The sequence below is a fragment of the Photobacterium sp. genome (genome assembly GCF_057456235.1).
Genome location: NZ_JBVCPH010000003.1, coordinates 1 through 115,343, shown reverse-complemented (window position 1 = coordinate 115,343; position 115,343 = coordinate 1). Strand labels below are relative to the sequence as shown.

90 protein-coding genes, 6 tRNA genes, 1 pseudogene and 2 riboswitches (1 of these 99 running past the window's edge) are annotated in these 115,343 nt (G+C 45.2%); of the genes and pseudogenes, 56 read left to right on the top strand and 41 right to left on the bottom strand.

Annotated elements, in window-relative coordinates; genetic code table 11:
- On the bottom strand, nt 1-413 hold the start of the coding sequence (locus tag AC2204_RS04970) for a patatin-like phospholipase family protein (protein ID WP_318924381.1). The gene continues 826 nt to the left of window position 1, outside the view; only the first 413 of its 1,239 coding nucleotides appear in the window; it begins with the start codon at nt 411-413; its stop codon lies off the left edge, out of view.
- Between the two features lie 104 nt (nt 414-517).
- A complete protein-coding gene (gene cydH, locus AC2204_RS04965; RefSeq protein WP_413466675.1) occupies nt 518-607 on the bottom strand; it encodes a cytochrome bd-I oxidase subunit CydH in 90 nt (29 codons plus the stop codon).
- Nucleotides 608-752: 145 nt separating this feature from the next.
- Between cydH and AC2204_RS04960 the strand changes: the two genes are divergently transcribed.
- The 6 genes from AC2204_RS04960 to panP all read left to right on the top strand — a co-directional run bounded on the left by AC2204_RS04960 (nt 753) and on the right by panP (nt 6,864).
- Nucleotides 753-1,355, top strand: a complete 603-nt coding sequence (locus tag AC2204_RS04960; protein WP_318924380.1) for a hypothetical protein — start codon at nt 753-755, stop codon at nt 1,353-1,355.
- 375 nt (nt 1,356-1,730) lie between these two features.
- Nucleotides 1,731-3,212, top strand: coding sequence for a sodium-dependent transporter (locus AC2204_RS04955; RefSeq protein ID WP_318924379.1), 1,482 nt, complete (start codon nt 1,731-1,733; stop codon nt 3,210-3,212).
- A gap of 2 nt (nt 3,213-3,214) precedes the next feature.
- Nucleotides 3,215-3,316 carry a MetS family NSS transporter small subunit gene (locus AC2204_RS04950; protein ID WP_318924378.1) on the top strand — a complete coding sequence of 34 codons (102 nt, stop codon included), beginning with the start codon at nt 3,215-3,217 and terminating at the stop codon, nt 3,314-3,316.
- Nucleotides 3,317-3,524: 208 nt separating this feature from the next.
- Nucleotides 3,525-4,037: a hypothetical protein gene (locus AC2204_RS04945; RefSeq protein ID WP_318924377.1), complete on the top strand. Its 513-nt coding sequence runs from the start codon at nt 3,525-3,527 to the stop codon at nt 4,035-4,037.
- Nucleotides 4,038-4,084: 47 nt separating this feature from the next.
- Nucleotides 4,085-5,065, top strand: a complete 981-nt coding sequence (locus tag AC2204_RS04940; protein ID WP_318924376.1) for a DUF2860 domain-containing protein — start codon at nt 4,085-4,087, stop codon at nt 5,063-5,065.
- A 152-nt stretch (nt 5,066-5,217) separates the two neighbouring features.
- Nucleotides 5,218-6,864, top strand: a complete 1,647-nt coding sequence (gene panP / locus AC2204_RS04935) for a pyridoxal-dependent aspartate 1-decarboxylase PanP (protein ID WP_318924375.1) — start codon at nt 5,218-5,220, stop codon at nt 6,862-6,864.
- A 362-nt stretch (nt 6,865-7,226) separates the two neighbouring features.
- On the opposite strand, the gene torR is transcribed toward panP, so the two are convergent.
- Nucleotides 7,227-7,940, bottom strand: coding sequence for a two-component system response regulator TorR (gene torR, locus AC2204_RS04930; RefSeq protein ID WP_318924374.1), 714 nt, complete (start codon nt 7,938-7,940; stop codon nt 7,227-7,229).
- Nucleotides 7,941-8,140: 200 nt separating this feature from the next.
- On the opposite strand from torR, the gene torC reads away from it, so the two are divergent.
- The 13 genes from torC to AC2204_RS04865 all read left to right on the top strand — a co-directional run bounded on the left by torC (nt 8,141) and on the right by AC2204_RS04865 (nt 23,918).
- Nucleotides 8,141-9,307: a pentaheme c-type cytochrome TorC gene (gene torC, locus AC2204_RS04925; protein WP_318924373.1), complete on the top strand. Its 1,167-nt coding sequence runs from the start codon at nt 8,141-8,143 to the stop codon at nt 9,305-9,307.
- Nucleotides 9,308-9,385: 78 nt separating this feature from the next.
- On the top strand, nt 9,386-11,917 hold the full coding sequence (gene torA, locus AC2204_RS04920) for a trimethylamine-N-oxide reductase TorA (protein ID WP_318924372.1): 2,532 nt from the start codon (nt 9,386-9,388) through the stop codon (nt 11,915-11,917).
- A 194-nt stretch (nt 11,918-12,111) separates the two neighbouring features.
- Entirely contained in the window at nt 12,112-12,765 is a 654-nt protein-coding gene (gene torD / locus AC2204_RS04915; protein ID WP_318924553.1) for a molecular chaperone TorD, read from the top strand.
- A 504-nt stretch (nt 12,766-13,269) separates the two neighbouring features.
- Nucleotides 13,270-14,274, top strand: a complete 1,005-nt coding sequence (locus AC2204_RS04910; RefSeq protein WP_318924371.1) for a substrate-binding domain-containing protein — start codon at nt 13,270-13,272, stop codon at nt 14,272-14,274.
- Between the two features lie 235 nt (nt 14,275-14,509).
- Nucleotides 14,510-14,616, top strand: a riboswitch (cyclic di-GMP riboswitch).
- Nucleotides 14,617-14,738: 122 nt separating this feature from the next.
- Nucleotides 14,739-15,329, top strand: coding sequence for a TfoX/Sxy family DNA transformation protein (locus tag AC2204_RS04905; protein ID WP_318924370.1), 591 nt, complete (start codon nt 14,739-14,741; stop codon nt 15,327-15,329).
- Nucleotides 15,330-15,670: 341 nt separating this feature from the next.
- Nucleotides 15,671-15,943, top strand: coding sequence for a hypothetical protein (locus AC2204_RS04900; protein ID WP_318924369.1), 273 nt, complete (start codon nt 15,671-15,673; stop codon nt 15,941-15,943).
- A gap of 119 nt (nt 15,944-16,062) precedes the next feature.
- The gene (locus AC2204_RS04895) at nt 16,063-16,650 is read left to right on the top strand and encodes a carboxymuconolactone decarboxylase family protein (protein WP_318924368.1); all 588 of its coding nucleotides are present in this window, start codon (nt 16,063-16,065) and stop codon (nt 16,648-16,650) included.
- 13 nt (nt 16,651-16,663) lie between these two features.
- Nucleotides 16,664-18,943 (top strand): FAD-dependent oxidoreductase, encoded by a 2,280-nt coding sequence (locus AC2204_RS04890; protein ID WP_318924367.1) that lies wholly within the window; start codon nt 16,664-16,666, stop codon nt 18,941-18,943.
- Nucleotides 18,940-20,115 carry an ABC transporter substrate-binding protein gene (locus AC2204_RS04885; protein ID WP_318924366.1) on the top strand — a complete coding sequence of 392 codons (1,176 nt, stop codon included), beginning with the start codon at nt 18,940-18,942 and terminating at the stop codon, nt 20,113-20,115. Before AC2204_RS04890 ends, AC2204_RS04885 begins: the two co-directional genes overlap by 4 nt.
- 184 nt (nt 20,116-20,299) lie before the next feature.
- A complete protein-coding gene (locus AC2204_RS04880; RefSeq protein WP_318924365.1) occupies nt 20,300-22,009 on the top strand; it encodes an ABC transporter permease in 1,710 nt (569 codons plus the stop codon).
- Nucleotides 21,975-22,625: an ATP-binding cassette domain-containing protein gene (locus AC2204_RS04875; protein ID WP_318924364.1), complete on the top strand. Its 651-nt coding sequence runs from the start codon at nt 21,975-21,977 to the stop codon at nt 22,623-22,625. Before AC2204_RS04880 ends, AC2204_RS04875 begins: the two co-directional genes overlap by 35 nt.
- Complete coding sequence (locus AC2204_RS04870) at nt 22,618-23,226, top strand: CDP-alcohol phosphatidyltransferase family protein (protein ID WP_318924363.1); 609 nt, start codon at nt 22,618-22,620, stop codon at nt 23,224-23,226. Before AC2204_RS04875 ends, AC2204_RS04870 begins: the two co-directional genes overlap by 8 nt.
- A 149-nt stretch (nt 23,227-23,375) precedes the next feature.
- Nucleotides 23,376-23,918 carry a hypothetical protein gene (locus tag AC2204_RS04865; RefSeq protein WP_318924362.1) on the top strand — a complete coding sequence of 181 codons (543 nt, stop codon included), beginning with the start codon at nt 23,376-23,378 and terminating at the stop codon, nt 23,916-23,918.
- A gap of 107 nt (nt 23,919-24,025) precedes the next feature.
- On the opposite strand, the gene punR is transcribed toward AC2204_RS04865, so the two are convergent.
- Nucleotides 24,026-24,928: a DNA-binding transcriptional activator PunR gene (punR, locus tag AC2204_RS04860; protein WP_318924361.1), complete on the bottom strand. Its 903-nt coding sequence runs from the start codon at nt 24,926-24,928 to the stop codon at nt 24,026-24,028.
- Between the two features lie 106 nt (nt 24,929-25,034).
- Between punR and punC the strand changes: the two genes are divergently transcribed.
- The 8 genes from punC (at nt 25,035) to AC2204_RS04820 (ending at nt 32,985) form a co-directional block, all read left to right on the top strand.
- Complete coding sequence (gene punC, locus AC2204_RS04855) at nt 25,035-26,243, top strand: purine nucleoside transporter PunC (RefSeq protein ID WP_318924360.1); 1,209 nt, start codon at nt 25,035-25,037, stop codon at nt 26,241-26,243.
- 594 nt (nt 26,244-26,837) lie between these two features.
- Entirely contained in the window at nt 26,838-27,566 is a 729-nt protein-coding gene (gene artP, locus AC2204_RS04850) for an arginine ABC transporter ATP-binding protein ArtP (protein ID WP_318924359.1), read from the top strand.
- Between the two features lie 192 nt (nt 27,567-27,758).
- Nucleotides 27,759-28,490, top strand: a complete 732-nt coding sequence (locus tag AC2204_RS04845) for an arginine ABC transporter substrate-binding protein (RefSeq protein ID WP_318924358.1) — start codon at nt 27,759-27,761, stop codon at nt 28,488-28,490.
- A gap of 1 nt (nt 28,491) precedes the next feature.
- Complete coding sequence (gene artQ, locus AC2204_RS04840; protein ID WP_318924357.1) at nt 28,492-29,181, top strand: arginine ABC transporter permease ArtQ; 690 nt, start codon at nt 28,492-28,494, stop codon at nt 29,179-29,181.
- Nucleotides 29,178-29,849, top strand: a complete 672-nt coding sequence (gene artM, locus AC2204_RS04835) for an arginine ABC transporter permease ArtM (RefSeq protein ID WP_318924356.1) — start codon at nt 29,178-29,180, stop codon at nt 29,847-29,849. The genes artQ and artM overlap by 4 nt, the downstream gene beginning before the upstream one ends.
- Before the next feature lie 296 nt (nt 29,850-30,145).
- Nucleotides 30,146-30,484 carry a hypothetical protein gene (locus tag AC2204_RS04830; protein ID WP_318924355.1) on the top strand — a complete coding sequence of 113 codons (339 nt, stop codon included), beginning with the start codon at nt 30,146-30,148 and terminating at the stop codon, nt 30,482-30,484.
- Nucleotides 30,485-31,185: 701 nt separating this feature from the next.
- A complete protein-coding gene (gene gltS / locus AC2204_RS04825; protein WP_318924354.1) occupies nt 31,186-32,409 on the top strand; it encodes a sodium/glutamate symporter in 1,224 nt (407 codons plus the stop codon).
- Nucleotides 32,410-32,748: 339 nt separating this feature from the next.
- On the top strand, nt 32,749-32,985 hold the full coding sequence (locus AC2204_RS04820; RefSeq protein ID WP_318924353.1) for an HP1242/YdcH family protein: 237 nt from the start codon (nt 32,749-32,751) through the stop codon (nt 32,983-32,985).
- Between the two features lie 170 nt (nt 32,986-33,155).
- On the opposite strand, the gene AC2204_RS04815 is transcribed toward AC2204_RS04820, so the two are convergent.
- The 8 genes from AC2204_RS04815 to AC2204_RS04780 form a co-directional block, all read right to left on the bottom strand.
- Nucleotides 33,156-35,723, bottom strand: coding sequence for a hypothetical protein (locus AC2204_RS04815; RefSeq protein ID WP_318924352.1), 2,568 nt, complete (start codon nt 35,721-35,723; stop codon nt 33,156-33,158).
- Nucleotides 35,724-35,946: 223 nt separating this feature from the next.
- Nucleotides 35,947-37,956: a metallophosphoesterase family protein gene (locus AC2204_RS04810; protein ID WP_318924351.1), complete on the bottom strand. Its 2,010-nt coding sequence runs from the start codon at nt 37,954-37,956 to the stop codon at nt 35,947-35,949.
- A 921-nt stretch (nt 37,957-38,877) separates the two neighbouring features.
- Nucleotides 38,878-40,440, bottom strand: a complete 1,563-nt coding sequence (locus AC2204_RS04805; protein ID WP_318924350.1) for a nucleoside/nucleotide kinase family protein — start codon at nt 40,438-40,440, stop codon at nt 38,878-38,880.
- A gap of 72 nt (nt 40,441-40,512) precedes the next feature.
- A complete protein-coding gene (locus tag AC2204_RS04800) occupies nt 40,513-42,681 on the bottom strand; it encodes a lipopolysaccharide biosynthesis protein (RefSeq protein ID WP_318924349.1) in 2,169 nt (722 codons plus the stop codon).
- Nucleotides 42,674-43,459, bottom strand: coding sequence for a hypothetical protein (locus AC2204_RS04795; protein ID WP_318924348.1), 786 nt, complete (start codon nt 43,457-43,459; stop codon nt 42,674-42,676). The genes AC2204_RS04800 and AC2204_RS04795 overlap by 8 nt, the downstream gene beginning before the upstream one ends.
- A 103-nt stretch (nt 43,460-43,562) precedes the next feature.
- Nucleotides 43,563-44,321 (bottom strand): hypothetical protein, encoded by a 759-nt coding sequence (locus tag AC2204_RS04790; protein ID WP_318924347.1) that lies wholly within the window; start codon nt 44,319-44,321, stop codon nt 43,563-43,565.
- Nucleotides 44,322-44,377: 56 nt separating this feature from the next.
- Nucleotides 44,378-46,618, bottom strand: coding sequence for a GumC family protein (locus tag AC2204_RS04785; RefSeq protein ID WP_318924346.1), 2,241 nt, complete (start codon nt 46,616-46,618; stop codon nt 44,378-44,380).
- A gap of 2 nt (nt 46,619-46,620) precedes the next feature.
- Nucleotides 46,621-47,175 carry a polysaccharide biosynthesis/export family protein gene (locus AC2204_RS04780; protein WP_318924345.1) on the bottom strand — a complete coding sequence of 185 codons (555 nt, stop codon included), beginning with the start codon at nt 47,173-47,175 and terminating at the stop codon, nt 46,621-46,623.
- 584 nt (nt 47,176-47,759) lie between these two features.
- On the opposite strand from AC2204_RS04780, the gene AC2204_RS04775 reads away from it, so the two are divergent.
- The 5 genes from AC2204_RS04775 to AC2204_RS04755 all read left to right on the top strand — a co-directional run bounded on the left by AC2204_RS04775 (nt 47,760) and on the right by AC2204_RS04755 (nt 53,407).
- On the top strand, nt 47,760-49,244 hold the full coding sequence (locus AC2204_RS04775) for an undecaprenyl-phosphate glucose phosphotransferase (protein ID WP_318924344.1): 1,485 nt from the start codon (nt 47,760-47,762) through the stop codon (nt 49,242-49,244).
- A gap of 51 nt (nt 49,245-49,295) precedes the next feature.
- Complete coding sequence (locus AC2204_RS04770) at nt 49,296-50,423, top strand: glycosyltransferase (RefSeq protein WP_318924343.1); 1,128 nt, start codon at nt 49,296-49,298, stop codon at nt 50,421-50,423.
- 44 nt (nt 50,424-50,467) lie between these two features.
- Complete coding sequence (locus AC2204_RS04765) at nt 50,468-51,754, top strand: O-antigen ligase family protein (protein ID WP_318924342.1); 1,287 nt, start codon at nt 50,468-50,470, stop codon at nt 51,752-51,754.
- A 186-nt stretch (nt 51,755-51,940) separates the two neighbouring features.
- Nucleotides 51,941-52,846: a UTP--glucose-1-phosphate uridylyltransferase GalU gene (gene galU, locus AC2204_RS04760; protein WP_318924341.1), complete on the top strand. Its 906-nt coding sequence runs from the start codon at nt 51,941-51,943 to the stop codon at nt 52,844-52,846.
- A 135-nt stretch (nt 52,847-52,981) separates the two neighbouring features.
- A complete protein-coding gene (locus AC2204_RS04755) occupies nt 52,982-53,407 on the top strand; it encodes a VanZ family protein (RefSeq protein ID WP_318924340.1) in 426 nt (141 codons plus the stop codon).
- A 98-nt stretch (nt 53,408-53,505) separates the two neighbouring features.
- Here the strand turns inward: AC2204_RS04755 and AC2204_RS04750 are convergent.
- Nucleotides 53,506-53,596, bottom strand: a tRNA-Ser gene (locus AC2204_RS04750).
- A 468-nt stretch (nt 53,597-54,064) separates the two neighbouring features.
- Between AC2204_RS04750 and AC2204_RS04745 the strand changes: the two genes are divergently transcribed.
- From AC2204_RS04745 to tusE, 3 genes are all read left to right on the top strand, one after another.
- The gene (locus AC2204_RS04745) at nt 54,065-54,706 is read left to right on the top strand and encodes an adhesion domain-containing protein (protein ID WP_318924339.1); all 642 of its coding nucleotides are present in this window, start codon (nt 54,065-54,067) and stop codon (nt 54,704-54,706) included.
- 228 nt (nt 54,707-54,934) lie between these two features.
- Nucleotides 54,935-55,600, top strand: a complete 666-nt coding sequence (locus AC2204_RS04740; protein ID WP_318924338.1) for a Bax inhibitor-1/YccA family protein — start codon at nt 54,935-54,937, stop codon at nt 55,598-55,600.
- A gap of 139 nt (nt 55,601-55,739) precedes the next feature.
- Complete coding sequence (tusE, locus tag AC2204_RS04735) at nt 55,740-56,069, top strand: sulfurtransferase TusE (protein ID WP_107284405.1); 330 nt, start codon at nt 55,740-55,742, stop codon at nt 56,067-56,069.
- A gap of 28 nt (nt 56,070-56,097) precedes the next feature.
- Here tusE and yccX read toward each other — a convergent pair whose 3' ends face one another.
- Complete coding sequence (yccX, locus tag AC2204_RS04730) at nt 56,098-56,370, bottom strand: acylphosphatase (protein WP_318924337.1); 273 nt, start codon at nt 56,368-56,370, stop codon at nt 56,098-56,100.
- A 94-nt stretch (nt 56,371-56,464) separates the two neighbouring features.
- Between yccX and AC2204_RS04725 the strand changes: the two genes are divergently transcribed.
- Nucleotides 56,465-57,865 carry a methyl-accepting chemotaxis protein gene (locus AC2204_RS04725; protein WP_318924336.1) on the top strand — a complete coding sequence of 467 codons (1,401 nt, stop codon included), beginning with the start codon at nt 56,465-56,467 and terminating at the stop codon, nt 57,863-57,865.
- 114 nt (nt 57,866-57,979) lie between these two features.
- The gene (locus AC2204_RS04720) at nt 57,980-59,170 is read left to right on the top strand and encodes a class I SAM-dependent methyltransferase (RefSeq protein ID WP_318924335.1); all 1,191 of its coding nucleotides are present in this window, start codon (nt 57,980-57,982) and stop codon (nt 59,168-59,170) included.
- 101 nt (nt 59,171-59,271) lie between these two features.
- Here the strand turns inward: AC2204_RS04720 and AC2204_RS04715 are convergent, their stop codons facing one another.
- A complete protein-coding gene (locus tag AC2204_RS04715; RefSeq protein ID WP_318924334.1) occupies nt 59,272-60,030 on the bottom strand; it encodes a sulfite exporter TauE/SafE family protein in 759 nt (252 codons plus the stop codon).
- Nucleotides 60,031-60,248: 218 nt separating this feature from the next.
- Between AC2204_RS04715 and AC2204_RS04710 the strand changes: the two genes are divergently transcribed.
- The 3 genes and pseudogenes from AC2204_RS04710 (at nt 60,249) to AC2204_RS04700 (ending at nt 64,974) form a co-directional block, all read left to right on the top strand.
- Nucleotides 60,249-60,875: a YccT family protein gene (locus AC2204_RS04710; protein ID WP_318924333.1), complete on the top strand. Its 627-nt coding sequence runs from the start codon at nt 60,249-60,251 to the stop codon at nt 60,873-60,875.
- Nucleotides 60,876-61,413: 538 nt separating this feature from the next.
- Nucleotides 61,414-63,711: pseudogene (locus tag AC2204_RS04705) on the top strand (chitinase C-terminal domain-containing protein); the annotation flags it as partial.
- A gap of 615 nt (nt 63,712-64,326) precedes the next feature.
- Nucleotides 64,327-64,974: a murein L,D-transpeptidase catalytic domain family protein gene (locus AC2204_RS04700; protein ID WP_318924332.1), complete on the top strand. Its 648-nt coding sequence runs from the start codon at nt 64,327-64,329 to the stop codon at nt 64,972-64,974.
- 171 nt (nt 64,975-65,145) lie between these two features.
- Here AC2204_RS04700 and ald read toward each other — a convergent pair whose 3' ends face one another.
- The 10 genes from ald to AC2204_RS04650 form a co-directional block, all read right to left on the bottom strand.
- Nucleotides 65,146-66,261, bottom strand: coding sequence for an alanine dehydrogenase (gene ald, locus AC2204_RS04695; protein WP_318924331.1), 1,116 nt, complete (start codon nt 66,259-66,261; stop codon nt 65,146-65,148).
- A gap of 626 nt (nt 66,262-66,887) precedes the next feature.
- Complete coding sequence (locus tag AC2204_RS04690; RefSeq protein ID WP_318924330.1) at nt 66,888-67,154, bottom strand: hypothetical protein; 267 nt, start codon at nt 67,152-67,154, stop codon at nt 66,888-66,890.
- A gap of 134 nt (nt 67,155-67,288) precedes the next feature.
- Nucleotides 67,289-67,969, bottom strand: coding sequence for an HAD family hydrolase (locus tag AC2204_RS04685; protein ID WP_318924329.1), 681 nt, complete (start codon nt 67,967-67,969; stop codon nt 67,289-67,291).
- Between the two features lie 182 nt (nt 67,970-68,151).
- Nucleotides 68,152-70,446: a putative bifunctional diguanylate cyclase/phosphodiesterase gene (locus AC2204_RS04680; protein ID WP_318924328.1), complete on the bottom strand. Its 2,295-nt coding sequence runs from the start codon at nt 70,444-70,446 to the stop codon at nt 68,152-68,154.
- Between the two features lie 255 nt (nt 70,447-70,701).
- Complete coding sequence (gene arsJ / locus AC2204_RS04675) at nt 70,702-71,934, bottom strand: organoarsenical effux MFS transporter ArsJ (RefSeq protein WP_318924327.1); 1,233 nt, start codon at nt 71,932-71,934, stop codon at nt 70,702-70,704.
- Nucleotides 71,935-72,009: 75 nt separating this feature from the next.
- Complete coding sequence (locus AC2204_RS04670; protein ID WP_318924326.1) at nt 72,010-73,011, bottom strand: ArsJ-associated glyceraldehyde-3-phosphate dehydrogenase; 1,002 nt, start codon at nt 73,009-73,011, stop codon at nt 72,010-72,012.
- 319 nt (nt 73,012-73,330) lie between these two features.
- Complete coding sequence (locus AC2204_RS04665) at nt 73,331-73,840, bottom strand: phosphatase domain-containing protein (RefSeq protein ID WP_318924325.1); 510 nt, start codon at nt 73,838-73,840, stop codon at nt 73,331-73,333.
- A gap of 38 nt (nt 73,841-73,878) precedes the next feature.
- On the bottom strand, nt 73,879-74,673 hold the full coding sequence (locus AC2204_RS04660; RefSeq protein WP_318924324.1) for a metalloregulator ArsR/SmtB family transcription factor: 795 nt from the start codon (nt 74,671-74,673) through the stop codon (nt 73,879-73,881).
- An 85-nt stretch (nt 74,674-74,758) separates the two neighbouring features.
- Nucleotides 74,759-75,808: a PGAP1-like alpha/beta domain-containing protein gene (locus tag AC2204_RS04655; RefSeq protein WP_318924323.1), complete on the bottom strand. Its 1,050-nt coding sequence runs from the start codon at nt 75,806-75,808 to the stop codon at nt 74,759-74,761.
- A 406-nt stretch (nt 75,809-76,214) separates the two neighbouring features.
- Nucleotides 76,215-77,852 carry a GMC family oxidoreductase gene (locus AC2204_RS04650; protein ID WP_318924322.1) on the bottom strand — a complete coding sequence of 546 codons (1,638 nt, stop codon included), beginning with the start codon at nt 77,850-77,852 and terminating at the stop codon, nt 76,215-76,217.
- A 291-nt stretch (nt 77,853-78,143) separates the two neighbouring features.
- On the opposite strand from AC2204_RS04650, the gene AC2204_RS04645 reads away from it, so the two are divergent.
- Both AC2204_RS04645 and AC2204_RS04640 read left to right on the top strand, forming a co-directional pair.
- The gene (locus AC2204_RS04645; protein ID WP_318924321.1) at nt 78,144-80,135 is read left to right on the top strand and encodes an SDR family oxidoreductase; all 1,992 of its coding nucleotides are present in this window, start codon (nt 78,144-78,146) and stop codon (nt 80,133-80,135) included.
- Between the two features lie 64 nt (nt 80,136-80,199).
- Nucleotides 80,200-80,466 carry an acyl-CoA-binding protein gene (locus tag AC2204_RS04640; protein WP_318924320.1) on the top strand — a complete coding sequence of 89 codons (267 nt, stop codon included), beginning with the start codon at nt 80,200-80,202 and terminating at the stop codon, nt 80,464-80,466.
- A 175-nt stretch (nt 80,467-80,641) separates the two neighbouring features.
- Here AC2204_RS04640 and AC2204_RS04635 read toward each other — a convergent pair whose 3' ends face one another.
- The gene (locus AC2204_RS04635; protein ID WP_318924319.1) at nt 80,642-82,306 is read right to left on the bottom strand and encodes a wax ester/triacylglycerol synthase family O-acyltransferase; all 1,665 of its coding nucleotides are present in this window, start codon (nt 82,304-82,306) and stop codon (nt 80,642-80,644) included.
- A gap of 116 nt (nt 82,307-82,422) precedes the next feature.
- Nucleotides 82,423-82,782: a phasin-related domain-containing protein gene (locus tag AC2204_RS04630; protein WP_318924318.1), complete on the bottom strand. Its 360-nt coding sequence runs from the start codon at nt 82,780-82,782 to the stop codon at nt 82,423-82,425.
- 418 nt (nt 82,783-83,200) lie between these two features.
- Between AC2204_RS04630 and AC2204_RS04625 the strand changes: the two genes are divergently transcribed.
- From AC2204_RS04625 to AC2204_RS04605, 5 genes are all read left to right on the top strand, one after another.
- Nucleotides 83,201-85,462: an acetyl-CoA hydrolase/transferase C-terminal domain-containing protein gene (locus AC2204_RS04625; RefSeq protein WP_318924317.1), complete on the top strand. Its 2,262-nt coding sequence runs from the start codon at nt 83,201-83,203 to the stop codon at nt 85,460-85,462.
- Between the two features lie 504 nt (nt 85,463-85,966).
- Nucleotides 85,967-86,137, top strand: a riboswitch (Lysine riboswitch).
- Between the two features lie 91 nt (nt 86,138-86,228).
- Nucleotides 86,229-87,155 carry a 4-hydroxy-tetrahydrodipicolinate synthase gene (gene dapA / locus AC2204_RS04620; RefSeq protein WP_318924316.1) on the top strand — a complete coding sequence of 309 codons (927 nt, stop codon included), beginning with the start codon at nt 86,229-86,231 and terminating at the stop codon, nt 87,153-87,155.
- Nucleotides 87,140-87,910: a 2,3,4,5-tetrahydropyridine-2,6-dicarboxylate N-succinyltransferase gene (locus AC2204_RS04615; RefSeq protein WP_318924315.1), complete on the top strand. Its 771-nt coding sequence runs from the start codon at nt 87,140-87,142 to the stop codon at nt 87,908-87,910. Before dapA ends, AC2204_RS04615 begins: the two co-directional genes overlap by 16 nt.
- Nucleotides 87,910-89,118, top strand: coding sequence for a PLP-dependent decarboxylase (locus AC2204_RS04610; RefSeq protein WP_318924314.1), 1,209 nt, complete (start codon nt 87,910-87,912; stop codon nt 89,116-89,118). Before AC2204_RS04615 ends, AC2204_RS04610 begins: the two co-directional genes overlap by 1 nt.
- A gap of 105 nt (nt 89,119-89,223) precedes the next feature.
- The gene (locus AC2204_RS04605) at nt 89,224-90,378 is read left to right on the top strand and encodes a succinylglutamate desuccinylase/aspartoacylase family protein (RefSeq protein ID WP_318924313.1); all 1,155 of its coding nucleotides are present in this window, start codon (nt 89,224-89,226) and stop codon (nt 90,376-90,378) included.
- Nucleotides 90,379-90,542: 164 nt separating this feature from the next.
- Here the strand turns inward: AC2204_RS04605 and AC2204_RS04600 are convergent, their stop codons facing one another.
- Nucleotides 90,543-91,994 carry a RimK family protein gene (locus AC2204_RS04600; RefSeq protein WP_318924312.1) on the bottom strand — a complete coding sequence of 484 codons (1,452 nt, stop codon included), beginning with the start codon at nt 91,992-91,994 and terminating at the stop codon, nt 90,543-90,545.
- An 80-nt stretch (nt 91,995-92,074) separates the two neighbouring features.
- Between AC2204_RS04600 and AC2204_RS04595 the strand changes: the two genes are divergently transcribed.
- Both AC2204_RS04595 and katG read left to right on the top strand, forming a co-directional pair.
- Nucleotides 92,075-93,163, top strand: a complete 1,089-nt coding sequence (locus AC2204_RS04595; RefSeq protein WP_318924311.1) for a GNAT family N-acetyltransferase/peptidase C39 family protein — start codon at nt 92,075-92,077, stop codon at nt 93,161-93,163.
- A gap of 466 nt (nt 93,164-93,629) precedes the next feature.
- Nucleotides 93,630-95,840 (top strand): catalase/peroxidase HPI, encoded by a 2,211-nt coding sequence (katG, locus tag AC2204_RS04590; RefSeq protein ID WP_318924310.1) that lies wholly within the window; start codon nt 93,630-93,632, stop codon nt 95,838-95,840.
- A 101-nt stretch (nt 95,841-95,941) separates the two neighbouring features.
- Here the strand turns inward: katG and AC2204_RS04585 are convergent, their stop codons facing one another.
- From AC2204_RS04585 to AC2204_RS04570, 4 genes are read right to left on the bottom strand one after another with little or no spacing between them, the layout of a single operon-like run.
- A complete protein-coding gene (locus tag AC2204_RS04585) occupies nt 95,942-96,952 on the bottom strand; it encodes a GGDEF domain-containing response regulator (protein WP_318924309.1) in 1,011 nt (336 codons plus the stop codon).
- A 2-nt stretch (nt 96,953-96,954) separates the two neighbouring features.
- On the bottom strand, nt 96,955-97,545 hold the full coding sequence (locus tag AC2204_RS04580) for a chemotaxis protein CheB (RefSeq protein WP_318924308.1): 591 nt from the start codon (nt 97,543-97,545) through the stop codon (nt 96,955-96,957).
- Nucleotides 97,546-97,548: 3 nt separating this feature from the next.
- Nucleotides 97,549-98,388: a CheR family methyltransferase gene (locus tag AC2204_RS04575; RefSeq protein WP_318924307.1), complete on the bottom strand. Its 840-nt coding sequence runs from the start codon at nt 98,386-98,388 to the stop codon at nt 97,549-97,551.
- Entirely contained in the window at nt 98,388-102,548 is a 4,161-nt protein-coding gene (locus AC2204_RS04570) for a response regulator (RefSeq protein WP_318924306.1), read from the bottom strand. The genes AC2204_RS04575 and AC2204_RS04570 overlap by 1 nt, the downstream gene beginning before the upstream one ends.
- Before the next feature lie 478 nt (nt 102,549-103,026).
- Here AC2204_RS04570 and AC2204_RS04565 point away from each other — a divergent pair, with 478 nt between their 5' ends.
- Complete coding sequence (locus AC2204_RS04565; RefSeq protein WP_413466679.1) at nt 103,027-103,509, top strand: methylated-DNA--[protein]-cysteine S-methyltransferase; 483 nt, start codon at nt 103,027-103,029, stop codon at nt 103,507-103,509.
- Between the two features lie 232 nt (nt 103,510-103,741).
- On the opposite strand, the gene manA is transcribed toward AC2204_RS04565, so the two are convergent.
- Nucleotides 103,742-104,941, bottom strand: a complete 1,200-nt coding sequence (manA, locus tag AC2204_RS04560; protein ID WP_318924304.1) for a mannose-6-phosphate isomerase, class I — start codon at nt 104,939-104,941, stop codon at nt 103,742-103,744.
- Between the two features lie 158 nt (nt 104,942-105,099).
- On the bottom strand, nt 105,100-107,001 hold the full coding sequence (locus tag AC2204_RS04555; RefSeq protein ID WP_318924303.1) for a PTS fructose transporter subunit IIABC: 1,902 nt from the start codon (nt 106,999-107,001) through the stop codon (nt 105,100-105,102).
- A 435-nt stretch (nt 107,002-107,436) separates the two neighbouring features.
- Here AC2204_RS04555 and AC2204_RS04550 point away from each other — a divergent pair, with 435 nt between their 5' ends.
- Nucleotides 107,437-108,282, top strand: a complete 846-nt coding sequence (locus AC2204_RS04550) for an AraC family transcriptional regulator (RefSeq protein ID WP_318924552.1) — start codon at nt 107,437-107,439, stop codon at nt 108,280-108,282.
- A 2-nt stretch (nt 108,283-108,284) separates the two neighbouring features.
- Here AC2204_RS04550 and AC2204_RS04545 read toward each other — a convergent pair whose 3' ends face one another.
- The 4 genes from AC2204_RS04545 to AC2204_RS04530 form a co-directional block, all read right to left on the bottom strand.
- Entirely contained in the window at nt 108,285-109,100 is an 816-nt protein-coding gene (locus AC2204_RS04545; RefSeq protein WP_318924302.1) for a PTS sugar transporter subunit IIA, read from the bottom strand.
- Nucleotides 109,097-109,399, bottom strand: a complete 303-nt coding sequence (locus AC2204_RS04540; RefSeq protein WP_318924301.1) for a PTS fructose transporter subunit IIB — start codon at nt 109,397-109,399, stop codon at nt 109,097-109,099. The genes AC2204_RS04545 and AC2204_RS04540 overlap by 4 nt, the downstream gene beginning before the upstream one ends.
- 117 nt (nt 109,400-109,516) lie before the next feature.
- Nucleotides 109,517-109,590: transfer RNA gene (locus AC2204_RS04535), tRNA-Cys, on the bottom strand.
- 47 nt (nt 109,591-109,637) lie between these two features.
- Nucleotides 109,638-109,724 (bottom strand) — tRNA-Leu (locus tag AC2204_RS04530).
- 173 nt (nt 109,725-109,897) lie between these two features.
- Here AC2204_RS04530 and AC2204_RS04525 point away from each other — a divergent pair.
- The 5 genes from AC2204_RS04525 (at nt 109,898) to AC2204_RS04505 (ending at nt 114,729) form a co-directional block, all read left to right on the top strand.
- Nucleotides 109,898-110,296, top strand: coding sequence for a hypothetical protein (locus tag AC2204_RS04525; RefSeq protein ID WP_318924300.1), 399 nt, complete (start codon nt 109,898-109,900; stop codon nt 110,294-110,296).
- A gap of 165 nt (nt 110,297-110,461) precedes the next feature.
- Nucleotides 110,462-112,093: a methyl-accepting chemotaxis protein gene (locus AC2204_RS04520; RefSeq protein ID WP_318924299.1), complete on the top strand. Its 1,632-nt coding sequence runs from the start codon at nt 110,462-110,464 to the stop codon at nt 112,091-112,093.
- Between the two features lie 127 nt (nt 112,094-112,220).
- Complete coding sequence (gene alr, locus AC2204_RS04515; RefSeq protein ID WP_318924298.1) at nt 112,221-113,450, top strand: alanine racemase; 1,230 nt, start codon at nt 112,221-112,223, stop codon at nt 113,448-113,450.
- Nucleotides 113,451-113,692: 242 nt separating this feature from the next.
- Nucleotides 113,693-114,424 carry an AzlC family ABC transporter permease gene (locus AC2204_RS04510; RefSeq protein ID WP_318924297.1) on the top strand — a complete coding sequence of 244 codons (732 nt, stop codon included), beginning with the start codon at nt 113,693-113,695 and terminating at the stop codon, nt 114,422-114,424.
- Entirely contained in the window at nt 114,421-114,729 is a 309-nt protein-coding gene (locus AC2204_RS04505; RefSeq protein WP_318924296.1) for an AzlD family protein, read from the top strand. The genes AC2204_RS04510 and AC2204_RS04505 overlap by 4 nt, the downstream gene beginning before the upstream one ends.
- A gap of 235 nt (nt 114,730-114,964) precedes the next feature.
- Here the strand turns inward: AC2204_RS04505 and AC2204_RS04500 are convergent.
- From AC2204_RS04500 to AC2204_RS04490, 3 genes are all read right to left on the bottom strand, one after another.
- A tRNA-Gly gene (locus AC2204_RS04500) sits at nt 114,965-115,040 on the bottom strand.
- A 44-nt stretch (nt 115,041-115,084) separates the two neighbouring features.
- Nucleotides 115,085-115,158, bottom strand: a tRNA-Cys gene (locus tag AC2204_RS04495).
- Nucleotides 115,159-115,205: 47 nt separating this feature from the next.
- A tRNA-Leu gene (locus AC2204_RS04490) sits at nt 115,206-115,292 on the bottom strand.
- Nucleotides 115,293-115,343: the final 51 nt, after the last annotated feature.

Sequence of the window (115,343 nt, the reverse complement as noted above, 5' to 3'; positions counted from 1 at the left end):
TGTAGGTTTCGCCGCGCAGTCACAATATCGAGTGGTGTCAGGCCTTCAGCTGATATCGTATCCAGCGCCCAGTCTAAATTCATCGGTTTTTGTTTACTAAGGTACTTATACAGATTAAAAAATTCATCATCTGTGGTGTAATTAACAATGAAATTGTAGCTAAAACTAGACTGGCGGCTAATAAATGAAGAGAGGTTGAGCGCACCGGCAGAAGTACCAATATACAGTTCGAAAGGATCGAACCCAGCCTCAAGAAAAGAGTCAAATACACCCGCAGTAAAGATACCCCTCTGGCCTCCCCCTTGCACAACAAGCGCTATTTTCTTTCTCCGCCCACTACTCAGTTGGGTAGAGAATGCGCTTACCATTTGTAAATCAAAGGCACTTAAGCTGAACGGCAGATGATTCGTCATAGTCTACTCACGTTGATACTTACGAAGACATACTATTGACAGAATAACATCTATTACAAAACAGAAACGGAATGAAGTAGAAAAAACACGTCGTGCATGCCGCGTCACGCCGTAATCGCAGTAAGACCGAATCCAATCAATATAGTCAATGTTATAACTGCTGCAATAATTGCAAATTTCAGATCTTTATCCATATCGCGACCCACAAATAACAATAGATTAACAATACGATAACCTCACTTCTGGGGGACTTCAAGATTCTCGTCAAATAAAATGTGAGATTTTAGAATAGCTGTCACAATTAAGCATAATATCGAAACATAACAATGAGACAAAACGATGAAGTTACCGGCATCACCATACACTCTAGGATGTATTATCTTAACCTTTGTCTCACCCGATGCTTTTGCCGAGCAACCGCTATATATTACGCCTTATATTGGCTATACCTTTTCTAATCAGATAACCGATGAAAATGGAATAAAAATTCAACCCGAAAACGATCAACATTTCGCGTTGGCCGTAGAAACGAATATCGAATCCGGCCGTGTAGGGCTTTTTTTAAGCCACCAGCCCACTGAAATGAGAGGCTTTGAAAGAGACAGTTCATTTACCTATCTTCATTTCCAGAGCTCGCTGCGCTATGACGTGGTGACTGAACTCAGCGCATTTTTTGGGGCAAGCGTAGGAGCAACCTTTGTCGATGCAGACTGGTCAGAAAACAGTGTCTTATTCTCTGGCAGTTTATTCGGCGGGGCTGAATATAAAATGAATAAAAATGCCAAAATTGTTTTTGAGGGTCGCTGGTTAGCAAACTTCATCGACAGCCGTACAACCGCTATCTGTCACTTGCCAACAGGAAACCAAACCTGCCACATAATCGTCGATTCAAAAATCCTCAGCCAAGTCCAAACCAATATCGGCATTAGCTTTTCTTTCTAGTTACCAATTCATATGGCCCTTTAATACTATTTACGACCCTAGCCACTAGTTTTTGGCTATTTTGCAGTCATTTTTACAATCATTTAAAATAAAATTAATACCTTAATTTAACGGAAAAGATAGTGATAAGCACTGCTTAATCACCACCAGACCCCCCTATTCAATAATCTACAGAGCAAAAAACTAAACGTTAACACCACAAGCTCATATAATTAACAAACACATACTCTATTGCTTTACAAATTATCTCTGGTTAATCTCATCTCATTACGTGGTCTATCAATCCATATTCCACGGAACAGGACGATGAATTAGAGAATATATCTCTAATAAAATTAAGTTTCATAGAGAATAGCAGTACATAAGGAGATGTTTATGAAACGAGAACAATGGGGTTCCCGTGCCGGGTTTATCTTAGCTGCCGTTGGCTCTGCCATCGGTCTTGGTAATATTTGGCGCTTCCCGTATATGGCTTATGAAAATGGCGGTGGCGCATTTTTTATCCCTTACCTTTTTGCCATGATTTCCGCCGGTATTCCCTTTATGATCATGGAGTTTACTCTGGGTCACAAATTACGAGGTGCCGCTCCCCGCGCATTCTCTAAGCTGGGTGGCAAACTTGAATGGCTGGGGTGGTTCCAGGTATTTATTGCTGCCGTTATTGCTGTCTATTATATCGCAGTCATTGGCTGGGCTATCTCTTACCTTGGCTTTTCATTCACCCAAAGCTGGGGGGCAGACACCAATGCCTTTTTCTTTGGCGAATACTTACAATTAGGTGATAACTCACCAACTAAGCTGGGCTTTGTGCAGATGCACATTGCAGTTCCAATGATTCTTGCGTGGGGTATTACTTTTGCCGCTATCTTTACCGGTGTTAAAGGCGGTATCGAGCGTGCAAGTAAGATCATGATGCCCTTGTTGTTTATTATGGTACTTGGCTTAATCACTCGGGTATTGTTCCTGCCTGGTGCCTTGGATGGACTTAACTATCTATTCCAGCCAGACTTCAGCAAGATCCTCGATGCTAAAGTCTGGTCGGCAGCATACGGACAAATCTTCTTCACCCTGAGTGTTGGTTTTTCTATCATGATTGCTTACTCCAGCTATCTGCCAGAAAAATCGGACATCAATAACAATGCATTCATGACCGTACTGATTAACTGTGGCTTCTCAATTACTGCTGGCGTTCTTATCTTCGCAGTATTGGGTTATATGGCGCAGGAACAAGCAAAACCTTTGACAGAAGTGGTCTCCGCAGGCGTCGGTCTGGCCTTTGTCACCATTCCGGCAGCTATTAATTTATTACCGGCACCGTACATTCTTGGTCCGCTGTTCTTCCTGGCACTGGTTGTTGCAGGCTTGAGTTCACACATATCAATCATTGAAGCGGTAACCTCTGCAATCATTGACAAATTGAGCTGGACACGTAAAAAAGCCGCGTCTGTTGTATGTGGTGTCGGCTTTGCCGTCTCGATGGCGTTCGCAACAAACGGGGGGCTGCTGCTGCTTGATTTGGTTGATTACTTCATTAATAACGTCGCACTGCTAACAAGCTGCCTCGTCGAATTGATTGTGATTGGCTGGCTATTTAAAGTCGCTGATATTCGTGAATATGCAGACAACATCTCTGAATTCAGCATTGGCAAGTGGTTCGACGTTTGTATCCGCTTCCTGAGCCCTGCAATGCTGGCAATGATCCTTGTCACTAACCTTTCAAATACCTTGACTGACGGTTACGGTGGCTACGAAATGTCTGACTTATTACTACTTGGCTGGGGGTTGATTGCAGCAATGTTTGTAACTGCCGTTGTTATCAACCTGACATCCAAACCACAAAGCCAGCTGGAGGGCTAATTATGACAACAGGTGCAATTATCATGATGCTGTTTGGCCTTGGTATTACCTGGGGTGGCGCAGCTTACTGTATCGCCCTGGCAATGAAGGGCAACGGAAAATAATTTATATTAGAAAATCATAAGATTAGCTAATTAACCAAAAAGAGGCTCATTGAGCCTCTTTTTTAATAACAGCGGCATAACTGCCATGATCGTCAACTCACATATTTGTTAGCCACAAATCATTCCCGCAAAGAATCCTTTTCTTTCTGACAATCATCCCGTTACAATCATCACACAAAGTTCAACACTGACATTTAAAGGATAGGCAATGAAGTTACCTGCTGTAGTTCTTTCATTCGTACTGCTTCCTGGTACTGTATTCGCGTCAACTGGCAGTTGCGAGAGCGATAAATATCACCAGTATGTTGATGCCTCGCTTAGTTGGTATCAAAGCCTGGTTGATTTGGCTGTAGAGAAAGATCAGGGCCTAACGGAGGTTGGGGAATGGTTTTTAGAAGGTCGTAAACATCACTTTGAACTCAACCGCGAAGCCGTTGACTGGTATTTAGATAATGATAAAAGTCGCTTAGACCTGTCTCTTTCCGTTGAATCATGGCTACAACTCACTCAAAACGACGTTAAGAAACTGTCGCAGCAACAAAATGCGCTTGGTGTTTACGCAAAGAAAGCGTTTGAAGATCGCCAAAGTAAGCCCCACCCAAAAAACTATGAGCTTCGTAGTGCATTTGCAGAGCTTCTCACCCATCCGGGTAACATTGATAAGCCGCTTAGTGCCTATAACGAAAAAATGACAAAGGTTGCTAATATCGAATGCCAATAACACCAGTCAGAATAATTTAATAACATTATTTTTCACAAGGAAGCAATATGAAGCCTCTTCACTTAGGCGTGCTCATCTGTCTGGCCTCTGCGCCTGTTATGGCTCAACCTGGCCAAAAATGGCAACCTGGATTTAGCGGCGATATCTCCCTGCTGGCGGGGTTTACCCAAACGACTTCACAGTTTAATACTGACAATCAAACAACCTCTTCCCTGTTACAGCCTGGTGAAAAAAAAACTGAAGCCCTGATTGCCCCTTTGGGCTCGCTGCATTACACCTTCGACGGTGCCGATAAACAGTTGTTCTTTGGTACAAGTCGTTCTGATGTTGCTTTAGGCCGTTTCCACGTTGAATTAGGTTACCGTCAATCACTGCAACAAAACGGCATGCTCAGCATCAGTTATGTGCCCGGCCTGCTTAGTCAGAACACATGGCAGGACCCCTATATCGAAAATCAGCCACGCAAAGAAACCGATTCAAGCATTCAGGGCTTACGCTTTCAATATGAGAAAATTTTAGGCTCTGATTTTTCCGTCGAAGTCGCCGCTGGTCAGCAAAAAATTGATGATGAAAAAAGTGGTCAAGAGTATTTCACACCACAAGAGCAAGCGTTATTAGAAAGAGAAAGTAACATCCTGTATCTGCAAGGAGCTTACCGCCATACCATTAGCGCTAAACGCTTTTTGCGCAGTGCTGTGAACTACACCCGTATAGATGCTGACGGTAAAGCAATGGCTAGTCATATTTATGGTGCCGAAATCGGTCTTGTTCAATTATTACCAAGCTCAAGCTTTGCGCTTACCTTGAGCTATGATCGTGCCAGATTTGATGATGACAACCCGGTATTTGATCAACGCCAGATGGATGACCGCTGGAGGGCTTTTCTTGCTTACGCATACAATAAACCGTTTGGCTGGAAGAATTGGGGGCTGGTATCATTGATTGGTTACAGCGATAGCAACTCAACCATCAGTTTTTATGATGAAAAGTCACTTGTAATGACGGTTGGCGTTAACTATGTCTTTTAACTTCAGCCAAAATACCGATGAGTAATATCAATACTCTTACCTGAGTTTATTAAGTAATTCCTATATCAATGTGGAATTTTCCGAGACATCGATACCAAATTCCATTAAATTAGCAATAATTTGCGGAAGTTAACCGAAAGTACCAATTTATTATGGCAGTGGATAACAGAAAAGCCGATGCGTCATTAGAATCTTTGCATCGCATTTTTACAGTGCCGGAAGCACCCGAATCAACCCTTGGATTGATTGAGCAAAAAATATCGCAGAACCTGAATGAGTTTTTGCGTACCCATATTGCCGCGAGTGAAAAACCGCTTGCTGAGATTGAAAAGGACTTTTCTTCTGCTGATATTCCTGAAAGTCCTACCTTCGTTTCCGAGCACACCCAATTTTTACTGAACAAGCTGGTAGCCCAATCGGTGCATACTTCTGCGCCGAGTTTTATTGGTCACATGACCTCAGCCTTGCCTTATTTTCTGATGCCTCTATCAAAAATCATGATTGGTCTGAACCAAAACCTGGTTAAGATCGAGACATCAAAGGCATTCACCCCATTGGAACGTCAGGTTCTGGGAATGATCCATAACTTAATCTTCAATGAAGACGAGAGTTTTTATCAGCAATGGATGCATAGCGCTAACCACTCTCTCGGGGCGTTTTGCTCCGGTGGAACGATCGCCAACATCACTGCGCTCTGGGTTGCACGAAATAACGTATTGAAGCCTGACGGCGAATTTCGCGGTGTTGCCCAGGAAGGACTATTCCGGGCAATGAAGCATTACGGCTATGATGACCTGGCGGTGTTGGTGTCTGAACGTGGCCATTACTCCTTAAAGAAAGCCGCAGATGTACTTGGCATTGGTCGCGACTGTGTTATTCCGGTCAAAACGGATGACAATAATCGTGTCCGTCTTGACGAACTCAGAGCCACCCTCAACTCACTGAAAGCGAGAAACATTAAGCCGTTCGCGATCGTGGGTGTGGCTGGTACTACGGAAACAGGCAATATTGATCCGCTTGATCAACTCGCTGACATTGCTGTTGAGCATGACTGCCATTTCCATGTAGACGCCGCTTGGGGTGGTGCAACGTTGATGTCTAATAAATATCGCTCACTACTCAAGGGAATAGAGCGTGCTGACTCAGTAACGATTGATGCTCATAAGCAACTGTATGTACCGATGGGTGCGGGTATGGTAATTTTCAAGAATCCGGCCTCCGTGGCTGCGATTGAGCATCATGCCGAATATATATTACGTAAGGGATCAAAAGATCTGGGTAGCCATACGTTAGAAGGATCGCGGAGCGGCATGGCCATGCTGCTGTTCGCCAGCATGAACATTATTAGCCGCCCAGGCTACGAAATGCTGATCAACAACAGTATCGAAAAGGCCAAATACTTTGCTGAACTGATCAGGCAAGACCCTGATTTTGAACTTATCACTGAACCTGAATTGTGTCTGCTAACTTACCGTTACGTGCCAGCGGAAACACAAAAAGCCCTTCAGGCAGCAAATACCGGAGACAGGCTTACATTGCTAGATGCTCTGGATGATCTGACAAAATTCATTCAGAAAAGACAGCGTGAATCAGGCAAATCATTTGTCTCACGTACACGTTTGACACCGGAAAAATGGGATCACAAAATCACCACCGTTTTCCGTGTTGTGCTGGCTAATCCCTTAACGACAAATGACATTCTGAAAAGCGTACTTGAAGAGCAGAAAGAACTCGCTCAAGAAAGCCTTCATAGCCTGCCTCAAATACGTCAAATCACAGCACGTATTTTACAGCGATAAACGCTGGATTTTTAAACAAAATAAAGCCTGACCACTGTCAGGCTTTATTTATAGCCAAATAACCTCAAAATTAATCCATTCATATTCTTCTACTTCACACTCAAACCAAGTGAACACTCTGTTAATTACATTAACTTACCCAAGATCTGTGCATCAAAGAATTAACCTGCAAGATGGCCTAAGCAGAGCCAGAATGTTAAACCCATTAACAACCAGTAACATCACTTGATTTAAATCAAAAAAAGGTCCGATTTTTAACTAAAAAAAACCGGCATACACAGTATGCCAGCTAATTTATTACAAGTTATGACGCCGCTATAAATAATGATTTTCTCGTTGCAAACAGTCAGCCTCAACGCATTTTAATCGCCCGCAAACATGTACCCTTCACCGTGAACAGTGACAAAGATTTGAGGGTTTTTCGGATCAACCTCCATCTTAGAACGCATCCGTCGAATAAGCACATCAATGGTTCTGTCGTTCGGTGCTTCTACCCGGTGACTTAACATATTCAGGATTCGCTCACGACTCAGCACAACATTTGGATGTGAGGAAAAAGCAACTAACAGTTCATATTCTGCCTTGGTCAATTTTACTGGCAAGCCATTATGAGTCAGCGCGCGTTTATTGATATCAAACTGCCAGTCACCGAAACGAATAATGTTATCTTCGTGCATTTCCACCATGGTTTCATCACGCGCTTTTTCAACTAAGCCCATGCGCCATAACAAGTTTTTAACTCTAACCAGTAACTCACGTAGTTCAAACGGCTTAGTGACATAATCATCGGCGCCCATCTCTAACCCGACGATACGATCAATACTATCGGTACGGCCTGTCACTAAGATAATACCGACCTCAGAGCGGCTGCGTAACTCGCGAGTCAGCATCAAACCATCTTCACCCGGAAGGTTAATATCAAGCATCACAAGGTCAATTTTTTCAGCAGCCATAATCTTACGCATCTGCTCGCCACTGTCCGCCTCGCTGACTTTATACCCTTCATTTTCAAAATACCCGACAAGCTTGGTACGGGTCACAATCTCATCTTCTACAACAAGCACATGATGACTCATTTTTATCTCTTTATTTATATTTCAGCAGGCATTAAAACGGTAGCACAACAATAGCCTGTTAACAATTTCTCATAAGCAAGCCAAAACTGTTCATGCCAACCCTTAACCTTTTTCACATCGTAGTTTTAAGATTAAACCATAAAAATTTATACGTCACCGTACTTTACGGCAGGCATTCATTATTTCTGGAATCTTCCATTATGAAAAAACTTTGGCAAAAGTTGATTAGACCAAGCAGCAAGTATCCAATTCTTGCGCTGGTATTTATCGGCATCATTATTACTCTTTCGGGCACGTTTGTTGTCCACAAAGGCTTTGAAGTCACATCGACTATCGAATTCTGTACTTCTTGCCACACCATGGAACAGAACTACGAGGAATACAAAGAAACAGTTCATTTCAAGAATGCTTCCGGTGTTCAGGCTGTCTGTGTTGACTGTCACCAGCCAAAAGATTTTCCAGGCAAAGTTATCCGTAAACTCGAGGCAGCAAAAGATCTCTACCATCATTTCGTAACCGGCAAGATCGACACACCTGAAAAATTTGAAGATAACCGCTTGCATATGGCACAAACCGTCTGGGATCGAATGAGCAGCCAGAACTCCAAGACGTGTAAGAGTTGCCACTCATATGATGATATGGACCACAGCAAACAGTCTGCCAAAGCGGCATTTGAGATGAAGAAAGCGGCAGCCGAAGACATGAACTGTATCGAATGCCACAAGGGTATTGCCCACGAACTGCCTAACATGGCTGGTGGCTTCCAGAAAGATTTCCAAGAGCTTCAGGCAACGGCGAATACGCAAGGCGCGGCGGCTGAGACACTTTACTCGCTGGGTGAAAAAGACCTGTATGCCACCGCTGATGCCAACGGTAAAACAGAAGGCAAACTTCTTCCTGCCTCTGAAGTTGCGGTTCTTGAGCGTAAAGATGACATGCTGAAAATCAAGGTTGACGGCTGGCTTGAAAAAGCGGGTAAAGGCCGTGTGATGACAGAATACATGGGTAAACGCGTTTTCAAGGCGACAATCCGTGGCGACGTGAAAGCATCGGAACAACTTATCGAAGAACAAACTGATACCGCAACAGACATCGTCTGGCAGCACGTTTCGGTTGAAGCCTGGATCACCGCTGAAGACATGATTGACAACATTAAGCCAATCTGGAACTACGCAGAAGACATGTACGGCGCAACGTGCAATGCCTGCCATGCCGCACCAGACCCGGCGCACTTCACTGCAAACGGTTGGATCTCTGGCCTTAATGCGATGAGCGCCTATTACCGTCTGAGCAAAACTGAAGAACGCACATTATTGAAGTACCTCCAGAATCACGGTAAAGACACTGGCGGCGCTGGCGCACACTAATTCCTGATAGGCGGGGATGGCGATATAAATCACTCTCCCCGCCCTTTGAAAAAGAATTTTAATTAAAGGATTTCCTATATGGCGACTCAAATTCTAAATAAAGGCGTATCACGCCGTCGCTTCCTGTCCGGAATGGTTGCTGCGAGTGCTGCGACTGTCGTGGGTACAAGCCTGCTGGCACCACGCAAGGCCATCGCGGCATCAGAAACACAAGCAAAGTTCACCGGCGAAGTACTTTCTGGCTCTCATTGGGGGGCTTTCCGTGCCAAAGTTGTTGATGGTGTTTGGGTAGATACGGTTCCTTTCGAGAAAGACCTACACCCTACGCCAATGATCAACGGCGTACGTGAAGTCGTTTACAACCCCGCTCGTGTGAAATACCCAATGGTACGTATTGACTGGCTGAAACACGGCTTTAAGTCAGATACAACCCAGCGAGGTGACAACCGTTTTGTTCGTGTGCCATGGTCTCAGGCTTTGGATTTCTTCTACCACGAAATGGAACGGGTACAGAATAGCTACGGCCCAAGTGCGCTATACGCTGGCCACACCGGCTGGCAGTCAGTTGGTAAACTGCACTCTGCCGGTACGATGATGAGCCGTGCACTTGGCCTTCACGGTACTTACCTTGGAAAGATGGGTGACTACTCAACGGGTGCCGCGCAGGTAGTTCTGCCTTACGTTGCCGGGGCAATGGAAGTTTACGAGCAGCAGACATCTTGGCCGCTGGTTCTTGAACACTCTGACACCATCGTAATTTGGGGCTCTGACCCAATTAAAAATCTCCAGGTTGGCTGGCTGGTACCGGATCACAGCCCGTATGCCTACTATCAGCAGCTGGCTGAAAAAGTGAAGAACAACGAAATCAAAGTCATCTACGTTGATCCGGTTCGTTCTGAAACCCAAAAAGCGGTCGGTGGCGAGCAGATCCCAGTTAACCCGCAAACCGACCTTCCGTTGATGCTGGCTATTGCGCATACCCTGTATACCGAAAACCTGTACAGCAAAGATTTCATCGCTGACTACACCACAGGTTTCGACCAATTCGTTCCTTACCTGACCGGTGAGAAAGATGGCGTAGAAAAGACACCTGAATGGGCAGAAACAATCTGCGGGATCAAAGCAGACGACATTCGCGTTCTTGCTCGCCAGATGGCTTCTGGCCGTACTCAGATCATTGGCGGCTGGTGTCTACAGCGTATGCAGCACGGTGAGCAGTATGCGTGGATGCTGGTTGTTATTGCTGCAATGCTGGGTCAGATCGGTCTGCCTGGCGGCGGTTTTGGGTTCGGCTGGCACTACAATGATGCAGGCTCTGTCACCTCAAACGGCCCGCTTATGTCAGGCTTTAGTGGTGTGACTGGTGTTGACCCGATTCACAATGGTTCATACAAGGGTTACTCGACCTACATCCCAGTTGCCCGTTTCGTTGACTGTATCGAAAACCCGGGCAAAACCATTCAGTGGAATGGTCACGATGTGAAATTCCCTGAGATGAAGATGGCTATCTTCTGTGGTAACAACCCATTCCACCACCACCAGGATCGCAACAAGATGATCAAAGCGTGGCGTAAGCTGGAAACGGTTGTGTCTGTTGAGCACCAATGGACTGCAACCTGCCGTTTTGCCGATATTGTCCTTCCAGCCACAACCACCCATGAGCGTAACGATATCGAACAGTATGGTAACCACTCCAATGCCGGTATTATCGCACTGCCAAAAGTGGTTGAGCCTCTGTTTGAAGCTAAAGATGATTTTGATATCTTCCGTGAGCTATGCCGTCGTTACAATCGCGAAGAAGCGTTTACCGAAGGTAAGACACAGATGGAGTGGATTGAACAGATCTATAACGGTGCGCGTCTGCAGGGCCGTGGGCTGGGCGTTCGTATGCCTAACTTCAAGAAGTTCTGGGAAGGCGAAGGCTTTATTGAGTTCCCAGAGGGCAAAGAGTGGGTTCGTCACGAATCATTCCGCAAGGAACCGGATTTAGAACCACTAGGTACAGCGTCTGGCCTCATTGAAATCTACTGTAAGACCATCGCAGACATGGGTTACGATGATTGCCAAGGTCACCCTATGTGGTTTGAAAAGACAGAGCGTAGCCACGGTGGCCCGCGTTCGAACAAGTTCCCACTTAATATGCAGAGTACGCACCCGAACCACCGCCTGCATTCGCAGCTCTGCTCTTCAACAGAGCACCGCGCGACTTACTCTGTAGCAGACCGTGAGCCTGTCTACATCAGTACTGTCGATGCGAAAACGCGTGGTATTAAATCTGGTGATATTGTTCGTGTATTCAACGACCGTGGTGAAGTTCTTGCCGGGGCCGTTGTGACTGATGACTATAAGTCAGGTGTTTGTCGTATTCACGAAGGTGCCTGGTACAGCCCGCTTGAAGGTGGTAAACCGGGTACACTTTGTACTTACGGCGATCCAAACGTGCTGACTCAGGATGTCGGCTCATCGAAATTGGCTCAGGCAACAACAGCCGCTTCTGCGCAGGTAGAGATCGAGAAGTATACCGGTAAAGTACCCGCGGTAACGGGTTTCAACGGTCCGGAAGAAGTCACTGATATCAACCCGCTCTTCCCGGCGATGGACTTAGCGTAACTCGCGGTATTCAGGAGTAGCTTTATCCGAAAAGATATCAATAGCCTGCAGTTGCAGGCTATTGATAAATTTATAGGCGATGAATGTAACAACATTGCCTTTCTTTACCCATAAATAGAGCCTATTCACATATAATCATTACAACATCCTGTTTTATGTGAATAGGTTTTTAAGTGTCTGGAGTGACAGTGATCATGCAAGAGTTTATTGCTTTCAACGAACAACGTGCTGAAATTTACTGGTGGATGTCTTCACTATTAGCTCGTGAGTTGACAACGGAAGATTTGATGGAATATCACGGTGACGAAATGTTCACCTTCTTGTCTGGTCTTGGTATGACACCAGAGCTTAAACAGCCTGTCGAGTCATTCCGCGAGGCGACTAACCGTTTAAAAGTGCGTGAAGATGCACAACTTGAGCTGGCAGCAGATTTTTGTGGCTTATTCCTGAGCACACCAAAGTCTGGCGCTCTGCCATATGCTTCTATTTATGTTGGTGAAAGCGGCCTGCTGAACGACAAACCGGCGCAGGACATGAATAAGCTAATGGAGCAGTATAACATTGCTCAACATAAAGAATTCAATGAACCCGCAGACCACATTGCTGTTGAGCTGGATTTCATGGGTAACCTGATTATCTTAGCTAACCGACAAAAAGACGATGAAAAGCGAGAAGAGGTAATGCAGGCACAGCTGTCATTTGTGAACAGCATGCTATTGAACTGGCTGCCAATCTTTGCCCAAGCATGTAAAACCCGAGATAGCTTTGGTTTCTATACCGCAGCCGTTGACCTGCTTGTTGCATTTTGTCAATTAGACTCGGCATTCCTTGCCGGAGAAGAAGAATAACCTAATCGGTCGTCGTAAAGACTGATACTATCTCCCTTGCCGGCATTACATGCCGGCTTTTTTTATACCAATTTCATTAATTATTGATCCCCATTCGGTTCTCAATTATATCGGTTCAACAAAAAAGCCAAGTAATAGCCTTTCACAAAAACGATCAAACCGTATTTATCGGTACATTGTTATGAGCCTAGTTTATTGAAATCGCATAAAAATTGTTGATGTCTATCAAGTAATTTCCTCTTGGTAAACAGAAATGTTGCACTGTGCGCTACACTCAGTAAAATGTGAGCGCAAGCGATTACACAGTGAAACGCCTTTTGGGGCTAACAAAAATACTACGCCGCCCGTTAGAGAAGCGGCTTTTTGACGTTTTATACTTTGTGAAATATCTATCGTACCAAATTGAATAAATAGGTAATTGACGGTTGCGTAGTTACTCAATTTGGTATCAGTTAAGAATCGGTCGGATAAGACCTCTGACTTACAATTATTAGAAGAATAAATATGGCAACGATTAAAGATGTTGCACGTATGGCTGGCGTGTCGACCACAACAGTTTCTCACGTGATCAACAAAACTCGCTTCGTGGCAGAAGCAACACAGAAAAAAGTACTGGCCGCCGTTGATGAACTCAACTACGCACCCAGTGCCGTAGCACGAAGCCTCAAGTGCAATACGACTCGCACCATTGGGATGTTGGTAACCAAATCAACCAACCCGTTTTTTGCTGAACTCGTTCATGGTGTTGAAGAGTATTGCTATAAGGAAGGCTACACCCTGATCCTTTGTAATACCGAAGGTAACTTATCTAAGCAACGTGACTACCTGCGCATGCTAGCTGAAAAGCGTGTTGATGGGTTGCTTGTTATGTGTTCTGATCTCGATCAAGTGCTACTTGATCTGCTTGAACGTAAAAGTGATCTGCCAATGGTGATCATGGACTGGGGCCCGGAAAGCCCACATACTGATAAGATTCAGGATAATGCTGAATTTGGTGGCTACATTGCTACCAAGCATTTTATCGAGCATGGGCATGTTAAAATTGGCTGTCTGTCAGGTCATATTGATAAAATAACGTGCCGTGAGCGTTTGAAAGGTTTTAAAAAAGCAATGGCAGAAGCCAATCTGACCGTGAATGAAGATTGGATTCTCGAAGGCGATTTTGAATGTGAGTCTGCTGTTGTCGCGGCTAACCAGTATATTGCAATGAAAGAGCGCCCTACTGCCATCTTTTGTTTCAACGACATTATGGCCATGGCGCTGATCAGTACTTTTGAGCAGGCCGGTATACGCGTACCTGGCGATATTTCTATCATCGGTTACGACAACATTGAACTAGCACCCTATTTTTCACCACCGTTGACCACAATCCACCAGCCCAAACGCCGCTTAGGTAAAACGGCTGTCGAAATTTTGATGGAACGCATGAAAAATAAGAGTCATGCCCGTCGTATATTTGAGATGGAGCCTCAATTAGTGATCCGGAAATCTGTCAAAGATTTAAACTGAACCCGCTGATCCCGGTAACATACAATAAAAGCCGACATGTCATCATTTGTCGGCTTTTTAGCTATTAATCTACCATCATAAAAACTGATCGATTAACCCAAACAAATACATGCAATAAATATAACTAATGCCCTTTTTTGTATGCCCGTAGCACATAAAAAAGAAAATAACTCAAATCAAGATCGCATTTTTAAACACTTGAAGAAGTGTCTTATCTACGATAATATTTGTCCCGTCACGAACAAGGCAAACCACGCGAAAGAGTGGGACGCAAAGCTTCCGGCCTAAAAGCCAAGTAGTTTATTAATAACTTACTTAACTTATGGTAGCGGGGTTACCGATGGATTTTTGCTCTGATATGGTCAAATTCTCACACACATTTGACAAAACTATCAGGTAACCTGCTAATCTCTTCATCGCTCAGATGTTAGGTGACTCAAAGTATTTTTTCACCGAGAAGAAGCATGGATAAATCAGTACTAAAAGATTCACTAAAATTATTTGACTGTTTAGATTGTATCAGGTCACGCTCAATGTTTGGCGGTTTTGGTATTTTCGCCGGTGAAACTATGTTCGCTCTTGTAGTGAATGATAAATTACACTTGCGTGCAAACGCCGATAATGAGCAAGAATTTAAGGAGGCCGGCCTTGAACCATATGTGTACAAGAAGCGCGGATTTCCTGTTGTCACGAAGCATTATGCGATTCCTGAACAATGGTGGAATGACACAAGTAAAATTCTCAGTCAGGCAAAACGCTCTCTAGCAGCAGCCCAACAAGATAAAGAAACCAAAAGCAATACCGGGCCTAATCGTATTAAAGACCTTCCGAACCTACGTTTAGCCAATGAACGAATGTTAAAGAAAGCAGGCATTGATACTATCGAACAACTTTTTGATCTTGGCGCACTTGATGCTTACAAAGCCTTACAGCAAACGCATCAAGAGTCATTAAATGTCGAGTTGTTATGGGCATTGGAAGGTGCGATCAGTGGTAAACATTGGTCTGTTATTACAGAACAGCGACGTACCGAATTATTGTCTGAGTTACCATAAACAATTAACCATCAAAGAGGCGTATCACGCCTCTTTTTTAATCACACTTCTCAACTCTCTTCCCCCAAAACCGTTTATACAATAAGACTCATAACGCCATCTATCTATCAGTGTCAAATATTGAACCCCTCTCACAAAGATGCTCATAAATGCATCAATAAGCTGTCAATTGATATTAATGTTTGTAAAATCAGGCCGGTATTATTTACTGAGAGGTTGCTATGTTCTGCTCCAAGCCTTTCCCAGGTCAAACAGATCACATATTTAAAGACAAATTTTGTAAGTGGCCCAAACTACTTCGCAGTTTGATTTTTATCAGTTTGCTTCCTCCGTTTGTGGCAATGTTTTTTGTTTACAACCAGCTTGCACCGTTAGATCTGCTGTATGACATTCTTACCATCATTGCTGCCTTTAACCTGTTAATGCTGTTTTGGGGATTAATCCTTAAGATAAGGGCTAAAAAATACTGGTACCGTAATTACCATATAGGTAAAACCATGTTGTTCGCTTTAATTCCTGTCGTGGCCTGCGGCTACTTACTCGCCACAGAACAATCTGATCCTCAGGTTGCACAGCAAGTTGAGATCCGAAGTGTTGAAATAACCACCAACTAATCGAATTATAAGAACAATTTCATAAATTCCTGAAATATTCATACCCTTAGCCCGGTCTTTGTTGCTACGTTGGTATAGCATTGCGTTATGCCAAACAACTACAGCAATAAGGGTCCAAAGTGCGTATTTCCGTTAAGCCTCGTTACTCTATTTTTATCAAACCATTACTTTGGCTTCAAAAGCGCCATTACGGGAAAGTGTTAAATCCTGCCCTGCTTTGGGGAAGGCGTCCGGCACTGTTCTGGCTCGTTGCGGCTTTCTTTGGTTTTCTCGACCGAAAATCATCACCGCTTTCTCCCGTTATCCGCTCTCTAGTTTGTGTTCGTGTGTCACAACTCAACGATTGTGCCTTCTGTGTTGATGCCAACGGTATGAAACTCGCCGAACGCTGTAACTCTGTCGAAAAAATCAAGGCCCTTGCCCACTGGCAGCAAAGTGAATTATTCACCGAGCAAGAGCAGATTGTTTTAACCTATGTCGAAGCGATGACGGTTACGGGCCAACGCATTAGCGAAGAAATGCTCGTTGATCTTAAAAAGTGGTTTGATGAAGATAGTATTGTCGAGTTAACGGCATTAGCGGCATTCCAGAACTTATCCGCCAAATTTAATACCGCACTTGATGTTCCTTCGCAAGAACTGTGCTCTTTACCGATACAAGTTAACGATGAGCAGGACTCATCAACAGCTGAATCACAAATTAAATAGCAAGAGGTGTCTCATGGATAGAAAAAAACGCTTGCTCCTCGTTACAATTTTCACCCTGATAGCACTTTGGTTCGCATTTGATTTGGGGCAATACTTTACCCTGGAACAAGCTAAGGCTCAGCAACTAGCGTTAAAAGATACGATTGCCGAACAACCTCTGTTATCGAGTCTGGTGTACTTTTCCGTTTATGTGATTGTAACCGCTCTGTCACTGCCTGGTGCCGCTATCATGACGCTGTTAGGTGCTGCATTATTTGGTTTCTGGTGGAGCTTAGTGCTGGTATCATTTGCCAGTTCGATTGGCGCTACCCTGGCGTTTTTATTCAGCCGTTTTATTTTACGTGACTGGGTACAAACGAAATTCGGCAGTCGTATTGCTCCGATTAATGCCGGCATCGAAAAAGACGGAGCCTTCTACCTGTTCACCCTGCGTTTAATTCCCGTGTTTCCATTCTTTGTGGTAAACCTGTTAATGGGTTTAACCCCGTTGAGTACCCGTATGTTTTACGTCGTGAGTCAGTTGGGTATGCTGGCAGGTACCGTGGTGTACATCAATGCGGGTACTCAGTTAGGCGAAATTGAAACATTAAGCGGTATTATTTCAGCGCCTGTATTAGCCTCTCTTGCGCTGCTGGGTGTATTCCCTCTCGTTGCTAAGATCATCATGAAGATTATTAGTCAGCGTCGTGTATATGCTGACTGGCAGCGTCCTGATCAATTTGATCAGAACATGGTGGTTATTGGTGCGGGTGCCGGCGGCTTAGTCAGCGCTTATATTGCCGCCGCGGTTAAAGCCGAAGTCACACTTATCGAAAAGCATCAAATGGGGGGGGACTGCCTCAATACCGGGTGTGTGCCATCGAAAGCCATTATCCGCGCGGCACATGCCATGGCTGAAATTGCTCGTGCCCATGAATTTGGTATTACTACTGACAAGCCACAGGTCAATTTTCAACAGGTGATGGCTCGGGTTCATAACGTTATCGCGAAAATCGAACCCCACGACTCAGTCGAACGTTACTCCAAATTGGGGGTCAACTGTGTCAAAGGCGAAGCACAAATCCTTTCCCCATGGGAAGTAGAAGTCAATGGCAAGCGCATCACCACCCGTAATATTGTTATCGCAACAGGTGCCCGTCCATTGGTCCCTAACATTCCGGGACTGCAAGATGTTAATTACTTAACGTCGGAAACAATCTGGTCTCTCAAAGAGCAGCCAAAACGCTTGTTAGTTCTGGGTGGGGGCCCGATTGGCTGTGAGCTCGCACAGAGCTTTAGTCGTTTAGGTAGCAAGGTCACCATCGTTGAAATGGCAGAGCAATTACTCATTCGCGAAGATGCCGACGCCTCGCTTTTAGTCAAAGCAAGCATGCTCAAGGATGGTGTTGATATCAGACTTGGCCATAAAGCGATACGCTTCGAGTCCGTTACAGCTAAAGGACTCACCCAAAATAATGAAACACTTGTTCAACGCGCTTATCTGGAAAACAACGGTAAACAGGTCGCTATTGAATTTGATGCCGTCATGCTTGCTCTTGGTCGCGTAGCAAATGTTCAGGGGTTTGGTCTTGAACGGCTCGGTATTGCGACAACAGAGCGTGGCACCGTAGAGGTGAACGATTACCTGCAAACCAAATATCCTAATATTTTTGCCGTCGGTGATGTGTCGGGACCTTTTCAGTTAACCCACGCAGCGGCACACCAGGCATGGTATGCCGCCGTCAACGGTTTGTTTGGTCAGTTTAAGAAGTTCAAAGCCGATTATTCCGTATTGCCCGCAGTAACTTACACCTCCCCCGAAATTGCCAGAGTCGGTATTAACGAGAAAGAAGCACAACACCGAGGGATCAGCTATCAAGTGGTTACTTATGGCATCGACGATCTTGATCGGGCGATCACAGACGGCGAAAATTATGGTTTTATCAAAGTGATCACTCCGAAAGGCAGAGACAAAATCCTCGGCGCAACAATTGTAAGCCATAATGCCGGTGAGCTACTTACTGAATTTACCTTAGCCATGCGTCACGGATTGGGGTTGAATAAAATACTGGGAACGGTTCATCCCTACCCGACTATGAGCGAAGCCAATAAGTATGCAGCTGGTGTCTGGAAACAGGAAAATGCCCCCCAGGTACTGTTAGCCTGGGTGAAAAAGTACCACACCTGGATGCGGCACCAAAAAGCCTCAGAAGAAAACCAGTCAGATATAATAAAGAGACAAACAGTCAACGCAGAAGAATCAGTAAGCATTAAATCAGTGACAGCATTAAACGAGAATAAGGACGTTCAATGAAAAAACTAGTTATGGGGCTGGCACTATCGCTAGCCTGCAGTTTTGTAAGTGCGGAACAAGCTTCCCCTCAGCCGCCGGAGCAATGGCAGAGTATTGAAAGTAAGGCGAACGGGCAAACGGTCTACTTTAATGCCTGGGGTGGCAGCCAGGAAATTAACGACTATTTGCGCTGGTCAGCGAAGCAACTTAAACAGCGTTACAACGTCACACTTAAGCATGTGAAAGTGGCTGATATTGCAGAAACCACCCAACGGTTACTGGCTGAAAAGACGGCCGGTAAAGACAGCGACGGCAGTGTCGATCTGGTTTGGATCAATGGCGAGAACTTTCGTTCGATGAAACAAGGAAAGTTATTGTTCGGACCTTTTGTCGATCAACTCCCCAACTGGCAATATGTTGATCAGCGCTTGCCGGTTTTTGAAGATTTCACCGAACCAACGGAAGGATTAGAAGCCCCCTGGGGGGTTGGACAGCTTGTTTTCATTCATGATAAACAAACCCTGAATAATCCACCGCAAAGTTTTTCTGAGCTACTGAGCCTGGCGAAAGCATTTCCCGGTAAAGTCAGTTATCCTCAGCCACCTGAATTTCATGGCAGCAGTTTCTTAAAAGCGGCATTAATTGAGCTGACGAATGACAGGCCCGCGCTTTATCAACCCATTGAACTGAATAAAGATAAATCACGCTTTGAGCGGGTTACAGCACCATTATGGCAGTACCTTGACCAGTTTCATCCGGTCGCATGGCAACAAGGTCGACGTTTTCCGTCAGGTACAACCGAAACCATTCAATTATTGGATGATCGGCAGCTACTATTAGCCATTACATTCAACCCCAATGCAGCTAATGCCGCGATCGAGCACGGTACGCTGGCAGAAACCGCTCAGGCTTACGCCTTCAACCAAGGGGCACTATCGAATATTCATTTTTTAGCCATTCCATGGAATGCGTCCGCAAAAGAGGGTGCTCTGGTAGCAATTAATTTTTTACTGAGCCCTGAAGCTCAAGGACGAAAAGCCAATACCAGCATCTGGGGTGATCCTTCGGTGCTGAAAGAAGAAGCTCTGGATAGTGGTAGCCGAGGTTTTGCATTATTCAAACCCGTTGCCGAGCCTCACCCAAGCTGGCTGACAGCCATTGAACAAGAATGGCAGCGCCGGTACGGGCATTAATTCTAGACAAGTAAAAAGTAAAAAGTAAAAAGTAAAAAGTAAAAAGTAAAACTAGAATACGAGTGTCGAGATCCTGCAAACTCGGCACTCTTTCTCATTATTCATCAGGCATCAGGAAGACCACGGATACATATGCACTATTATTTTTATACCCGACTCAGATCACTTACGCTTTGAGTCTGCCATGATCCGTTTTCTATACCTGGCAACCATTGCGATATGTGCACTGCCCTTATTACCCGGGGTCATCGGCATTGCGATCCCAGCGTTTTCCTGGTTACCCGCACTTGGCTTAGATTCCCCAAACCTGTCTGCATTTTCCTCGGCCTTGCACTGGCCGGGGCTGAGCCGGTCCATATTACTGACACTGATTTCGGGTGTCGGCAGCACAATACTGGCAACCACATTTTGCTTTCTGATTTTACAGGCAAACTGGAACAGTTCGCGCTGGCAGCGAATTGAGCATCTGATCGCACCTATGCTGGCGCTGCCTCATGTCGCATTTGCCATTGGTTTTGCCTTTACATTCTCCCCGACAGGATGGCTATTCCGCCTTGCTGAAACGGCAGGCATCGACACAGCATCGCTGTTTGCTTTCACTCAAGATCCGTATGGCATTGGACTGATGCTGGCGCTGGCAATTAAAGAAACCCCTTTTCTATTGTTAATGAGCGTTTCAGTACTCCATCAAATACGCTTGAATCAATTACAGGCGGTTGCTTCCGGTCTGGGCTATAGCCACCGCGAGAGCTGGCTGAAAGTCATTTTACCGCAGTGGTTGCCTAAAATGCGGATGCCGATCTACGCCGTATTAGCCTATGGCCTGTCCGTGGTTGATATCGCTATGATCTTAGGGCCATCACGCCCGCCAACATTAGCGATATTAGTCTGGCAGTGGTTCAGTGAACCCGATCTTACCCAGATCCCCCGGGCAGCGGTCGGTGCTATCATATTGCTTGTGCTTGCTTTCGGCGTATTAGCACTGGCTCGTCTGATCGAATGGCTGCTCTTCGATATTAAGCGCCAATGGCAATATTCAGGCCCGTCATCCAAACAGAAGAAATCAGTCTTACGCGGTGCTTACTTGCACTGGCCCTTTACAATTGTGCCTGTCATTGTGGTTCCCGTCCTGATCGTCTGGTCTTTTGCCCAACGATGGCGCTTTCCTGATCTGCTGCCCAGCCGCTATAGCACACGTTTCTGGCAACAAGAAAGCGAATCATTGATACAGCTGGTATCCAATAGTATTTTGCTGGCATTTAGCAGTGCACTTATCGCATTGGTGCTGGCTATCGGCTGTCTGGAACACCGGCAAAAGTACCAGCGAGGAATCCCAACCTGGCTTATCGCCTTCGCGATGGTGATCCCCCAGCTTTCTCTCTTATTCGGCATTCAGGTTTCCACTTACCTGTTTACCGACCAGCACTTTTGGTTATGGGTAATATGGAGCCACGTTCTTTTCGTTTATCCATATCTTTATCTGGCATTAGACGGGCCATGGCGAACCTATGATATTCGACTGGAACAGTCTGCCCGCAGTTTGGGCTTAAGTGCGTGGTCTGCCTGGTGGCGAGTAAAGCGTCCACTCATGATGCCGGCTATCTGGCTGGCTCTTGCCGTTGGGATAAGTGTGAGCCTGGCACAGTATCTGCCAACCCAAATCTTAGGTGCGGGACGTATCTCGACATTAACAACCGAAGCCGTGGCATTAGCCAGCGGGCAGGATCGCCGAGTCAGTGCAATTTACGGATTATTACAAGGGTTATTACCCTTAACTTTCTTTACCCTAGCGCTTATTGCCAGTCGCTTCTCAGGAAGCTATTCCTCTCGCAGTCAGCAACAACGGAGTACCAACACGGATGACCTTATCTGTGGAAAACCTCACTATAAGTAACGGCACTGTGCCGCTTATTTCGTCTGTGACCTTTAGCGTCAATCAAGGTGAAGTATTAACCTTAATGGGACCAAGTGGCTGTGGTAAATCCAGCCTGCTCAGTGCGGTTGCGGGGCATTTAAGTCCGACGTTTACCCTGCAGGGAAAAATCTCGCTGAATAACCGTTCAATGAATGAACTGGAACCGGATCAACGACGGATTGGAATTTTATTTCAGGATGATCTGCTCTTCCCTCATCTTAACATCTGGGAAAACCTGGCCTTCGGCCTGTCCCGGAACATAAAGAGAAGTGACCGGAAAAAACATGCCATTGCAACCCTGCAACAAATTGGATTAGAAGAGCTTGCAAATCATATGCCAACAGAAATATCAGGCGGTCAACGAGCCCGCATCAGCCTGATGCGTACCTTACTGGCTAAGCCCGAAGCGGTTTTACTTGATGAGCCTTTCAGCAAGTTAGATAAGGAATTACGAACCGCTTTCCGTCAATTTGTCTTTGAGCAAATAAAAGCACAGAACATTCCAGCGCTGATGGTCACCCATGATGATGATGATATTCCCGAAGGTGGTAATGTATTGCGCTGGCCCTGGAATAAGGAGTCTCGTCATGATTGATCGTTATGCCATTAAAATGATTCGCAGGCCTTTACAATCGGCTGCAGCCCTACCGGATAAAATTGGGATCACCGCGAATCAGGTAACAATAACCGGATTCTTACTGGGATTACTGGCACTGCCTGCCCTCGCCTTTCAGCAATATGACTGGGCTTTGGCTTTTATTCTCATTAACCGATTGTTTGATGGTTTAGATGGTGCAATAGCCCGTCGACAAGGCATCACCGATTGCGGTGGTTTCCTTGATATCACCCTCGATTTTCTTTTCTATTCGATGGTGCCATTTGGCTTTGTTCTGGCCGATCCTGGCGCTAATGCCGTTGCTGGTGCATTTTTAATTTTTGCCTTTATCGGTACGGGATCAAGTTTCCTCTCTTTTGCCATCATGGCAAGCAAGCTCAATATCGAAAACCTGGTCTATAAACAAAAATCGCTTTACTACATTGGCGGCCTGACCGAAGGAACGGAAACGATTGCCTGTTTCATCCTGTTCTGCCTCTTTCCGCAGCATTTCTCAACTATAGCCTGGATATTCGGCACCTTATGTTGGGTTACAACAGCCACACGGATCTGGGCAGGCTATCAAACGCTGAGAGATTGAATAAACATTTATTCCCGTGCCACTACAGTTTGAATTTCGCCATACTTACGCATTTGAAAATAACTCCTATACTTCAAGTTGAGTTTTCAGGCCACGGTATTGACATGGTATGCCGTGCCAGAGAAAGTCACCGAAGAGGAAGAATCAGTATGGTCAACAATCTCACACAAAAGTTTATCTTGCCGCTTATTCTATGCACATCAGGTATTGGGGTCAGTTTCGCTGAAGATGACGTTGCAAGTATCATTGCTAAAGCAAGATCAGCCGCGCCAGCTTCCATTAGCGAAAATGCGACTGTAATGGCTAACGGTAAGGTCATTGCCGAGGGCAGTAATGGCTGGACATGCATGCCAGACACAATGCCGAATGACGGCGCCCCTATGTGTAACGATGCATTATGGATGACAATGTTAAACGCGGTGGGTAATAAAGCCCCTTTTGAAGCAACCGGCATTGGGGTTTCCTACATGCTTCAAGGAGATCTGGGGGCTGGTGTCAGCAATTCAGACCCTTATCACCCAGAGCCTAAAAAAGCTGCGGATTATACCGAATCAGGTCCGCATTTGATGATTATTCTTCCCAAGGAGTTACTTGAGGGAATAACCGATGATCCCAATTCGGGCGGGCCATACGTAATGTGGAAAGATACCCCCTATAGACACCTCATGGTGCCACTAGGAGATAAAGAGTAAACTGAAGCACCCGTTATCGTTATAATAGCGGGTGTCTTTACCCGAAGTCACGGTGAGCCTGATCCCCTGCACCATTAACTGTTCAGAAACTATATTCGACATCATGACTAACGCATCCATTCACGGTGTAACTGGTCGCTGTCACCCAAATAATCAAGCAACCACTCAAGTGCCGGATTCGTACTTTCGGTTTTCCAGGCCAGGCAACACGGGCTGACCGCCGGTTTATTTATTAACTGTTTTTCTACCAGCGCACCGGTCTCAATATGCGGTATCGCCATGTGCGCAGGCATCACACAAACGCCTAATCCTGCCTTTAAACATTGCATGGCACTGTGCCAGTTTGGCACCATAATACGGCGCTGGTTATCCATCAGCCAAGTGACGCGTTTGGGCAAGGTTCTGGATGTATCTTCAATACAGATGGCAGGATACTGCGCAAGCTCATCAGAGCCAAGTTGATGCTCAGTCTTTGCTAACGGATGATCTTTGGAGACCACAAATTTCCAGAATAGTGTCCCCATATCGCGGTAAGCGAAATATCCACCAACAGGAACTGCGGCTGTTGCACCAATCGCAATATCTGCACGACCATCCGCCAGCGCATCCCAGACACCATTGAACACCTCCATGGTCAAATGCAGCTCAACATCGGGAAAAGCCTGATAAAAGTCACGCACCAAGGTATTAACCCGACTTTCACGTACAACGGTATCTAGCGCAACCGAAACACTTTGTGACCAGCCGTTGGCTACCCGCTGGGTCTGTAAACGCATCTGTTCCATCTGTTTGATAAGATTGCGTGCTTCTTCGACAAAATACTCGCCGGCAGGCGTTAATTTCACCTGCCGGTGCATGCGAACAAATAAATCGACCGCTAATCGCTCTTCTATTAACCGAACGGTATAGCTGATTGCACTTGGCACTTTGTGTAATTCTTCTGCGGCAGCAGAAAAGCTGCCGCGCCTGGCAACAACATCAATAACTTGCAGATCATTGTACGAAAACATATCAAATCAATTTTTTTGAAAGCAATGTTGAAATATTACCGTTTCACAGTGAGGAAAGCCACAACTACACTTGCACGCAATGTTATTTCAATAAAGTTCAACCATAATGAAAAACCAACCATCTAAAGTCACCCTGAGCTGGTTTGCCTGCCTAAGTATGTTAGGTTTTCTGGCGACAGACATGTATTTACCGGCATTTGCGACTATTCAAGAAGACTTCAACACCACACAGCCGCTTATTGGCTTATCCCTAAGTATATTCCTGTTAGGAATGGCGCTTGGTCAACTGGTCTATGGCCCGTTATCGGATCGAATTGGCCGTATCAAAGTCCTTCTGGGAGGGATGACCCTATTTAGCATCGCATCCGTACTGTGTGCTTTTGCTCCGACTGTCGAACTGTTCCTGGCAGCACGTTTTACTCAAGCCTTGGGCGCCTGTAGTGCCACAGTTATCTGGCAGGCTGTTGTTGTTGACCGCTATGAAGGTAAAGTATCAGAGCGTATTTTTGCGACCATCATGCCGCTTGTCGCCTTATCTCCGGCGCTTGCCCCACTGGCTGGCGCACTACTTGAAGGTCATTTCGGCTGGCGCAGCATCTTTATTTCACTGGTAGGTTTTGGTGCAGTTATAGCAGTTATGACAATAAAGGAGACTGAAAGTGCTCCTATAAACAAAACACATGAAAAGACAAGTATTAAGTTGCGCCGTGATTATCAGCAAATTATACGTTCAAAAAAATTCGTCGGAAATATGGTTATTTTTGCGGCTTGTTCTGCCGCATTCTTTGCATACCTGACGGGATCGCCTTTTGTCATGGGAGCTATGGGTTATTCAGGTGCCGATATCGGTTTGAGTTATGCGCCACAAACTATTGGCTTCATTATCGGTGGCTACGGCTGTCGGACTCTGCTGAACCACTTCGAAGGGAAACAGATCTTACCTTGGTTATTAAAGCTATTTTTCGCAAGTGTGGTGGTAATGTTCCTTATTTCAACCAATACTGAGCCAACAACCATCTGGCCGATCCTTATCCCATTTTGCTTCCTTGCTGCTGCCAATGGGGCGATTTACCCTATTGTTGTTAGTCAGGCTCTGGAAGATTTCAAAAACTGCAGCGCGACTGCAGCTGGCTTGCTGAATTTCCTGCAGACCATTATCTGCTTCGCTGCAAGTGGCATTGTTTCGGCCTTTACGGCAAAAGGATTGATTACGGTAACGACTGCAATGCTCGCTGCCGGTTTTGTCGCAATAATTGGTTTTGCACTTGTTGTGCAGGCTCGTCGGCAGGCAGTACAACAGGTACAAACTGCATAATTGCATTTCTGAACAGTAAAATTTGCATAATAAGTTGAGGCTGCCTTCCGGCGGCCTTTTTTATTGTCTCAAATCCTTACTTTTTTAATCGATTGAAATGACTAAATTCTCGTAATCGCTTTTCCCGCCCCATCATCAATTCATACGATCAAGCAGTAATCAGCAAACATACAGCAGCTTATTACTAGTTTTCGTTAAGTAACTCCGTCAATATTTATGCCAACGAAGATCTTTCATAGTTCAGGGTTTCAGATCGATAAACAACCCGAGCCCAGCTAAACTGAAAACGATTAATTACATATAAATCATAATAATAGAAAATCACCCGATATTAGAAATGATCTTTTTCGTACTTTTCTTTTCCGGTGAGATGCGGTTATCGCCATGATTGTTCGAAACGATTCATCATAAATGTATCAGTGTTGGCTTATTTAATACCAAAAACACAAAGTGGCTAAACCAGTCATTAACACTGAAAAATGAACAATTAATATACAAAAAAGCAACAAAAACGATTTTTTATACATTTTTCTTGAATAATAACCCATCATGGGTAGTATAAACATCCGGTGACAATTAATGCAGCATAACGGCATGAGTATTCAAGTTCGCGGTATCAACAAATTCTACGGCAACACGCAGGTTCTTCACGATGTTAATTTCACCTGTCACACAGGAAACACCCTCGTGCTGTTAGGCCCAAGTGGTGCAGGCAAAAGCTCACTACTGCGAGTACTGAACTTGCTGGAAACAGCGAATAGCGGTGAACTGACTATTGCTGACGAAACATTTGACTTTGCCGCTGAGGTGCAAGAAAAAGAGGGTTTAAAGCTGCGCCGTAAGGTTGGCATGGTGTTTCAGCAATATAACTTGTGGCCTCACATGACCGTACTGGAAAACTTAGTAGAAGCCCCAGTGAAAGTCGCTGGAATGAATAAAGATGACGCACATAAAGAAGCAATGAGCATTCTTTCAACCTTGCAACTGGCAGATAAAGCAGATGCCTGGCCGATGCAACTTTCTGGCGGCCAACAGCAACGTGTAGCGATTGCCCGTGCTTTGATGATGAAACCTGATGTACTGCTTTTTGACGAGCCGACAGCTGCGCTGGATCCGGAAATCACCAACCAAATCGTCCAGATCATTAACAAGCTAAGTAAAACCGGCATCACCCAGATTGTAGTGACTCATGAGGTTGAATTCGCAAAAAAAATTGCAAGTCATGTTCTTTACCTTGAGAAGGGACACATCATCGAACACGGCACGAAAGAGGCGTTCCATACACCAGCAACCTCTGAATTTGCGGAATACCTGACTCACTGATGAATAGATAATTTGCATAGTCTCTGGCGATTCAGAGAGTTCTATAAATTGATATACCTTCATTATTTCTATTAGCCCAGATATTTCAGCAGACATAACAACGTCAAGTCTCGCTTTAAAAAGCATGCTGAAAGCTGATTTTTCATTGATTAATTTATGGTTGATGAAAATAACAACGCACGGAGTATCGCGATGAAAAAGATTTTATTAGCAACGTTAATTGGCCTGGCTTCAGCCAATGCAGTTGCGCAGGAAGAGATAAAGTTCGCGATGGAAGCGACTTATGCGCCATTTGAATTCGTTGATGAAAACAATCAAATCCAAGGTTTTGATGTTGATTTAGCGAACGCGTTATGTGATGAGATCAAGGCTAAATGCTCTTTCCATAACCAAGCATTTGACAGCCTAATTCCTGCACTAAAATTCCGTCGTTATAACGCAGCTATTTCTGCAATGGACATCACTGAAGCCCGTAGCAAACAAGTTAGCTTCACCGATGCTTACTACGATAATGCCGCGGCATTTGTAACCCTCGGTAACAACATTGCCGATCAAGCCGACCTTAAAGGCAAGCGTGTTGGGGTACAAAATGGTTCAACACACCAAAGCTTCCTGCTTGAACAAATGACAAACGTAACTGCAGTGCCATATGCAAGCTATCAGGATGCCTTCATTGATATGCAAAATGGCCGTATCGACTCTGTGTTTGGTGATACTGCTGTTGTCGCGGAATGGTTTGACACCAACGATAAGCTCAGCTACGTCGGTAAGCCAGTCACCAACACAACCTATTTTGGTAACGGCTTTGGTATCGCGGTAAACAAGGACGATCAGGAATTAGTTGATAAGCTGAATACTGCACTTAAAACAGTAAAAGCTAACGGCCAGTACCAGATTATTTTTGATAAGTATTTCGGTAAGTAATATGGCGTTTTCGGGTTACTCTTTGTCGCTCGTAGAAGCAAGCTGGATGACCATTCAGCTTGCATTTACCAGCTTATTAGCTGGCTTAGTGCTAGCGGTTTTGTTTGCCGGTGGTGAGATGTCGCGCCACCGCGCTATTTCTTGGCCGACAACGGCATTTGTAACCGTTCTTCGTGGTTTGCCTGAGCTATTAGTGGTGCTGTTTATCTTTTTCGGCTCGGGTCAGATATTCTTTATGATCACCGGTGACTATGTCGAAATCAGCCCATTTTTATCGGGTGTCATCGCGCTGTCATTAATTTTTGCCTCGTATGCTGCGCAAACGTTGCGGGGCGCATTAAAAGCAGTTTCAAATGGGCAGCGGGAAGCCGCGCGTGCATTAGGGATCAGTCGCTTTCATGGTTTTACACGGATTGTTTTACCACAGGCGATTAGGCATGCCCTACCCGGATTAACCAACCAGTGGTTAGTGCTGCTAAAAGATACCGCATTAGTGTCACTGATCGGCGTCACCGATCTGCTCAAGCAAGCACAGTTAACGTCCGCGGCTACGCACGAAAGCTTTATCTGGTATGCGAGTGCCGCAGCCATTTATTTAGTGATCACGTTAATAACCCAACGCGCAGTAAAAGTCATTGATAAGAAATTCACCGTTCAGGGCCTACACGTATCACAAGGAGCGACCGCATGAATGAGCAACATGTCTGGAAAATGCTTGAAGGCCTGCTCACCAGTATTGAATTGACCGTCGTTTCACTGTTTGTAGGTTGTATTATCGCAATCTTGATGACTCTGACGCTAATCATGCGAACAACCGGTATCCACTGGCTAAGCCGTGCCGTCATTACTTTATTTACTGGCACACCATTACTCGTGCAAATATTTTTGGTGTATTACGGACCTGGACAATTTGAAGCGGTACGTGAAAGCATACTATGGAACTGGCTGAGTCAGCCTTGGTTCTGTGCCATGTTCGCTCTGGCCTTGAATACCGCGGCGTACAGTACACAACTGTTCAAGGGGGCCTTTGATGCGATTCCATCCGGTCAATGGCAGGCTTGCCGTGCTCTGGGGATGGACAAGGTGGCATCATTAAGAGTCTTACTTCCTTTTGCCGTTCGCCGCGCTGTTCCGGCTTATTCAAACGAAGTCATTCTGCTGTTTAAAGGAACGTCGTTGGCGAGCACAATTACGATTATGGATATTATGGGCTATGCACAGCGTATCAATGCGCAAACCTATGACACATTAGTTGTCTTTAGTGTTGCGGGGGCTTTCTACCTTACGGTTAACGGCGTTCTGACTCTGGTATTTCGTAAGGTCGAGAAAAAAGCCCTCGCGTTTGAAAACGCGCATTAGTCCCAGCCCTTATTCGTAACACCCTCATTCCATTCAACGCAATAACGTAAAGCCAGTAGTTCACCGCTATTGGCTTCGTTGTTCTGCTCCGCCCCCCGAAACATTTGAATGATGTCAGTACTCAAGCAAAAATCATAGCCACGTACCCTGCCAAGCCAATATCATGCTAAATTAGGAAGTTGAAGGCAAAGAGTCTACTGTTTGCAATAATATTTCCCCCTAAAGCTATTATTGCGCTTCTAATAGTCGTCAAGCTGACTTAATATATTCAGGTAACATTAATAAGGCAGCAACCTATGAGCTTTAGTGACCATTTAGATAATTTCATTAAGCAACGTGATCAGCAACCTCAGTCTCCAAATCGGCAGTCTTATCGCCGCCAGCCTGCGATACATGACGCGACAGGTCAGAGTAAGGCGCGTGAAGCCATAGCAAAAGCACAAGATGATGCTTCGACACGAGCAACGATTGAAACCAAAAAGCCTCATGTCCGTATACATGGTCGCTGTGTCACTGAACAAGAAGCCTATAATCTCGAATTAAAACAAGTACAGCCGACACCTGTCAGTCAATCAAGACTGGATTATATCCAGCAATTAAGAAAAGACTTAAAGCTCAGAAAACATTCTGACTAGCCGAGGATCAAGCTGGTTATTAAACTAGCTTGATCTTATAGACACAATCTAACTATCCTACGTATTCTTGCGCATATGATGCAATAATACCTATTTTCTTTCCGTCGAGTACATGGCTCGCTTTATTAACCCGTATATTGCCTTTTTATTTATCACGGAACCCTATCGAAACTGTATGATTATTGAACTATTTCATACTGGAGCGATAACTTTTAAATTTTTCTCATAAAAAATATTTTATGAATATAAAAATATAATGGTTACTTAATATGCATCTTGGGCATACTTCATTTTCATAAACATAACTGTCTACAAAAAACACAGCTTAACAATTACATTACAAAACTATTTGAAGAGTATTTCTATTTCATGAATATTAAATGAAAAGGAGTCTAACGATAATGCATTGAAATATCTAAAGCCCCATACTCAAACGACTGTTTTTCGCCCTTAATATATGACTTTATTCACATAATTAGTCAACTCTTCTCCCCTCCCACCATTACATCAAAACAAAAACAATCAATACTCATGCGACACACAAAATCAGCAACCAGAATTAACAATAAAACCAGTTGATATACATTAAAAATACCACTAATCGCGTACAGCTACACTATTTACCCAGAAAAAGCAATATAGGCACAAGGCATTTTAGCCGTTAAAATTAGCCATTAAGAAAAGTATGAAAAGACAGAATAATGAACTCAAATATTCAAATTAACGAGCTCGAATCCTTGCTCATTGCGATTATCGTGCTTTTTCTTGGCTACTTTATTAATAGTAAAGTTAAGGTACTGAGAAGATATAATATTCCTGAGCCTATTGTAGGCGGTCTTGTTGTTGCTGTGATCATCGCAATTATTCACCAACAAGGCGTTGATATCACCTTTAAGCTGAGTATTAAAAACACATTGATGCAGATGTTTTTTGCTACCGTCGGTTTAGCGGCAAGTTATAAACTGCTTGCTCAAGGGGGCTCTCGTGTTTTTCTATTTCTCGGATTAGCCACTGTATACATTATTATCCAGAACGCTGTCGGAGTCGGACTCAGCACCATGCTTGGCCTAGATCCTTTGCTTGGTCTGATCGTCGGATCAATCACGTTATCAGGCGGTCACGGTACGGGAGCAGCGTGGTCACAAACATTTGCATCAGACTTTGGCTTGCACACCCTCGAGCTCTCAATGGCTTCTGCGACCTTTGGCCTAATGGTAGGGGGAATCATTGGCGGTCCTGTTGCTCAGCGCCTGATCAAGAAGTATCAGCTGAAGTCCTCCTTCGGTAACAGTGAAAATCACCATATTAAACATCCGGACCTTGTTACCTACAGCGATCATGAGGAAGACAGAATTACGTCAAAGAACAGTATCGAGGTTCTCTTCATTTTGCTTGTCTGTGTAGCGGGCGCAGTACATATTAAAACGTTTGTAGATAGCTTTGGCATCTCATGGTTACGTATTCCTGATTTTGTCTATTCCCTCTTTGTTGGCGTTTTCATTACCAACCTTTGTGAAACGTCTAAGTTATACAAAATCAACAAAGAGACCGTCGATGCTCTCGGTACAATATCGCTTTCACTGTTCCTTGCTATGGCATTGATGAGCCTGCAACTCTGGGACTTACTTGAACTTGCACTGCCAATGTTGGTTATTCTTACATTCCAGACTCTGACACTCGCTTTATTTGCCTACTTCGTGACATTTCGGGTTATGGGCCGCACATATGATGCTGCAATCATCGCTGGAGGTCATTGTGGCTTCGGAATGGGGGCAACACCGACAGCAGTTATGAATATGGGCTCTTTGGTTTCGCGCAACGGACCTTCACCACAAGCCTTTATGGTGGTCCCTATTGTTGGTGCGTTCTTTATTGATATTACCAACCTGATCGTTCTTCAAGGCTACCTCAGCTTTATTCAATAATCTGATCAATACCATCGAGAGTGACGTTGTCACTCTCGACCTTTCAAGCATCCTATTCTCTATTTCTCCATCACTAACAAGATACTGATGACTCTCAGCTAACGCGTTATCTGATTTCGTTCTATCCTTTATATGTAGTCAGAAAAATTACAGCGTGATCCGGCCGATTCATAGTCATGAAACGGCTGAATCATCAAAACAGCTGTTCTGGTTACCCGTATAAGCTTGAGAATTTACAACAGGGTGTGCGCTTGAGTTGATACAATTTCATTAACCCTCCCTAAATAAAAATAATATATAAGCAGGGCAACGATAGTCAAGAACGTATGGAGTATTAGGATGTTAGGTGAAAATCATGCACTCTTCATTGAGTTCCCTGAAATGAAAAACAAGATCCACCAGCTTAAAATGACAGACGAAAATTTCAGATCAATGTCAGAGCGATACCATAAACTCGATCATGCTATACGAGGGTTAGAAGGCAATAATGTTCCTACCGAAGATCACCATTACGTTCAGCTTAAAATGGAACGTGTGCAGTTAAAGGATAAAATATTAAGCATTTTAAATAACTAGATTCTACATTTACATGGGAAAGATGTTCCCCCTAAGCCCGGTGATTAAACCGGGCTTATTAATGGAAACGTGTATATTTAAATCAGGTTATTTGGGTATATAAAAAACCATTATTAGACTTTACTATACCCATTATCTCCATTGCAGTAGCAGAATTCCGGCAACGCCGATTATTCACTCGTTTTATATTCCACGTAAAGCTGCGGTGCTCCGTTACGATCTCCGTCGTATGATTCCGCAACCCGTTCCCCGGATCCGCTGACAATTATTACGATCGAGTTACCACTTGCCCATCCTTCACGGTCGACGACTTCCTGAACCAGTGATTTAATGTTTGGGGTTCTCTGGTTCAAGCCAGCCTCACCTCTGGATGACCATGGTGCAGGTTCCCAGGTTACTGAAGCCGACGTACGTTTCCTTGACGAGATGTTTTCGTCTTCTTCCCGGAAAGTTGCAGCATTGTCTGTTGCTTCTGCCGCAAAAATTAACGCTGCCGCACCAGATTCAGTCTCATCTGTCTGAAACTGAATATAGGCATTGGTAATTGTTGCCTGTGCTGGAATAGTCATAGCATTGAAGCGCATACCGACGATCTGCTCCCTCTTGTCATAGACGAGTTCTAAATCACTACTGTTGATGTCCACTCTTCCAAAGCTTTTCTCTTCCGCATCATCTGAAGAGGCTTCGATACGTTTGCTCACCACCTGCTCGCCCACGATTGGCAAATCAATGTCAGGCTCCTCGATATCTGGCACATCTGGTTTATCCGTTGGCGGTAAAGTGGCATCAAACGGAAACATCTGATAATCGCTAGGTTTTGCTGTTGTAGGAATGGCCCCTATCGCCCCTGTTGCTCCTGATAGAATAGAGCCTATAAGTATTCCATTCGAACACATACTGTTTCCAGACTCACTTATAGCATTGATATTTCGGCAAGTAACCGGAACTGCCTTAGCTTTCGCCGGACTATTATCTGCCAGAATAAAATCCTCCATTTTAAAAATCTCAGAAGCGGTATTCAATGCCCAATAGTCTTTGGATGAATCAACCACATCTAATTTAAAATTAGTAAATTTCGGATTAGTACCGCGCTTTGGAATATCACCTAAACTATTTTGTTCAATGCCTCTAAGATCTCCCACCGTATCTTCATCATCCACTAAAGGTTCATTATCCTGAGTATTAACCTTCCAATAGACATTGCCGTCAATCAATTGGTTTACGCCTAGATTGTAGGATTTATTGATTTCACCATTAACCATCACCACGATATTATTGGCAAACGTGCTGCCATCCGGTTTGGCTGGCGTCGGAACAATACCTTTATATGAATTAAGCATGACTAACGTGTTCTGATAATAATGAACATTACGTGTCGCATAATCGCTGCCATCCTGCTTGAACATTTTTCCATAACCAAATTCCCCACCACCATTCCAGCTGTTTATACCGCTTTTACGATTAACAGGGTGATCACGAAGCAGGGTCACCACATTGCGGAAAAATAATAAGGGACCGGTCATTTCTACCGTATCCTGGCCTACTGCCACTACCGTTAGGCAATTCCTGATATAGTTGTGATCAATCACAATCTGGCCGATATTGGCGGTGCCACCATTTTTAGCTGCGCCTTCAATCTCAAACGCATCATCACCGCAGTTCTCAAGACGGTTATGATGAATAAAGATTCGATCTTCACCGTTGTTGGTGCCTATCAGATCCTGCCCTGAACCACGAATCAAATTCCAGGATATAACCCAATCTTCCGTTCCGCCTTCTAAGTTAATTGAAGTACCACGGGCACGATTAGCTGGCGTGGGGTCGTCCTTCATATCACTCCAGTAAATCCAGTAAGGTGCATCGCCGAGGATCCGAGATTGAGTGATAGTAATGTCATGTACATCAGAGGAGGACGTTGTAATGGCAGTATCGCCCATCCAGGCTGTAATCCCCTCAAACACCACGTGATGGGCATCTGACTTAAGCTCAATACTATCTTGTGCCTGATTAACGGTAAGGTTTTTAAATGTAAGATAAGAGCCCGTGACTATTAGCGTATTAGTTTCCTGAGACAACACTATCGAATAGTTCCTCGGATCGGCATTTTCAGTTGCAAACACTTCTCCGTAGCGCGCCTCCGCGTTTCTCAACGCTGTCGTCTTAGACAGACGAATATGGCATCTTCCATCAATTTCAATGGTGCCGGGACCTACATAAAATTTACTGCTGCTGCCCTCATATTTATCGGTTGTCGCTCGAAAATGATCAACGTCCAGATATGGAACTAATTGTACCCGCTCGTTTTCATAACCAGGAATACCCAGCACATATCCGTAAGCTTCATTGTCGTCACAATCAATCTTGGAACGGTATTCACCAAGTTGAGCATTCACTAATTCCCAGTCGCTATTGCCTGGTACTCGAAATTCCGGAAAACCAGAATCAATTTCGGCACTCTCACCTGGCGCGGAGGTAATTACAATAGGCGCATCTTTGGTGCCGCTGACCGCAGCTTCCACTATTTCATAATAGGTTCCGTCTCGTAAGTATAAAATATCTCCGGGCTTCAACTTTTGGATAGCGTAGTTAACGCTGGCAAAGGGTTTATCCATGGAGCCAACATTGTCGTTGTTACCATCGGTCGCAACATAGTAAGTTGCGGCCCAGGCAGATGAAATACTGGCGATAAAAACTACTATAAAGCAGCAGCTTACAAAAATACTCCGTTGTCTGCTCATGATCTTATTTCCTGCAGTAACATGATAGAAAATCGTTGCTGGTACTCTCGTCATTGAGCAGTTGAAATGCACAACACGGGAATTTTATCTTGGACAAAGAATAGTCTTGATCAAAAAGCAAACAAGTCGCATGAGTGAGAATCCGACATTATCTTGCTCTGACAATTAGCAGGCCAATAACAGAACGGATCTCCCCCATCTCTCCCTTTTGCTTTTGAACAGCCTAATGACAGGACGCACTGCCTGAATCACTAAACACTTTGCCCTCGACCGGAATAAACTCCCATTCGTAGCTCCCGGGATTCAGCGTGAATTTTATAACACCATGTGTATCGCCTTCATGAACCTCACTGTTAGGAGCAATCTCGGATTCGGGGATCGTCACAACATTCACTCCCCCCGTGCCCACGACAAATTGCCGAATACCTTGCAAAGTATCTATGGCACCATCCGCATCTTGTGGCGCAAAACGCTCATAGCCATGGCTATGGCCACTAATAACAACCTCTGCTCCGGCATCGAAGAGAATTTGCCAGAAATCACTTAGTTCTGGATTATTTCCAATACGGCCGGAGCTAAACCGAGGTTGGTGCCAGTAAGCGAGTGTGCAGGTATTTGTATGTTGCAACAAGTCGGCCTGCAGCCATTGGCCCTGAGCTGAATCATTATCGCAACCACCGATTTTATGACATTCAGAATTGAGGACGATGATGTGCCATTCACCAATATCGTAGCTGTAATACCCCTTTCCCGGTTCACCCGCTGCCGGACCAAAGTAGCTGAAATAGTCGGCAGCACCGACTGTTTGATATTCATGATTACCCGATGTGGGCCGTGTACGGGGCTTATGACGTCCCCATGACGAATCATAACAATCAGCAAACTCTTGTAGTGTTCCGTCTCCGTGCACATTATCGCCAGCGGTAAAAACCGTACCTGCCGTGACGTCTAGCAAGCGCGCTGTTGCTTCATTATCAATACCATCACATTCGCCTATATCACCCGCACCGACCAACACGTTTGGGCTTGGCACTAAGCTAAACTCGGTAACGCTTATCGCGCTACCGGTCAGATCGCTAACCGTAATTGGCCCAGAGGTTTCACCGGGGGGAACGGTGGCGTAAATTGTGTCACCTGATGCAATCCTGAACTGGGACGAGATCCCGTTGAAGGACACGTTTTTAGCGCCGCTAAAATTATTTCCTGTAATTTCCACCACCATCGCGGTCTGAGCGCTAGCTGGCATAAAAGATGTGATTACCGGTGATCCCGCAGGCTTATCTTCCCCGCCGGAGTATTCGACATGGAGTAAAGGTGCAGCATCTGGTTCTCCATCAAACGCCTCCGCGACGCGGTATCCTGTTCCTGAAATAATAATCGCCAAGGCGTTGCCACTTGACCATCCGGGCCGATCTACAATCTCTTGAATGATCGGGGCGATATCTGGAGTCTGCTGGTCGGGACCGACTTCTCCAACTGTCGTCCATGCGGGCGGAAACCACGATAAGGTGTTGGTCGTCCTCTGTCGCGTTGAGACATTACCGTTGGATAACGTAAACGTAGCGGCATCATCGGTGTTTTCAGCCTCAATCGTAAGCAAAGTTGTATCCGAACTGGTCTCATCGGTCTGCAACTGAACATAGGCACGCTCGATACTGGCCCCCTGCGGGATGGTCACGGCGCTAAAACGCAGGCCGATTGTCTGATCACTGCCATCATAAACAAGATCCAGGTCGCCGCTCGTCAACCGTATTCTGCCTGACGTTAATTCTTCCGCATCATCGGTACTCGCGGCCACTCGCACATCCAGCGTGGCGACCTCTTCCCCTATCGTCACCGTTATCTGATCGGTTACCGTTATGGCTCCGCTATCCGTTACTGACGCCGTTATCGCGTGGGCGCCCCTCGACAGGTTGCTAATCGATAACAAAGCCCCAGCACCTATCGCCCCATCCAGATCCGAAGTCCACACCACATTTTCACTCAGGTCGCCATCCTCGGCGTCATCAGCCGTGGTGGTAAAGATAACCGTATCTCCGACAGCAAAGTTCGAGTTATCGACCGGTTCCATTATGCTCACCGTCGGGATGGTATTGCCGTCCCCTACCGAAAACTCAATATGAAGTAAAGGAGCGGCACTGGGGACCCCATCGAATGCCTCTGCTACGCGCTCCCCGGTTCCGGTAACAATAATCACCACAGAGTTGCCACTCGACCATCCGGGCCGATCCACAACCTCTTGAATGATCGAGGCGATTGAGGGTGTACGCTGAGCAGGACCCGCCTCACTCCGTATTGTCCATGGCTCCGGACTCCACTGAACGGAACTTGCTGTCCTACTCCTTGACGATACATCGCCATTAACATCGGTAAACGTTGACGCATTGTCTATCGCCGCACCTTCTATCATAAGCGACGTGGGTTCAGAATTGATCTCATCTGCCTGAAATTGAATATACGCATCCTCAATACTCGCCCCCTTCGGAACAGTCACCGTATTGAAACGCAAGCCGACAGTTTGATCGCTGGAATCATAAACTAACTCTAAATCGCTGCTGGTCAGTTTCATCCGGCCTAAGGATCTTTCTTCCGCATCATCGGTACTCGCCGCGATGCGCACCTCCAAGATAGTGGGCTCCGCAGACACCTTGATAGACAGTAGGGATAAAATGACAGGAGTGACAAAAATAAGGAAAAGGACTCTTCCTAGCCGCGAGAATAAAAACGAAAATATAGTCGTTCTTTTTGATGGGCTTACTTTATACATATTATTACCTGTTTTTCTTCATGTACCACATTGCCTATCCCCTGTAGCAGGATAAACTGTCGAAAAAACGATTGTTTTAAATAATATAGTACAAGTACGCAACATCTAAAGCTGAGCCGAGATCTTCATAACGCCATTCTTAATATTCATTACCATTTTCTCAAAGTTCATTATGCTTTTCTCAATATTCAGATTTACTCCGACACAAAAAAAGTCCGCGATGGCGACCTTAAGCCTTGGTTCTTATTCGCGGAAGTTCAGCGCCAAAATCAATGATAGCTAACCAATTGGCCTGCACCCAAATCACCTCAAACTCAGGGTATTATCAGTTAACTATTGACGATTTATCACTAAAAAACAGATGAGCTCCCTGCTTTTCATTAATGGCTAAAATTCATTCCATATACAACGCTTCATTTCCAGCAATACCTCATCCAATGGTTTACTTGCATCAATCACTTTTACTTTAGTCTCAGAACCATATTGCAAATTATTGATGGCTTCAACACGCCGCCAGCTTTCCTCAATACACATATCTTTTTTGCGTTCTACTGCAAGATCCGGGGTGATGGTCAATTTAATGACAATATCCGGTGAATAGTCTTCAGCCAGAGAATATGGACGACCTTCCCACCTTGCGATGGCGCGCAATATGCTTGACTGGTGGCCAAGCAAACCGGATAACAGCGGTCCGTCGTTAAATCCCATAATTTGATTTTGCGGATACCGATCACAGATCACCACCATACCGCGGTTTCGAGCCATATTTGCCTTGCGTAATTTACGACGTTTTTCTAACGCAAGGGCCGAAGCCCAAAGAACTTTAGCAATTAATCCTAACCGGGAACCTGAAGTACGATCGCGCGCACCATGTTCATTATGGTTGTCGGCATTCTGGTATTTTTCCGATCTTGATCCTGTCCGGTTTCGTAAGTATTTTGCGGCCCATTTCATCGGCCAGCGTAATAAGGAACTAGACCCATCCCCGCTGCCGAAATAAACAGGTAGCACGTCAATCTTCCAGGAGAGCCACTTCTGAATTTCGTTTATCTGGGTAGACTTACCTGCGCCATCACACCCTAATACTGCAATAAGAAGCCCCCCTTTAACATTTACCCGTTTGAGTGGCACTGCCATATGGAGATATTTCTTATTGATATAACGACTAATCCAAATCAACTCCCTTAAGTATTGACGCCACCCGGCACCGAATGCGGTATAGGTTCGATATAGCTGCATTTCTGATTTGGTATTCTTGCGAAATTGAATAATCTGGTGAAGGGTGGGCTGAGGCGTCGTGACAATTTCTCGCAACGGTTTAATTGATTTTTTTGGCAGCAGCATCTCTGCATTTTCGAGCACTTTTTCAAGATCCATTCGCTCTTGCAGCCAGTGAAACTCGCTTAACTCTGCTTTGCTGAAATAATTATTTTTGAAAAAGTAGAAAATGCGATCTCTTATTCTGAGCTTTAAGGCTTCACTTACCAATAGCAACAACATTTCCATGTTGGGATCAGTAATGTAAACCTTTTCCTTATGATCAAACACTCGCGAGGCAAGCACTTTCTGCTCCCAGGGGAGATGGTAACTTTTTAGATGCTTTTCACCCATTACTATCTGGTGGTGCAAATGTAAATGGCATAACATCCCGGTTTTAACATCAAGCCCAAGATAATCTTCAACCGCAGGAAAGCCATTGGTCGATACGGCTTGAAACCGTTTAAACCCCGCCTCTATTAACGCATTGTTCAGACTACGGTTACCTCCTTTCTCGACAAGAACATCAAGATCTTTGTAACCAAGAAGTCCTTCTCGTAGCTCTGCATTACTTTCCCAATGACAATATACTACACTCTCTCTGGCGAATTCCTTGAATACGCGAAGAGGTGTATCAATGCTATCCGGGTAGACCTGATCAATATTTAGATCTGAAATATAGGATGATTCCATTGTATCCCCAATCATATTCAATACATCGTATAAAATAGTAGACGCAAAAAATGCACGTCGTTACTATAAAGCTCATAGCGAGTTCTCAACCGAACCATTTTCGTCAGGCACAAGTGCCTCTGGTACTCTCCCTTTCCAATTTGAAACAAGGTATTCCGCCACATCGTGGGCACGTGATTTGATATCGCTCTGGCGCTCAGTAAAATCCACCACCAGAGTACCGGCCCCTTTCTCATTTTGGATTCGACTAAAAAGTCTGTCGAACGACACGGGCTGGTGATCACGAAGATCCAAAAAAAGATCGGGTCTCAGACTGTCTACCAAAGGATTCTGTGGCGGCGAAAACGCATTGTTGTCATAATCTCCGCTCTCTACTGACAACTGCTGCATCGGGCCGTCAATCAACAAATGCACGCCGGGTGTAGTCTGAGCCTTTGAAACAAGCTCCCCCAGCGCCAACCAATACACTGTGCTGGCTAATCCTTTCTTTTGTGCCTCGTTTTCAGAGCCAATCATGATCAGCGTTTGATAAAGGGTTTCCCGTGGCGCTCGCTTCAACGCTTTCAAGGCAAGGCGTAAGCATCTTATTCGGTGGCCTATCCCAGAGTTTCGCCGGGCCAAATGCTGCATCATGTCTGTCGCCGGAATCCCCTGCTTTTTTAACAAGTTGATGACTATTTCTGGCAAAATCGTCTTTTCTTCCGGGGTTAATCCACAAAACTCAACAATGATACTGTTCCGTGATCCAGGTAAAATACTGGCATCTGACTTTGGCTTGAGTCTACAACCGACCAATCTGGCGAGCCAGCGCACATCAGGCCCGACGATCAGATCAGGGCTAATCATTGCAACAATGCTGATACTTAGAAAAATAATGCCAAGCACCCCGAATATAATCCCCATATACCCAACATCATGATGGCGCATGGTCATCGCCGTCGCTTGAGCGAGCGGTAATAAACAGAGCGCATAAATAGTCCCCCGAGCATGTTTCAGGGCAAACCAGCTCCAAGAGATTTTTAATCGCCCTAGTGACAATTGAGCCATCAAAATAAAATTTAGAAAGATAGCAAGAGACACACCCACAGCAACACCAGGTAACCCCCATTGCACGCCAAAAGACGTACAGATAACAACCGCCCCGGTATAGACCGCCAATCGCCAGGCTCTTTGATACACCAATCCGAATGCCTTGGTTAATGAATCATTCAGCTTATATCCCATTCGAAATAGCAGTGTGGATGCCAGGATCTGCAGTGGGAGCACCGTTTCAGACCAGTCAGGCCCGAGTATCAGACGAACAATTTCCGGTGCCAGAACGACAAACAATACCGATGTCGGTGCCATCATTATTGCACTGAGCGCTATCGCATGACCATAATGTTCAGTGGCTCTCTGCGGGTCGCTCTGCAATCGTGAGTAGACAGGAAACATGACTCGTTCCAACACCTGCCCGAATAACATTACCGGCATAGTAACCAACTGATAAGCTCGCCCGTAAATCCCGACAGCAGTTGAATTCATCGCTCCCGCAACAACTAAGTAGTCAACCTGAGTTGCGGCATACCCCAACAGCTTGCCGGAACTAAAACCACCCGCCATCCACAAGATATGGCGAAATGAGCCGCGGTCAAAGGCAACGTGCAGCGAATCAAGCTTTTTCCAGATCAAAATAACACTTTTAAGTCCAACCTGGGCGATACACGCCCACACCAACGCCCACACACCGACGCCTGCCAGCGCTAATGTGACCCCTACTAAGGTATAGCCAAAAACAAATGACAGCACTTCAGAAAAGGCCAGTACCGTAAACTTAAGCTCCCGATGGAGCAGTCCTTCCGCGACCAGCGACGGTGCCTGAAGCAAAAAAACGCAAGAAAGCGCCGTAATAATCGGTTCTATATCAGGTTCGGAGAACCACCTTCCGATTGCTGGCGCAAGCAGCCACATTGAGAACAGCGCAGCTGCACCAAACACCCATGAAAGTAACGAGGCTGTTCCTATGTCTCGCGTCGACAGACTTTCTTTCTGAACGATCACGGGTCTGATCAGCGCCTCCGCAAACTGGCGTCCTAGCCCAATCACCACCATGGTAAGGGTAACCAGACCGAATTCCGTCTGGGTTATATAACGTGCTAATACTGCCAGCACCAGTATTTGACCCAGCCCCTGAATAATAGCTGCCGCAGTGGTTATAACGGCCCCGTCAAGTACATGGGATGAATGTGACTTATCAGTCATTTAATGTGCTCTCAATCGCTTTTTTTACACTCTGAATCGTGTCGGTCAATGGCTGTTCGGTATCAATATAATGTACCGTTTCCGTGCCGATCCGATGCCAGTCGCGTACTTTTTGATGGCGGGATTCTATATATCCGTCTCCTTCTTTATCCGCCTTGACTCTGCTTCGATTCCGTCGTTTGGCCGTTTCCAAAGAAACCTGTAATTGTAAAACGATATCCGGAGGTGGGATTTGTTGATATATTTTGCTTTCGAGACGGGCTAGCAGGTTATATAATGCGGATATAACCCCTTTATGATCAGCATCGACAACAAGGCGCGCGCTGTCCATTCCTCCTGGCTTATTTGACGGGTAGCGATCACAGATAATAAATCCCTTGCTACCTGCAGCCCTTCGGCTCCTGACCAGAAGTTGACGCCGCTCCCAGGCAACACAGACTGCTCGAATGGCATAAATAAGTGATCCGAGTTTTTGGGTGCTTTTACGTGGTTTCACTGTCTCTGCGGGATGGCGGCCAACCTCTTCTTGAGTCATTACATGCCCCTCTATTCGTGAAGTTCGTAAAGCGGGCATTTTTTTTCTCAATAAGGGTAATAATGCATGGATCGGCCAGGTACTCCAGGTCGCGGGAGGTTTCCCTGCATGAATGACGCGCACGCTATACAACTCTCCCAGCCAGGCCCCTATTTCATTCGCGAGTGTGGACTTGCCGGTGGCCTCCGGCCCGACCAATGCAATAACCGCAGCATCGCTATTTTTCGCTCTGTTTTCTGTCATAGTTTCCACTCTGGTTTTCAGCGTTCATCTTGGCCTGCACCGTTATTATGGGCACCAAGAATTAGTCCACACCTGCAGTATCATTCATTACAAACATCTAAAATTATAGTGAGGCCTCTTCCAGTCCGGTCAGAATAATGTGCTTCGCTTTTTCAACCATCGGGCTATCGTTTTTCCCCGAGGCCATCGATACCTCCTTGTCAGGACTAACCAGGAGCAGTTTAGGATTTATTTTCGGGTTCCCCCCCAAGAAATTAAAGGTGGTTATCGCATGATTAATAAACGATTCAATGGCTTCTAACGAACCGTCAGGAATACGTTTATGGCCTCGAACCCGGGTTCTTTCAATAAGCGTTTTCTTTAAAGCACACAGATAGACCACCACATCTTCGCATGGTGCCAGCTCGATAAATGTTTGTAGCTGTTTTAAATCTGGCTCGATGGACTCATGGACAAACAGATAATGAGCGATATGAAGTATGCCTTCATCAATAATAATGATCCGATTTGTCGTGTCCTGACATGCGATAAATTCATGTATACCAATATTTCGAACTAATATTCTGGCGATTTTTAATCTTTCTCTGAAAGTAATGGTCGACGGCAGCTTACGTAAATACTCGTATGAAAAATTCAGAAGCCTCTTTTGTTTTCGACAGTTAAGAATACACCAGAAAATACCGATAATATTAATAGCAGACACTCGGAAAATACGATGAGGTAACCATGCCAAGTACATTTGCCGTAATACAAAGTCATCACCCGAAATAATCTCCGGCTGCCCGTTACGATGAGAAGCCATCATATTGTTCAGCAATGTCGATTTACCCGCACTTGTGCAACCAATGAGTTCTATTTTCAAGGGTACGGCTTCCTTAAATACAATTTAGACCAATAATAGCTCGTGGTGATTTGTCATCATTTTTCAGCATTCAATGGTTCATAGAGATCATCACTATAGTCACTGTAATCACCGTAGGTTTCAGCCTTTCGGAAATCGAGCCCGTTCACTACAATCCCGATCTGTTGCTGTTTCACCCGCGCCAACTTCTCTAGACCATTTTTGATTTGGCTCTGCTGGGTAGTACCTGCACGCACCACGTATACCACCATGTCAGCATTCGTTGAAATGACTTCCGCATCGCTCACCGGTAAGACGGGAGGACAGTCGAGAATCACTCTATCGTATTGTGACGTCAGCTTTATCAGCAGATTTTTAAAACGGGCAGAGCTGATTAACTTTAAGGGATCAGCAACTCTGCCGCCTGCCGTAATCAAATGGATATTTTCATTCTCCACAATACATTCTTCCAAACGGGCAGTATCGGCGATGAGCTCTGCCAGCCCCGGTGTATTTTCTTGTACTTTTAATTCCTTACTCAATCTTGGTCGACGCATGTCACATTCAATCAGAATTACTGACTCTAGCGCCCCGCATCTATAGGCCAGATTTATTGCCAGTTTCGTTTTGCCCTCATTGCTAACAGTCGAGGTGATCATCAGCGTCTTATTCGGTTTAGTCATTGCGCTTATTGCGATACCTGTATGAATGCTGCGGATTGCCTCATTGAATCTGCGTGCTTTCGCATCATTTTGAGAATAACTGATCAATTGCTGTTTACGGTGGTTCCTGAGCAGAGGAACGACACCAAGCAGTGGATATTTGAGCTTTAATTCGACATCGGCGATGTTGGTTAAGCTGTTATCAAGCGCATCACGTACGAATGCGACAATCACGCCTGCGATCACGCTGAGAACGAATGCGATGATAATAGTGAGCATTTTCTGCGGTTTGATAGGAGTAACGGGAATGACAGCTGGCGATATAATCCGGGCATTAGCAGACTGAAGGTATCCCGTCTCAGCGGTTTCTTTTAGCCGGTTATAAAATAGATTGTAGAGTTCACGATTTGCGTTAACCTCCCGCTGCAACGAACTCAATTCCGATTCCTTTCGCCCTATTGTATGGTACTGTTCTTTTGCCGCTTCGATTGTTCGCTTTAATCCAGATTCATTAGCCTGGGCCACTTCGTATTTTTTCTTAATCCCCTGAATAACACTATTAATTTGTCGGGATAAATTTCTGTTTATTGTTTTCACATTTGTCTGGGCCGCGATCATCTTAGGATGGTTTGGGCCATAACGCTTTTCCAGCTCGGTCAGTTTTTGTTGTGCGGCACCCAGTTGGTTTTTGAATTCCTGTACCAATGGGTCATCCAGTACGGCAGGATTCGAATCGAAATCGCCTGACGAAACACTGCCCCTTCGATTAACCTGTTGATAGTCGTTTTTCGCCATAGACAGCGATCGTTGGGCTTCTGCCAGCTTCATCGTCAATTCATTGATCTCTAGCGAAGGCAGATGCTGCAAACCTTCGACATCAACCAGTTGCTCCTTCTCGCGGAAAGCCTGCAGTTTTCTTTCAGACTCCTCAAGATTGTTTTTTAAAGAATCGACCCTTCGCGATAACCACTTTTCCGCAGACTGGGTAATAGAAAACTTCGCTTCCTGGATACTCTGGATATAGGCTTCGACATGGGTATTTACGACAGCAGCGGCAAGCTCAGCATCCGGCGAATTGAATTTCACATCGATCAGTTGGGTGTTCTTAACGGGCTTTACCTTAAGGTTATCCAAATAATCAATGACGACAAACTGCATCTGATCTGTCGTTTTTTCAATATCAGTCGGCTCTAGGTCAATTTTAGTCCACTGGGCTATCCAATCTCTGATTTTAGGCCAGCCCGCTGACGTTATCCACTCACTCCAACCTGAATCGATAATGCTACTTTGGGAAACGTTGTTTTGCTGATTATTCAACAGATCAAGATCACCAATAACCTGCTCAACCAGCGGTCGGGATTTCAGTATTTCATATTGGGTCAGATAATATTCCTGACTATTACTATCGGGGGTATAAACCTCTTCGATAGAAATGACCTTCGCAGTTCGGGATTCAATCATGACTGTCGCCGTGGCTTGATAAATCGGCGTCATAACAGAAACCAACAGGGCCACAATTAAGCTTATGGCAATAGCCGACAGTAAAATACGCCACCCTGAGCGGCGAACCACGCTCAGGTATTGCCGAAGTGACACCTCATTTTCTCTACTCCATGGCGTATCTGGGCTTGAAGCAGGTGAATTGCTTATATTCATGATTAGAAGAAACTCCGTTCTACAGTGATCAGATCACCCGCTTTGACTGAATCATTCAGCTTAACTGGGACAGAATTATATTTATTACCCCGCTGACCAGCTCGGACTACGGTAATTTTGTCTCGAGCTGCGCGATTAGTGAACCCGCCCGCAAGAGCAACGGCATGCTGTACGCTAAGTCCCGGTCGGTATTGAAATCCACCAGGGGCGTTCACCTCGCCATGTACATAGAAGGGGCGATATTCTTTAATCGAAACGATGACTTCGGGGTTGACCAAGTAAGGGCCTTTTAGCCTCAGAGTAATCCGCTTATCAAGTTCAAATATTGTTAACCCGGCAACCTGCAATTCGCCAATGAATGGATATTTGATCTTGCCGGTATCCGGGATCACGACATCCGTGCTTAAATCGTCTTCGCCAAAAACACTGATCGAAATTCGGTCACCGGAACCAAGAATATAGGAATCGTCACCCCGCCCCTGGCCAAAAGCCTGAAGTGAGCTAAGGAGTGTGATAAGCACTATACCCAGAATGAAAAACTTATCATAATATTTCATATAGTTACGTTGACCTCCATTGAAAAAATACGACGATCAATTCAATTCTGTCGATGTTACAAATTAGATGTTGTTCCTCAACATCTAATGCCCATAAATACCAGCCACATACCTGTAATAAAACACCCTTATATTAAATTCTGTAGGTTATTCATAATCTTCCGTATTTCGTCTCCCCACCCGCAACCATTAATCCCGATAGTTCCTAAAATATGAGCCCACATTTAAGTCTTGTTGCATAAAAACCAATTAGTCAATATCAAACAGCAAATTATTCGTATATTCCCTACCGTTCATTAATCTATAGGACAATTAAATCGTCACGTAAAATAATTACCTAACTTTCTTACTCTTCACACTTTCATCCTTTAATTATCATTAAATTCAAAAGCATAAATAATTCACTTCTAATTATTGCAAGTAAATCTCAAAAATGAAAACGACAACATCTTAACCATTTGCTTATCTTAAATTAGTAATATCGCTGGTATTAAATTAGTAACAAAAGAGGGATCTAGCAAATACAAAGGGACTTTATTTACATAATAGCTTGCGTGTATTGAGTTATTCGGGAACTACAAAAAATGTCAAAAATGAAGAACATAAACAATAAGTCGGGATACTTTGTTGATGCCCGCCCTAACAAAAAGCTATATCGCTTTCATGACACCCTGCTGGTCTATGGCCAACTCTACGGCAGTATTCTCGCTTCCATCGCGATTATGATGGGCTGTGCTTACTGGAACCAAGGAGAAATGGCGGAAAAATATCAGTCACTTACTGTAGTTAATGGTCTTCTCGTCTACATCGTATATCAGTTAATGGGCGTGTATCACCAGTCTGATGGCAATCTCTTAGGACGCCGTAGAAGCTTTCTATTTGGACTCTGGGTTCTGAGCAAAGCCTGGGCATTGGTTGTGCTGTCATTAATCTTTTTTACCTTTATAACGAAATCATCAACTGAATATTCAAGATTAGTACTGGTACTTTGGGCAACACTTGGATTATTGGTTCAGTCAGGAGTCTATTTCCTTACCTATTTGATTTCTAAAAAATACTTATTTCACTTCCGTGAAGCTATCCCAACATTGGTTGTTGGAGCCAATGCTCTGGGCGAACAACTTGTTAAAAAACTCAGTAATAATACATGGTTGCCCGATAGGATCGTTGGCATTGTTGATGATGATCCGGAAGCCAGAACGTCATGGGATGGCCCGGTGCCCGTTCTTGGCGCAATTGATGACTTGAGAGACATCCTCAAGCAACACAATATTCGGCGCATCTATATAACGTTGCTATTAAGTCAGTCCAGTAAAGTAGAAGATATTATTAAAGACCTGGATGAGGAATGCGTAGATATCATCTGGATTCCCGATACTTTTACTATTACAACCATCAACCAGAGTATTAAGGAACTCTCAGGCCTGCCACTGTTGGTTTTATCGGGCAGCCCGATGTCGAGTGTAAAAGCCGTGTTGATGAAGTCACTGATGGACAAAGTCATTGCCATTGCTTCACTCATTATACTGCTGCCCTTGATGGTCCCAGTCGCCTTGGCTATAAAATTAACCTCACCCGGCCCGGTATTTTTTAAGCAAAAACGCCATGGCTGGGATGGCAAGGAGATTGATATATGGAAATTCAGATCAATGTATGTGATGGAAAACAAGGAGAACAAACTCGAGCTCGCAAAACGTAATGATCCGAGGGTGACTGCAGTGGGAAAATTCATTCGTAAAACAAGCATTGATGAACTGCCCCAACTTTTTAATGTCATTCAAGGGAATATGTCCTTGGTTGGGCCAAGGCCTCATGCCATTGAGGTAAATCAGTTTTATTCAAAACACATACCTAGCTTTATGCTTCGACATCGCATCAAGCCCGGAATTACCGGCCTGGCACAAATATGTGGTTTTCGTGGTGGTGATGATTGCACCACTAAAACCCTGGACAGAATGGAGTTAAGAGCCGCACATGATATTGAATACATTAATCACTGGAGTCTTTTTCTCGATCTTAAAATTCTCCTAATCACACCATTTAAACTATTCTCACATGATGCGTACTGATTTTTGTAGACAGGTACAAGTTAACACGGCGCTACCCGCAGGAGGCAAAAGATGACAGAGAACGGACCCAAGAAAAAAGTCATACAAGTCACAGAATGCTTTGCCTATGGAACGGCCAAGTCGCTCAAGCAATTGAGCGGGCTTTTAAAAGATGAATACGAAATAGTTGTTTTTTATTGCCGCCGAGACGGAACAGAATCAGAAATCAAAGATATTGATTCCGATATAACATGGGTAGAGATGTCCTCTGAAGGCCTGTTTCGTCATATCGCTAATATTTTAAAAGTACGATCCTTTATCGACAAAAATACCCACGCCATTCACGGTCATAGTAGTTATGGCGGTATGTATGCTCGATTGGCACCGATTGGAAAACACGTCCCTTATGTTTTTTATTCGCCACGAGCTTACTCGTTTCTTCGACAAGATATCAACTGGGTAGTCAGACACGTTTTTCTCATCGCAGAAATTTGCTTATCGGTTCTGGGACGTACCGTTTCCTGTGGCCCGGCCGAATTCAATATTGGAAAAAAATTCACCAAACAAATATTTAACATTAATAATTCAGTGGTAATTGCAGACAGACCGAGTAGTCATAATAATGATGATGAATTCAAGGTTATCTCTGTCGGTCGAATATGCCATCAAAAAGCCTTTGATACTTTCATTGATGTCGCGAAAAACCTGGCTGAAATCAAATTTACCTGGGTCGGGTCTTCTGATCTTGATTATCGCCAAAGTATTATTGATAAAAACGGCGGACTACCGGATAACATCACTATTATTGACCATATGGTTCAATCTGATTTATTTAAAGAAATCAGCCAATCTTCACTAATATTCCACCCCTCCCGCTGGGAAGGTTTGTCGAGAACCCTTATCGAATCGTTGGCACTGGGAATACCGATAGTAACCTCCACTTGTCAGTCTAATCTCGATTGCTTACACCCGAGGCGAGACGCTAAGGATAGCCGGGGGGAATATGACAATGGCTATGCATGCAAGACAGTTGAAGAATATGTAAATGCAATCAGGCTAATGAAAAACGATCCCAAACGCCTGGCACAAATGAGCCAAGCGTCTTATACCCTTGCAAAAAGAGAGTTCAACGTAAATGTAACGAAAAAGAGATGGCTGGACTTGTATAAGGGAGAGCTTAACAGTGAATACACTAACTAAATCCACCCTCCCCAATTCATGATTCATTGCGCGGGACGACATTAATGACTAGGGAACACCATCTAACCAATGTCTTCAAGGTCTTAATGAGCATTGCTCTGCTGCTTGCCTGCATGCCAAGCTTTTTGCGGCTTGGGGACTCCAGGGCAAGCCTTAGCTACGTTTACATCATCATGTGTCTTGTCATATTATTTGTTACGGTGCTAAAAGACAAAACCATGCTATCTTTTTTCCACTACCAAGCCCGAAAAAACAAGCTTCTTTTTATTTGCGTGCTAGCACTTTATCTTTTACACATAATTCGCTTTATGATCAGCCCTGATGATGGCGTGATGTCCAGATCGTTTACTGCCGTGATCATCTTTACAACTTGTTATCTTTATTTTTCGTTCCTTTTCTACAATGACAAAAATCTTTTCGAACGCTTTTATTACCTCATAACGATAGGTTTAATACTTAACCTTTTCGTGGTCTTGCTACAAAAAAATGGATTTAACTTATCCTCTTCATACTATGACGGAGATCGTTATTCAGGGCTATTCTCACATCCAAATCAACTGGCTATTATGGTGTCGACGACTTTTCTCTTCTATGTCGCTAACTTCTTGGCGCAGACCAGGCTACTCAAAAAAACGTTCGCGATTTTCATGGTTTTTGCTTGTTTCATGATGATGCTCCTGGCTGGCTCAAAGACAAACGTCGTTGTTTCCCTCATCGTCCTTATCGCCTATTTTTCATTTCCTATATCCAGCAGAAATATCGCTAAATTTTTAGGTGGTATTCTTTTCTTGTCATTCGCCGCTATTTTAATTACACAATCTAATATCTTACTACGTGTCAACCCACGCCTGTTTGAAGTTTTGACAACATTGTCACTCGATGACTTGCTCGAATACCGGACAATCGTTTCACGAATAGAATTATGGGATTACTCCTGGGGTGTAGGCACACGCTACCCCTATCTTGGCGAAGGTTTTAACAGCAGCCTGCCGCCATCCGTTCCTCACAGTCATAATTTATTCATTGATTATCTGCGTATTTTCGGCCCAGCCGGAACATTCTTTATTAGTTGTTTCCTCTGTTCTTTGGTCTTTTATCGTACAAGTCTGGGTCAAAGCAGAGTTGAGGATGATCGAGCGAGTGTGTGCAAGTTATCGATAGTTGCATACATACTAGCCAATATGATGAGTGACTCCATGGGGCCTCAAACAGTGTTCTTTTTAGCCTTTTTTGTCTCTTATCTTTCTGTACATTCGAGTATGGCTGTTGCAGCCGTTCAACATCATTCAGCGTTAAGGGGGGCAGAACAATACAAGAACCCATCTACTTAATTTTAAAAACGAAAGAAAAATCCGGGGCGGACAATGACTCCAATATATTATTCTGGTCAAAATGTACTTATACCCTCGTTCTGATAACGACGAAACAATAAGTAACGTGACCAAAATGGTGTCTAGAAATTGGTGTCATTCTCCAAATTATCATTCATACATAGAGTAATAATTCAGGACTTGAATATGATCAAAAAATGCCTTTTCCCGGCAGCAGGTTACGGTACCCGTTTTTTACCTGCCACAAAGTCGATGCCGAAAGAAATGATGCCTATCGTCAACAAACCACTGATTGAATATGGTGTTGATGAAGCACTGGAAGCCAAAATAGAAGGCATGTGTATTGTGACTGGCCGCGGTAAACATTCCCTGATGGATCACTTTGACAAAAATTATGAGCTGGAACATCAAATCAGTGGCAGCTCCAAAGAGGCGCTGCTGGTCGATATTCGCCGAACCATCGGAAGTGCAAGTTTTACCTATGTTCGCCAACATGAGATGAAAGGCTTGGGCCACGCTATCCTGACAGGGCGAGACCTGGTTGGTGATGAACCGTTTGCTGTGGTATTAGCTGATGATCTTTGCATCAACCAACATGAAGGTGTGCTGGCACAAATGGTCGCACTGTATAAACAATTCCGCTGCTCTATTGTTGCGGTTGAAGAAGTGCCGGATGATGAAACCCATAAATATGGGGTTATTGCGGGCCAGAAGATCAAAGACAACCTATACCGGGTTGAAGACATGGTCGAAAAGCCGGATCCCGGCACCGAACCCAGCAATATGGCTATTATCGGCCGCTATATTCTAACACCCGATATCTTTGAGATCCTGGAACATACCCCACCCGGCAAAAATGGGGAAATACAAATCACCGATGCGTTGTTGGAACAAGCGAAAAATGGTTGTGTATTAGCTTATAAATTTGAGGGGAAAAGGTTTGATTGTGGCAGTGTCGAAGGCTTTATCGACGCCACCAACTACTGTTACCAAAATATATATCTAGCCGAAACAGTCCAGAGTCGCCCCCAGGACGCGGATTCTGTCACTGAAACCAACCCTGGCGTAACACCTTTAATTTCAAATGGCTAGCGGTGTATTTTTTCCCCTTGCGTTCATTGCCAACCTGTTGACTTTCTTTGTTGGCAGGTTCGGTAATACAATCTTCTGGTCTACGGGGCTTGCGTAAACGCTGTTGATATTTAGAAAAAACGAAAGTAAAACGAAGTGGAGTCACAGAAAGTAATGTTGCCGACCTTGCTCTTTAGGGCGTTTGTACTGATATCAGTCACGCTGTTCGCCTGCGCCTCACTGCTAAAAAGCATTGGCTGGTATAACGTATTTTTTCAAGCTGTTGAAGACATCGTCGGGGGCGACAAAGCACTTCACCTAATCGTGGCGTTTTATATCTCATTACTGGTAAGTCTGGCAGTAAATACTTCCCGACGCCAACCATCGACACACTTTGTCAATCGGGTGTTTATCTGTCTGTTCATTTCATTTTCGACCGATGAATTATTGCAGTTATTATCCAGTTATCGTCATTTTTCCTTTGCAGATCTGGTGGTCAACTATGTGGGCCTGCTGCTGGGTTGGGGAGCAGGTCGCTTGCTGCTGAAAACCACAATGAACGATCATCAGCACCGTTCATAAATAACTGTGCGAGTATATTTTGAACGCTCTGGACGGCCCACCTCTCTCTCAAATTACAGACGTAAAAAAGCCAGCAATTAAGCTGGCTTTTTTGAATTTGGCGGAGAGATAGGGATTTGAACCCTAGATACGCTATAAACGTATGCCGGTTTTCAAGACCGGTGCTTTCAACCACTCAGCCATCTCTCCGTAATTGCGGTGGATAATACGCACCTCTTTTTTTGTTGTAAACTCTTTTTATTTATTCTTTGCTCAACCGCTCAGAATAAAAACAAAATGGTCTATTTCTACTTTTTCTAGCGTTTTTTCCGCTTACTTACGACCTTTTTTATGCTCTTATATGGCTTAAAATTCGTAGCTGTGATTATTATTAGTAAGCTCATCATGCCTAGCAATATAAAACTTTTTGCTGTTTATTGCTCATTGTTGCCTTGTTTGTTATTGCCGCACTCAGCCCTTGCCACTGAGACCGAGATGACGTTTTGCCACACAGTTTTATCACCTCAGACTGGTGACTGGCGGCAACTAAATGCTCAATGCGATATTGGCTCCGGGTTATGGGGGAAAAAGCCCAAACCTACAGAAGGAAGCTTCTGGGTTCAGTGTAACTACAGCCACTCTTTACCAGGCAAGGCGTTTACTGAAAAGGTAAATACTTTGTTTACGAATAAAACTTATCTGATCAAAGACAACAATCACTTCCGTTGTTTAGCCGGCCCGTATTCCACGTACACTCAGGCATTGCAAGCAAAAAAACGATTTTCAGATCTGCTGAATATAACGACTTTTATTCGCCAGACAGCAAATAAAATCAATATCCCAGATAAAGAACAGCAGAGCTTACCCGCGGCAAAACTGTCGGAAAAATCTAACAATAAAGGAGACAGTGCGCAGGTCTCGACATTGATTGAAAATCGGGTGATTTTAAATTCGATTATCTACTCGTTCACTTTCAATGGATTAAAGTATCATCAGCCTCGAAATATCAACTCAACCAAAACTATGCCTCCAATGTTTATCAGTGAAAAAGATAACTATTGGTCTCGGGTTAATCTCTCTTCTGCAGAGAGTTGGTGTAAACGTTTTGGTTTGCGCTTACCGTACTTTGAAGAATTAGAGCGGCTTCAAACTCACGGGCAACACCTTGTGCTGCGGTATCAATGGCCGACTCAGGTCAATTATTGGAGCCGTTCTGTCAATCCATTGTCAGGAGAGATTAAAACGATCAATTTAAGAAACGGTAAATACGATGAATACCGTCCACCAGCCTTACTTTACACGACTTGCGTATCTGACTAATCTTACATAAATATTTGTTTTTGTGAGCTTTATCAGCATTGAAACATAATTTTACAACTTTGCTTTTAAAGATAATGAAATGTTAAGTATCATGCGTTATAAGGAACTAGCAAAGACATTACGAGCTGGTGATTATTCAAATACGCATGAATGACTTGCATTTATGAACTTTCACCCTCATATATGTCTTAATAGATATCAATATAACTAACCCTAAGGGGACAACTTATGAACGATCGTATTGTCAATCGTAGTGCTTCATACGATAGCGTACTTTCAACCAATAAGGTTTTAAGAAATACCTACTTCCTGTTATCCATGACGCTGATCTGGTCTGCTGCTATTGCTGGTCTTTCTATGGCAATGAACCTGCCTTATCCTGGCATCATCATCACCTTGGTTGGTTTCTACGGTTTAATGTTCCTGACAGAAAAAAACCGTGACAGTAGCTTAGGCATTGTCTTTACTTTCGCATTAACGGGTTTCATGGGTTATACCCTTGGGCCAATCCTTAACATGTATCTTGGTGCAGGTTTAGGCCACGCTATTGTTCCGGCTCTAGGCGGTACTGCCCTGACCTTCTTAGCGTGTTCTGCATATGCTCTTACTACTAAACGTGATTTATCGTTCTTGAACGGTATGCTGCTTGCAGGTTTTATCGCGATTGTTGTGGGTATGATTGCAAACATCTTCCTGCAAATGCCGATACTTTCTCTGGCAATTAGCGGTATGTTTGTGCTGTTCTCATCAGCAGCAATTTTGCTAACCACACAGTCGATTGTTCGTGGTGGTGAAACTAACTACATCTCTGCAACTGTTACGCTGTACGTCTCTATCTACAACCTGTTCCTAAGCTTGTTACAAATCTTAGGTATTATGGGTAGTGATGACTAATATTATTTAGTCACAGACTGATTTCTAAAGCGTCCACTTGTGGGCGCTTTTTTATTTCGAATGCCGAATTTCTTACTTTTACTTGCAGCAAAGTCTCTGAGTCACTATCCTCTCTGCGTTCCAAATATCGAGGCACATCATGCTTGAATTCGAAGGCAAACAATTAGAAACCGATGCTCAGGGTTACCTGAAGAATATTGATGACTGGTCAAGCGAGCTCGTTCCTCTTCTGGCACAAGAAGAAGGTATAGAGTTGACCGAAGCACATTGGGAAGTGGTGAACTTTGTTCGTGAATTCTATTTGGAATTCAACACATCCCCAGCTATTCGTATGCTGGTTAAAGCCATGGCGAAGAAATACGGTGAAGACAAAGGTAGCTCTCGCTATCTTTATAAGCTGTTTCCGAAAGGTCCGGCCAAGCAGGCGACAAAACTAGCCGGGTTACCTAAGCCGGTCAAATGTATCTAGCATAAACACAGGGCGTTCACGCCCTCTGTTATTTGATTTCAAAACCATCGACATGCCGCCACTCAAGTTCTTCTGTTTCAACCTTATCAACCCTCGACATCCTGGGCCCCTTTTTTAGCCAAGCCAGCAGTTTATTCACATTTTCTTCATGACCACAAACTAAGACTTCCACACTTCCGTCTGGGAGGTTCATCGCATACCCCGTTAACCCGTCCTTTAGCCCTTCATGCGCAGTATGAAACCTGAACCCTACGCCTTGCACTATGCCTTTCACATTCGCTTTTACACAAATTTGTGACATGAATCACCTCAAGAGATCTATTTGCATTCCGATAAGCTCTTATATTGTAATTTATCAATTAGAACAAAAATAACCTTTGTAAATAGGAAGCCCAATGAAAGAAATCGCATTTCGATGGATCGATAAATACCTCATTCACTTAAAGCTGCAAGAAAAGTTCTATCTGTTATTCCTACTTCCATTGATAGCAATTATCAGCGTTAGTGCAATTTTAGTTGATGCTGCCCAAAAGCAGCGTGTTGAAATCACGACAAAACAACTTGATACAACTGCAGCGTTATTTGCAAAGTACAATGTCAGCCAGACCGATGCGTCAATGTTACTAAGTGAGAGCGGCTTAAAACTTGGTGGCGGTGATCTTTCTACCTCGGTATCCGAACTGAATTATTCGCTCTCAGCTGTTGATGCACCCAGCCTGTATAGCTACCTTTCCTCTGTACAAATCAGCCTGACACTCACTTTGCTGGCTGTTGTTTTAGCGTCTGTCTACTATATTATGACGTTCATCGGCGGTGCAATGTTCACCATGAACAGAGCCCTGCTCAACCTTGCCGAGGGCGATTTGACGGGCCGTATGAACTTCTTTCAGGTTCGTGATGAATTCAGCACCATTGCAATAACCATTGACCGCGTCGCCGATCGTGAACAAAAACTGGTTAAGGCAACACAAGAAGCGACAGCAATGATGCAGCAGATCAGCAGTAGTTTGCGTCAAAGCAGTCAGCAGAGTGAATCGTTATCTGTTATTCAGCAGCAACATTTAGATTCACTGGCCAGTGCCACCGAAGAGATGGCCACATCGATTCGTGAAGTCGCAACTCATGCGCATCAGACCTCAGATCAGACCCGTGAAGCTCAGCAGGTTACTGAACATGGCCGTGCCCAGGTTGGTGAAACTAAATCTGCGATTTCAACACTTTCTTCTGAAATCAACATGGCAGCAAATGCTGTCACTGAATTAGATAACAATGCCGCTAAGATTGATGACGTGGTCACTACCATCAATAGTATTTCTGAGCAGACAAACCTACTGGCACTGAATGCTGCTATTGAGGCCGCCCGGGCCGGGGAGCAAGGCCGAGGCTTTGCCGTGGTTGCCGATGAAGTTCGCACTCTGGCTGGCCGTACACAAAGTGCTACGGTAGAAATTCAGCAGATGATTGAATCATTGCAGAAAAACAGCCAGCAGCTAATGTCAGTAATGAAAAATACCGTTGATAATGCGCACCACAGCGAACAAATGATGGACTCAGTTGACGGCGAAATCAGCCAGATTACAGATCGCAACCAGCAAATCTCCGATCGCAGTACTGAAATTGCGGCCGCTGCAGAGCAACAAGGTGCCGTTGCCGATAATATTGCCTCTAATGTTGAGCAGGTTCGTGAACAGTCACACCAGATCTGCGATGTCATTTCACAAGCAACCAATGAAATTGAACGTTTAAATCAGCAAGCACAGGTCTTGGAATCTTTGATGAGCGGCTTGAAAGCTTAATTCTGAGCTCAGCCTGAGTCCCTAGAGCCGCCTGATTTGGCGGCTTTTTCATTTGCTTTTCAGAACAACGAGCAACATAATACGCCCCCATTCGAATTCCACACCGGGCAAGTCATGACAGCTTCTATTTATCTGGTAAAAGGCCGTGAAAAATCACTGCGCCGCCGCCATCCTTGGGTCTTCTCTCGCGGCATTGATCGCATTGACGGTAAACCTTCACTGGGTGAAACCGTCGATATCTATGACAACAAAGGTGAATGGTTAGCACGCGGTGCTTATTCTCCACAGTCTCAGATCCGTGTTCGCGTATGGACATTCAATAAAAACGAAGCCATTGATGTCGATTTTTTTGTTAATCGCCTCAAAGCAGCGCAAGGCCTGCGTGATATTTTGGCCGCTCGTGATGGGCTGACAGGTTACCGCCTGATCGCCGCTGAATCGGATGGCTTGCCTGGTATTACTATCGACCGCTATCAGAACTTCCTTGTCTGTCAACTGCTAAGTGCGGGTGCTGAAGCACAAAAAGATGCATTGGTAGAAGCACTTAACATTTGCTACCCGGATTGCAGTGTCTATGAACGTTCTGATGTTGCGGTACGTAAAAAAGAAGGCCTGAAGCAACGTACCGGCGTGCTTTCTGGTGAAGAGCCCCCTAAATTTGTTGTCATTGAAGAAAACGGTATAAAGATTAATGTCGATATCGTTGGTGGCCACAAGACAGGTTTCTACCTTGATCAGCGAGATAGCCGCCAGGCTGCCGTGAAATATGTTAATGGCAAACGCGTTCTCAACTGCTTCTGCTACACCGGTGGTTTTGGTTTGTATGCCCTAAAAGGTGGCGCAAGCCAGGTTGTCAATGTCGATGTTTCACAGCCGGCACTTGATACAGCACGCCTGAATGCTGAAATGAACAGCCTTCCGGTAGAAAATGCTGAATTCCTAAATGCCGATGTCTTTAAACTGTTACGTGAATACCGTGAGCGCGGCGAGCTGTTTGATGTGGTAATTATGGATCCGCCAAAGTTTGCGGAGTCAAAATCGCAGCTAATGGGTGCATGTCGTGGTTACAAAGACATTAACATGCTGGCGATGCAAATTCTGAAGCCTGGAGGCACACTGTTGACCTACTCATGTTCAGGTCTGATGGACAATAACCTCTTTCAAAAGATCATTGCCGATGCCGCTCTTGATGCCAAGCGTGAAGTACAATTTATCGAACGCTTTAGTCAGGCGGCCGATCACCCGTTAGACAGTGCATACCCTGAAGGTTTCTACCTGAAAGGCTTTGCCTGCTACGTAAAATAAGCAATACGATAAATGATAATGCCTGACACCCGTCAGGCTTTATCATTCAGTCTAGGGCCGAATAATCTAAAATAGACGTATCACTGATACCTTAAAAGCGGCTAATGCAGCATCGCGGCAATACAACCACTCAATGTCATCACAAACAAAAACCACTTTAACGTTGATGGTTTGGCTTTAATTGCCATATTTACTGCAATATGGGCACCAAACATCGTTCCAAATGCCAAGATCAAACCTGGCGTCCACAACACTAATCCTTCAATAACAAACAATACCAAAGCGACAAGAGTGAACACTAGCGTACAAAGCATTTTTAATGCATTTGCCCGAACCAGATCATAACGTAGCGTACCGGCCAGTGCGGCAATTAAGACGAACCCCACTCCAGCCTGAACAAATCCGCCATAAAAACCCGCCATCCCAAGCCCCCACCACGAATGTGGTGTTTGCATGACTTTCTTAACGGGTGTGCCAGGCTCAGGCGCCATCACTGAAGGCTTGACCAGCATAACGAATGCCATTGTTAACATCGTGCCTAATAACAGCGGTTTGATGAGGCTGGAGGGCATATATGCTGCTGCTCCCGCTCCTAGTAATCCACCAATAACCGAAGGGATAAGAATGGGAACAATGTCGTCAGATTCCATTTTTCTGTGACGCTTAAAACCGGCGACGGCAGTAACGGCTTGCATTAGCACCCCCAGTCGGTTCGTTGCATTCGCAACCTCCGCGGGCATCCCCATTAACATCAGTGCAGGCAAGGTTAAGTTTGAACCGCCCCCCGCAAGCGTATTAATCATTCCGGCAAGAAACCCTGTCACCAATAAAAGAATAACTTGTAGCAGCGTTATATCCATATCAAACCGCCATCCTTTAGCCCTTCAGGTTATGTTAACGTATTTTATAAGTCATTCTGCAAATATTTTATGTCACATTGTTATAAACGCTATAAATATTCAGTATTCAGTTTAGGTTAAGGTTAAAGCTTCAAAATCAGTCACTAAGATCTAACAGTACTATAAGCCATTTATTAAATTTGATATCAATGTACAACAAAAATGATCAAGGAATAAACATGAAACTACGTACCGCCATTCTAGCAATGACAGCATGTGGGCTAGGTTTCCCATCCTTTGCAGCTGTGAATATTGACCTGCCAGACAGCGCTGAACTTATCTTGGTTAATGGTATTAAAGCTCAGGGGAACGACACGCTTACTCTGAACAATGGCCAAAACCAAATCGCTTTCCGGTACGAAGGCGGATATCGTGAAAACGGTGAATACAGTATCTTCAAATCAGATGTTATTATCATGGCGTTTAGCGGGACAGATACCCACGTTTCACTAACACTTCCTAAGTTACGTTCGAGTTTAGACGGGCGGGCATTTAATCGTGAACCGGCACTTACATTAACGAATAATACCGGTACTCCCATAGCGTTCGAACAAGACAAACTGATGAATAGCGGTATGCAGCTTGGGCGTGATTTTGAAGCTGAAATTGCCGCTTACAACCAGACATCGCAGCCTGCCGCTGTAACCAGCTTACCAATCGCCTCACTGTCAGCAATCAATCAAAGTACCATTGTGGCTAACCAAGCAGAAGATGGAAATGTCGCAGAAAGCATGCTGAATTATTGGTATCAACAAGCTGATGAGGCTACGCGTGTTCGCTTTAAGGCACGTATCAATCAGCTGTAATCAAACAGCAGGTATCCCACTGAATCCTTCATCTTGAGGTAGCTTGGGCATGAAGGCTGAGTACTATGGATGATTAGTCACTTAGTCTGCCCTCAGGTAATAATTAGATCTCACATTAAACAATATCCGATGATACCGGATTTACAGCAATCGACACTCTCACCCTTTCCTTATCCATAACAAACAAGACCACATTCTGTAAAATCACCGCTTTTGATCTTGTATTTTCCATTCATAGAATAAATTAGTTGCTGTTGCAAAATAAGTAGTGTTGCCTTTCATTAAAATGACATTTTTTTGAGATTTGGTATGGAAAAAAAGACAGGTGATGATGCTTTTTTAGGCACATAACATATAGTTGTTTTTCGGCGTAATTAAAGCAAAACAAGCCGTTTTACTGTCTTACCTACTTAAACGAAGATTGAAGGATAAATAAATGAATCATTCGAAACACCAGGTGATCAAGTGTATCTTTTCACTCAGTGCCCTTACCGCATCATGCTTAATTGCATTCAATGCACAAGCAGCAAACACTGCTAACAACTGTCGCCCTGACGGACTCTACCAGACTGAAGGCGTAACGGTGCCTTATTGTACCGTTTATGATCAAGATGGTCGTGAAATCATGGGAGCCGACCACCCACGTCGTGTCATTGGTTACTTTACCAGCTGGCGCGCTGGCAATGATCCACAGAGTTCGTACCTGGTAAAAGATATTCCATGGGAGCAACTCACACATATCAACTATGCATTCGTTAGTATTGGCTCTGACGGCAATGTGAATATTGGCGATGTAGCCGATCCAACAAATCCGGCTGTTGGGATGGAGTGGGATGGTGTCGAAATCGATCCGGCGCTTGGTTTTAAAGGCCACTTCGGGGCGTTGGCAACCGCCAAAGCAAAACATGGCGTTAAAACTCTGATCTCAATTGGCGGCTGGGCCGAAACAGGCGGTCACTTCGGTGCTGATGGTAACCGTATTGCCGACGGCGGATTCTATAGCATGACCACCAATGCTGACGGCAGTATCAACCAAGCCGGTATCGATAAATTTGCGACTTCTGCCGTTGAAATGATCCGTAAATACAAATTCGACGGTGTTGATGTCGATTATGAATACCCAACCAGCATGGCGGGTGCCGGTAACCCTTACGATAAAGCGTTTTCTGAGTCTCGTCGTCCATATCTATGGCGTTCATATCAAGAGTTAATGCGTGTTCTGCGTGAAAAGCTGGATCAGGCAAGTGCCCTTGACGGCGTCCACTATATGCTCACAATTGCCGCCCCTTCATCAGGTTATCTGCTCCGTGGTATGGAAACCCATGATGTATCCAAATACCTCGACTACGTGAATATCATGTCTTATGACTTACACGGTGCATGGAATGATCATGTGGGCCACAATGCAGCCCTCTACGATACTGGTAAAGACTCAGAACTGGCAGCATGGAACGTTTATGGTACCGCTGCCTACGGCGGCATTGGCTACCTAAATACCGACTGGGCTTATCACTATTTCCGCGGTTCTATGCCAGCCGGCCGGATCAATATCGGCGTCCCCTACTACACCCGCGGCTGGAAAGATGTCACTGGCGGTACCAATGGCCTTTGGGGCAGAGCAGCACTTCCTAACCAGGCAGAATGCGCGCCCGGTACAGGTGAGGGCGAGAAAAACAATTGCGGCAACGGTGCTATGGGGATCGATAATTTATGGCATGATAAAAATACCAAAGGTCATGAAATGGCTGCGGGGTCGAATCCAATGTGGCACGCAATGAACCTTGCTAAGGGCATCTACGGTAGTTATGCCGCTACTTATGAGCTAGATCCGGTCAATAATCCTCAGCATCAACTGGTTGGCACCTATAACCGACATTACGATAATGTCGCGATTGCTCCTTGGCTGTGGAATGCTGAGAAGAAGGTCTTCCTTTCAACTGAAGATAAAGAGTCTATCAACACCAAAGCCAGCTACGTTATTGATAAAGAAATCGGTGGCATCATGTTCTGGGAACTGGCAGGTGACTACAGCTGTTATGTTCTTGATGCCAATGGTAAGCGTACCAGTGTAGATGCAACGGAAAGCGCTTGCGCTTCTGGCAATGGTGAATACCACATGGGTAACACTATGACCAAGGCTATCTACGAGAAGTTCAAGTCAGCCACACCATATGGTAATACCGTCGCTACAGGCCCTGTTCCTACAGCAGCACTGGATATTACAGTATCGGTTGGCGGCTTTAAGGTTGGCGACCAAAACTACCCAATCAATCCTAAAATCACATTCACCAACAACACTGGTACGGAACTGCCGGGAGGCACTGAATTCCAGTTCGATATTCCTGTATCAGCGCCTGACAATGCTAAAGATCAGTCTGGTGGCGGTCTGAAGGTTATCTCTTCTGGTCACACTCGTGCCGATAACATCGGTGGTTTAGATGGTGTAATGCACCGGGTAGCCTTCACTCTGCCTAGCTGGAAAGGCTTACCGGCTGGCGGCACTTATGAGTTAGATATGGTGTACTACCTGCCAATCTCTGGCCCGGCTAACTATACTGTGAATGTAAATGGTGTAGATTACGCGTTTAAGTTTGAGCAACCGACCTTGCCAGTAGGTCCTGTAGGTCCGGGGCCTGGTCCTGGTCCTGACGAACCATGTGTCACAACAGGTATCAACACTTTCCCCAACTGGCCACAAACAGACTGGGCCGGAAACCCCAGCCATGCTAACCAAGGTGATAAAATCATCCATAACGGTGTTGTCTATCAGGCCAACTGGTGGACAAGTTCAACACCAGGCAGTGATGGCAGTTGGGCTAGTGTCTGCGCCATTTAGCGGTAGTCAAAAACTGCCGTTAAAAAATATCGGTTAAGTGACACAATGAAGGACGCAGGTGGTAGTTCAATTAGGTGATGTTCGGCCAGCTCTATCACCTGCGTTTTTTTATTTAGCGACGACATATGAAATATCAGTATATTACATATCACTTCATCGCTGTTCCATTCGGTCTTTAAACTGCGAGTCCCTCTCATGGAGGTCCGTGACTAATGTTGCGTATGCTATATAGCGCTGACTCTTCTCAAAAGAGAGAAAAATGAGATATTGTGCTCAATTTTCAATCAAACAGTTTAACCGTGTATTTATCAAACTGTTTATAAATCACTTTAAAAATTAGTCATCAATAACAGTAATTTACACCATATAATTAAAAAATCATTCAGACTTTATTACATTTTTGATTGCATTTGTGGCAAGTCAAAATTAAATCATGTTATGTAAATAACTCTATGATAGATAAACAAATATCATTCATTAAAGTTAAATATAACTGACTAAATAAAGTAAAAAGTATATATTTTTTTATATCCCAAACAATCAACTTTAATTCATTTTATGCTAAAGTCACCGCCCCATTAACCCTAAAAATAAAAAGAGTGTTAAGTAAGGACGATGAACAAAGCAATTTGCCTATTCATTTTGGCTTTAAGTTATTTACCACTTCAAGCAACTGCAAGTAACGTTAGAAGTCACTCATACACGGAAAGTACCAATGCCGATATTGTTATCAAATACATATACAAACAAGCCCAGCTCGATCACATCATCGATTATCAACTCTTTGCCGAAGGTTACGCTGCCTATACTGCAACTAAGGGTAGAAAAAAATCGATACTGACTATTATTGATTACAGCAGGCCGTCGACTGAAAAAAGGTTCTTTGTTATTGATTTAAAAACAAATAAATTACTTTATCATACATATGTAACACACGGTGTAAACAGTGGCGGCAAGGTCGCAAACCGTTTTTCTAACATAGTCAGCTCAAGACAGACATCCCTTGGCACTTTTCTTACTGACACAACTTATAATGGCGGTAATGGTTATTCATTAAAACTCAATGGCCTGACCAAAGGTGTAAATGATAACGCCCGCCGTCGCTATATAGTGGTACACGGTGCAGAGTATGCCACTGAAGCTTTTATCAAACGAAATGGCTACTTAGGACGCAGTTGGGGTTGCCCGGCACTGCCTACCGGTTTATCCAGGAAAATAATCGATACCATTAAAAATGGCAGCGTAATTTACGCTCACGCTTAATGTTATATATTTAAATAAACTGAGATGAGATATTTTGCCTCATCTGTTTTTATTAACATGAATATCTAATTAAAAAGGCAAATGGCTTCACGATTAATTCGGGGGTTGGGGATAGATAAAAGTAATCCCTGCCGAAGCAGGGATTTATATAACATGGAATGACACTATTAATTAAGCAAGTACTTGTTCTGCAGATACAAACTTTAAATCTAACGCTGTAGCGACACTTTCACAAGTGATCTGACCTCGGTACACGTTAAGGCCATTCAAAAGATGCCGATCTTCCTGAAGTGCCGTTTTATATCCTTTATCTGCAAGTTTAAGTATATAAGGTAACGTTACGTTATTGAGAGCAAATGTTGACGTGCGGGCAACAGCACCCGGCATATTGGCCACACAATAGTGAACAACATCATCAACAATGTACGTAGGATCGCTGTGGGTGGTTGCGTGTGAAGTTTCTACACAACCGCCCTGGTCAATTGCTACATCAACAACAGCTGAACCTGGTTTCATGTTCTTAATCATTTCAGCAGTTACCAACTTAGGAGCCGCTGCACCCGCTACGAGTACACCACCGATAACCAAATCAGCTTCCAGTACATATTTCTCGATCGCATCTTTCGTTGAGTATACACACTGAACAGCACCGCCGAACTGAGCATCTAGGCTGCGCAAAACGTCAATACTTCGGTCTAGCACAACAACATTTGCGCGCAAGCCCACTGCCATCTGAGCAGCATTAGCACCAACAACACCCCCACCGATAATAACCACTTTAGCTGGCTCAACACCTGGAACACCGGCAAGTAACATGCCGCGACCACCTTTTGACTTTTCAAGGGCAAAAGCACCAGCCTGAATCGACATACGCCCAGCCACTTCAGACATTGGCGCTAACAATGGTAAACGACCTTTATCGTCAGTAACCGTTTCATAAGCAATACAGATGGCTTTGCTGTTGATCAGATCTTCTGTTTGTTCTGGGTCAGGGGCAAGGTGTAAGTAAGTGAACAAAATCTGGCCTTCGCGCAGCATTGCACGCTCAACCGCCTGAGGCTCTTTTACTTTGACAATCATTTCAGCCTCTGAAAACACTGCATCAACAGTCGGCAAGATTTGTGCCCCGGCATCAATGTAATCTTGATCACTGAAGCCGATACCAGAACCCGCAAGTGTCTCAACATACACAGTATGACCATGGGCAACTGCTTCACTTACAGAAGCTGGAACCATACCAACACGGTATTCATGAACTTTAATTTCCTTCGGTACACCAATAATCATCGTCGTTTCCTTACTGCCTGTTTAGTGTTGAGTAACAATAAATAATTTCCTCCGGAATGTGTCACCAAATTTTAACCTAAATGAAACAACCGGAACTGGCATTTTGTTCTGCAGCAGCAGAATAAACTAACTTTGCAGTTCGTCACATTATAAAGAATCACATAATGGCCACATGATAGACCAGTAAGCCACGTTTAAATGTAATATTGGATATAAAAACCAAAAATGTAAGTATAGGTGGAGCCAACCACTACCATAGGTGGATAAAATTAAGCTATTTCAGCTAATTAGAAAGAGATTGCGTGGTGTTAATTAGAATCAAATCCTGTTTGGGTTAGTTTTGACTCAAATTTGGTTGACACGAACACACCTGACTTATAACAAAAGACATATTTTATTAACAAAGGAGGTGAAAGGTAAGCCCTGCCCCTCAGCACTGTCTAATACTTGAGGTTGCGTGGGTATATATAGAATTATTGAAGTAGGACTAAAGAGGGAGATTAAGCTGATGAAAGCTGCAAGCCATGGCATTCAAATTAATCAGGTGGGATAAGAAAGCCGCTAAAACAATAGACTGCTAACGGCTTCTTTTGACTGAATCAGGGCTGATTAGCAGTAACTGAGCCTCAGTCTTCGAATTCCCATGGCATATCCGGAAGTGCGGCCAGGTTCTCTGTATAGCGTTTAAGATCGAAGCTACCTTCGTTTTTGGCCACATCAAACACTTCGATAGACAATGCGCACGCGATCATCTGCACGGCTTCATCACGGCCTATTCCTGTCATCATCAGACGCATCAACGTTTCTTTAACTTTGATCGGATTACTATCTGTAAGCTGGTTTTCTACGATTTCAACCAGCATATCGCCAGTCATGATTTCTTCATTCTGCATCTTTAGTGCCTACTTAAATAATTACGACAAATTTTATACTATTTCACACCACAGTTATATTAAGCGTTGTCGGCGTTCCTTCTCTCCAGATCCAAGGACGATAAGAAACCAAAAAATTAGCAAGTGTTTTAATGCTAGCCCACAGCTTGAGAAACCGACGACTCGGCTGATGTAGTCACTAACGCCATGACCGCAGAATGTGCGTGATCCATTGAATAAAAAGAGTAGTCAAGCGGCTGGCTATGCTCCAGTTCCACTTCGTTAACTAACACCGTTTTCAACCCTGCAGCGACTGACGAAGTCACGCCCGTAATGCTGTCTTCTATCGCCAATACCTGATGCGGAGCAAAACCTAACGTCTCGCAAGCTAACTGATAGATATCCGGTGCAGGTTTATTATTAGCTATATCGTCACCACTAAAGACATGATCAAACAACTCGAGCCAACCATGTCTGGCTAAAATTTCCTCAACATAAGCCCGAGGCGCCCCTGTCACAACAGCCAGAGGTACTTTACCTGCTAACGCTTTTAATAAGGTGCTAACCCCTGACTTGGCTGGAATATTACCGACTAGAAGAGCCTGTTCGGTAATCGACTCCATCTGTTCCAGCATATACTCAGCGGACAGCTCAATAGTAAATCGTCGCTTCAGATCTTGTGCGACTTTATCCCAGGTTACACCGGCATAATCCGTCAGAAATGATGACTTCGAAAAATCGATGTCCCTACTTTCTAAAAATGTTGACCAATTATCGGCATGGAAAACTTCAGAATCGACGAGCGTACCATCGAAGTCGAAACAAATTGCCTGCATAGAACCTACATCCTTAACTTACCGCGAAGGCGCTATATTAAAAGCTCCGCACTTTGATCGCAACTCAACCATGTATCGCGAATAACATCTCTCTCTTATTGCTTAAACTGCGTTTTAAATTGCAAGTTATGATAGCCAATACAGAAGTGACTCATTCCGCATTCGTACCACATGATTTTTATTTAGATCGCACGGGGCATTAACGTGGATTCATTCATCAGCATATCGATACACGCATCTATTTGCTTTGCGCTACTGACATAAAAACCTTGGATATAATGGCAATTCATACCCTCCAAAAGATCAAACTGCGCCTTTGTCTCTACCCCTTCAGCTACGACCTTGATACCAAGCTTATGGCTAAGCTCAAGTATGAGTGACACCAGAGTTAGGCTGCCGGTATTACTCTCAATCTCAGTAATAAAACTGCGATCAATTTTAATAAGATCAGGCCTCAGATCAACGATCGCACCCAGTGATGAATACCCGGTACCAAAATCATCAAGGGCAACTTTAATTCCCCTCTTTTTAAATCGCGCCAATACATCATGAATATAGCAACTCTCTTTCGATGCAGTTGTCTCAGTAATTTCAATCACAATTGAGCTGTTTGGTAATTCATACTGTTCAATTACATCGCAGATACATTCATCTTGCCCACGATTGATAAACTCTTTTACTGAACGATTGATTGAAAAGCAGATAGAGCCATAACCCAGCGCATGAATTTTTTTCAGATCCTGGCAAGCCTGATGGAGCACCAACATACCTAACTGATTTATCAGGCCGTATTTTTCAGCTATAGGAATAAAAACCGCGGGAGAAATGTCACCCTGGATGTCGTCATGCCAGCGTGCAAGGGCTTCAAACTTAACAATTTGGCCTGTTTGGGTATGAATGATCGGCTGATAGCAAACGTAGATCCTCTGTTCAGCAATCGCTTTTTTCAGTCTATCTCTTAACTGAAGCTTTAAAATATCTTGTGTTTGCAACTGACTATCATAAAGACAAGCACCATTACGTCCCTCACCTTTCATATTGTACATGGCGTAGTCTGCATTTTTCAGCAATGCGTTATGAGTTAAACCACTTTCAGGGTATGCAGAAATACCAATACTAACGGTCGCATTGACTTCAATATCATCAATATTAATAGGTTCAGCGATCGATCTGTTCACTTCTCGCGCCAATTCAGAGGCTTGTTCTGCATTAACATTTGGCAGTAGTACGGAAAATTCATCACCACCATAGCGGCAGATATTGTCATGGTCAGGAAAAATTAACTTCAGTCTATCTGCAATCTGAACTAACACCCTGTCACCGAAATCATGACCATAGAGATCATTTATTGACTTAAAATCATCCATGTCAATAAACAGAATCGCGAACACCTGATCATCCATTTTGACTTTTTTGCTTTGAGTTTCGACTCGCTGTGTAAAGCTGCGACGGTTTACTAAGCCTGTTAAAGCATCATAATAGGCAAAAAATATCAGCTGCTCTTCCGCTTTTTTCCAATGGCTAATATCGCGGAAAACCGCAACGTAATTCACCACGGAATCGTCAACGCCTTTAATCACATTGATCGATATTTCCTCCGGGTAAATTTCTCCACTTTTACGACGATTCCAGATTTCTCCCTTCCAGCGTCCCTTGGTATGCAAACTCAACCACAGCGACTGGTAATAATCTTTGTCATGCAGGCCGGAGGAAAGAACGCTAGGAGACAAACCCAGCAACTCATGCTGTTTATACCCGGTAGTACATTCAAATGCATGATTAACCGAAATTATCCGGTTGTTGTTATCTGTAATAAGGATACATTCCGAGGTGTTATCGAACACAACCTTAGCCTGATTCAACTGACGTTCTGTTTCAACACTTATCGTCGCATCACGTTGAATACCGGCGATACGCGTCGGATTGCCATCACCATCGTTTTCACCCTCCCTGCCTTTGATCGTTAACCATCGTTCCTGACCCGACTCCCACATTAACTTTTTTTGTTTGGATAACAGTGCCGAGTATTTAAGTTCAACGCCGAGCAAATAACTGAGGCTGCAACTCCACTCTTCAATCTCCTGAGAGTGCTCATAAGTACTATCGAATAAGCAGGCAACAATACCGACAGGTTCATTGGTATGAGCAAAAATTGGCACGCCAAGATAGCCTTCTGCGTTTAAGTCTTGCCGTGGTTTATCACGGGGGAAAAGCTCTTGTACACTTGAAGGGTAATGGCAGGTACAACGGTCTGACTGAACATGTTTACACGGGGTATCGACAAGGTTGTAGCTGAAGTTTTTCCCCACTCTCCCGTTTTCACGATATGACAGGGTGCAGACCTGCTTTTTATGCTCATCAAAGTAACCGATAAAACAGTGCTGAGGGTTCAATTTGTCATAAACTAGCTCAGTGGCTTTATCAAATAATTCTGTTCCATACAGGTTCTGAAGTGCATTCTTTATTATTTTATTCATCACTATAAAGTGCCACTATCAAGCTACCCTCGTGTTAATAAGTCGGTATTCTGCTTCCCGCTTATCAGCCCATATCTGGGGCGACTCTACAGTATGCAATATATCAATAAAAGAGCTCTTTACCGAGAAGCAAAAAAAATGAATAAAATGATGACTTTCATCATGATAAGAATCGAATGATGAATATATTCTGCAAAAACCTCACGAATAGATACCCATGATGCAAAGCAGTCATGGGTATTTTTCAACAGTTATTCAAGTGACGGTTTGCACTTTAGGGTGCGCAGGCAAGCGCACTGATATCACCGTAGTGATGGCTAAAAAGGCAAAAGATACCCACAAACACGCGGCAAGCCCGGCTTCCTGATATAACCATCCCGATAGAATGGTGCCGATCAAGCGTCCCATTGCATTCGCCATATAATAGAAACCGACATCCAGCGATACACCATCATCTTTGGCATAGCTGACTATCAGGTAAGAATGCAAAGATGAATTAACCGCAAATACCGCTCCAAAAATCAGTAAACCAACAATGATAGTCAGTTCAGGTTGCCAGTTAAGCTGAACCCCGAGCGCGATAGCCGCAGTAATGGTCGCTAATAGCCCGGCCCAAGCCAATGCGGCACGGCCATCTGGTACCACACCTTTAGCTTTGCCGGTTAAGCGCGGTGCAAATCCCTGCACGACCCCGTAAGCGATAACCCATAACGCGAGAAAACCGCCGACCCATAGATGATCCCAGCCAAATACCTGACCCAAATACAACGGAAGAGCCACGACAAACCAGACATCCCGGGCTCCAAATAAAAACATTCTAGCCGCAGAAAGAATATTGATACTGGCGCTTTTCGAGAAGATCTGACTGAACTTAATCTTATTTTTGGCTTTACCCAGATCCTTTTCCAGCCAGCTCAGGCTCATCACAAACACTGCGGCCAGCACCGATGCCATTAAAAGCACTGCACCTTGGAAACCCAGAGTCGCCAGCAACAGACCACCAAGGAAAAAACCGGCACCTTTTAACGCATTTTTCGAACCGGTAAGGATCGCAATCCACTTATACAAGGCCCCTTGCTGATCGTTCGGCACCAGTGTTTTGATCGCACTCTTGGCGCTCATTTTATTTAAATCTTTCGCAATGCCTGACAAGGCTTGCGCCAGCATTACCCACGCAACAGTGAGAGAGGAAGAAGGCACCGCCAGCATAGATAACGCGACCACCTGCATCGCAAGGCCAATATTCATGGTGCGATTCAAACCGAGTTTCGCACCTAACCAACCGCCGATCAGGTTAGTGATCACGCCAAAGAATTCATAAAACAAAAACAATGAAGCAATTTCGAGCGGTGAATACCCTAGCTGGTGAAAATGCAACACCACCAGCATACGCAAGGCACCATCGGTGATGGTGAAGTTCCAGTAATTGAACGTCACCAGCATATACTGGCGTACCTCTTTCGACAGAGTTGAAAAAACGGCAATCATGCAGAGTTCTCTTTCAGTTTGCTCCTGCAGAAGTTAATCCCACAGGAGCGATTCATTTAACCAAGAGCAGTCTTATTATGCCAGACCGACTTTACGGATAAGCTCAGACGTCCGGGTTGCGTAACCCATCTCGTTGTCGTACCAGGCGTAAATCTTCACCATGCGATCGTTGACAACCATGGTAGATAAGGCATCAACAATGGTCGAACGCCGATCACCTTTATAATCAATCGAGACCAATGGGCGATCTTCAAAGCCCAGCACCCCTGCTAACTCACCTTCTGCCGCTTCTTTCAGCAGTGCATTCACTTCATCAGCTGTCGTATCACGGCTCACGTCAAAAATAATATCGGTCAGTGATGCATTCGCGAGCGGAACACGCACCGCATGACCGTTGATCTTGCCTTTAAGCTCAGGGAAGATTTCAACAATAGCCGTAGCAGAGCCCGTGGTGGTTGGAATTAAGCTCATACCGCAGGCACGCGCACGACGCAGATCTTGATGCGGGGCATCCAAAATGGTTTGGGTATTGGTTAAATTATGAATGGTAGTAAATGAAGATTGTTCAATGCCCAGCTTTTCATGGATCACTTTGACAATAGGTGCGATGCAATTTGTGGTACAAGATGCCGCAGTCACAATGCTGTGTTTTTCTGCATCAAACAAATTGTCGTTCACACCCACGACAACGTTCAAGACACCTTCTTCTTTAACCGGTGCTGATACCACGACACGCTTCACACCTTGAGCCAGGTATTTCTGCAACAGCTCTTTTTTACGGTGCACACCGGTCGATTCCAGTACCACATCACAGCCAGACCAATCGACAGCGTCAATGTCACGCTCCTGAGAACAGATAATAGTCTTATCGCCAATGAAGATCTGATCGCCGTCAACCTTTACTTCATGGTGCCAACGACCCTGAATAGAGTCAAACTCCAGCAAGTGTGCCAGTGTTTTTGCATCACCAGCCACATCATTAATTTGGACGAACTCTAGTTCTTCCCAATCAAAAGCCGCACGAAGTGCTAATCGACCAATCCGACCAAAACCGTTGATACCTACTTTAATTGCCATGATCTCTATCCTTTAACTCGTTTCATTATTGATGCCACTAACAACATACGAACAAACATATATATGAATATACGCATATAGTATGCGGAACAATACAAATTAACCAGATCTTTTTCCATCAGGCTTAGATTTTGTCATTCTTAAATTCATCCGCTTCTACGGGCACGGCATCTGTGTGCCCATCACCAAAGTGGTCGTCAGCAAAGGAAATAGCCACTATTGGATTGCGATGGTGACTTAATCAGCACCCTGAAATTGCATTAAAAAACTCCGCCTAATAGCGGAGTTTTTGGGTATAAGCGACTTCATTTATAAAGGGTTAAGACTTTGACTGAAATTCGAAAGCCTGAATATAGTCAGTATGGGCCTGTCGAGTAAAAGCCCCCGGGCGTAGCGCCTGAATTTGACTGATGGTTGCTTTCAGATCCATCCCCCGTGCCAGCATCAGATGAGCTGCAATTAAACCCGTTCTGCCTGATCCCCCCATACAATGGATGGCCAGTGAATCTCCGTTATCAAGCATTTTCTGGGCTGCCTGGCTGACTGCCGGCCAGTTTGCGTTAAACTCTTCCCCCGGAGCACAATCATCTTCAATTGGCAGGTGGTACCATTGAAGCCCCAGGGCCTCACACTCCTGAATAAGTTTCTGGAAACCATCATCCGGCAGATCACTTGATTGCAATGCGGTCAATACAGCGGTTGCACCAGCGGCTTTTAATTGCACTAAGGAGTCATGCAGATTAACGGCTTTGGTTCCCGGACAAGGCGTCAGCAGCAACTGTGCACCATTGTTTAGCGGTAGCGGCCAGAATGGATGTGTATTTGACATTTTTCTTTCCCGTTTTAATAAAATTCTGTGGGTATAACTCAAACCGCTGAGGCCGTTTGCTTCTTATTGATCTTTGGCTTATTGCTGAAACCGGGCTTTTTACGATCGGTGATCTGACTGAGTCTAAGCTTTTCCTGATTGATTAATCCGGGATTACCGTTTCTCACCGTTGCCAGGGTATGACGTACCCAAGCCGGCAGGTGTTCAGGGAAGTGATAAAATATCCACAGCCCTTCTCGCTGATCTTGTAATATCCCGGCATCACGTAATAAAGCCAGGTGCCGTGAGGCCTTCGGCTGGCTTACTTCCAGTGCTTTGGTTAAATCGCCAACGGTTAATGCCAGTTCATCTTCAATCAGCATTAAAATCCGCAATCTTAGCGGATCACTCATGATCTTAAACAGCTCAACAGGACCAATTGTATCGTTTTGCTGCTCACCATTTAACATCAGGAAAAGCGAAATTCTTGCTTTGAGCCCCTCAACGGTCTCATAAAATGCCTGTAACCCTTCTGTCGGCTTAGGATCTGCAAAATCCCAATGGATCAGAGCATCCGAGTCAGGAAAAAGCGCGCACTCATTACTGGCCTTGTCACATAATGTAATCACGACATCAAAATGCTGATCATTCAAAGATGTTACAGAGACACTCCGGAGATTGTCGGTATTGACATTCTGATCCGCCAGCACCTGGTACACCCGATCATCAACCGTTTCAGGGCTCATGCCAGCACTCATTATCTCGTAATTATCTCCTGCCATATGGCGCATCAATGCTTCAGCCAGTTGGGAGCGGGCAGAGTTTCCAGTACAGAGAAAGAGTATTCGCTTCATATGAGTCTCGATTTACGGCATTTTCAGCAGTATATATGATTTTCCACATATAATACCAATCGGAATTATCAGCCACGAACAAAAATCACGGCTCAAGCGGCTCAAAGGGTTGCACGGTATGGCTTAACACCCACTCTTTTAGCTTCGATGCCACTAAAGGGTGACTCAATAAATCTAAATGGTTAATACCGTAACCTACCCATTGATTATCTGCGGAATACAAGACGTTCGTATGCCCAGCGTCGCTCTCTCCCAAAGCGCTCGATACGGGAACTAAGCCATCACCAAGAGCTCGATTCGACTCATCATTAAGATTCTGCCCCAAACACGTGGCAATTGCATAGCATGCTACTTTCTCAGGCAATGCGGGACGTACTCGATGAAGCGCCCTCTCATTGTCTTCATCCTGCCAGTCAGCATGACAAATGTAGCCTTGACTGAGATCCCGGCTGCCACTGCTGCGAACATCAGCTATCTTTGATAATGCAGACAAATACGGGGCTTCAGCGACCCTTTCATCAACCCAGCAGGCCAGCTGGGCCAGTGGCGCGCCGTTATGAGGAGTGCCAAGGGTAATGAAGGTACGAAGCTTAGCTAACCAACTCAGCTGGTGGTGCTCAGCATAATAACAGGCGCTTCTTGTTACCAGCCCCCCCATGCTATGACCAACAATCACGATTTCCTTGACATCACAGGGCCAAGCTGAAATGAGTTTTTCGAGTTTGAATGCAAACTCTTCACCATTAAGAGAGATATGCTGTCCTGTGTTATAGCGCAGATACAACGGTGTATAGCCAAATTTAGCTAAAAAACGGCCATGATCATGCTCTTTACGCAGCCATTGAACATCATTCATGCACCAGCCGTGCACGCATAATACAATCCTGTCACTGGCTTGGGGCAACAACTGGTTCAGCCGTTCAGGCTCTATACGCAAAGTCTGGTGCTGATCTCGAAAGACCATCTCCTGCATTAGCCGACTACTACGCTGTACGAGGTAGTCACCAACCATGCCATTCAGTATCGAGATCATTGCATCGCTATGATTATACGGTAAGCTGTGTTCGATAAATTCACTGACTTTACCTTTCGCTGTTACCCTATTTTCCGCAATCTTGGTGGATACTTCATCCATCAAAGTCTGAAATTTCCTACTCAGATTATTCCTAGAAATCATACTTCACCTCAGTATTGCCGTGATCACCTGTTTCAGGTAAGTCATATTATATACCCTTCATTCAGGCTGTCTAAAATTTTCAATTTAAGGTGTTTTAATGCAAGAAATATCCATTGTTTTTCGAGTAATTAAAACCCGTAGTACTGTAGATATATGTTTTCGATTAAACATCGGAATCGTGTTAAATAATGACAATTATATCAAAATGAATATTAAACAATTAATATTTAGAATACGGATAGAATAAAAGAATTAACCGGTAACTATAGATATAAAAATTAGAATATGCACTCTAATTTATATTATTATTTGAAATAATTTCAGACCAGCAAAATCTGATCTGAAATTAGAACTTTATAAAATATTATGCGTAATCTCTTTCTATCGTATTGGAGTGTGTCAGCTGCGAAGTTAAATCAGTCAGAATCATATCAGCGGCTTTTTCAGCGATCATTATTGTGGGAGCATTCGTATTTCCGCCAATGAGTGTCGGCATAATTGATGCGTCAACGACACGAAGCCCTGCAATACCAATAACATTCAACCGCGAATTAACCACTGCCATCTCATCGCTGCCCATCTTGCATGTACCAACAGGATGATAAATCGATTCTGCTTTTCGACGTATAAACGCTTCTAGCTGCTCGTCTGTCTGCACCTCTTTTCCTGGAAAAACTTCCTTGCCACGGTAATGGTCAAAAGCCGGTTGTTTTAGAATTTCACGAGACATTTTTACCGCCTTCACCAATGCTTTTACATCATCAGCATTCTCAAGGTAATTGGCCTCAATCACGGGGGGCACCGTTGGATCGGAGTTACGAAGCTTTAACACTCCTCGACTTTTTGGCCTTAAATTACAAGCATGTAGCGAGTAACCATGCCGAGTGGTTGTCCACAGATCCAAACCGTGATTATCCAAAAAACAAGGTGAAAAATGGAACTGAACATCCGGTACCGATAGCTCTGGATCGCTTTTCGCGAACCCTCCTGCCTCGGCAATATTGGAGGTGAAATTGCCTTTCTTAAACAGGAAGTAATCAAAAAGTCCTTTTACCGAACGCAGTAAAGCAACCGGAGAAAAACCCACAGAGTGGAAGGTCCGCTCTCGGGTCACAGCAAGCACATCAAGGTGATCCTGCAGGTTTTTCCCGACCCCGGGCAGATGGTGAACCACATTGATTTTGTGTTGATTTAATTCAGTTTTATCACCAATACCTGACAGCATCAGTAACTGTGGGCTGTTAATAGCTCCACCACTTAAAATCACCTCACAGGCTGCACGAACCGTCAGCTTTTCACCACCTTTAAGGTACTCAATACCAATCGCCGTCTTTCCGTCAAACACCACCTTGGTAGTAAGGGCGTCGGTAATAATAGTGAGATTTTTTCGCTTTTCAACCGGACGTAAATAGCCCACCGCTGCACTGCAGCGCTGGCCATTTATTTGCGTCACCTGATAGTAGCCGATACCGTTCTGCTCTTTGCCATTAAAGTCTTGATTTATAGTATGTCCGGCTTGTTTTGCCGCTTCGATAAAGGCCTCTGACAACGGGTTTTTACTCCGTAGATCAGCAACATTTAATGGCCCCCCGACACCATGGTAAGCATCTGCGCCACGTTCCTGATGTTGGGATTTTTTGAAGTATGGCAACACGTCATCATAGCTCCAGCCATGATTTCCCAACGCTTCCCACTCATCGTAGTCCTGCGCATGTCCCCGGACATAACACATGGCATTGGAAGCGCTACTGCCTCCCAATGTTTTACCACGTGGCCAAAACAGTTTTCGCCCCTGTAAGTTCGGTTCCTGCTCAGTGTAATAACGCCAATTCATCTTCTTTGAATGCATCATTCCAATTAACCCTAATGGCACATGAACCATCAAACTGGAATCTTTTGGCCCGGCTTCGACTAAGCATACTTTGATTTTTGGATTGGAAGACAATCTATTGGCAAGCACACACCCAGCAGAGCCTCCTCCTACAATTACGAAGTCATACATAACATCCTCTCAATTTTCTCGTAATAATTATGCCAGCCATTTTCGAAATCCAATAGTTTACAAAGACAGTAACCTTGTACTTTATTTTTTTCTCTCTAATCAATCATAGATTAAACTATGGAAAAACTTATTCATTTCTTAAAAAGATGTAAATGATTCAGTGATAACAAATAAAAAGGTGATCTATTTAATGAATTTCAATATTGCCTAAAGACAACAACTCAGACCAGTGTAAGTTATATTACGAAAAGGAATATTTTTTGCCTCAGTTGGCACATTTAAGGAGAACCCATGGCATATTTTCTGACTGGTGGTACGGGCTTTTTAGGCCGTAACCTGATCACCCGATTATTAAAACGCGAGGGTGACATTTATGTACTCTGTCACGATCAGCTGGCACGAGATCGTTTAGCATCCAGCATACAACAGTGGGATATACCCGCTGGTCGTGTCATGCCGGTTCAGGGAGACCTGACTAAGCAAGGTTTAGGTTTATCAGAAGCTGATATCGCCGCGCTTAAGGGCAATATTTCTCATTTCTTTCACCTTGCAGCGATCTACGATCTTAAAGCCACAGCTGAAATTCAGGAAGCGGTTAATATTGCCGGCACTCAAAATGCGGTTGATGCTGCCATCGCACTGAATGCAGGCTGTTTTCATCATATCAGCTCTATCGCTGCGGCCGGTTTGTATGAAGGCCACTTCCGCGAAGACATGTTTGATGAAGCCGAAAACCTTGACCACCCTTACTTCTCGACCAAGCATCTGTCAGAGAAGGTCGTACGTGATAAGTGCTCAATACCGTTTCGCGTCTATCGCCCCGGAATGGTTGTGGGTGATTCTAAAACTGGGATTGCGGAGCGTGCCGACGGGCCCTATTACTTCTTTAAGATGCTACAGCGCATTCGTAATGTGCTGCCTGCCTGGGTGCCGACCATTGGTCTCGAAGGCGGACGTCTGAATATTGTACCTGTCGATTACGTTATTGATGCTTTAGATCATATTGCTCATAAGGAAGATCTTGATGGGCGCTGCTTCCACCTGACGGATCCAAAACCCTATCGTTCTGGCGAAGTACTCAACATTTTTGCTGAAGCCGGTCATGCTCCTCGCATGGCACTACGCTTTGATGCAAGACTGTTTGGTTTTATCCCGAACCAGGTTAAGAACGCCATTCTTTCATTGCCGACGATTAAGCAAATTGCTGACGTCACCATGAAAGACTTAGGTATTCCAGCTTCTGCTCTGCAGTTTTTCACATACCCGACCGATTTTGATTGCCGTGAAACCCAAATGGCATTGAAAGGTTCAGGCATTGAGTGCCCTCGCCTTCCAACTTATGCGCCTGTCATTTGGGACTACTGGGAGCGTCACCTGGATCCGGAGATCTCTGGTGATCACAGCTTGAAAGGTCGCGTTGCCAACAAAATCATCCTAATCACTGGTGCAAGCTCCGGTATTGGTCAGGCAACGGCCTATAAACTGGCTGAAAATGGTGCCGAAATGGTGTTAGTTGCTCGTGACGAAGAGAAACTGGCCCTCACCAGAGAAGAAGTTGAAAAACGCGGCGGCATCGCTCACACATACAAGTGCGATTTATCAAGTATCGAACAAGTCGATACCCTGGTTGCAGATGTGCTCGCGGAACATGGCCGCGTCGATATTCTCGTTAACAATGCCGGTCGCTCAATCCGCCGCTCCGTCGCCGATTCCGTCGATCGTTTCCACGACTTTGAGCGCACCATGCAGCTGAATTACTTTGGAGCATTGAAGCTGACTCTCGGTTTACTGCCAAGCATGGAAGCACAAGGAGGTGGTCACGTTATCAACGTCTCTTCAATTGGCGTGCTAACGAATGCGCCGCGATTCTCTGCGTACGTTTCCTCGAAAGCGGCAATGGATGCTTTCTCTCGCTGTGCCGCATCAGAGTACTCCGATGTGAATGTTAATTTCACCACCATTAACATGCCATTGGTAGCAACACCGATGATTGCACCAACCAAAATCTACGAATCGGTCCCAACGTTATCACCCGACGAGGCTGCCGATCTGTTAGCAACCGCAATCATTGATAAGCCCAAGCGCATTGCGACGAAACTCGGTATTTTTGGTGCTATCGTACATGCGCTATTCCCGAAACTCGCCGAGATTATCATGAACAGCAGCTTCCGCATGTTCCCTGATTCAAAAAAGAACGAGCAAGATGAAGAACAGAAAACAGAAAGAGCCTCTTCGGCAGAGCTAATCGCCTTCTCGGCATTACTCCGTGGCATCCATTTATAACCGGTTCTAGTTGCCAGTCTTTTAGCTGGCTAGATAATAAAAGTTTAATTAAAGGAATATAATCATGGCAGATTTACAAGCAAGTTTTGAACAAGCCCAGCGAGAGGTGAAAGCACTTACTCAACGCCCATCCAACGATGAGTTGCTGGCTTTGTATTCATTTTTCAAGCAAGCAACTGACGGCGATGTACACGGCAAGCGCCCAGGTATGTTTGATTTCAAAGGCGCGGCAAAATATGAAGCGTGGGAAAAGCGCAAAGGCATGGATGCAGATACTGCAATGCAGAAGTACATTGATAAAGTATCTAAAATAATAGAGGCTTACGCATAAACGCTGATTCATCAAGACAGCAACATAAATAACCAAGGCCGCAAATGCGGCCTTATTCTCGCGCAAAAAAATACCGCAATATCTATCGCGGCATCAAAGCTATAAAAAATAAAATCAACTCGGTCGTTTACTATTAATAAAAATCGGGACAATTATCCCGATTTTTATAATGTATTTATAAAAGATTAACGACTTTTGTATCGCTATCATTTCCAATGTTATCTTGGTTTATTGCTTCAGCCTGGGGATCTACCTCTACTGTCACAGAAAGCATCTCAGTTAATTTTTCTAATTGTTTTTCTAATTCTTCTACTCGTTTCTGCTTCTCTAAATATAAACGTTCAAATTCATCATCCTCAGGCCTTAACGAATTACGCGCTGCAGTTACAGCCATTTCCACTGCCAGCGTTTCATCGTCATTATGCTCAATCTGTTCAGCGACTGTTGAAATAGCCGCATCCATCACTTCTTGTTCAAGCTCACGCAGCGCATCTTCCATATAGCCGGCAATCACTTCGAAGCCAGGCAACGATTGATTACATGCAACCAGTGAGTAATACATCGTACCCGCATTGCTATAGAAAGTAATATTAAGTGTCTGGCCAGGCATTAACAGTGATACCGGGTACTGTTCTTTTACTTCTGCACCCATAAAATAAAGGCGATCGTCGGTACCTGGAACATTAGAAATCAACAGATTGCTTGCTGGCGGAATAAAGCTATTGAGACCAAGCTTGCCACTGATTAATGAAACGCCATTGACTAACTGGGAGTAATTAATGTAGGCGTCAGGAGAGATATTCAACGCTTCATTTTTCAGATCGGACGTAGCCTGCTGAATAGCTTCTAAACGCTCAAGCGGTGATAAACCTGGCCGGCCAAGTTCAACATGGCCAATCGACATTTTATTGCCCTTAGCTTCTAATTCACCTTTACCACGTAAATTCATCGGCATCATAGCAACCAGGGGCTTTCTTAGCGGCAATGAGCGATCATTTAAATATTGATTCAAGGCTATATCACTGACAGTGAAAAGCACATCGTTCATCGACGCTCCAGTAATACGACTCAGCTGCTTTAATTTGGCAATCGGAAATTGCCCCAGACTTACCGCCCGGCTGCGTTTGGGACTGAGGTTAAACGGCGTTTTCGGTGCAGTAAACGGGATTTTAAGATCGCTGTCAGCCAGGTTTACCGCTTTTAAAGCCAACTTACTGCCAAGACGGAGCATCGAAGGAATAAGCGAAACCTGTTTAGAAGCCTGCTTTGCCGTCTTCATCACCATGTCGGTCAAATGCGTTTCTGCTGTTCGCTCAGAGGCTGTTTTCCGTAAATCACGTTGCCAGAGCGGTTTCGTGAAAGACTCTTCAACCGTCGTTGCACAGCTATGAGTAAATATTCTGCTGGCACGCACACCATCAACCATTGAGTGATGTACCTTCAGAACCAGTGCCACGCGGTTATTTTCAAGCCCACCAATCAGCCAGACTTCCCACAAAGGTTTATTGCGATCCAATACCTGGCTATGCAAACGGCCAACGACTTGTTGTAACTGCTGCTCAGTACCCGGTGATGGCAGCATGGTAATGCGTAAATGGTCTTCTAAATTTACAGTACGCACGGTTTTCCAGCTCGGCTTGCCGGTAAATGACCAATCCAATTTCCAGTTAAACGGGGCTGTCACATCTGTTTGTTGCAAAAAGTGCGCGTAAAGATCCTGAGCAAACGTGGCAGCTTGCTCTTTAGGCGGATCCAAAACAACCAGCCCTGTCACATGCATCGGTGTTTTCGCCGACTCAAAAATAATAAAACTTAAGTCAAGAAGAGACAAATTTGGCATAGATGTTCCTTTATCAATCCTGTATGTCTACTAATCTACCCCAAACAATAAGCACTAGATCCGCGTTGAGAAAAAGTACTTGTTCGTATCAGAGAGAATGCAATTAAGTGGAACAGTTATTTCTTTTGCATTAACTTATCGACAGCTGTAGTCAGTTCATCAACGCTGTTTTCCAATTCTAATAGCCTAGTACGATCAATCCCACTAGTACAACGGATAACCTGATTAACCTGAGTTTCGACTTTATTGAAGACGGCCGATTTCGTTGTTTCAACACGCTGCAATGTTTCAGCTTCGACGTCAGTACCCTTTTCAACAAAACCGTTAAATTGAGTGGCAAGTAAACGCTGAGTTTGTTCACTCTGCTCCTTGCCTTTGCTGTAAACGCCTAAACCAGCAAGGAAAACATTACGGACGATGCCTTCACCGAAAGCAGTCATTGGATTTACACTCTTAATTATTGTTCCAAACATCATGAATTTTCACCTTATTTATTATCTTCTTAGACTTACATAATAAAGAAGACGTCTATTACCAATCAACGAGGGTAACAATTAAAATTAGATCATTCTTTCTAATTTTAATTCTTTTAAAGCATCCAGATCACAAAAAACTGAGTTCCAGAAAGAAACAAATAAAAACATTAACTTCAATACCTTAACTGATTAATTCTTTGACTGGCATTATTTATAGACTTAACAATATAATCAGTTATTCCTATGCAACAGAGTGATATTTGTGATTGGTATCAATTAAATGAAATAAGAAGTGATTAGTTGTTAGACAACTAGAGTTATGGCTCTATTCTTAATAGTAGACAAATAATAAAAATAAAATAAAAAATAATCACAATATTTCATGGCCAATACTAATACATCACAAAAGGACTTCGCTATGTCAGTACTGGAGCTGGTTGGAACAAGTACTCAATCCCTTTCTATGCAATCCACAATTCCTACGGATGAAGCAATCGGTGACGTCAAGCCACCTGCTGAGCTACTTGCTCATCCAGACGAACTTGTAGACAGTATTATTGCACACGTGGGAAAAAACATTGTCCTCGGTCTACCGCTTGCCATTGGTAAACCGATCGCTTTTGTCAATGCACTCTACCAAAGAGCTAAATCCGATCCTTCTATTTCACTGAATATAGAAACGGGTATTTCTCTTGAAAAGCCTGTCGGAAAAAATTCACTAGAAAAGCAATTTCTGAAACCTTTTGTCGATCGTGAATTTGCTAATGTACCTGATCTTGACTACATACTTGATTTAAGAAAAGGAGCAGTACCAGACAACATAGCCATCAACGAATTTTTCTTTAAAGCAGGAAGCTTCTTAAACAGTCCTCAACAACAAAATTACACCAGTACAAACTATACTCATGCCGTTCGTGATCTGTTAGACAAAGGCGTCAATGTCGTTGCCCAGCTTGTAGCCAAGCGCACCATTAACGGCGTAACGACCTACAGCTTATGCAGTAATTCTGATCTGGCTCTCGATTTTGCACCGGTAATGGACGAACTGCAAAAAAACGGGACAAATGTGGCGATGGTCGCTGAAGTCAACTCCAATATGCCTTTCATGCAAAACCATGCCGAAGTCGCTGATAATGTCTTTGATTTGGTTTTAGACCAAAATTTACAGCAAGATCATAAAGATTACGCTTTGTTCGCCGCGCCTCACGCCAGTATTTCACCAGAAGATCATATGATAGGCTTTTATGCCAGCACACTGGTTAAAGACGGCGGCACCCTCCAAGTGGGGATTGGCTCTTTAAGCAGCGCACTGACTTACAGTACATTGCTACGCCACAAACAAAATTCACTGTATACGCAACTCATGAAAGATCTGCAGGTAGAGCAGAAGTTCCCTATCTGTAAAACTGTCGGTGACACTGGGACTTTTGTGGAAGGCTTATATGGTTGCAGCGAGTTAATGGTCGATGGTTTTATGCATTTGTATAATGCCGGGGTGTTAAAGCGTGAAGTCTTTGAAGATCTGACGATCCAGACCTTACTCAACAAAAAGAAAATTACCACTCAGGTCACTATTTCTACCCTGCTAATTTTGCAGGATCATAATGCGATCTCAACCGTATTAACTGATAACGATGTCACTTATCTAAAACGAATTGGTGTTTTCAAACCGTCTGTAGAGCTCATTGACGGCCTGCTGCACATCGGCGAACAGAGCTTTGCCGGCAACCTGAAAAATGCTGAAGCATTACAGTGGATCACTAAATATTGCTTAGGCGATGCACTGACTGGTGGTGTCGTCATGCATGGTGCATTCTTCATCGGGCCGAAAGATTTCTATGATGCCCTTAATAACATGAGTGACGCGGACCATAAGAAATTCTGCATGACCAGTGTTAACTACGTCAATGATCTTTATGATCACTTCATTGGAAACCAACAGCTCAAACAAGCTCAGCGTAAACATGCCCGTTTTATTAACTCAGCAATGATGGTCACACTGAATGGCTCTGCTATTTCAGATGCATTGGAAAACGGTCAGGTGGTGAGTGGTGTTGGCGGTCAGTACAACTTTGTCGCGCAGTCGCATCAGATGCCAGATTCACGCTCGATCATGAAACTACGTAGTTGCGCTGTACGAAACGGTAAACTGAAATCCAACATATTATTTAACTACGGCCATACGACCATTCCTCGCCAACTGCGTGACATTGTTATCACTGAATATGGTATTGCTGATCTGCGCAGCAAACCGGATCATGTCGTTTATACCGAACTGATCAAAATTTCTGATTCTCGCTTCCAGCAAGAGCTACTTAACAAAGCCAAAGCTGCAGGTAAAGTCGCGAAAAATTATGAGATCCCTGCAGAGTTCTGCAATAACACTCCGCAAGCCATTGCTAAGATCTACCAAACATATACACAAAAAGAGGTCTTCGGCCCGTTTCCCTTTGGCTGCAGCTTTACTGAACAAGAATTGAAACTGGGTAAAGCATTGAAATCACTGAAGAGTAAATCCGCCTCTCGCAAAGGGAAAATGCAATGCTTATGGCAGGTAGTTACCGCACCAAAGCCAAGTCAGACCGTTATACCTTTGCTAAAACGTATGGGGCTAGATAACCCTAAAAATCTGCAAGAACATATAACGAAACGACTACTGACTGCTGAGTTATCTAAATAATCAACCTAAGCGGTAAAACAAAAGCAATAATCCGGTCGTTATTCATCGATTTACTGAAGAGTCAATCGGTAAATATGAACTTACCAATATGAACAACTGACGTTGTGCGAGGTATATTAACAATGACAAAAAAGAACAAAGTAATGGCGCTTTGCCCCTATGCAGCAATCTGGGGCTGCCCAAAGTGTCCGGTAAAGAGAATTTGTCCGGGCAAAACTACGATTGGCGATCAGCCTTTAAAACCTAAGGCGAGAAAAACTAAATAGCACGACATTCCACATCGCGCCAAACAAAGTACCCTCCTATAAAGAAAGAAAGCAGTTGTGCTTTCTTTCTTTTCTCAATTGAGAGTAAATACAGAAATAACTTGCGCAAAATGCTATTTGCTAAATGAACATGGCCCGCATCAGCTATGACGGAAGATGAAACCATGCTGCATAAATATTCACATTGTTATTGACACATAACCACGTTGATGTTTGAATCAAGCCATCCCAGATTTTTGGGATCAGAAGAGGTGCGTTAACCAGGTAATCTGTTCGAGGTATCCAACTACCCGTGACCACAGATAAGGGGGATTAACGCCGAGATAAGTTTGCTTTTGGAGGCAAGGCTTATCGGTCGCTGGGGCTGAATCCTCAGGGCTGTCACCTATGGTGGAGAGCTTCTGGTGTTTGTGTTTTATCGCCCCCCAAGTGGCTAATTGTCACTGGCGCCTTCGCAAAACCAAGCTCTCTGAACTGATATCAAAAAGTTCGGATGAGAGATGTCTAATCAAAATTCTATTCCTGTAATCGGGAATGAACGCTTACAACACACTACACTATGGACGGCCCTCATCACCCCGTTCCACTCCGATGAATCTATTGATTATCCAACCCTGACCCAGCTTGCCAAAGAACAAGAGGCAGCCGGGAATGGGATCCTGATCCTCGGTAGTACCGGCGAAGCATTGGCAATAACACCGACTGAACAGCAGGATGTGATCCGCCATGTCTGTGCGCTGGATCTTTCCGTTCCACTCATGGTGGGTGTCGGCGGTTTTCAACTGCAGCAACAAATGCAATGGCTGGATTTTTTGCGGGATTTTTCTGTCGATGCCCTGCTGATACCCGTTCCGCTTTACGCCAAGCCCGGTGCCGCTAGCCAGTTGAAGTGGTTTAACAGTCTGCTTTATGCGAGCAACTGGCCATGCATGATCTATAACGTACCTTCACGCACCGGTGTCGCCCTTGATGAGCAAACCTTGGGTTCACTGGCAAGTCATCCCAATGCATGGGCAGTGAAAGAAGCCAGTGGCAGCGTTGAGGCTTTTACCCGCTACCGCGAGGCAGCTCCATCGCTACAATTTTACTGCGGCGATGATGGCCTGCTGGTCGATTTTGTTGCCGCCGGCGCCTGCGGCCTGGTATCGGTGGCCGCCAACGCCTGGCCTGAAGCCACTGCACACTATGTTCGCCAGAGCCTTAGCCAAACAACTCCAAGCTTCAAGACCTTATGGCAACAAGCCAGCAACAGCTTGTTCTGTGCCTCCAACCCGATCCCGGTAAAGGCACTAATGCAGCGTCAGGGCCGCCTTGATAATCCTGGACTGCGTCCCCCGCTTTACATCGAAGAGATGCCAGAGTTAACCCCTGTTTTAAATGCCGATGCGGCAATACACCAATGGATGAAAACATGTCTGAATCAGTAGTAACCCCGGACTGGAAACTTTTACTTGATCAACTTGAGCGCGGTGAAATACGCACTGCGACCCAAGATTTGAAAGGAAACTGGCACGCCGATGCTGCGGTGAAGCAGGGGATCCTAGCCGCATTCTCAGCCGGAGAACTGATCAGTTTCGGACCGGCATACCCAGGCACAATTGACAAACATAACCTGAGTCCGCGACAGTTTTCGCCGGAAGAACGGGTTCGTCTGGTTCCGGGAGGATCAGCGGTTCGCCGCGGTGCTTATGTGGCACCGGGCGTTGTGATCATGCCACCGGCCTACATTAATATCGGCGCTTATGTCGACAGCGGTACCATGGTCGACAGCCATGCCCTTGTCGGCTCGTGTGCCCAAATCGGCAAGAATGTCCACCTCTCTGCGGGGGTACAGATTGGCGGCGTGCTTGAGCCTGTCGGTCAAACTCCGGTGATCATCGAAGATGACGCATTTATCGGTGCCGGTTGTGTGATCGTTGAAGGGATTGTTGTAAAAAATGGGGCGGTACTGGCACCGGGAGTGACACTGTCTGCGGCTGTTGCCGTTTATGATCTGATTAATGAATGTCTGTTACCAAAAGGCGCGCCGATCCCAGAAGGCGCGGTTGTTGTTCCTGGCAGCCGCCCGGCCAGCAGCGAGTGGGGCAAAAAAATGGGCCTGAGCATACAGTGTCCGGTGATCATCAAATACCGCGATGACAGCAGCGATGCTTCACTGATTCTGGAAGAGGCGCTTCGTTAATGACACTGACTGAGCAGGTTCGCAAGGCGCTACAACTCGCCAGCAAGCAACAGCCACATTCTTTTTATGCCTATGATCTTGACGGACTGGATCAGCACTTGGCCGGGCTAGAAAGTGCGCCGGCCAAGTTATGGTATGCCGTTAAAGCGAATCCGTTATCGGCCATCATTCAGGCTCTTGATGCCAGAGGCTTTGGCTTTGATGTCGCGAGCCTGGGCGAATTGAAACAGGTATTGGCACAAGGCGTCGACCCGTCACGTATTTTAAATACCGGCCCGGTAAAAACACCGGAGCACCTGGCCGAGTTTATCAAGCACGGCGTACGTATTTTTGTTCTGGAAAGCCACCAGCAGGCTGATGATCTGGCCCAAATTGCCCGTGCACAACGAATCCGTATTCAGGTGCTGCTACGGGTGCAGTTGCCGTGGGCTAGAGATCCAGAAGAAAAGATGAATGTACTGGGGGGCAGCAACCCTACTCCGTTCGGGCTAACACCTGAGCAGTGGATGCCTGATACGTTCACTTTGCCAGATGAATTTGAGCTATTGGGTGTGCATTGCTTCCAATGGGGCAATATCCTTTGTGCCGATACTCTGGTGCAAACCTGGCAGGCCGCGATGCCTAGACTTACCGCCCTGCTTGATGTCTGGCAGATATCAGAACCTGTCGTCGACTTAGGCGGCGGACTGGGTATCCCTTATGCCGGACAACAGCAAGAGCTAGATTGGCAGCGGGTTTGCCAGGGGCTGGAACAGCTGAAAAGTGAGTTTCAGCTTGGCCAATGCTGGATGGAATTAGGCCGTTATGCCGTTGGCCCTTATGGTTATTACGCCAGTAAGGTTGCCGATATCAAAGATAATCAGGGTGTCCGCTTTGCCGTGATTGAAGGCGGAAGCCAGCACCTGCTGCGCCCGGCGCTTACACAGCAAGCTTTCCCGGTTGAATCTCTGCAACCTTGTGATTCTCCGCTGATGTCTTACCAGATCCATGGTGCGCTCTGCACCGGACTGGATTGCCTTGGCAGCTTACAGCTACCAGACAGCTTGCAGCGGGGCGATTGGCTGATTTTCTCTCAGGCGGGCGCTTATGGTTTTACCGAAAGTATGCCCTACTTCCTGTGCCACGCTCTTCCTGCAGAGCTAACCTTTTCGCAGTCGGGCATTAACGTTTTGCGACCGAGTGCTCCGGCCAGTCATTATTTGGCTTAAATAACGGCGGAAATACAGAATATACAGCCCGCCAAGCTACGGCGAGTTCACTTATCAAATGTCACCGGTAACCGCATACACCTCTAACAACCAGGTGCCATGCGGTTGCCAAAACAGAGAAAGGAGCCGGATAAAGCACATCCGGCAATGCTGATGATAAAAACAACCACAGTCAAAGTCGGTGAGCAGCCGACCGGCAATCCGATGGAAGTGCCGGTGATCAACATTCAAGGTCAGGGCAATGGTCCGCGCGTTTATATCCAGGCCAATATCCATGGCGCTGAGGTGCAGGGCAATGCCGTCATTTACCAGCTGCTGGAGTTTTTCCGCCAACATCCGCCACAAGGGGATGTGGTTATGGTGCCTCAGGCTAACCCTCTGGGTATTAATCAAAAAAGTGGCGAATTTACCCTTGGTCGATTCGATCCGGTTACAGGCACCAACTGGAATCGCCAGTATTATTTTGACAGCAGCCTGCTTGAGCCGTTCAGCCAGCAATATATTGATGCTGATGAAGCGGTGATCCGTGATGCGTTTCGCGACAGGCTGAGAGAGCAAATCAACCAACGCCAGAGCTCACCGTGGGGCCTGACCTGTGGCCAACATTTAGCCATGAACTTACAGAAAATGGCGATGGAAGCCGATATTGTTCTTGACCTGCATACCGGACCGATCTCTGCCCGTCACCTTTATGTCCCTGAATATGCACGCGAACGGGCCCGCTATTTTAATATCCCACTAAATATTCTTATTCCAAGCGACTTTGACGGCGCAATGGATGAAGCCTGCTTTAGCCCCTGGTGGCAGTTAAGCCAGCAATTTGCCAAACTTGGCCGCAAACTGCCGGTAATGGTGGATGCCTTCACCCTGGAATTGGGTTCACAAGAGCTGCTGGATGTAAACGCCGCCGGACGCGATGCGCTGGGGATTTGCAATTACCTGCAGCATCAGGGCATGTGGCCAGACAAATCATTTATTTGTGATCCTGTCTCCCTTTACGCCTGTTATCTCAGCGACTATAAAGCCTATCACAGTCCGGCCGGCGGTCAGGTCGAATATCAGGCTCAGCTTAATCAGCCACTTGCAGCCGGCGAGCCGCTTGCAACACTTTGGCATTTTAATACCCTCGGCAGTGACTCTTGCCTGAGCCGTAAACTGATTCTGCCCTGTGACAGCATCCCTGTCTTGCACTTTGCCTCAGCAAGCGTGCAACAAGGCACAGAGCTGTATAAGGTTCTGACCAATACATTTAGGCTTTAGAACTATCTGACTTAGTATTTCTGTATTCAAGTCTCATAACTGAATTCTGACGGTGCTATTTCAAGATTTTATGATGTATTGCATCTCAGGTACAAAATGTCTGGCCCGCCTCGTTCTCGCAATTTATCAATGCAATAACAAGGCGGGCCATCTGATTAAATCCGTTACAACCCTCTCATTTGAATGCGGCGTAAAAACTCAGTCATGACTCGATCGTAAAGCAGATCGCCTAAGAAGGCGTCTTCAACATGATGATCGATGCTTGGATTATCGTTCACTTCAATCACATAAACCTTGCCATCGATCTCTTTTAAATCGACACCGTAAATACCGGAGCCAATCAAGTTAGCCGCTTTCAGCGCGACATCCACAACGTTTTTTGGAACTTGCTTGAGATCTAAGGTTTCAAAGCCCCCCGAGGAGACTCGGCCGCTGCTGTGATGATGATAAATCTGCCAGTGACCTCGGCTCATGAGATATTTACAACCATAAATCGCCTGGCGATTCATCACCCCTATCCGCCAGTCAAAGTCAGTCGGCATATAGGCCTGGGCCAAAATCAGCGAACTTTTTTCAAATAGTGCCGAAGCCTCACGCTCTAAGCTGGCTTCGTCACTCACTTTGACCACGCCGCGAGAAAATGCACCATCAGGAATTTTGAGCACCAAAGGCAGTTCAAGATTTTCAAGCAAAGCTTGCTTCCAATTGGAATCGAAGCTACGCAAAATCACGCTCTTGGGTGCGGGTACATTGTTGCGTTGTAGCAACTCGGTCAAAAATACCTTATTGGTACACTTCATAATAGATTCCGAGTCATCCATTACCACCAGCCCAAGCTTTTCTGCTGCTTTAGCAAATCGATAGGTGAAGTTGCTGATGTTGGTCGTGGCGCGAATGAATAGACCATCAAACTCACCCAAGCGGGATAAGTCATCTTGAGTAATGGTTTGCAAATTCATACCCAATCGATTGGCCGCTCGGCGAAACAACTTCAGCGCGGCAGGATCGGATGGGGGCATTTTTTCATCCGGATCGACCAGCATCGCAATGTCGTAACGATATTTTTTCTCTGGCTTAGGCGTTCGCCAAACTTTGTTCGAAAACAGCTCAAGAGATTCGGCGAAGAAGTCTTGCTCTGGATCCGTTAGATCTTGGAATGGAAAAGGCTGAACTGAAATCAACTGCCACTGCTTTGCGCGTTTTTTTAGCACCACTTCCAACACTGGTACCATAAACTGTTCAAAGAGGCGTCTTGCTACTTTGTCCAGCCCCGGAGTAGACGTCCGACCGAAATAGATCTTACTGTGGATCTCATCTTGATGAGCAAAATTTTTATCCAGCTCTGAGTGGTGCAGTGAGATGAAAAACGGTTGGTTGATGTCGTTGATAGCCACAACGCGCGGAATCACACGATGGCCGCGCGCTTCGGCCATTAATGAACAGTAATAGCCGTTGCTCATGTAGCCATAGTCACGACACAAGTTGACAACTTGCAGATTACGATGTGTTTCTTTCCAGTCTGGTTGCAGATAATCATCGACTGTAATTATTTGTTTACTAGGAAAATATTGCCGCCAGTCACTGGTTTGGTCGGTAACAATCAGAATGTTTGCCATTTATTTTTTCCCAACTATAGCATTAGAAGACTTTCTACTATTTAATCTCGTTGCAACCGTCAATCGTGTAAGGATTTTGTATGGAATTTCGCTTAGCGGAATTGGCCGATCTCAGTGCTCTAAACTCGCTAGAACAACAGCTCTTTGACGGCGATAAAATATCGCCCCGTCAAATGAAGCGTTTTCTTCTGTCACCTCATTGCATGGTGTTTATCGCCGTTTCTGACGCTGAGCTGGTAGGATATGCCTTACTGTTATTCCATCAAGGGACACTGCTATCACGATTATATTCGATTGCCGTTAAACCAGATTTCAGAGGGCAAAAAATCGCACAAAGTTTGCTTGAGCTTTGTGAAGAGTCGGCCCTTAATCAAGGCTCTACTACATTACGACTAGAAGTGCGTGATGACAATATCCCGGCAAAAAAATTGTATCAGCGCCTCGGTTATAAGAAGTTGAAAGTACTGATTCATTACTATGATGATTTGGCTGATGGTCTTCGGATGCAAAAGCGTTTAACCCCGACGGAGCCAAAAACCTTACTTCCTATGCCGCTGTATATTCAAACTACGCCATTTACCTGTGGTTCGGCGTGCTTATTGATGAGTTTTGCGACGCTCTCTTCGCAGCAGGAACTATCTCGCACGTTAGAGCTACAATTGTGGCGCGAGGCGACAACTATTTATATGGCAGCAGGACATGGTGGCTGTAGCGGCCATGGCTTAGCGTTGGCGGCGAAACGACGTGGTTATCATGTTGAGTTATGGACTCAATCGCAGTCTACACCGTTTATCGATAGTGTACGGGACAAGAACAAAAAAGAGGTTATAGAGCTTGTCCATCAAGATTTTTGCCAACAGATTAACGTTGAGCAAATTCCGATGATTGATGCACCGCCGAGTACAGCAATGCTTGAGGAGTGGATTCGCCAGGGGGCCTGTGTATTGCTGCTGATTAGTACTTATCGATTCAATGGAAGCAAAGAGCCGCACTGGATTGTGCTGAGTGGCATGAGTGATAGATTCTTTTTTTTCCACGATCCCCATGCTGATACACCAGCGGATGCGGCATCATCAGCGTATATTCCGGTGAGTAAGCTCAGCTTGTCGCAAATTCTCGGATTCGGTAAACAGAAACACACCGCGTGTGTAATGATTCGCCGAAGATAAAAACTTCCCGAAGAAAAACACTTTACTTTTTTCTGGCCATTCAACCATACATTACGAATAAGATACAAAATAAAAAACCTGGCTTTCTATCTTGGAAAGCAACAGGCTTTGCCCCCTTGTGTCCGGCCATCCCACCAGCAGTCATATGCTTCTGATTTACTACCATTAACCCTGCTTCCAGAGTCCTGCTCATGTGCTGTTCTGAAGCGAGTTCGTGTTCGACGTATAGGGATATTGTGACCGGATTAAACCAGGCCATTTAATCCTAAGATATTGGGCAATTGCTCTGAAAAACACAGTTTTCCCACTAAGGTTTTAATACTCCTTAGATTTAGATTGAAACAAACAATTAATGTAATGGGTAAAACCGTCCATCTCGGTGCAATACTCGTCTATATTTTCAGGGTAGAGGCTGCGGGTATATGTAGTACGCACGACATAAAACCAACCTAAAAAGGAGTTTTAGATGAGCAATGACAAAAGTACCGCTTCGGGTCAATGTCCTGTAATGCACGGTGGTAATGCTCGCATGGGAGGGGACGGCAAAAAAAATATGGACTGGTGGCCTAACCAACTGAACCTAAAAATCCTTCACCAAAACGACAGAAAATCGAACCCTATGGGTGAAGACTTCAACTATAGGGAAGAGTTTACCAGACTCGATCTTAAAGAAGTGAAAAAAGACATTGAATATGTCATGACCGATTCAAAAGACTGGTGGCCAGCAGACTACGGTCATTATGGCCCTTTAATGATTCGCATGGCATGGCACGCTGCGGGAACCTACCGTACCGGTGATGGACGCGGCGGAGCTTCTACCGGTAACCAGCGTTTTGCACCATTAAACAGCTGGCCAGATAACGCTAATCTCGACAAAGCACGTCGTCTGTTGTGGCCAGTTAAGCAAAAATATGGCAACAAACTCTCATGGGCAGACTTGTTTATTCTTTCTGGTAATGTGGCTCTCGAATCCATGGGCTTCAAAACTTTTGGCTTTGGTGGCGGCCGAGAAGATATTTGGGAACCAGAAGAAGACATTTACTGGGGGGCAGAAGACGAGTGGTTAGGTAACAAACGTTACAGTGGTGAACGTGAGCTTGATGCCCCTCTTGCTGCGGTACAAATGGGGCTGATTTACGTCAACCCGGAAGGACCAGACGGCAACCCGGATCCTGTTGCGTCAGGTAAAGACGTTCGTGAGACTTTCGCGCGCATGGCAATGAACGACTACGAGACGGTTGCACTGACTGCCGGAGGTCATACATTTGGCAAGTGCCATGGTGCCGGTGATGCGGCTCATGTAGGTCCTGAGCCAGAAGCGACTCCACTGGAAGAGATGGGCCTGGGTTGGAACAGCAGCTATGGTAGTGGTAAGGGCCGTGACGCTATAACCAGTGGGCTCGAAGGTCCATGGACGCCAAGCCCAACCAAATGGGACAACAGTTATTTTGACATGCTGTTAGGCTACGATTGGGATCTAACGAAAAGCCCTGCCGGTGCCTACCAATGGGCACCTAAAAACCTTGCAGAAAACAATCACGCGCCAGATCCGGAAGACGCCTCCAGGCGGGTCGGGATCATGATGACCACCGCTGATATGTCAATGCGCGAAGATCCGGCGTATCGCAAGATCTCTGAACACTTCCACAACAATCCTGAAGAGTTCGCAGGTGCATTTGCGCGAGCATGGTTCAAACTGACTCACCGCGACATGGGACCTAAATCCCGTTATCTTGGCCCAGATGTACCGGCTGAGGACTTAATTTGGCAAGACCCGATACCGTCGGTTGATCATGACCTCGTGGATACCAACGACGTAGCAGAATTGAAAAAAATTATCATGCGTTCGGGTCTGAGTGTTTCCGAACTGGTCTATACGGCTTGGTCTTCTGCCTCAACGTTCCGCGGTTCGGATTGCCGCGGAGGTGCCAATGGAGCACGTATCCGCCTAGCACCTCAAAAAGACTGGGAGGTTAACCAGCCTGATCAGTTGCAAAAAGTGCTGAGTACTTTTGAAGGTATCCAGAAAGACTTCAATTCCTCTCAGTCAGGCAATAAAGCGATTTCTCTTGCGGACCTGATTGTGCTTGGTGGTTCTGCCGCGATTGAGCAAGCGGCAAAAGACGCCGGATTTAACATCGACGTACCTTTTTCTCCGGGCAGGACCGATGCAACTGACGAGCAAACCGACGCTCAATCTTTCAATGTACTCGAACCCGCCGCTGACGGTTTCCGTAATTATATGAAGAAAGCGTTCACTGTATCTCCTGAAGCGATGTTGATTGACCGTGCGCAACTACTGACACTGACAGCTCCAGAGATGACGGTACTCATAGGCGGTATGCGGGCGCTGAATACGAACTTCGGTCAGTCGCAATACGGCGTCTTGACGGACAAACCCGGTACACTTACCAACGACGTCTTCGTGAATATCCTTGATATGGGCACGGAATGGAAACCTACGTCAGATGACGCACAGAAGTTCGAAGGTCGAGATCGTAAGACCGGTACCCTGATGTGGACAGCCACACGCGTTGACCTGATCTTTGGCTCTAACTCGCAGTTGCGCGCCCTTGCCGAAGTGTATGGTAGTGACGATGCGAAAGAGAAGTTCGTCAACGATTTTGTAAAAGCCTGGACAAAAGTGATGAACGCTGACCGCTTCGACCTGAAGTAGTTGCGGATTTCGAACGGGTGCCTGCACACATAGCGCCCGTTTATTTATTATCAAGACTTGCGCGCTCACTGGCTGCTGTGATGATAAAGCAGGCGAGTCAGTTAAGCGCTTAATTTTTCTTTTACTGCCATACTGCAACAGCAGTTTCGGCCGCTATGTTTCGCTTCATATAACGCATTATCCGCAAGCTCCATCAGTTTGCGAGAGGAAAGCTTCAAATTGGGAATAACGGTAGAGACGCCAACACTGACAGTAAGATAATTACTCGAAGGTGAAGAGCTATGAGGTTTACTCAGTATATCAATGCTCTCTCTGATACGCTTTGCAACCTGCATCGCCCCCTCACTGTCGGTTTCGGGGAGTATAATGGCAAACTCTTCACCACCAATACGAGCAAACTTATCCAACTCACGCAGCGGAATGCTCGAAAGCGTGCGGGCAACTTCTCTGAGGCAGTCATCGCCAACCTGGTGGCCATAGGTATCGTTGTATGCTTTAAAATGATCAATATCTAACATAATCAAAGAAAGTGGTCTCTGAGCTCTTACTCCCCGCTTCCATTCCGCGTTAAACACCTCATCAAAACGCCGTCGATTCAACAAACCGGTTAGACCATCGGTGGTGGACAACATCAGGAGCTGTTCATTTGTTTCCTCCAACTGCTGTTGCAGTTCTTCAAGCTCAACCAGCTTGCGATTAAATTCCTGTGTTTTTTCTCGCAAAGCTTCTTTTTGCTGAAATAATTCGATAAATACCCCGACTTTACTTTGAAACACCATGGGAACCAGGGGCTTAAACAGATAATCGACAGCACCCGACTCATAACCTTTGAAGACATGTGCCGACGCTTTCGAGGCGGCCGTTACAAAAATAATCGGGATATGTCTGTTTTTTTTATTTCCCCTCATCAATTCGGCAACTTCATAGCCGTCCATTCCCGGCATCTGAACATCGAGAAGGATCAACGCAAATTCATGATCCAGAGTATGTGCTAACGCTTCCTCGCCCGAGTTGGCTTTGATGAGGTCAATATTGAACTGCTCAAGCAATCCTTCAAGCGCTAACAGATTTTCTGGTCTGTCATCAACAATCAATATCTTGGGAATACCCATAATTATTCTGCTTCGCAAAGTATATTCAAAAAATGACCTATTTCATTCAAAGGCAAAATATGGTCAACCTCTACTGCTTCGATGGCCGCTTTGGGCATGGCTTGCGCCTCGGCGGTCTCTGGGGACTGCACCACGGTCAGCCCTCCAAGCTGCTTAATTTTGCTCAGCCCGGCAGCGCCATCAGAGTTGGCGCCAGTCAAAACGATCCCGATCAGCTCATTCTGGTAAGCCTCTGCTGCCGTTTCAAACAGCACATCAATAGATGGACGAGAAAAATTCACCCGCTCGGCTGTTGATAATGCGATAGCCCTGTCGCACTCAACCATCAAATGATAATTGGGCGGGGCGAAATAAACTACGCTCCCTTCTATACGTTCTTTATCCTCAGCCTCTTTCACGTCCAACAGGCAATGATTGCTGAAATGGATAGGAAGGTAATTTTCTGAGGTGGGGCTGATATGCTGAACAACCAGTACCGGAAGTGAAAATGTCGGCTTAAGAACAGGCAATATTTTTTCCAGCGCGGCCAATCCGCCCGCTGAAACACCAATAACTATCGCCCGGTATTGTCTGCTCTTACTCATCCCATCCATTCCCTACAATATACGTTTTTTGCGGTATATTTTTTCTCGCTCAGAGACTACGTCAAACTGATCGGCAACATCAGAAAATCTAAGGCTCTCCTTTGAACCCAAGCAGAGGAAACCGCCTGGGCATAAGCTATCACAAAATAACTGCAGCACCCGGTTCTGCAGCTCCCGGTTGAAATATATCAATACGTTTCGACAGAAAATGATGTTCATCTCTCCGAACACCCCATCGGTTACCAAATTATGGGGTGAGAACAACATCTTATCTTTGAGAAAGCTCTTCATTACTACATTGTCATAATCGGCAGCATAGTAGTCTGAAAAGGATCGGGTGCCACCTGACTGCTGGTAATTGGCGGTGTACTCCCGCACGAGATCCATCGGGTAGATGCCTAGTTTTGCCTTTTCAAGGATCCGCTCATTAAAATCAGTGGCATAGATCTGAACTCGATCTTTTACGCCCTCTTCTTCGAGCAGGATCCCCATCGAGTAAACTTCCTGGCCTGATGAACAGCCCGCGTGCCACACTTTGATAAAAGGATAGGTTTTAAGATGAGGCACTACGGTGTCGCGAACCCGCTGATAAAACCAGGGGTCTCTGAACATCTCAGTGACATTGATGGACAGATCAAGCAGCACCTTATTAAAAAACGGCTCCTCACAGATCAATCGGTGCTGCATCTCCGAAAAGTTTCTCAACCCCTCGTGCGCACGCCGGTGTTCAAGCCTGCGCTTGGTGTGGGCGAACGCATAATTCCTGAAATCATAGCCATATTTTCGAAAGATGGCTTCTAACAACAGCTGGATCTCCAGCTGCTCATCTGAAATAGTTATTGTATTTGACATTAGTACAACCACACCCTCAGCATGGATAGGAGTTTGTCGGTATTCACTGGCTTAGCTAAATAGTCGCTGGCACCCGCCTCGATGCACTTACTGCGATCACCTTTCATCGCCTTGGCCGTTAACGCAATAATGGGCAACTTCGCGAACTCCCGCTGTTTACGGATCTCACGCATCGCTTCATAACCGTCCATCTTGGGCATCATTATGTCCATCAGGACGCCATCAATATTGGTTTCCTCTTTAAGTTTATCGAGGCACTCAAGCCCATTTCTGGCAATAACGACCTCCATACCCTTCTCTTCCAGCACACTGGATAGCGCAAACACATTGCGCATATCATCATCCACCAGCAACATTGTTTTTCCGCTCAAAACGGCTTCCTTATCATGGATCATCTTGAGCATACCGCGTTGCTGTTCCGGCAGGTTAGCTTCTACCCGGTGCAGGAACAACGCTGACTCATCGAGCAGCCGCTCCGGCGATTTCACGCCCTTGATGATAATACTTTCTGCATAGCGATTGAGCTCTTTCTCCTCATCTCGCGTCAGGTCGCGACCGGTATAGATGATAATCGGCACCCGGGCGGCGGTTTCGCTTTTGCGAATGCACTCGAGAAGTTCAAACCCGGACATATCACCAAGCCCCAGATCCAGCACCATGCAGTCATAGATGCTGCCTTCCAGCTCATGTAACGCTTCTTTACCTGTACCTACCGCGGTAATGCTGACATCGCCGTCGCCAATCAGCGCCTTGATACTTTCTCGCTGTACGTCATCATCCTCCACCACTAGCAGCCGGCTCACCGGCTTTGAGATAATATCTTCGATCTTGCCGAATGCCTTTTCCATCTTATTCACATCGACAGGTTTGGTCAGATAACCGATCGCTCCCATTCTCATGGCATCCAGCGTACTGTCATTGGCAGACATGAAATGCACCGGAATGTGCCTCAACTCAGAGTTATCCTTAAGGCGCTCCATCACCGTCCAGCCATCGATACCTGGCAAGCCAATATCGAGAATAATAGCGCTGGGCTTATAGTAATCGGCAAAGTGCAGACCCGTTTCACCGTCTTCAGCGACGATACACTTAAAGCCTCTTTCACGGCCAAAATCGCGCATAATCTGGGCAAAGGCACGATCATCCTCAATGATTAGCAAGCTTTTGTTTTCAGCCGTTACCGCCTTGCGATCATCATCAATGTACTCGCTATCCTCGGGCGGTGTCTGTAACGATTGCACCGGCTGTGCAGATATCAACGACGTCGGTTTTCGGGGCTCAGTTTGAACTTCTAGCCCTGCCGCTTTCGGTAACTTGACCGATTTAATGTCAGGTATGGCATCAATAGTAATCCCTGGGGTAGCCCCCATTTCATCGCGATGGGTTACTTTGCTTTCATGTGCAAGGGGCAGCACAATGGTGAAGGTACTTCCCTGCCCTTCTTCACTTTCCAGGTAAATAGAGCCTCCCAACAGGTGAGTCAACTCTTTAGTGATAGAAAGCCCGAGCCCAGTACCACCGTAATTGCGGCTGGTGCTGCCATCGGCCTGCTGGAACGCCTGGAAAATCGCTACTTGGTTCTCTTGCGCAATCCCTATCCCATCATCTTTAACCGCAAACACGATCATCGACTCGGGTTCAGCATTTAGCTGCTGACACATATCAGGGGCTGGCTTTGAAATTGCCAACTCCACGGCCCCCTCATGTGTGAATTTAAAGGCATTTGTCAACAAATTGCGCAAGATCTGTTGAATGCGCTGCGAGTCAGTGCGCAAGGATTTCGGCGCATCGTCAGTAATATTTAACTCAAACGCGACCCCTTTCTCGTTGGCAATCTCCTTATAGATCCGATTCAGATCGGTGATCAGGCTGTCAATACCGACCTCTTCAATAAAAAGATCAACCTTGCCGGCCTCAATCTTAGACAAATCCAGAATTTCATTAATCAACGAGAGCAGATCTGAACCGGAGGAGTTAATCGCATTAGCAGACTCAATCTGTTTATCTGTCAGGTTTCCGTCTTTATTATTAGCAAATAGCTGGGAAAGAATAAGAATGCTATTTAACGGGGTTCTCAGCTCATGAGACATATTGGCAAGAAACTCGGATTTATATTTACTCGCTACTTCAACCTCGCGAGCCTTTTCTTTTACCACTTCTTGTGCCTGAACCAGCTTTTCATTTTTTAGGAGTATTTCCCCTTTTTGTTCTTCTAGCGCCTTGGTACGCTCTTCCAGCTCTTCATTGGTAACTCGCAGTTCTTCCTGCTGCGCCTGCAATTCAGACTCAGATTCCTTAAGCACTTGCGCCTGCTCTTCCAGTTCCTCATTACTCACACGAAGCTCTTCCTGCTGGGTCTGAAGTATCTCTTCCGATTTCTTGAGCGCTATCGCTTGCTCTTCCAGCTCTTCATTGGCCACCTGAAGCTCTTCCTGTTGCTTCTGAGCTTGTTCAAGTAGTTCGCGGATCACTTGGCGATTGTTAGCGGCATTAAACAAAATACCGGCATTGAGGATCACTTGATTCACAAAGCGCCGGTGCAGCTTGGTAAATTGGCCTGATGTACCAAGTAGCACGGCACCGATCAGCTTGTCGTCTAAGGTAATAGGGATCGCCATAAAGTTGTGCGGAACCACTTCTCCGGCACCGAAATTAATGGCTGGTGCGTTATCAATAATATCGGTAAAAGTAATTATTTCATTTTCAAGCGCGGCCTGTCCGACCATGCCTTCACCCAACTTAATACGGTTGAAGTTCCCTTTTCGGTCAGTGAACGCGTAGCTTGCCTGAAGCTCAAGAACATCTTCATTTACAAGGTATAAAGCGCCCAGCTGGGCCCCCATATGTTTGCTAAAAAAGGTGATAAACCGAGTTGCAAGATCAGTCGTTTCCAAATCACCGCGTAACTGATCGTCCAATGTTTCTTTACCCGATTTAAGCCAATCCTGATCCTGAAGATTACTCGCCATATTGTTTAATGCCAGAGCCAAATCGCCAAGCTCATCTTTACGATCCAGATCCAGGCTTGATGACAGTTCACCTTTAGCGATCGCTTGGGCAAAGTGCATCCCTTCAATCAAAGGTCGCGTGGTGGCCCGGGAAAGAACTGAAGCGGCAAAAATAATCAGCATCAACAGCAAGCCACCGACAATGGACAGTGTCTGGTAGATCATATATATCGGCTGGGTCACCTCATTCTCGTTAATTTTAGATATCAGATACCAATCAACACCCGGTATAATGACCTTGTTATAGGCCACCTGAACAGAAACGCCAGCACTATCAATATAGGTATCAAAGCCTCCGCCCACTCCTTTTTCGGCCGCATTGAGCCAATAATCAAGTGGTACGGGCAAAGAATAGCCAACCACATTCCGCCCGTTGCCCATCGTCTGCATGTTACTGCGAAACTCGTATAAGCCCGTCTTCTCATTTGCACCGATCAGGTAAGACTCACCCGTCTTCCCCATACCAATACGAGAATCCACGATACGGGTAATAAGCTCCGGCGACAGTTGCAGAGCCAGTACACCGCTCAGCTGCCCGTGTTCATCAGAGATTGGGTGGGCAAGAAAAGCGGTTTCGCTGCCGGCAGAAGGCTCGAAGGCATCAAAGTCGGTAAAAACCACCTTGCCGGTCGAAATCACCTCGCGCCACGCCTTGGCCAGTCCGCTGTTTCGGTATTGGCCATGCACCAGATTGCTTCCCTGAATATCGCTGCTAGAGAGGGAGAACATGACATGCCCGTGATCGGCATCAAGGATATAGAGATCGCTGTAGCCATAAGCTTCAACATAACTCTCGAAATGAGGAAGAAAACGCCCGATTAACTGAGAATAACCGTCAGATTCGGCATCTAAAGTGGACGTTGTTTCCGTATCACTCTCATGCTCATGCTGATTTAGCTGCTGTGATAACTCAATGACACGTTCAGAATCAGCCAGAACTTCAATATCCGCCAAGCGCTGGTTAAAAAAGTCCTCAATAATCCCCTTTCGGATCGACTGAATCGTGATAAGCCCATCAAACGACTCGTCAATCAGGGCTTCAGTGGCAAGTCGGCTGCTGAAATAAACAGCGATCACCATAGGGATAACACCCGTGATAACCAGCAGGCCCACCAGCTTGGGGCGAATACGTAAATCGGCAAAACGAATCATTGTTACTCCAAAATTTAAAAAGCAGCCCATGCGCTCAGATACGCGCTTTCAATCTATCAGGGAAATCTTGGGTGACAATGAGTCCAACCAGAGTGTTCGAATAGAGGCCTTATAAGTCGCGGGGATATTTTTCCATAAACTTATTAACAAAATCAATAATTAGTACGTAAGAGTTCGACTCAGATAAGTGATTGGATCAATTGAAATACGATTAATAACCAAAGGAGGCTCCACAGGCCAAGATATTCACTTAATGCCAGTCGTTGATAACGGCTACACGGCGATAGCTCAAAAAAATATAGCCTATGAGTTATCTGCGTTCCGGCTCCCGAAAATGACTAGTCTGGCGGGTTAGAAAGGTTACACTACGCTTATTGCTAAACTTGAACAGTAACCGTAAAGCAATGCCAACAGGCACGTGTGCCACAAACGTATTGCAGAGTATACCGGTTGACACTTTTCATTATTGGAGTTCACAATCATGAATGTTTATACGCATTATCAAAGTCCTATCGGGCGAGTCACTATCCAGGCGAATGACGAAGGGTTACTTGGCGCTTGGTTTCAAACCCAGACAACCCAGCCAGACAATCTGGGAAAGCTCGATAGTGAACATCCCGTTCTGAAGCAAGCGGTATCTGAATTCCAGGAATATTTTGCCGGAACACGCCAGCGGTTTGAGGTACCTCTTGCCGCAACAGGCACTGAGTTTCAGCAGAAAGTCTGGCAGACTCTTACCACGATCCCATTCGGCACAACCTGGAGTTACCAAGACTTGGCGAATGCCATTGGTAACCCGAAAGCCGTACGCGCGGTCGGCCTTGCAAACGGTAAGAACCCGATTTCAATTATTGTGCCCTGCCATCGTGTTATCGGGAAAAATGGTAAGCTCACCGGCTATGCCGGTGGTATTGAACAAAAAGAGGGGCTACTCAAACATGAGGGAGCCCTTCAGATCTAATACTTCACCAACGAAGTTTTGACGAGTTCAGCAACCAAACGCCGTCATTCCACCAAGTGAGGAAAAAACTTATATGGAACCTTAAGCACATACAGTTAGAACTGTCTCCCAGACATCTCGGGTATCGATCCCGGAGTGGTATCTTTAGATGCTTCAATTATTTAGAATTTATTTGAAAAAGTACTAAATACTGATTAAGCGCACCAAACTTTCTCATTAGCTAACTGTGATGTTAGTTATAAGCACGAGCAAATCGACCTTTTGTGCTTGCTGTGTAATTGCAGGCATAAGCGGGAATAAACACCGACTCACCTTTTTGGATAGTCAGTGTTTCGCCATTACTGTGATTTACGGTTAGTGGCATATCGATCGCCAGAAGAATTTCAGCACTTGCTGTAGTTAGTTTTGTACCTTGCTGGTTCTGATACACACTGAACTTAAAGTCGGGTACCGGAATTGGGTAGTGAAGCCCCCCCTCAGATTGCTCTGGAGCAAGTAGTAGCATATCTGCTGGCATCGGTACAAACCGTGTACTTGCCACCAACTCAGCAATATCCATATGCTTCGGGGTTAGGCCCGCACGAAGTACGTTATCGGAGTTCGCCATGATCTCAAGGCCTGTGCCTTTGATATAGGCGTGCGGCGTGCAAGCATCGAGGAACATTGCTTCACCAGGCTGCAGTGTCAGCACATTCAGCATCAGCGGCGAGAACAGGCCGATGTCACCCGGATACTGTCCGGCCAAATCCAAAATTAACGCAAACAGAGCCTCTTCTTTGTGCTGCGCAGCATAAACCAATAGCGCATTTACCGCGGTCTCTTTCATTTCACCCTGCAACGATAGAATCGCTTCGAAGAACTGACGCAGGCCGGCTTCATTTTGATTTTCTTCCAGTGCTATCACCAATTCATTTAAATCAGCGTTTTCCAGAACATGAAAGAAACTAATAATTTCGGCAAATTCACGGAAGCCGTTCATTGCCTGATAAGGTGTCAGCGCGAAAACCAGCTCCGGCTTGTGATTTGGATCTTTGTAGTTACGGTGACCGGCATTTAGCGCAATACCTGCTTCTTGCTCTTTGGCAAAACCAACTTCGGCCTGTGCCTTACTTGGGTGAACTTGAATAGACAGGGCTTTTTCTGCCGCTAATATTTTAAACAGGTAAGGTAGCTCACCAAACTGCTTGTCAGCTGCCTCGCCAATAATCGTTGCTTTATCGGTCTCGATAAATTCAGCCAGATGGGTTGCCTTGCCGGCGACATCAACCTGCGAACAACCGTTTGGGTGGGCACCCATCCAAATTTCCGCTTGTGGCCTGCCTTCAGGGTTGGCGATGCCAAAAAGAGATTCAATCGATGTTGTGCTACCCCATGAGTAATCTTGGATGGCATTGTGCATGCGGAAAAAACACGGAGATGTAGAGACAGTCATTGTTTACCTTTCATCTTTATTACTGATTTAACGAGAAAATCCTCCCCCCGATTAAGGAGGGAGGTTAAGCGCCAAGCCGGGGGTACAAAGCTTTTTCACTCAGGAGACTGTGACGCCGTTATTAGCTATTGTTTCATTAGTACAAATTCAGCAGTGGCTTATGCTAGTGCCGCTTGTGCTTTCGCCTGACGCATTTTCTTCAGAGAAATCGCAACCAATGCCGTCACTACAGAGCCCGCTATCATACAGACGATAGCCATTAGTGGTTTGTTCATCGCACCAAGGAGTGCTACCACAGGCCCACCATGCGCCACGCTGTTGGTGATACCGAATGAGAATGCCATCACTGCCGCAACCATAGAGCCAAGCACGTTAGCAGGGATCACTGACATTGGGTCTTGAGCGGCAAATGGAATTGCACCTTCAGAGATACCTACCAAGCCCATCGCACTGGCAGCTTTACCCGCTTCAACTTCCGATTGTTCAAAGATATTCAGCTTGCGACCCAATATTGTCGCAAGACCCATACCCAGAGGAGCAACAGGAATGGCACACGCCATCGCTCCCATAAATTGTGTCTGACCACTTGCAATCATGCCGACAGAGAACAGGAAGGCAACCTTGTTGAATGGACCGCCCATATCAAAGCCAGCCATACCACCTAATACAATACCCAGCAGAACCACGTTACCTGTGCTCATGCTGGTTAGCATTGCATTCAGACCATCCATCAAACTTGCAATCGGTGCGCCGATACCAAAAATAAACAGGCTAGAGATAAACAAGCTACCCGTAATTGGTGCAATCATGATTGGCACCAACGGCTGGATAAACTTGTGGTAATTTTGGTTAACTACCCACTTAACGAAATAACCGACCAACAAGCCCGCAACAATCGCACCGATAAAACCCGTGCCCGCTTCCGCACCATAGAATGAGCCGTTGTTAGCAATCCAGCCACCAATCAGACCCGGAGCCAGAGCAGGACGATCGGCAATGGCATAGGCAATGTAACCGGCCAGAATAGGGATCATCAAAGTAAAGGCAACTACACCCACATCAAGCACTTTCTGCCACATGCTACCTTCAGGGATCGCCATCCCGGCTTCCGTTGGCTGGCCACCTAGTGCCAGAGCCAGCGCAATCAACAGACCACCGGTGACCACGAACGGGATCATGTGGGATACGCCGTTCATCAGGAAGCGATACAGGTCGGAACGTGCCTGAGACACTTTGTTTTCCGTCTGCGCTGCCGCATCATCACCCGAGACCTGGTAACATGTGGCTTGAAGCGCTTGGTTGATCAGCCCTTTGCCATCTTTAATTGGTGCCTTCACTCCGGTTTTTACCAGTTTTTTACCGGCAAAACGTGCCATGTCTACCTGCTTGTCACAGCTAACAATAATCGCTTCAGCACGTTCGATATCTTCCGCAGTCGGGCTGTTCTTTACCCCAATCGAGCCGTTGGTTTCCACTTTGATTTCATAACCAAGCTCAGCCGCGGCTTTTTCCAGCGCTTCAGCGGCAAGGTAAGTATGCGCCACACCGGCCGGACAACCCGTGACGCCAATTAGCAGGCCTTTATCCGCTGCTGGTGCTGCTTGATTCGGTTCTGTTTTTTCCAGTAACAGGTTCAGTGCGTCCTGTTCATTTTCCGCTGACATAAAGGCATCAATGAAACCGTCTTCAATCAGTTTTGAGGAAAGTTCGGCCAGCACTTCAATATGGTGGTTTGCACCGCCGTCTGGCGAGGCAATCATGAAAAAGAGTTTTGATGGCAGGCCGTCTTCTGCGCCGTATTCGATACCCCCTCGGCTGATACCGATTGCGACTGCAGGTTCAGCAACCGCGCCACTTTTGGCATGAGGCAGGGCAACTCCATCTTCGAAACCGGTGTTGCCCAGTTCTTCACGAGCATGAATATCTGCTAAAAACTGTGCTTTGTCATGAACTCGACCTTGCTGATGCAAGACGTCGATCATCTCAACAAAGACCTCTTCTTTGGTCGTTGCCTGAAGGCTCAGGCATATCAATTTCTCATTAATTAAATTGGTGATCATAAGTGTTCCCCCTGTTTTATTTTTATGTTCAGCATTTGTGTTGCCGTTGGGGGATATTTTCATCTATCCGGCACCACTCTGATAGTGTATCAGAGAGGCATTTACTGGATATTTGTAACATCACTTTGTCTTTGTGATCTAATTCTCATATTGCCAACCATATACCACCAAAAATAAAAATCACACTAAAATATTAAATATCAGTAAGTTGATATGAATATTGATCATGAAACCTTCACTACTCTCACCAATCAGAAATAAAAAATTACTCTTCAACTAGACAGGAGTAACCAATGATGCGAGACCAGCACGTCTGTTTGCGTGACCCCGCTCACGGATATCTCCCCTGACTGCTCGCTCGGGTAGTATCAAACTGCGGGACAATGAATAATAGTGTCTGTATTTACAGAACAGATAGGCATAGTTGCGAACACCATGAGCCAAGTTTTCCATGATCTCATCGCTACCCTGCTTTCGGAGCGGGAACACTTCAACCGCATTTGGTTTGCCGGTGATCAACTCACACCACCGCCGTTTAGCTATCAGGTGAACTTTCCCCGTCTGGAACTGGTGATCAGTGGCGAGTACATCAACGAGCTCGAAGATCCGGAGCACGGGATCAGCGAAGTGAAAATTATGGCAGGCGACGCAATTTATATCCCACCCAATAGTTGGAATAAGCCTAATTGGGATACAGATTGCTCAGTGCTGAGCCTGCTGTTTGGCCGCAGGCAGCTCGGATTTAGCCTGGTAAGTAAGACCAAAGAGCAGACAAATTTTTATGATATCCAAAAGCACAGTATCCAGACCCGTACAGGCCACGCCATCGACCATATACTGTCGGCGCTCAATGCCCTGTCAAAAGAACCGTTAAAGCAACCGATGGACGAACACCTGCTCTTGGCACTGATGAGCTATTGCCAGACCATGTTGTCAATACCGTCAGACTCGAGTAAAAAACGCAGTGAAGATCTCTATCAGGGGATCTGTATCTTTATTCAGGAAAATTTTCACCGGGCAATCAGCCGGGATGCCATTGCCAAGCGATTTAACATTACGCCCAACCACCTCTCTCGGCTATTCCGCCAGCAAGGTCATATGCGATTCGCCGATTACATTACTTGGGTAAGGATCGAACGCGCGAAATTCATGCTCAAGAAATACGCGTTCCGGCTACATGAAGTGGCGACCCGCTGCGGATTTCAGGACGTAAACTACTTTTACCGGGTGTTCAAGAACAAAACAGGCTTAACACCTTCAGAGTATCGCAGCTCAGTTTAGGCCTAATGAAACGGGCGAGATAAGGTGTGGAGGATAATGGCTTTAAGTGCTTCCGGTTCGTTGTTTCCGGTCAACAAATGACAATACTCCGGTTCCAGCAGAGCTTGTGAGAAATGAACAAACGCCTGAGTCTGTGGGCGTTGTGCGTGGGCTGGTAGCGTCATCGCAATCAGTCGTGTGACAGGGCCTCGATTCGATCCCCACTCTATCGGTCGTGGCATTTGGATCACCGCCATGGCTGGCTGTTGGATTTCTGCTGACATTATGTGCGGCAACGCAATACCATTTCCCATCGCTGTCGATGATACTTGCTCCCGCTTGAGCATCAGCTTCAATAACACTGCCGATTTTTCAGGGTTGAGCATACGACACAACCGGGCAAGCAGCTTCTCTTTGGCTTGGCTTGCCTTATCTTCATTTGCCAGCCCTTCGCCCAATACCTGACTGGTAAATTTCATTTCGAAAGGCAGATAAAAAGTGCTATTGCCCTCATCATCACTATCAACACTGCAGGCATTACGGTTCTTTTTCTTACCGCTGGTTTTCACCAGCGTAAATTGCTCGGCCAGAAAATCCGTCAGCACCATACAGGCCAGCTCAGCATCGGAGCCTTCAATGAGCAGCTGGCAGAGATCGCCCGGCATACAGCCCAGACTCATGATACGGACCGTCTGCTCGACATTGGCCCGGCGCAGATAGGTGACATCCAGCATCACAACTACCGAACGAAAATAACCCGCCAAGGTTTTTAGCTGATTCAATTTCCAGGCAGGGATTCCTTCATCACCAATGATGAAGGTAATACTGCGCTCGATCATAATTCTTGGCAGCGTGCCAGCACACTGGCGGGATCCGTCAGCACGTCTTCAATGGTGACACAATGGATAGTGCTGCCAGTAAAACGGGCTCGGTGTTCTATTTCAATGTCTGAGGCGATCAATACCACATCAGCACGACCAATATCCTGGAAGCTAAGCTGGTTTTCGATCCCCATCGCACCCTGAGTTTCTACCATGATCTGAATGCCTAACTGCTGTGCCGCTTTCTTTAGCTCGGCCGCCGCCATGTAAGTATGCGCAATCCCAGTCGGGCAAGCAGTAACTGCTGCAATTTTCATAATTTCTCTGTTGGCAGATGTTGTTTTAGATGATTGTCTCGATCCGGGGTCGATAGTCAAGCCATAAGGCAGGAAAAACTGACTTAGATTAGGATAGTGGGGGAATTCGAAAGAGGATGGAGGCGCGTCCCGGAGTCGAACCGAGGTACACGGATTTGCAATCCGCTGCATAGCCACTCTGCCAACGCGCCATATTTGATTACGTACTTTATCTTCTATGGTAAAGACAAAAGTAAGATGGTGCCCCGGGCCGGACTTGAACCGGCACAGCGCGAACGCCGAGGGATTTTAAATCCCTTGTGTCTACCAATTCCACCACCAGGGCACGCAATTCTTGATTGCGATAATCGGCACTATAGTCTAGAAAGACTTTGATTCAATTGGTTACAAATCAATCCAACCACCGATCTTTCAACCTCACATCGCGCAAGATTAACGCAAGAGATATCAATATATAGATGGCTCACAAAAGTTGTTCGTAAAGGTAAGCAGCTAGCATTGATTTCAAAGAAAATAGAAGCTGTTTTATATCGCCCCCTGTACAAGGTGTTAACTGCGAGAGGGATCAGCGATGTCCAAATCGCAAATAACAGTGAATATGACTCTACCAATCCTACCAGACAGATACCAACGATCCATTACGGCGTCATTGGGATTAACCAATACGAGAAAATTGACTGTGTACACGGCTTAAATAGTTACAGCGTCACTGAAGGTGATTCTGGCTGTGTTCTTCAAGATATGCCAGCTAGTGACGAGCAACTAGAAATGGAAATCACTGGCTACTGCTATTCCAGTCCCGTAACAATTGAAGTTCCTACTCTTGGCTCTAATTCATGCCAAGCATTATATTTTGTTACTGATAACTTTATATTTCATGTGATCGTACCTTTATAAAATCATTGACATTTTTTATTTTCATTTGAAGCTCAATTCATTATCGAAAATGTCATTAATTAGTGTTACGTTACATTTGTTGCGGTAATTTAATGGATAAATATCACATATAAGGACGTGGTTTACTTTGGCGACACAACATAAGAAAAACAAGGTATATCACCAATGTCTATCAAGAACCTTTCTATAGCGAAAAAGATATCGCTATCATTTTTACTCATTGCCATCGTCAACATTGCGTTTGGCGTATTTTTATCTACAGAGCTCAAAAATATTAAATCTGAGCTTTTAAATTATACCGACGATACTCTGCCTGCGATGGAAAGAGTAGACTCAATTCGAGATCACATGTCTCTCTGGCGCCGTGCTCAGTTTGCTACTTACACCTATAACGACGCAGCCCAAATCAGAAATAAAATCGCCAGTAACATCCGCGAACGCGAGAAGATCAGTAACGATCTAAACGCTTATGGTGAAACAATTTGGCCAGGTGAAGAGAAACAAACTTACCAGCGTCTTATGCGTCAGTGGCAACAGTACTTGGTTACTATGGACCAGTACAACGAAGCGATGATAGCCAACGACAAAATCAAGGCTCACCCTATCTTGGCGAACTCACTGCCTTCTTTCGAAGCGGTCGACTCTGAGCTAGGTGAACTGATCCGACTGCTTAAAAATGCCATGGACGATAACAAAACTCGTATCCTTTCTTCTGTAAACGGATTAAGCAATTCGTCGATCGCGAGCAACGTGATTATTCTGTTGATCATGGTTGGCATGACGTATGCCCTGACACAGTTGATTTGCGGTCCACTTAAGCTTGTCGTTCAACAAGCAAACGCGATCGCGACGGGTGACCTATCAAGCGACATTGACCGTAAAGCAATCGGCAATGACGAACTTGGTGAACTAGCCGATGCGACCACGAAGATGCAAGACGATTTACGCCAAGTAATTGATAACGTTATTTCAGCAGTGACTCAGTTAAGCAGCGCAGTAGAAGAGATGAACCAAATCTCTGATATTTCAGCATCTGGGATGAAAGACCAACAGCTACAAATCACGCACGTTGCAACTGCAATGACAGAAATGAAAGCAGCGGTAGCCGATGTAGCACGCAACACCGAAGATTCAGCGAACCATGCTAACGAAGCTAACCGTCGCACACAGGACGGCGTTCGTGAAACTCAAAGTATGGTTGACACGATCCAAGAAGTTTCAAACGTTATTGGGGCTGCTGGGGATACTGTGGCTGAACTAGAACAGCAATCGAACAAAATCAACGTTATCGTAGATGTTATTCGCGACATTGCCGATCAAACTAACCTACTCGCGCTTAACGCTGCCATTGAGGCTGCACGTGCCGGTGAATCTGGTCGTGGTTTTGCAGTGGTTGCGGACGAGGTTAGAACACTTGCTGGTCGTACACAAGATTCAACCAGTGAAATTACTGCGATCATTGAACAGCTTCAATCTCTTGCAAAAGACGCAAAATCTGCCACTGAACTTTCTAGAAGCAGTATTTCACAATGTGCAGATCAAGGGGTTCAATCGAAACAACTGATGAGCGACATTGAGCACTCTATTTCTGATATCTCAGACATGGGCAGCCAAATCGCGACCGCTTGTCACCAACAGGATTCGGTTGCAGAAGAGCTTAACCGCAGTATTGAAAATATACATTTGGCATCTCAAGAAGTCTCACAAGGTTCTGAGCAAACAGCTCAAGCTTGTCGTGAGCTAAGCCAACTGTCTATTTCTCTTAAAGATGTGATGGGCCGCTTCAAACTAAGTTAAGCTTGATCTAGGCTAAATCATGACCCTCAGAAACGCTCCAAGTAACCACTTGGAGCGTTTTACTTCGTCAGGTACTCTCCCCAAGTAACCAATGACATAACCAATAGAAAACGCGTACGGAGACTTTATGCACTTAAAGAAAACCTTACTAGCACTTACCATCGCCGCCGCAACTTTTGCTCCAGCTATGCAAGCAACAGCTGCTCCTCTTCAAATCACCAATGCCGCAGTAAAAGCAGAGCAAGTTCAAGGCGCTAACGCTTGGCTGGAAGTAAACTTGGGTCAATTCCAAGAAAATATTGAGCAGTTTAAATCGCACATGGATGGCAAAACTAAAATATGCGCAGTAATGAAAGCCGACGCATACGGTAATGGCATCGCAGGTCTCATGCCAACCATTATTGAACAGAAAATCCCATGCGTTGCCATTGCAAGTAATGCCGAAGCTAAAACCGTTCGCGACAATGGCTTTAAAGGTCAACTTATGCGCGTACGCTCTGCTGACATTGGTGAAATCGAAGCCGCAATCGACCTAAATATCGAAGAGCTTATTGGTAGCGCTGAACAAGCGAAAGCATTGTCTAAGTTAGCAGAAAAAGCCGATAAAGAAATCAAGATTCACCTTGCTCTGAACGACGGTGGTATGGGGCGAAATGGCGTAGATATGACGACAGAAGAAGGTCAACAAGAAGCGCTAGAGATCGCTCAACAAGTTGGCGTTAACATTGTCGGTATTATGACTCACTTCCCTAACTACAACGCTGACGATGTTCGTCAGAAGTTAGCTTCATTTAAAAACAGATCAGCATGGCTTATTAAAGAAGCAGATCTAAAGCGCGAAGACATTTTACTGCACGTTGCAAACTCTTACACCGCGCTTAATGTTCCAGAAGCACAGCTTGATATGGTTCGTCCAGGTGGCGTTTTGTATGGTGATTTGCCAACCAACCCTGAATACCCTTCTATCGTGTCTTTCAAAACACGCGTAGCATCACTTCACCACCTGCCAAAGAATAGCACTGTCGGCTACGACAGCAGTTACAAGACAAGTAAAGAGAGTCTAATGGCGAATATTCCTGTTGGCTACTCTGACGGCTACCCGAGAAAAATGGGCAATACAGCAGAAGTACTGATCAATGGCCAACGCGCTAAAGTCGCGGGTGTGGCTTCAATGAACACTACCATGGTTGATGTCTCCGATATCAAAGATGTCGCTCCTGGCTCTGAAGTTGTGCTATTCGGATCTCAGCAAGGCAAGACCATTTCCGCTGCGGAAATGGAAAAGCACTCAGAAGTTATCTTCCCTGAGTTATACACGGTTTGGGGTACTGCAAACCCTCGTGTATATGTAAAATAGACCGATTCGGTCTTCCTAACGGAACGAAAAAGCGAGCCTCGTGCTCGCTTTCTTATTTAATGGCTCATGATGTTATTGATTGAACTAGGCTTTCAAGATTCTGTCTTTGCCACCGTTTATGTATTTTTATATGCAACGTAGCGTTTGAAAGCCTACCCAATTGATGTTAAACATGCAGTTTACAAAATAACAACAAGATCCTTCCATGGCTCTGCCCTTTTGCCTGCTGGCTAGGTACCTCTATGACAGAAAATACTCAACATCTTCAACGCTCCTCGACTGAATTACACGAGTTTACGCGTATCGACGTCTGGAACGGCTTCACCCAACTTTTGCCTCTCTCCATGTTTGTGATCGTATTTGGCCTCGCATTCGGTGTTGCAGCTGTACAAACTGGGCTGGATGCTTTTCCTACTATGTTAATGAGCACACTCGTTTTTGCGGGTGCTTCACAGTTTGCCACGTTAGATATGTGGGGAGCAGAAGTGCCTCTTATTCCTGTTCTTATTACCGTGTTTGCGATCAATGCTCGCCACCTTTTGATGGGTGCAACGCTTTATCCTTGGTTACGCCAACTCCCACCGACAAAGCGATATGGTGTTATGTTGATTGCTTCGGACGCAAACTGGGCAATGGCACTCAATGCATTTGGGAAGAAAGAACCAGGTTTTGGTTTGCTCGTTGGTGGTGGTTTAGCACTTTGGTCTTTTTGGATTGTTGGCACTTGGGTTGGTATTTACTTTGGTAGCGCAATCCAAGATCCTGTGAGCCTTGGGCTCGACATGGTTATGGGCTGTTTTTTACTTTCCATGGTGGCTGTGGGGCCTAAAAGCTTAAGAATTTTTGCGATTTGGACCACGGCAGCAGTGTCTTCAATGTTGGCATATTGGTATTTGCCGGAAAATAGCCATGTTGTAGTTGGTGCTATCGCTGGCGGAATTCTGGGTGCTTGTTGGAAGGAGAAAAAAGCATGAATATCGAAACGAGCGTAGGTGGAACACTACTGATAATCATTGCAATGGCATTAGTAACGCTTATCACCCGCTGGGGTGGTGTATATGTAATGTCATTTGTTCCAATTAGCGAACGTGTTCAACGTTTTATTTCCGCGATGTCAGGTTCCGTATTAGTCGCTCTTTTAGCACCTCTTGCAGTAGAAGGTGACAATGGCGCTAGAGCAGCACTCTTTTCGACAGCTGTCGTCATGTTCATCGTAAAAAAGCCTCTACCAGCCATTGCAGCAGGCATCATCGCCGCCGCCGCCGTACGAGCTATTTAGTTGCTCTTTCTACGGTAACAATAACACTTCTCCAATGTGTTCTGCTGGATATTTTCACCGCGACTGTCGAAGTGCTAAATGTAAGAGCGCAGTTAGCGACTGGTATAAACCAAGTGATAAAGCAAATGAAATGGCATAGAGTTCTCGAAATTCAGATACAAAAAAACCAGCTTTCGCTGGTTTTAAGTTGATGCTTTTAGCATCGAGATATCGTAATTACCATATCTGAATAATTTGGAGCGATACATCGGGTTCGAACCGATGACCTCAACCTTGGCAAGGTTGCGCTCTACCAACTGAGCTAGTATTGCATTTTCACTCATTTTCTTTCTCGTAAACAAAGAAAGAGAGAGGATGGAGGCGCGTCCCGGAGTCGAACCGAGGTACACGGATTTGCAATCCGCTGCATAGCCACTCTGCCAACGCGCCATATTTGATTGCGTACTTTAGCTTCTATGGTAAAGACAAAAGTAAGATGGTGCCCCGGGCCGGACTTGAACCGGCACAGCGCGAACGCCGAGGGATTTTAAATCCCTTGTGTCTACCAATTCCACCACCAGGGCACGCAATTCTTGATTGCGGTGCTCGTAACTGATTTAAGTTAGACACCATCT

Bases quoted from the DNA above. Each gene is read 5' to 3' on its own strand.
- AC2204_RS04710 (WP_318924333.1), top strand. From the start codon at position 60,249: ATGAAACTACGTACCGCCATTCTAGCAATGACAGCATGTGGGCTAGGT.
- katG (WP_318924310.1), top strand. From the start codon at position 93,630: ATGAGCAATGACAAAAGTACCGCTTCGGGTCAATGTCCTGTAATGCAC.
- AC2204_RS04645 (WP_318924321.1), top strand. From the start codon at position 78,144: ATGGCATATTTTCTGACTGGTGGTACGGGCTTTTTAGGCCGTAACCTG.
- gltS (WP_318924354.1), top strand. From the start codon at position 31,186: ATGAACTCAAATATTCAAATTAACGAGCTCGAATCCTTGCTCATTGCG.
- ald (WP_318924331.1), bottom strand. From the start codon at position 66,261: ATGATTATTGGTGTACCGAAGGAAATTAAAGTTCATGAATACCGTGTT.
- AC2204_RS04520 (WP_318924299.1), top strand. From the start codon at position 110,462: ATGTCTATCAAGAACCTTTCTATAGCGAAAAAGATATCGCTATCATTT.
- torC (WP_318924373.1), top strand. From the start codon at position 8,141: ATGAAAAAACTTTGGCAAAAGTTGATTAGACCAAGCAGCAAGTATCCA.
- AC2204_RS04635 (WP_318924319.1), bottom strand. From the start codon at position 82,306: ATGCCAAATTTGTCTCTTCTTGACTTAAGTTTTATTATTTTTGAGTCG.
- tusE (WP_107284405.1), top strand. From the start codon at position 55,740: ATGCTTGAATTCGAAGGCAAACAATTAGAAACCGATGCTCAGGGTTAC.
- manA (WP_318924304.1), bottom strand. From the start codon at position 104,941: ATGACTGTCTCTACATCTCCGTGTTTTTTCCGCATGCACAATGCCATC.
- AC2204_RS04640 (WP_318924320.1), top strand. From the start codon at position 80,200: ATGGCAGATTTACAAGCAAGTTTTGAACAAGCCCAGCGAGAGGTGAAA.
- AC2204_RS04910 (WP_318924371.1), top strand. From the start codon at position 13,270: ATGGCAACGATTAAAGATGTTGCACGTATGGCTGGCGTGTCGACCACA.
- AC2204_RS04820 (WP_318924353.1), top strand. From the start codon at position 32,749: ATGTTAGGTGAAAATCATGCACTCTTCATTGAGTTCCCTGAAATGAAA.
- alr (WP_318924298.1), top strand. From the start codon at position 112,221: ATGCACTTAAAGAAAACCTTACTAGCACTTACCATCGCCGCCGCAACT.
- AC2204_RS04960 (WP_318924380.1), top strand. From the start codon at position 753: ATGAAGTTACCGGCATCACCATACACTCTAGGATGTATTATCTTAACC.
- artP (WP_318924359.1), top strand. From the start codon at position 26,838: ATGAGTATTCAAGTTCGCGGTATCAACAAATTCTACGGCAACACGCAG.
- AC2204_RS04510 (WP_318924297.1), top strand. From the start codon at position 113,693: ATGACAGAAAATACTCAACATCTTCAACGCTCCTCGACTGAATTACAC.
- AC2204_RS04845 (WP_318924358.1), top strand. From the start codon at position 27,759: ATGAAAAAGATTTTATTAGCAACGTTAATTGGCCTGGCTTCAGCCAAT.
- galU (WP_318924341.1), top strand. From the start codon at position 51,941: ATGATCAAAAAATGCCTTTTCCCGGCAGCAGGTTACGGTACCCGTTTT.
- AC2204_RS04595 (WP_318924311.1), top strand. From the start codon at position 92,075: ATGGAATTTCGCTTAGCGGAATTGGCCGATCTCAGTGCTCTAAACTCG.
- artM (WP_318924356.1), top strand. From the start codon at position 29,178: ATGAATGAGCAACATGTCTGGAAAATGCTTGAAGGCCTGCTCACCAGT.
- AC2204_RS04865 (WP_318924362.1), top strand. From the start codon at position 23,376: ATGGTCAACAATCTCACACAAAAGTTTATCTTGCCGCTTATTCTATGC.
- AC2204_RS04505 (WP_318924296.1), top strand. From the start codon at position 114,421: ATGAATATCGAAACGAGCGTAGGTGGAACACTACTGATAATCATTGCA.
- AC2204_RS04940 (WP_318924376.1), top strand. From the start codon at position 4,085: ATGAAGCCTCTTCACTTAGGCGTGCTCATCTGTCTGGCCTCTGCGCCT.
- AC2204_RS04650 (WP_318924322.1), bottom strand. From the start codon at position 77,852: ATGTATGACTTCGTAATTGTAGGAGGAGGCTCTGCTGGGTGTGTGCTT.
- AC2204_RS04900 (WP_318924369.1), top strand. From the start codon at position 15,671: ATGTTTTTTGTTTACAACCAGCTTGCACCGTTAGATCTGCTGTATGAC.
- AC2204_RS04545 (WP_318924302.1), bottom strand. From the start codon at position 109,100: ATGATCGAGCGCAGTATTACCTTCATCATTGGTGATGAAGGAATCCCT.
- AC2204_RS04540 (WP_318924301.1), bottom strand. From the start codon at position 109,399: ATGAAAATTGCAGCAGTTACTGCTTGCCCGACTGGGATTGCGCATACT.
- AC2204_RS04660 (WP_318924324.1), bottom strand. From the start codon at position 74,673: ATGAAGCGAATACTCTTTCTCTGTACTGGAAACTCTGCCCGCTCCCAA.
- AC2204_RS04880 (WP_318924365.1), top strand. From the start codon at position 20,300: ATGATCCGTTTTCTATACCTGGCAACCATTGCGATATGTGCACTGCCC.
- AC2204_RS04945 (WP_318924377.1), top strand. From the start codon at position 3,525: ATGAAGTTACCTGCTGTAGTTCTTTCATTCGTACTGCTTCCTGGTACT.
- AC2204_RS04655 (WP_318924323.1), bottom strand. From the start codon at position 75,808: ATGGATGAAGTATCCACCAAGATTGCGGAAAATAGGGTAACAGCGAAA.
- AC2204_RS04580 (WP_318924308.1), bottom strand. From the start codon at position 97,545: ATGGATGGGATGAGTAAGAGCAGACAATACCGGGCGATAGTTATTGGT.
- AC2204_RS04830 (WP_318924355.1), top strand. From the start codon at position 30,146: ATGAGCTTTAGTGACCATTTAGATAATTTCATTAAGCAACGTGATCAG.
- cydH (WP_413466675.1), bottom strand. From the start codon at position 607: ATGGATAAAGATCTGAAATTTGCAATTATTGCAGCAGTTATAACATTG.
- AC2204_RS04955 (WP_318924379.1), top strand. From the start codon at position 1,731: ATGAAACGAGAACAATGGGGTTCCCGTGCCGGGTTTATCTTAGCTGCC.
- artQ (WP_318924357.1), top strand. From the start codon at position 28,492: ATGGCGTTTTCGGGTTACTCTTTGTCGCTCGTAGAAGCAAGCTGGATG.
- arsJ (WP_318924327.1), bottom strand. From the start codon at position 71,934: ATGATTGCCGTTTTTTCAACTCTGTCGAAAGAGGTACGCCAGTATATG.
- punC (WP_318924360.1), top strand. From the start codon at position 25,035: ATGAAAAACCAACCATCTAAAGTCACCCTGAGCTGGTTTGCCTGCCTA.
- AC2204_RS04800 (WP_318924349.1), bottom strand. From the start codon at position 42,681: ATGACTGATAAGTCACATTCATCCCATGTACTTGACGGGGCCGTTATA.
- AC2204_RS04795 (WP_318924348.1), bottom strand. From the start codon at position 43,459: ATGACAGAAAACAGAGCGAAAAATAGCGATGCTGCGGTTATTGCATTG.
- AC2204_RS04630 (WP_318924318.1), bottom strand. From the start codon at position 82,782: ATGATGTTTGGAACAATAATTAAGAGTGTAAATCCAATGACTGCTTTC.
- AC2204_RS04680 (WP_318924328.1), bottom strand. From the start codon at position 70,446: ATGAATAAAATAATAAAGAATGCACTTCAGAACCTGTATGGAACAGAA.
- AC2204_RS04875 (WP_318924364.1), top strand. From the start codon at position 21,975: ATGACCTTATCTGTGGAAAACCTCACTATAAGTAACGGCACTGTGCCG.
- AC2204_RS04785 (WP_318924346.1), bottom strand. From the start codon at position 46,618: ATGAATATAAGCAATTCACCTGCTTCAAGCCCAGATACGCCATGGAGT.
- AC2204_RS04715 (WP_318924334.1), bottom strand. From the start codon at position 60,030: ATGGATATAACGCTGCTACAAGTTATTCTTTTATTGGTGACAGGGTTT.
- AC2204_RS04770 (WP_318924343.1), top strand. From the start codon at position 49,296: ATGACAGAGAACGGACCCAAGAAAAAAGTCATACAAGTCACAGAATGC.
- AC2204_RS04690 (WP_318924330.1), bottom strand. From the start codon at position 67,154: ATGCAGAATGAAGAAATCATGACTGGCGATATGCTGGTTGAAATCGTA.
- AC2204_RS04625 (WP_318924317.1), top strand. From the start codon at position 83,201: ATGTCAGTACTGGAGCTGGTTGGAACAAGTACTCAATCCCTTTCTATG.
- AC2204_RS04665 (WP_318924325.1), bottom strand. From the start codon at position 73,840: ATGTCAAATACACATCCATTCTGGCCGCTACCGCTAAACAATGGTGCA.
- AC2204_RS04610 (WP_318924314.1), top strand. From the start codon at position 87,910: ATGACACTGACTGAGCAGGTTCGCAAGGCGCTACAACTCGCCAGCAAG.
- AC2204_RS04775 (WP_318924344.1), top strand. From the start codon at position 47,760: ATGTCAAAAATGAAGAACATAAACAATAAGTCGGGATACTTTGTTGAT.
- AC2204_RS04670 (WP_318924326.1), bottom strand. From the start codon at position 73,011: ATGGCAATTAAAGTAGGTATCAACGGTTTTGGTCGGATTGGTCGATTA.
- AC2204_RS04570 (WP_318924306.1), bottom strand. From the start codon at position 102,548: ATGATTCGTTTTGCCGATTTACGTATTCGCCCCAAGCTGGTGGGCCTG.
- AC2204_RS04700 (WP_318924332.1), top strand. From the start codon at position 64,327: ATGAACAAAGCAATTTGCCTATTCATTTTGGCTTTAAGTTATTTACCA.
- torA (WP_318924372.1), top strand. From the start codon at position 9,386: ATGGCGACTCAAATTCTAAATAAAGGCGTATCACGCCGTCGCTTCCTG.
- AC2204_RS04720 (WP_318924335.1), top strand. From the start codon at position 57,980: ATGACAGCTTCTATTTATCTGGTAAAAGGCCGTGAAAAATCACTGCGC.
- torD (WP_318924553.1), top strand. From the start codon at position 12,112: ATGCAAGAGTTTATTGCTTTCAACGAACAACGTGCTGAAATTTACTGG.
- torR (WP_318924374.1), bottom strand. From the start codon at position 7,940: ATGAGTCATCATGTGCTTGTTGTAGAAGATGAGATTGTGACCCGTACC.
- AC2204_RS04780 (WP_318924345.1), bottom strand. From the start codon at position 47,175: ATGAAATATTATGATAAGTTTTTCATTCTGGGTATAGTGCTTATCACA.
- AC2204_RS04885 (WP_318924366.1), top strand. From the start codon at position 18,940: ATGAAAAAACTAGTTATGGGGCTGGCACTATCGCTAGCCTGCAGTTTT.
- panP (WP_318924375.1), top strand. From the start codon at position 5,218: ATGGCAGTGGATAACAGAAAAGCCGATGCGTCATTAGAATCTTTGCAT.
- dapA (WP_318924316.1), top strand. From the start codon at position 86,229: ATGTCTAATCAAAATTCTATTCCTGTAATCGGGAATGAACGCTTACAA.
- AC2204_RS04765 (WP_318924342.1), top strand. From the start codon at position 50,468: ATGACTAGGGAACACCATCTAACCAATGTCTTCAAGGTCTTAATGAGC.
- AC2204_RS04585 (WP_318924309.1), bottom strand. From the start codon at position 96,952: ATGGGTATTCCCAAGATATTGATTGTTGATGACAGACCAGAAAATCTG.
- AC2204_RS04685 (WP_318924329.1), bottom strand. From the start codon at position 67,969: ATGCAGGCAATTTGTTTCGACTTCGATGGTACGCTCGTCGATTCTGAA.
- AC2204_RS04555 (WP_318924303.1), bottom strand. From the start codon at position 107,001: ATGATCACCAATTTAATTAATGAGAAATTGATATGCCTGAGCCTTCAG.
- AC2204_RS04615 (WP_318924315.1), top strand. From the start codon at position 87,140: ATGTCTGAATCAGTAGTAACCCCGGACTGGAAACTTTTACTTGATCAA.
- AC2204_RS04575 (WP_318924307.1), bottom strand. From the start codon at position 98,388: ATGTCAAATACAATAACTATTTCAGATGAGCAGCTGGAGATCCAGCTG.
- AC2204_RS04550 (WP_318924552.1), top strand. From the start codon at position 107,437: ATGAGCCAAGTTTTCCATGATCTCATCGCTACCCTGCTTTCGGAGCGG.
- AC2204_RS04905 (WP_318924370.1), top strand. From the start codon at position 14,739: ATGGATAAATCAGTACTAAAAGATTCACTAAAATTATTTGACTGTTTA.
- AC2204_RS04600 (WP_318924312.1), bottom strand. From the start codon at position 91,994: ATGGCAAACATTCTGATTGTTACCGACCAAACCAGTGACTGGCGGCAA.
- AC2204_RS04805 (WP_318924350.1), bottom strand. From the start codon at position 40,440: ATGGAATCATCCTATATTTCAGATCTAAATATTGATCAGGTCTACCCG.
- AC2204_RS04950 (WP_318924378.1), top strand. From the start codon at position 3,215: ATGACAACAGGTGCAATTATCATGATGCTGTTTGGCCTTGGTATTACC.
- AC2204_RS04740 (WP_318924338.1), top strand. From the start codon at position 54,935: ATGAACGATCGTATTGTCAATCGTAGTGCTTCATACGATAGCGTACTT.
- AC2204_RS04815 (WP_318924352.1), bottom strand. From the start codon at position 35,723: ATGAGCAGACAACGGAGTATTTTTGTAAGCTGCTGCTTTATAGTAGTT.
- AC2204_RS04725 (WP_318924336.1), top strand. From the start codon at position 56,465: ATGAAAGAAATCGCATTTCGATGGATCGATAAATACCTCATTCACTTA.
- yccX (WP_318924337.1), bottom strand. From the start codon at position 56,370: ATGTCACAAATTTGTGTAAAAGCGAATGTGAAAGGCATAGTGCAAGGC.
- punR (WP_318924361.1), bottom strand. From the start codon at position 24,928: ATGTTTTCGTACAATGATCTGCAAGTTATTGATGTTGTTGCCAGGCGC.
- AC2204_RS04870 (WP_318924363.1), top strand. From the start codon at position 22,618: ATGATTGATCGTTATGCCATTAAAATGATTCGCAGGCCTTTACAATCG.
- AC2204_RS04890 (WP_318924367.1), top strand. From the start codon at position 16,664: ATGGATAGAAAAAAACGCTTGCTCCTCGTTACAATTTTCACCCTGATA.